This window comes from Curtobacterium sp. NPDC087080, from assembly GCF_044745105.1.
Lineage (GTDB): Bacteria > Actinomycetota > Actinomycetes > Actinomycetales > Microbacteriaceae > Curtobacterium.
Genome location: NZ_JBIUZP010000002.1, coordinates 310,305 through 423,885 on the forward strand (window position 1 = coordinate 310,305; position 113,581 = coordinate 423,885).

General features: G+C 71.8%; 102 protein-coding genes, 2 tRNA genes and 2 pseudogenes (1 of these 106 running past the window's edge). 59 read left to right on the forward strand and 47 right to left on the reverse strand.

From position 1 onward, the window contains the following. Window positions 1-428 (reverse strand): hypothetical protein (locus ACIPEQ_RS05705; protein WP_402714429.1); only part of this gene is annotated, 428 nt, incomplete at its 3' end. Here ACIPEQ_RS05705 and ACIPEQ_RS05710 point away from each other — a divergent pair. The 6 genes from ACIPEQ_RS05710 to ACIPEQ_RS05735 all read left to right on the forward strand — a co-directional run bounded on the left by ACIPEQ_RS05710 (window position 394) and on the right by ACIPEQ_RS05735 (window position 8,045). Next, a complete protein-coding gene (locus ACIPEQ_RS05710; protein WP_402714430.1) occupies window positions 394-1,176 on the forward strand; it encodes a hypothetical protein in 783 nt (260 codons plus the stop codon). The two genes, ACIPEQ_RS05705 and ACIPEQ_RS05710, sit on opposite strands and share 35 nt — an antisense overlap. 157 nt (window positions 1,177-1,333) lie before the next feature. Then, on the forward strand, window positions 1,334-4,495 hold the full coding sequence (locus ACIPEQ_RS05715) for a hypothetical protein (RefSeq protein ID WP_402714431.1): 3,162 nt from the start codon (window positions 1,334-1,336) through the stop codon (window positions 4,493-4,495). A 115-nt stretch (window positions 4,496-4,610) separates the two neighbouring features. Continuing rightward, the gene (locus tag ACIPEQ_RS05720) at window positions 4,611-5,354 is read left to right on the forward strand and encodes a lysophospholipid acyltransferase family protein (protein WP_402714432.1); all 744 of its coding nucleotides are present in this window, start codon (window positions 4,611-4,613) and stop codon (window positions 5,352-5,354) included. Window positions 5,355-5,474: 120 nt separating this feature from the next. After that, a complete protein-coding gene (locus ACIPEQ_RS05725) occupies window positions 5,475-5,903 on the forward strand; it encodes a hypothetical protein (RefSeq protein ID WP_402714433.1) in 429 nt (142 codons plus the stop codon). 496 nt (window positions 5,904-6,399) lie between these two features. Then, complete coding sequence (locus ACIPEQ_RS05730) at window positions 6,400-7,059, forward strand: M23 family metallopeptidase (protein ID WP_402714434.1); 660 nt, start codon at window positions 6,400-6,402, stop codon at window positions 7,057-7,059. 131 nt (window positions 7,060-7,190) lie between these two features. Further along, window positions 7,191-8,045 (forward strand): NAD(P)-dependent oxidoreductase, encoded by an 855-nt coding sequence (locus ACIPEQ_RS05735; protein WP_402714435.1) that lies wholly within the window; start codon window positions 7,191-7,193, stop codon window positions 8,043-8,045. A 38-nt stretch (window positions 8,046-8,083) separates the two neighbouring features. Here ACIPEQ_RS05735 and ACIPEQ_RS05740 read toward each other — a convergent pair whose 3' ends face one another. Then, window positions 8,084-8,308 (reverse strand): hypothetical protein, encoded by a 225-nt coding sequence (locus ACIPEQ_RS05740; protein WP_402714436.1) that lies wholly within the window; start codon window positions 8,306-8,308, stop codon window positions 8,084-8,086. Window positions 8,309-8,317: 9 nt separating this feature from the next. After that, on the reverse strand, window positions 8,318-8,839 hold the full coding sequence (locus ACIPEQ_RS05745; RefSeq protein ID WP_402714437.1) for a MarR family winged helix-turn-helix transcriptional regulator: 522 nt from the start codon (window positions 8,837-8,839) through the stop codon (window positions 8,318-8,320). 146 nt (window positions 8,840-8,985) lie between these two features. Between ACIPEQ_RS05745 and ACIPEQ_RS05750 the strand changes: the two genes are divergently transcribed. Then, window positions 8,986-9,879: an alpha-E domain-containing protein gene (locus ACIPEQ_RS05750; protein WP_402714438.1), complete on the forward strand. Its 894-nt coding sequence runs from the start codon at window positions 8,986-8,988 to the stop codon at window positions 9,877-9,879. A 284-nt stretch (window positions 9,880-10,163) separates the two neighbouring features. Here the strand turns inward: ACIPEQ_RS05750 and ACIPEQ_RS05755 are convergent, their stop codons facing one another. Continuing rightward, entirely contained in the window at window positions 10,164-11,510 is a 1,347-nt protein-coding gene (locus ACIPEQ_RS05755; RefSeq protein WP_402714439.1) for an MFS transporter, read from the reverse strand. Further along, window positions 11,507-11,926, reverse strand: coding sequence for a MarR family winged helix-turn-helix transcriptional regulator (locus ACIPEQ_RS05760; RefSeq protein ID WP_126892420.1), 420 nt, complete (start codon window positions 11,924-11,926; stop codon window positions 11,507-11,509). The genes ACIPEQ_RS05755 and ACIPEQ_RS05760 overlap by 4 nt, the downstream gene beginning before the upstream one ends. A gap of 117 nt (window positions 11,927-12,043) precedes the next feature. Between ACIPEQ_RS05760 and ACIPEQ_RS05765 the strand changes: the two genes are divergently transcribed. Continuing rightward, complete coding sequence (locus tag ACIPEQ_RS05765) at window positions 12,044-12,796, forward strand: SDR family oxidoreductase (protein WP_250368365.1); 753 nt, start codon at window positions 12,044-12,046, stop codon at window positions 12,794-12,796. Between the two features lie 199 nt (window positions 12,797-12,995). Here ACIPEQ_RS05765 and ACIPEQ_RS05770 read toward each other — a convergent pair whose 3' ends face one another. From ACIPEQ_RS05770 to ACIPEQ_RS05780, 3 genes are read right to left on the reverse strand one after another with little or no spacing between them, the layout of a single operon-like run. Then, window positions 12,996-13,937 (reverse strand): acetamidase/formamidase family protein, encoded by a 942-nt coding sequence (locus ACIPEQ_RS05770; RefSeq protein WP_402714440.1) that lies wholly within the window; start codon window positions 13,935-13,937, stop codon window positions 12,996-12,998. A 26-nt stretch (window positions 13,938-13,963) separates the two neighbouring features. Continuing rightward, window positions 13,964-14,233 (reverse strand): hypothetical protein, encoded by a 270-nt coding sequence (locus ACIPEQ_RS05775; RefSeq protein ID WP_402714441.1) that lies wholly within the window; start codon window positions 14,231-14,233, stop codon window positions 13,964-13,966. A 10-nt stretch (window positions 14,234-14,243) separates the two neighbouring features. Then, entirely contained in the window at window positions 14,244-15,380 is a 1,137-nt protein-coding gene (locus ACIPEQ_RS05780) for an anion permease (RefSeq protein WP_402714442.1), read from the reverse strand. A 98-nt stretch (window positions 15,381-15,478) separates the two neighbouring features. On the opposite strand from ACIPEQ_RS05780, the gene ACIPEQ_RS05785 reads away from it, so the two are divergent. The 3 genes from ACIPEQ_RS05785 to ACIPEQ_RS05795 all read left to right on the forward strand — a co-directional run bounded on the left by ACIPEQ_RS05785 (window position 15,479) and on the right by ACIPEQ_RS05795 (window position 17,882). Beyond that, the gene (locus ACIPEQ_RS05785) at window positions 15,479-16,348 is read left to right on the forward strand and encodes an alpha/beta hydrolase (RefSeq protein ID WP_126892425.1); all 870 of its coding nucleotides are present in this window, start codon (window positions 15,479-15,481) and stop codon (window positions 16,346-16,348) included. Window positions 16,349-16,430: 82 nt separating this feature from the next. Then, window positions 16,431-17,480, forward strand: a complete 1,050-nt coding sequence (locus tag ACIPEQ_RS05790) for a biotin/lipoate A/B protein ligase family protein (protein ID WP_402714443.1) — start codon at window positions 16,431-16,433, stop codon at window positions 17,478-17,480. A 72-nt stretch (window positions 17,481-17,552) separates the two neighbouring features. Beyond that, entirely contained in the window at window positions 17,553-17,882 is a 330-nt protein-coding gene (locus ACIPEQ_RS05795; protein WP_126892427.1) for a hypothetical protein, read from the forward strand. 26 nt (window positions 17,883-17,908) lie between these two features. On the opposite strand, the gene ACIPEQ_RS05800 is transcribed toward ACIPEQ_RS05795, so the two are convergent. Further along, the gene (locus ACIPEQ_RS05800; RefSeq protein WP_209679875.1) at window positions 17,909-18,193 is read right to left on the reverse strand and encodes a GNAT family N-acetyltransferase; all 285 of its coding nucleotides are present in this window, start codon (window positions 18,191-18,193) and stop codon (window positions 17,909-17,911) included. A 93-nt stretch (window positions 18,194-18,286) separates the two neighbouring features. On the opposite strand from ACIPEQ_RS05800, the gene ACIPEQ_RS05805 reads away from it, so the two are divergent. Then, on the forward strand, window positions 18,287-19,576 hold the full coding sequence (locus tag ACIPEQ_RS05805) for a hypothetical protein (protein WP_402714444.1): 1,290 nt from the start codon (window positions 18,287-18,289) through the stop codon (window positions 19,574-19,576). Window positions 19,577-19,620: 44 nt separating this feature from the next. Further along, window positions 19,621-20,517 carry a site-specific DNA-methyltransferase gene (locus tag ACIPEQ_RS05810; protein ID WP_250368371.1) on the forward strand — a complete coding sequence of 299 codons (897 nt, stop codon included), beginning with the start codon at window positions 19,621-19,623 and terminating at the stop codon, window positions 20,515-20,517. A 321-nt stretch (window positions 20,518-20,838) separates the two neighbouring features. On the opposite strand, the gene ACIPEQ_RS05815 is transcribed toward ACIPEQ_RS05810, so the two are convergent. Next, window positions 20,839-23,277, reverse strand: coding sequence for an MDR family MFS transporter (locus ACIPEQ_RS05815; RefSeq protein WP_402714445.1), 2,439 nt, complete (start codon window positions 23,275-23,277; stop codon window positions 20,839-20,841). 245 nt (window positions 23,278-23,522) lie between these two features. After that, the gene (pgm, locus tag ACIPEQ_RS05820) at window positions 23,523-25,142 is read right to left on the reverse strand and encodes a phosphoglucomutase (alpha-D-glucose-1,6-bisphosphate-dependent) (RefSeq protein WP_402714446.1); all 1,620 of its coding nucleotides are present in this window, start codon (window positions 25,140-25,142) and stop codon (window positions 23,523-23,525) included. 691 nt (window positions 25,143-25,833) lie between these two features. Between pgm and ACIPEQ_RS05825 the strand changes: the two genes are divergently transcribed. The 4 genes from ACIPEQ_RS05825 (at window position 25,834) to ACIPEQ_RS05840 (ending at window position 27,380) form a co-directional block, all read left to right on the forward strand. Then, a complete protein-coding gene (locus ACIPEQ_RS05825; protein WP_402714447.1) occupies window positions 25,834-26,112 on the forward strand; it encodes a hypothetical protein in 279 nt (92 codons plus the stop codon). Window positions 26,113-26,167: 55 nt separating this feature from the next. Then, a complete protein-coding gene (locus ACIPEQ_RS05830; protein ID WP_126890253.1) occupies window positions 26,168-26,476 on the forward strand; it encodes a contact-dependent growth inhibition system immunity protein in 309 nt (102 codons plus the stop codon). 58 nt (window positions 26,477-26,534) lie between these two features. Next, window positions 26,535-26,867: a contact-dependent growth inhibition system immunity protein gene (locus tag ACIPEQ_RS05835; protein ID WP_126890252.1), complete on the forward strand. Its 333-nt coding sequence runs from the start codon at window positions 26,535-26,537 to the stop codon at window positions 26,865-26,867. A gap of 171 nt (window positions 26,868-27,038) precedes the next feature. Then, window positions 27,039-27,380, forward strand: a complete 342-nt coding sequence (locus ACIPEQ_RS05840; RefSeq protein WP_402714448.1) for a hypothetical protein — start codon at window positions 27,039-27,041, stop codon at window positions 27,378-27,380. 115 nt (window positions 27,381-27,495) lie between these two features. On the opposite strand, the gene ACIPEQ_RS05845 is transcribed toward ACIPEQ_RS05840, so the two are convergent. From ACIPEQ_RS05845 to ACIPEQ_RS05875, 7 genes are all read right to left on the reverse strand, one after another. Next, window positions 27,496-27,777: a hypothetical protein gene (locus ACIPEQ_RS05845; RefSeq protein ID WP_126890250.1), complete on the reverse strand. Its 282-nt coding sequence runs from the start codon at window positions 27,775-27,777 to the stop codon at window positions 27,496-27,498. A 286-nt stretch (window positions 27,778-28,063) separates the two neighbouring features. Further along, window positions 28,064-28,309 (reverse strand): hypothetical protein, encoded by a 246-nt coding sequence (locus tag ACIPEQ_RS05850; RefSeq protein ID WP_402714449.1) that lies wholly within the window; start codon window positions 28,307-28,309, stop codon window positions 28,064-28,066. A gap of 119 nt (window positions 28,310-28,428) precedes the next feature. Continuing rightward, window positions 28,429-29,091, reverse strand: coding sequence for a methyltransferase domain-containing protein (locus ACIPEQ_RS05855; RefSeq protein WP_402714450.1), 663 nt, complete (start codon window positions 29,089-29,091; stop codon window positions 28,429-28,431). Then, window positions 29,088-29,738 (reverse strand): DUF2064 domain-containing protein, encoded by a 651-nt coding sequence (locus tag ACIPEQ_RS05860; protein ID WP_111226650.1) that lies wholly within the window; start codon window positions 29,736-29,738, stop codon window positions 29,088-29,090. Before ACIPEQ_RS05860 ends, ACIPEQ_RS05855 begins: the two co-directional genes overlap by 4 nt. Beyond that, on the reverse strand, window positions 29,735-30,478 hold the full coding sequence (locus ACIPEQ_RS05865) for a glycosyltransferase family 2 protein (RefSeq protein ID WP_402714451.1): 744 nt from the start codon (window positions 30,476-30,478) through the stop codon (window positions 29,735-29,737). Before ACIPEQ_RS05865 ends, ACIPEQ_RS05860 begins: the two co-directional genes overlap by 4 nt. A gap of 384 nt (window positions 30,479-30,862) precedes the next feature. Then, window positions 30,863-31,936, reverse strand: a complete 1,074-nt coding sequence (locus ACIPEQ_RS05870) for an NAD-dependent epimerase/dehydratase family protein (protein WP_402714452.1) — start codon at window positions 31,934-31,936, stop codon at window positions 30,863-30,865. Next, window positions 31,933-32,799, reverse strand: a complete 867-nt coding sequence (locus ACIPEQ_RS05875; protein WP_402714453.1) for an MTAP family purine nucleoside phosphorylase — start codon at window positions 32,797-32,799, stop codon at window positions 31,933-31,935. The genes ACIPEQ_RS05870 and ACIPEQ_RS05875 overlap by 4 nt, the downstream gene beginning before the upstream one ends. A gap of 116 nt (window positions 32,800-32,915) precedes the next feature. Here ACIPEQ_RS05875 and glp point away from each other — a divergent pair, with 116 nt between their 5' ends. The 7 genes and pseudogenes from glp to ACIPEQ_RS05910 all read left to right on the forward strand — a co-directional run bounded on the left by glp (window position 32,916) and on the right by ACIPEQ_RS05910 (window position 38,260). Then, window positions 32,916-34,163, forward strand: coding sequence for a gephyrin-like molybdotransferase Glp (glp, locus tag ACIPEQ_RS05880; protein ID WP_402714454.1), 1,248 nt, complete (start codon window positions 32,916-32,918; stop codon window positions 34,161-34,163). Beyond that, window positions 34,160-34,663, forward strand: coding sequence for a cyclic pyranopterin monophosphate synthase MoaC (gene moaC / locus ACIPEQ_RS05885; RefSeq protein WP_402714455.1), 504 nt, complete (start codon window positions 34,160-34,162; stop codon window positions 34,661-34,663). Before glp ends, moaC begins: the two co-directional genes overlap by 4 nt. Next, window positions 34,660-35,172 carry a molybdopterin-binding protein gene (locus ACIPEQ_RS05890; protein ID WP_209679838.1) on the forward strand — a complete coding sequence of 171 codons (513 nt, stop codon included), beginning with the start codon at window positions 34,660-34,662 and terminating at the stop codon, window positions 35,170-35,172. The genes moaC and ACIPEQ_RS05890 overlap by 4 nt, the downstream gene beginning before the upstream one ends. Next, window positions 35,169-35,642 (forward strand): molybdenum cofactor biosynthesis protein MoaE, encoded by a 474-nt coding sequence (locus ACIPEQ_RS05895; RefSeq protein ID WP_402714456.1) that lies wholly within the window; start codon window positions 35,169-35,171, stop codon window positions 35,640-35,642. Before ACIPEQ_RS05890 ends, ACIPEQ_RS05895 begins: the two co-directional genes overlap by 4 nt. A gap of 174 nt (window positions 35,643-35,816) precedes the next feature. Next, complete coding sequence (locus tag ACIPEQ_RS05900) at window positions 35,817-36,215, forward strand: PLD nuclease N-terminal domain-containing protein (protein ID WP_402714457.1); 399 nt, start codon at window positions 35,817-35,819, stop codon at window positions 36,213-36,215. 197 nt (window positions 36,216-36,412) lie between these two features. Further along, window positions 36,413-36,881, forward strand: a pseudogene (locus ACIPEQ_RS05905) (ATP-binding cassette domain-containing protein); the annotation flags it as partial. 56 nt (window positions 36,882-36,937) lie between these two features. Continuing rightward, window positions 36,938-38,260, forward strand: a complete 1,323-nt coding sequence (locus ACIPEQ_RS05910; protein ID WP_402714807.1) for an ABC-F family ATP-binding cassette domain-containing protein — start codon at window positions 36,938-36,940, stop codon at window positions 38,258-38,260. 26 nt (window positions 38,261-38,286) lie between these two features. Here the strand turns inward: ACIPEQ_RS05910 and ACIPEQ_RS05915 are convergent, their stop codons facing one another. Both ACIPEQ_RS05915 and ACIPEQ_RS05920 read right to left on the reverse strand, forming a co-directional pair. Next, window positions 38,287-38,754, reverse strand: coding sequence for a VOC family protein (locus ACIPEQ_RS05915; protein WP_402714458.1), 468 nt, complete (start codon window positions 38,752-38,754; stop codon window positions 38,287-38,289). A gap of 99 nt (window positions 38,755-38,853) precedes the next feature. Further along, complete coding sequence (locus ACIPEQ_RS05920) at window positions 38,854-39,348, reverse strand: MarR family winged helix-turn-helix transcriptional regulator (protein ID WP_402714459.1); 495 nt, start codon at window positions 39,346-39,348, stop codon at window positions 38,854-38,856. A gap of 94 nt (window positions 39,349-39,442) precedes the next feature. Here ACIPEQ_RS05920 and ACIPEQ_RS05925 point away from each other — a divergent pair. The 4 genes from ACIPEQ_RS05925 to ACIPEQ_RS05940 all read left to right on the forward strand — a co-directional run bounded on the left by ACIPEQ_RS05925 (window position 39,443) and on the right by ACIPEQ_RS05940 (window position 42,192). Further along, window positions 39,443-39,514: transfer RNA gene (locus ACIPEQ_RS05925), tRNA-Gln, on the forward strand. A 41-nt stretch (window positions 39,515-39,555) separates the two neighbouring features. Next, a tRNA-Gln gene (locus ACIPEQ_RS05930) sits at window positions 39,556-39,627 on the forward strand. Between the two features lie 32 nt (window positions 39,628-39,659). Continuing rightward, complete coding sequence (locus tag ACIPEQ_RS05935) at window positions 39,660-41,747, forward strand: hypothetical protein (protein ID WP_402714460.1); 2,088 nt, start codon at window positions 39,660-39,662, stop codon at window positions 41,745-41,747. Window positions 41,748-41,844: 97 nt separating this feature from the next. Further along, window positions 41,845-42,192: a DUF4234 domain-containing protein gene (locus ACIPEQ_RS05940; RefSeq protein ID WP_250368394.1), complete on the forward strand. Its 348-nt coding sequence runs from the start codon at window positions 41,845-41,847 to the stop codon at window positions 42,190-42,192. Between the two features lie 153 nt (window positions 42,193-42,345). Here ACIPEQ_RS05940 and ACIPEQ_RS05945 read toward each other — a convergent pair whose 3' ends face one another. The 3 genes and pseudogenes from ACIPEQ_RS05945 to ACIPEQ_RS05955 form a co-directional block, all read right to left on the reverse strand. Next, window positions 42,346-43,818, reverse strand: coding sequence for a glyceraldehyde-3-phosphate dehydrogenase (locus ACIPEQ_RS05945; RefSeq protein ID WP_402714461.1), 1,473 nt, complete (start codon window positions 43,816-43,818; stop codon window positions 42,346-42,348). After that, window positions 43,818-45,677, reverse strand: a pseudogene (locus ACIPEQ_RS05950) (phosphoenolpyruvate carboxykinase (GTP)). Before ACIPEQ_RS05950 ends, ACIPEQ_RS05945 begins: the two are co-directional and overlap by 1 nt. A 32-nt stretch (window positions 45,678-45,709) precedes the next feature. Then, window positions 45,710-47,122 carry a cation:dicarboxylate symporter family transporter gene (locus ACIPEQ_RS05955; protein WP_402714462.1) on the reverse strand — a complete coding sequence of 471 codons (1,413 nt, stop codon included), beginning with the start codon at window positions 47,120-47,122 and terminating at the stop codon, window positions 45,710-45,712. Window positions 47,123-47,309: 187 nt separating this feature from the next. Here ACIPEQ_RS05955 and ACIPEQ_RS05960 point away from each other — a divergent pair, with 187 nt between their 5' ends. Together ACIPEQ_RS05960 and ACIPEQ_RS05965 are read left to right on the forward strand one after the other, a co-directional pair. Next, window positions 47,310-49,004, forward strand: a complete 1,695-nt coding sequence (locus tag ACIPEQ_RS05960; protein ID WP_402714463.1) for an ATP-binding protein — start codon at window positions 47,310-47,312, stop codon at window positions 49,002-49,004. Continuing rightward, a complete protein-coding gene (locus ACIPEQ_RS05965) occupies window positions 49,001-49,681 on the forward strand; it encodes a response regulator (protein WP_402714464.1) in 681 nt (226 codons plus the stop codon). Before ACIPEQ_RS05960 ends, ACIPEQ_RS05965 begins: the two co-directional genes overlap by 4 nt. Window positions 49,682-49,827: 146 nt before the next feature. On the opposite strand, the gene ACIPEQ_RS05970 is transcribed toward ACIPEQ_RS05965, so the two are convergent. After that, window positions 49,828-50,337 (reverse strand): BLUF domain-containing protein, encoded by a 510-nt coding sequence (locus ACIPEQ_RS05970; RefSeq protein WP_161972558.1) that lies wholly within the window; start codon window positions 50,335-50,337, stop codon window positions 49,828-49,830. A 103-nt stretch (window positions 50,338-50,440) separates the two neighbouring features. Between ACIPEQ_RS05970 and ACIPEQ_RS05975 the strand changes: the two genes are divergently transcribed. The 6 genes from ACIPEQ_RS05975 (at window position 50,441) to ACIPEQ_RS06000 (ending at window position 56,956) form a co-directional block, all read left to right on the forward strand. After that, window positions 50,441-50,743 carry a hypothetical protein gene (locus tag ACIPEQ_RS05975; protein WP_126890227.1) on the forward strand — a complete coding sequence of 101 codons (303 nt, stop codon included), beginning with the start codon at window positions 50,441-50,443 and terminating at the stop codon, window positions 50,741-50,743. Between the two features lie 137 nt (window positions 50,744-50,880). Beyond that, the gene (locus ACIPEQ_RS05980) at window positions 50,881-51,954 is read left to right on the forward strand and encodes a LacI family DNA-binding transcriptional regulator (protein WP_402714465.1); all 1,074 of its coding nucleotides are present in this window, start codon (window positions 50,881-50,883) and stop codon (window positions 51,952-51,954) included. Between the two features lie 89 nt (window positions 51,955-52,043). Continuing rightward, window positions 52,044-53,363: an ABC transporter substrate-binding protein gene (locus tag ACIPEQ_RS05985; RefSeq protein WP_126890225.1), complete on the forward strand. Its 1,320-nt coding sequence runs from the start codon at window positions 52,044-52,046 to the stop codon at window positions 53,361-53,363. A gap of 106 nt (window positions 53,364-53,469) precedes the next feature. Then, window positions 53,470-54,462: a carbohydrate ABC transporter permease gene (locus tag ACIPEQ_RS05990; RefSeq protein ID WP_058748928.1), complete on the forward strand. Its 993-nt coding sequence runs from the start codon at window positions 53,470-53,472 to the stop codon at window positions 54,460-54,462. Next, window positions 54,459-55,403, forward strand: a complete 945-nt coding sequence (locus ACIPEQ_RS05995) for a carbohydrate ABC transporter permease (protein WP_402714466.1) — start codon at window positions 54,459-54,461, stop codon at window positions 55,401-55,403. Before ACIPEQ_RS05990 ends, ACIPEQ_RS05995 begins: the two co-directional genes overlap by 4 nt. Then, a complete protein-coding gene (locus ACIPEQ_RS06000; RefSeq protein WP_402714467.1) occupies window positions 55,400-56,956 on the forward strand; it encodes a GH32 C-terminal domain-containing protein in 1,557 nt (518 codons plus the stop codon). Before ACIPEQ_RS05995 ends, ACIPEQ_RS06000 begins: the two co-directional genes overlap by 4 nt. Before the next feature lie 70 nt (window positions 56,957-57,026). On the opposite strand, the gene ACIPEQ_RS06005 is transcribed toward ACIPEQ_RS06000, so the two are convergent. Continuing rightward, entirely contained in the window at window positions 57,027-57,884 is an 858-nt protein-coding gene (locus ACIPEQ_RS06005; RefSeq protein ID WP_402714468.1) for a formate/nitrite transporter family protein, read from the reverse strand. A 208-nt stretch (window positions 57,885-58,092) separates the two neighbouring features. Between ACIPEQ_RS06005 and ACIPEQ_RS06010 the strand changes: the two genes are divergently transcribed. The 4 genes from ACIPEQ_RS06010 to ACIPEQ_RS06025 all read left to right on the forward strand — a co-directional run bounded on the left by ACIPEQ_RS06010 (window position 58,093) and on the right by ACIPEQ_RS06025 (window position 66,947). Further along, window positions 58,093-63,534 carry a discoidin domain-containing protein gene (locus ACIPEQ_RS06010; RefSeq protein WP_402714469.1) on the forward strand — a complete coding sequence of 1,814 codons (5,442 nt, stop codon included), beginning with the start codon at window positions 58,093-58,095 and terminating at the stop codon, window positions 63,532-63,534. A 34-nt stretch (window positions 63,535-63,568) separates the two neighbouring features. Next, entirely contained in the window at window positions 63,569-64,279 is a 711-nt protein-coding gene (gene mtnN, locus ACIPEQ_RS06015) for a 5'-methylthioadenosine/S-adenosylhomocysteine nucleosidase (RefSeq protein WP_402714470.1), read from the forward strand. A 417-nt stretch (window positions 64,280-64,696) separates the two neighbouring features. After that, window positions 64,697-66,646, forward strand: coding sequence for a potassium transporter Kup (locus ACIPEQ_RS06020; protein ID WP_402714471.1), 1,950 nt, complete (start codon window positions 64,697-64,699; stop codon window positions 66,644-66,646). An 82-nt stretch (window positions 66,647-66,728) separates the two neighbouring features. Then, a complete protein-coding gene (locus ACIPEQ_RS06025; protein WP_126890214.1) occupies window positions 66,729-66,947 on the forward strand; it encodes a hypothetical protein in 219 nt (72 codons plus the stop codon). Between the two features lie 42 nt (window positions 66,948-66,989). Here the strand turns inward: ACIPEQ_RS06025 and ACIPEQ_RS06030 are convergent, their stop codons facing one another. Both ACIPEQ_RS06030 and ACIPEQ_RS06035 read right to left on the reverse strand, forming a co-directional pair. Next, window positions 66,990-67,868 (reverse strand): DUF808 domain-containing protein, encoded by an 879-nt coding sequence (locus tag ACIPEQ_RS06030; protein WP_402714472.1) that lies wholly within the window; start codon window positions 67,866-67,868, stop codon window positions 66,990-66,992. A gap of 48 nt (window positions 67,869-67,916) precedes the next feature. After that, window positions 67,917-68,225, reverse strand: a complete 309-nt coding sequence (locus tag ACIPEQ_RS06035; protein ID WP_402714473.1) for a hypothetical protein — start codon at window positions 68,223-68,225, stop codon at window positions 67,917-67,919. 64 nt (window positions 68,226-68,289) lie between these two features. On the opposite strand from ACIPEQ_RS06035, the gene ACIPEQ_RS06040 reads away from it, so the two are divergent. After that, window positions 68,290-68,574 carry a hypothetical protein gene (locus ACIPEQ_RS06040; RefSeq protein WP_126890210.1) on the forward strand — a complete coding sequence of 95 codons (285 nt, stop codon included), beginning with the start codon at window positions 68,290-68,292 and terminating at the stop codon, window positions 68,572-68,574. Between the two features lie 6 nt (window positions 68,575-68,580). Here the strand turns inward: ACIPEQ_RS06040 and ACIPEQ_RS06045 are convergent, their stop codons facing one another. Beyond that, window positions 68,581-69,003 (reverse strand): VOC family protein, encoded by a 423-nt coding sequence (locus ACIPEQ_RS06045; RefSeq protein WP_402714474.1) that lies wholly within the window; start codon window positions 69,001-69,003, stop codon window positions 68,581-68,583. A gap of 118 nt (window positions 69,004-69,121) precedes the next feature. On the opposite strand from ACIPEQ_RS06045, the gene ACIPEQ_RS06050 reads away from it, so the two are divergent. Continuing rightward, on the forward strand, window positions 69,122-69,727 hold the full coding sequence (locus tag ACIPEQ_RS06050) for a nucleotidyltransferase domain-containing protein (RefSeq protein ID WP_402714475.1): 606 nt from the start codon (window positions 69,122-69,124) through the stop codon (window positions 69,725-69,727). A gap of 239 nt (window positions 69,728-69,966) precedes the next feature. Here ACIPEQ_RS06050 and ACIPEQ_RS06055 read toward each other — a convergent pair whose 3' ends face one another. Further along, window positions 69,967-70,557: a TetR/AcrR family transcriptional regulator gene (locus ACIPEQ_RS06055; RefSeq protein WP_250368414.1), complete on the reverse strand. Its 591-nt coding sequence runs from the start codon at window positions 70,555-70,557 to the stop codon at window positions 69,967-69,969. 119 nt (window positions 70,558-70,676) lie between these two features. Beyond that, window positions 70,677-72,869, reverse strand: a complete 2,193-nt coding sequence (locus tag ACIPEQ_RS06060) for an MDR family MFS transporter (protein ID WP_250368415.1) — start codon at window positions 72,867-72,869, stop codon at window positions 70,677-70,679. A 182-nt stretch (window positions 72,870-73,051) separates the two neighbouring features. Here ACIPEQ_RS06060 and ACIPEQ_RS06065 point away from each other — a divergent pair, with 182 nt between their 5' ends. Then, a complete protein-coding gene (locus ACIPEQ_RS06065) occupies window positions 73,052-74,884 on the forward strand; it encodes a DEAD/DEAH box helicase (protein WP_402714476.1) in 1,833 nt (610 codons plus the stop codon). A 167-nt stretch (window positions 74,885-75,051) separates the two neighbouring features. On the opposite strand, the gene ACIPEQ_RS06070 is transcribed toward ACIPEQ_RS06065, so the two are convergent. After that, a complete protein-coding gene (locus ACIPEQ_RS06070; RefSeq protein ID WP_402714477.1) occupies window positions 75,052-75,981 on the reverse strand; it encodes an NAD-dependent epimerase/dehydratase family protein in 930 nt (309 codons plus the stop codon). Window positions 75,982-76,100: 119 nt separating this feature from the next. Here ACIPEQ_RS06070 and ACIPEQ_RS06075 point away from each other — a divergent pair, with 119 nt between their 5' ends. The 4 genes from ACIPEQ_RS06075 to opgC all read left to right on the forward strand — a co-directional run bounded on the left by ACIPEQ_RS06075 (window position 76,101) and on the right by opgC (window position 82,024). Beyond that, window positions 76,101-76,850 carry a TetR/AcrR family transcriptional regulator gene (locus ACIPEQ_RS06075; RefSeq protein WP_402714478.1) on the forward strand — a complete coding sequence of 250 codons (750 nt, stop codon included), beginning with the start codon at window positions 76,101-76,103 and terminating at the stop codon, window positions 76,848-76,850. 115 nt (window positions 76,851-76,965) lie between these two features. Then, window positions 76,966-78,993 (forward strand): glycosyltransferase, encoded by a 2,028-nt coding sequence (locus ACIPEQ_RS06080; protein ID WP_402714479.1) that lies wholly within the window; start codon window positions 76,966-76,968, stop codon window positions 78,991-78,993. Next, window positions 78,990-79,403 carry an ATP-binding protein gene (locus tag ACIPEQ_RS06085; protein ID WP_402714480.1) on the forward strand — a complete coding sequence of 138 codons (414 nt, stop codon included), beginning with the start codon at window positions 78,990-78,992 and terminating at the stop codon, window positions 79,401-79,403. The genes ACIPEQ_RS06080 and ACIPEQ_RS06085 overlap by 4 nt, the downstream gene beginning before the upstream one ends. After that, window positions 79,391-82,024, forward strand: coding sequence for an OpgC domain-containing protein (gene opgC / locus ACIPEQ_RS06090; protein WP_402714481.1), 2,634 nt, complete (start codon window positions 79,391-79,393; stop codon window positions 82,022-82,024). The genes ACIPEQ_RS06085 and opgC overlap by 13 nt, the downstream gene beginning before the upstream one ends. 191 nt (window positions 82,025-82,215) lie before the next feature. On the opposite strand, the gene ACIPEQ_RS06095 is transcribed toward opgC, so the two are convergent. From ACIPEQ_RS06095 to ACIPEQ_RS06135, 9 genes are all read right to left on the reverse strand, one after another. Continuing rightward, window positions 82,216-84,645, reverse strand: coding sequence for a fibronectin type III domain-containing protein (locus tag ACIPEQ_RS06095; protein ID WP_402714482.1), 2,430 nt, complete (start codon window positions 84,643-84,645; stop codon window positions 82,216-82,218). Window positions 84,646-85,041: 396 nt separating this feature from the next. Then, window positions 85,042-85,920: a hypothetical protein gene (locus ACIPEQ_RS06100; RefSeq protein WP_402714483.1), complete on the reverse strand. Its 879-nt coding sequence runs from the start codon at window positions 85,918-85,920 to the stop codon at window positions 85,042-85,044. Between the two features lie 134 nt (window positions 85,921-86,054). Next, window positions 86,055-86,675, reverse strand: coding sequence for a response regulator (locus ACIPEQ_RS06105; protein ID WP_402714484.1), 621 nt, complete (start codon window positions 86,673-86,675; stop codon window positions 86,055-86,057). Next, the gene (locus ACIPEQ_RS06110; protein ID WP_402714485.1) at window positions 86,672-88,036 is read right to left on the reverse strand and encodes a sensor histidine kinase; all 1,365 of its coding nucleotides are present in this window, start codon (window positions 88,034-88,036) and stop codon (window positions 86,672-86,674) included. The genes ACIPEQ_RS06105 and ACIPEQ_RS06110 overlap by 4 nt, the downstream gene beginning before the upstream one ends. A 260-nt stretch (window positions 88,037-88,296) precedes the next feature. Next, window positions 88,297-89,418: a Gfo/Idh/MocA family protein gene (locus ACIPEQ_RS06115; RefSeq protein WP_402714486.1), complete on the reverse strand. Its 1,122-nt coding sequence runs from the start codon at window positions 89,416-89,418 to the stop codon at window positions 88,297-88,299. After that, window positions 89,415-90,272 (reverse strand): ThuA domain-containing protein, encoded by an 858-nt coding sequence (locus ACIPEQ_RS06120; RefSeq protein WP_402714487.1) that lies wholly within the window; start codon window positions 90,270-90,272, stop codon window positions 89,415-89,417. Before ACIPEQ_RS06120 ends, ACIPEQ_RS06115 begins: the two co-directional genes overlap by 4 nt. A gap of 50 nt (window positions 90,273-90,322) precedes the next feature. Beyond that, the gene (locus ACIPEQ_RS06125; RefSeq protein WP_349873511.1) at window positions 90,323-91,213 is read right to left on the reverse strand and encodes a carbohydrate ABC transporter permease; all 891 of its coding nucleotides are present in this window, start codon (window positions 91,211-91,213) and stop codon (window positions 90,323-90,325) included. Continuing rightward, on the reverse strand, window positions 91,210-92,160 hold the full coding sequence (locus ACIPEQ_RS06130) for a carbohydrate ABC transporter permease (protein ID WP_402714488.1): 951 nt from the start codon (window positions 92,158-92,160) through the stop codon (window positions 91,210-91,212). The genes ACIPEQ_RS06125 and ACIPEQ_RS06130 overlap by 4 nt, the downstream gene beginning before the upstream one ends. Before the next feature lie 57 nt (window positions 92,161-92,217). After that, on the reverse strand, window positions 92,218-93,453 hold the full coding sequence (locus ACIPEQ_RS06135) for an extracellular solute-binding protein (protein ID WP_402714489.1): 1,236 nt from the start codon (window positions 93,451-93,453) through the stop codon (window positions 92,218-92,220). Between the two features lie 248 nt (window positions 93,454-93,701). On the opposite strand from ACIPEQ_RS06135, the gene ACIPEQ_RS06140 reads away from it, so the two are divergent. The 4 genes from ACIPEQ_RS06140 (at window position 93,702) to ACIPEQ_RS06155 (ending at window position 98,153) form a co-directional block, all read left to right on the forward strand. Beyond that, window positions 93,702-94,721 carry a LacI family DNA-binding transcriptional regulator gene (locus tag ACIPEQ_RS06140; protein ID WP_402714490.1) on the forward strand — a complete coding sequence of 340 codons (1,020 nt, stop codon included), beginning with the start codon at window positions 93,702-93,704 and terminating at the stop codon, window positions 94,719-94,721. Window positions 94,722-95,002: 281 nt separating this feature from the next. Next, entirely contained in the window at window positions 95,003-96,322 is a 1,320-nt protein-coding gene (locus ACIPEQ_RS06145; protein WP_402714491.1) for an ABC transporter substrate-binding protein, read from the forward strand. Next, on the forward strand, window positions 96,319-97,305 hold the full coding sequence (locus ACIPEQ_RS06150) for a carbohydrate ABC transporter permease (protein ID WP_402714492.1): 987 nt from the start codon (window positions 96,319-96,321) through the stop codon (window positions 97,303-97,305). The genes ACIPEQ_RS06145 and ACIPEQ_RS06150 overlap by 4 nt, the downstream gene beginning before the upstream one ends. Beyond that, window positions 97,305-98,153: a carbohydrate ABC transporter permease gene (locus tag ACIPEQ_RS06155; RefSeq protein WP_402714493.1), complete on the forward strand. Its 849-nt coding sequence runs from the start codon at window positions 97,305-97,307 to the stop codon at window positions 98,151-98,153. The genes ACIPEQ_RS06150 and ACIPEQ_RS06155 overlap by 1 nt, the downstream gene beginning before the upstream one ends. A 136-nt stretch (window positions 98,154-98,289) precedes the next feature. On the opposite strand, the gene ACIPEQ_RS06160 is transcribed toward ACIPEQ_RS06155, so the two are convergent. Both ACIPEQ_RS06160 and ACIPEQ_RS06165 read right to left on the reverse strand, forming a co-directional pair. Then, a complete protein-coding gene (locus ACIPEQ_RS06160; RefSeq protein WP_153257449.1) occupies window positions 98,290-98,442 on the reverse strand; it encodes a hypothetical protein in 153 nt (50 codons plus the stop codon). A 161-nt stretch (window positions 98,443-98,603) separates the two neighbouring features. Beyond that, on the reverse strand, window positions 98,604-99,050 hold the full coding sequence (locus ACIPEQ_RS06165) for a MarR family winged helix-turn-helix transcriptional regulator (protein ID WP_161972686.1): 447 nt from the start codon (window positions 99,048-99,050) through the stop codon (window positions 98,604-98,606). A gap of 121 nt (window positions 99,051-99,171) precedes the next feature. On the opposite strand from ACIPEQ_RS06165, the gene ACIPEQ_RS06170 reads away from it, so the two are divergent. Then, on the forward strand, window positions 99,172-100,158 hold the full coding sequence (locus tag ACIPEQ_RS06170) for a helix-turn-helix domain-containing protein (RefSeq protein ID WP_402714494.1): 987 nt from the start codon (window positions 99,172-99,174) through the stop codon (window positions 100,156-100,158). A 597-nt stretch (window positions 100,159-100,755) separates the two neighbouring features. On the opposite strand, the gene ACIPEQ_RS06175 is transcribed toward ACIPEQ_RS06170, so the two are convergent. After that, complete coding sequence (locus tag ACIPEQ_RS06175) at window positions 100,756-101,784, reverse strand: LacI family DNA-binding transcriptional regulator (RefSeq protein WP_402714495.1); 1,029 nt, start codon at window positions 101,782-101,784, stop codon at window positions 100,756-100,758. A gap of 158 nt (window positions 101,785-101,942) precedes the next feature. Here ACIPEQ_RS06175 and ACIPEQ_RS06180 point away from each other — a divergent pair, with 158 nt between their 5' ends. The 5 genes from ACIPEQ_RS06180 to ACIPEQ_RS06200 all read left to right on the forward strand — a co-directional run bounded on the left by ACIPEQ_RS06180 (window position 101,943) and on the right by ACIPEQ_RS06200 (window position 109,032). Next, the gene (locus tag ACIPEQ_RS06180) at window positions 101,943-103,241 is read left to right on the forward strand and encodes an ABC transporter substrate-binding protein (RefSeq protein ID WP_402714496.1); all 1,299 of its coding nucleotides are present in this window, start codon (window positions 101,943-101,945) and stop codon (window positions 103,239-103,241) included. 2 nt (window positions 103,242-103,243) lie between these two features. After that, window positions 103,244-104,263: a carbohydrate ABC transporter permease gene (locus tag ACIPEQ_RS06185; RefSeq protein WP_126892593.1), complete on the forward strand. Its 1,020-nt coding sequence runs from the start codon at window positions 103,244-103,246 to the stop codon at window positions 104,261-104,263. Continuing rightward, entirely contained in the window at window positions 104,263-105,156 is an 894-nt protein-coding gene (locus ACIPEQ_RS06190; RefSeq protein ID WP_209679692.1) for a carbohydrate ABC transporter permease, read from the forward strand. The genes ACIPEQ_RS06185 and ACIPEQ_RS06190 overlap by 1 nt, the downstream gene beginning before the upstream one ends. 140 nt (window positions 105,157-105,296) lie before the next feature. After that, complete coding sequence (locus ACIPEQ_RS06195) at window positions 105,297-107,693, forward strand: glycoside hydrolase family 3 N-terminal domain-containing protein (RefSeq protein ID WP_402714808.1); 2,397 nt, start codon at window positions 105,297-105,299, stop codon at window positions 107,691-107,693. A 181-nt stretch (window positions 107,694-107,874) separates the two neighbouring features. Further along, on the forward strand, window positions 107,875-109,032 hold the full coding sequence (locus tag ACIPEQ_RS06200) for a PP2C family protein-serine/threonine phosphatase (protein ID WP_402714497.1): 1,158 nt from the start codon (window positions 107,875-107,877) through the stop codon (window positions 109,030-109,032). A 21-nt stretch (window positions 109,033-109,053) separates the two neighbouring features. Here the strand turns inward: ACIPEQ_RS06200 and katG are convergent, their stop codons facing one another. The 3 genes from katG to ACIPEQ_RS06215 all read right to left on the reverse strand — a co-directional run bounded on the left by katG (window position 109,054) and on the right by ACIPEQ_RS06215 (window position 112,381). Next, on the reverse strand, window positions 109,054-111,459 hold the full coding sequence (gene katG, locus ACIPEQ_RS06205; protein ID WP_402714498.1) for a catalase/peroxidase HPI: 2,406 nt from the start codon (window positions 111,457-111,459) through the stop codon (window positions 109,054-109,056). Continuing rightward, window positions 111,456-112,028, reverse strand: a complete 573-nt coding sequence (locus ACIPEQ_RS06210) for a DUF2231 domain-containing protein (RefSeq protein WP_402714499.1) — start codon at window positions 112,026-112,028, stop codon at window positions 111,456-111,458. The genes katG and ACIPEQ_RS06210 overlap by 4 nt, the downstream gene beginning before the upstream one ends. A 158-nt stretch (window positions 112,029-112,186) precedes the next feature. After that, window positions 112,187-112,381, reverse strand: a complete 195-nt coding sequence (locus ACIPEQ_RS06215) for a hypothetical protein (protein ID WP_402714500.1) — start codon at window positions 112,379-112,381, stop codon at window positions 112,187-112,189. A gap of 138 nt (window positions 112,382-112,519) precedes the next feature. On the opposite strand from ACIPEQ_RS06215, the gene ACIPEQ_RS06220 reads away from it, so the two are divergent. Both ACIPEQ_RS06220 and ACIPEQ_RS06225 read left to right on the forward strand, forming a co-directional pair. Beyond that, window positions 112,520-112,693 carry a hypothetical protein gene (locus tag ACIPEQ_RS06220; RefSeq protein WP_209823113.1) on the forward strand — a complete coding sequence of 58 codons (174 nt, stop codon included), beginning with the start codon at window positions 112,520-112,522 and terminating at the stop codon, window positions 112,691-112,693. A 118-nt stretch (window positions 112,694-112,811) separates the two neighbouring features. Further along, window positions 112,812-113,384, forward strand: coding sequence for a TetR family transcriptional regulator (locus ACIPEQ_RS06225; RefSeq protein ID WP_402714501.1), 573 nt, complete (start codon window positions 112,812-112,814; stop codon window positions 113,382-113,384). On the opposite strand, the gene ACIPEQ_RS06230 is transcribed toward ACIPEQ_RS06225, so the two are convergent. Then, on the reverse strand, window positions 113,342-113,581 hold the 3' portion of the coding sequence (locus tag ACIPEQ_RS06230) for a helix-turn-helix domain-containing protein (RefSeq protein WP_402714502.1). The gene runs 768 nt beyond the window's last position; 240 of the gene's 1,008 nt are visible here — the last part of the coding sequence; its start codon lies beyond the right edge, outside the window — the gene reads right to left on this strand; the stop codon is at window positions 113,342-113,344. The two genes, ACIPEQ_RS06225 and ACIPEQ_RS06230, sit on opposite strands and share 43 nt — an antisense overlap.

The window sequence follows — 113,581 nt, forward strand, 5'->3', positions numbered from 1 at the left end:
GCGTTGTCGGCTGCGAACCAGGCCTCGAACGCGGACAACTCCGATGACACCAACGCGGAAGGGTCCAAGGAAGGCGACGACAACGCCAAGGTCGCCTCGCGATCCGCTGCGATTGCGGACTCGTCGAAGGACACGTCGGCGGATGCGGGTTCGGCGTCGAACGCGAATGTGAATGCTGGTGCGTCGGCGACGGCGACGTTCAAGGCGGATGACAACTCGAACGCGTCGGTGGTTGGTGCTGCGGTTGCGGCGGCGAACCCGGACAACTCGACGAAGCAGTCCGCGCAGGCGAACATCGATGCCACTGCGGTGTCGGAGTCTGCGGGCAACATGGTTGTGGATTCGTCGTCGAACACGTCGGCGGATGCGACGTCGGCGGCGAACGTGGCGGCGTTGTCGGCTGCGAACCAGGCCTCGAACGCGGACAACTCCGATGACACCAACGCGGAAGGGTCCAAGGAAGGCGACGACAACGCCAAGGTCGCCTCGAAGTCCGCAGCTATCACGGACGCAACCGCGGACACCTCCGCGGGCGCAGGCTCGGACTCCAACGACAACGGGTCGAAGGACACCACGGGTACGGACGAGGGGTCGAAGGACACCACGGGTACGGACGAGGGGTCGAAGGACACCACGGGTACGGACGAAGGGTCGAAGGACACCAACCAGAACGCCTCGGCGACCGCTACCGCAACGTACAAGGCTGACGACAAGTCCAACGCCGGGGTCCAGGGTGCTGCCCTCCCGGCTGCGAACGCCGACAAGTCCAGCCAGGGCACCGCAGCGGCGGACATCACCGCCAAGGCGGCGTCCAAGACGGCCGGCAACATGGTGACGACGGCCTCCGCGAACACCTCGCAGAACGCCGAGTCCGACGCGAACGTCGCGGCGCTGGGCGCTGCAGTGGCCGCAGCCAACGCCGACAACTCGAGCGCCACGAACGCGAAGGCGTCCGCGGCGAAGAACGGCAACGCTTCGGCAGCGTCGGCGTCCGCGGCGATCGCGAAGTCGACCTCGGACGCGTCGGGTGACGCGGCGGGCAAGGCCTCCGGCGAGCTCGCCTTCACCGGCTCCGACGTCCTGCCGGTCGTCGCGCCGCTGGCTGCGCTGCTCACCGCGCTGGGCGGTCTCGTCCTCTTCGCGGCGAAGCGTCGCAAGTCGCGCGAGGACGCGTAGTCCCACCACCCGTCACCACACCCGGTGACACCGGGGAGGCGACGGCACCCGCCGTCGCCTCCCCATTCCGCGTACTCCCGGGGCGACGACTCGGGCGTCCGTACCTGCCCACGGCCAGACCGCCGCCCACCCTGGGTGGCCGGAGATCAGGAAGCACATGCACCACACGAACTCCCAGCACGCCCGACGTCGCCGCGTGCTCACCACCACAGCCCTCGGGCTGACGACCATCGTCCTCGGCAGCACCGCCGTGGCGGCAGCGGTCGTCCCGGCTCCCGCTTCGGCATCGACCGTCGCCGAACACGCCGCCAGGACGACTGCTCTGCGCGGCGGCCCGGCGCCGGACCCGCAGGTCCTCTACTCCGAGGGCTTCGAGCACGGGACCACCGACCAGTGGATCGGGCTCGAGGACTACGTCGGCGCCGAGGGGGAGCGGTACACCGCCGACCCGGCATGGCTCGACCACGACCAGTGCAACGGCATCATCCTCGACGGCGAGAGCACGAACCTACCGTCCTCGTGCAAGGCCGCGTCGCTCCGTGCCCTCGCGACAGCGCTCGGCACCGTCGGCGGCAGCGCGGACGCGAAGGCGAACCACGTCGTGAGTGCGTGGACCACCGACAGGGCCGTACCGCAGGGCGCCGTGCAGGCCGAGTCCGTGCAGACGTCGAAGATCAAGGATCCGGGCCGCTTCATCTCGTTCGGCGTGAACGCGGCGGCTGCGGCCTGCACGGACTACGTGCACCCGTTGCTGAACTTCGCCCTCGTCGACGGCACCGTCGAGCGTCCGGTCTCCGATCACGCGATCGACCCGTGCACGGACGCGGCGTCGAAGGACCTCGACACCGACGGCGTCCCGCTCCGCGGCGGCTCGTTCGTCTCGAAGGGCGGCCTGCTCTTCGACGGCGACGAGATCCGTTGGGTGATGCGCAACGAGCAGACCTCGCCGCAGGGCAACGACGGTGCGATCGACCAGGTCACCGTCTACGACGCGACCCCGGAACTCCGGGCCGACCTCGATGGTGACGGCCTCGTCGTCGGTGACACGTCCCGGCTCACGTTCACGGTGGTGAACACGAGCGAGGTCGGCAGCAAGCCGGGTTGGTCGTTCGAGGACCGCCTCCCGGACGCGCTCCGGATCGCGGACCAGCCGAACGCCACGACCACCTGCGCGAACGGTTCCGTCACGGCGACCGCCGGTGACCGTGCCGTGCGGGCCTCCGGGGACCTGCAGCACGAGGAGGCGGCCTGCACCGTGTCGCTCGACGTCACCACCACGACGCCGGGCACGCACAGGCTCGGCGCCGCGTCCGTCACCGCCTCGCGCGGCCTCGAGGACGCGGTCGACACGTCGGTCGCGTTCGCAGCCGAGCGCAACGCCCTCACGGTGACGGAGGAGCCGGTCCTCACCGGCGGCAACGGCGACGCCGTCGCCGACCTCGGCGAGCAGCTCGCCTTCCGCACCACGGTGACCAACGCCGGGAACGTCGCGGTCCACGACCTCGCCGTCACGTCCGGACAGGGCCCGGCCGACTGCGCCACCACGAGCCTCCCGGTCGGCGCCAGCACCACCTGCACCACCGCGGCTCGCGTGATCACCCAGGACGACGTCGATGCCGGCCGCGTCGACGACGCGGTCACCGCGACCGCAGCGTCGCGGCTCGACGCCGCGGTCAGCGGGACCGCGACCGCTTCCGTCACCACCACTCCCGCCGCACCCGCGCTCGGTCTGGAGGCCCGCCCCACCTCGTCCGCGCCCGCCGCGGTCGGTGACGAGGTCGACCTCGAGACCGTGGTCACCAACACCGGCAACGTCACGCTCCGTGACGCTGCGGTCGAGGCCGCCGGCCGCGACCTGCCGGTGGACTGCCCGTCGACCACGCTCGCGCCGGGTGCATCCGTCACCTGCGCCACCCGCAGCGGGTACCGCGTCGAGCAGCGCGACGTCGACAACGGTGGCGTCACGGTGCAGTTCACGTCCTCGGCGCGCACGCCCTCGGGCGACGGGGTGACGGCTTCGGCCAGCACCGAGGTGCGCGTCCAGCAGTCGGCTCCCGCGATCGAGGCAACCGTCTCGGCGTCGCACGACGGCCTCCGGGTGGGAGAGACGATCGCGCTGCGCGGCACCGTCCGGAACGCGGGCAACGTGACGGTGCGCGACCTCGCGTCCACCGTGCCCGGGCGTCCGGAGCTGACGCCGGCCTGTGACGCGACCGAGCTCGCACCGGGCGCCTCGACCGATTGCGTCATCGGCGTGCACGAGCTCACCCAGGCGGACGTCGACGCCGGTCGGGTCGACGTCGCGGTCGTCGTCACGGGTACCGCGCCCGACGACTCCGCCGTCGAGGCCACCGCGACCACCGCCGTCGAGGTCCCCCGGCACCCGGCGCTCGGCGTCACGGCGATCGCGAACCTGGCGGCGTCCGATCACGACGTGCCCGAGGCCGGCGACCGCGTCGAGCGCCGCGCCGTGGTCCGCAACGAGGGCGACACGACGCTGACCTCCGTCACCGCGACCCTCGGTGAGGACCCCGCGACGTGCGAGGCGCCCGACCTCGCACCGGGCGCTGAGACCGCATGCCACGCGGAGGAGACCGTGATCACGCAGCACGACGTCGACGCGGGTGCCCTGAGCGTCCCGGCGACCGCGGGCGCTGCGTCCCCGGACGGCTCCGACGTCCACGCCGCGGACCGGGTGCGGGTCGAGCTCACCGGTCGCGGAGGCCTCGACGTCCAGGGTGAGGTGACGACGAGCGCCGACGGGCCCCTGCGGCCCGGTACCACCGTGGATGCGACGTTCACGGTGCGGAACACCGGCAACCGGACCGTCGACTCGCTCGCCGTCGAGTCGAAGGGACTCACCGGAACCGTCTCGTGCGCGGTCTCGGAGGTCACGCCCGGTCAGGTCACGACCTGCTCGACCACGGCACCGACGGAGGTCAGCGCCGACGATGCTGCCGCGGGGGTGCTCGCCGTGGCCGTGCGCGCGAAGGGCGTCCTGGCCGAGGTGGACGGTGCGGAGAGCGGTGCCACCTCTCGTTCCGGCCTGGTCGTGACGCCCGGCACCGCGCACCAGGGACCGCAGTGGGTGTTCTCGCCGTGGTTCTCGAAGCAGCTCCGGGCCGAGCCGGCGCCGGTTCCCCGTCCGGAGCCGTCGGCGGCACCCGTCGTGCCGGAGCTGGCCTTCACCGGGTCGACCGTCCTCGTCGCGGTCCCGGTCGCGGTGGGCGTCCTCCTCGTCGGAGTCCTGCTGTGGGCGCTCGCTCGCCGTGCCCGTCGTGACGGTGTCGCCGAGGACATCGACCCGCTCGACGACTGATCGACCGTGCCAGCGCGGGGGCTCTGCGGCCCCCGCGCTGCTGCATGCCCGCGGCGGCATGTGCCCGTTCCTCGCCTCACTACAATCGGAGGCTCCCGCCATCGAGGAGGCCCGGGTGTCCGGATCGACGAAGTTCACCACCACGCTCAGTCGCGCGGTGGTGACCCCGCTCGCGCGTCTTCTCTGGCGCCCGCGCATCGTCGGACGGAAGAACGTGCCCAAGCGTGGAGCAGTCATCCTGGCGAGCAACCACCGGTCGTTCATCGACTCCCCGGCCATCACGCTGATGGCACCGCGGAAGGTGTCGTTCCTGGCGAAGCAGGAGTACTTCACCGGGACCGGTCTCCGCGGTGCCGTGTCCCGGGCGTTCTTCGGCGGCATCGGTGCCATCGGGGTCGAACGGGGAGCAGGCGCCGCGGCGCAGCACGCCCTCGACCTGGGGTTGGAACGGCTCGAGGCCGGCGAGGCCTTCGCGATCTACCCCGAGGGGACCCGGTCCCTCGACGGTCGGCTCTACAAGGGGCGCACCGGGGTCGCCTGGTTGGCGCTGACGAGCGGGGCACCGGTCGTGCCGGTCGCACTCACCGGGACCGAGGACGTCCAGCCCGTGGGCTCCCGGGTGCCGAAGCTCGCGCGGGTCACGATCGAGTTCGGCGAACCGATGGACCTGTCGCACTTCGGCGAGGCGTCGTCCGGGAGGGCTCGTCGACACGCGACGGACGCCGTGATGGCGGCGATCCAGGCGCTCAGCGGTCAGGAGCCCGCGAACGCGTACAACAACCCGCCGTCGACGATCGTCGAGCGGGTGAAGCAGGTGCTCCGGCGTGACGACCCGACGAACGCCGTCGAACCGGACTGATCGAGAACGCGCTATTGCACATTTCGCATATCAGTGGTTGAATCGTCTCGTGCCCGAGGCACGAGTCCAGCCGGATCGCCCAGGACGGTCCGAACCACCACTGAACGGAAGGCAAGCAGCATGTCCTCCACGCCCCTCTTCGACTCGATCTCGCGTCAGCCCTCCCGGGCTGTCGCCGCCGCGCAGGGACAGGCCCCGGCCGCAGCGCCCGCTCCCGCGGCAGCCGCGCCGGCACCTGCTCCAGCGGCGTCTGCTCCGGCGGCAGCGGTCTCCGTCACCGCCGCACGCACCCGTGTGATCCCCGCGCCCACCTCGCCGCTGGCGGCTCCGGTCTCTCCGATGCACTCCGCCCTCGTGCCGGCCGCTCTCGTGGCCGCCATCGACGAGATCCCGCATCGGGTCGGTCGGGCGCTCCCGGACGAGGTCGCCGTGACGCCCGACCAGCTCGCCCTGGTCGAGGCGGTGACCGATGCGATCACCCGCGCGGTCGTCGATGCCGTCGTCGGCGAACTCGAGCGCATCACCCGCGACGGCGTGGTCCGAGGCTGAGCCGACGGGCGCTGCCGCCGATGACGGACGACGTCCGAGCGTCCGAGCCCACCCGATCCGAGCCCACCCGATCCGAACCCACTCGACCTCCGACACGATGACGATGACCACGACCGACAGCGCTCACGTTCCGGCGCGAACGGCACCGATCCGCCCCCGCGGAGCGGCCCGTCGAGCAGCGAACGACGCCGTTGCCCGGTCCGTCCGTGTCGGCCACCAGCCCACCGGGGCGGCGGTCCCCCCTCCCGCCGCCCCGGTGTCCACATCGACCAGCGACGACGCGCTGTCGGGCCAGGCCCTGCCGAGTCGTCGTGACCTCCGGGATCGTCGCCGGAAGGCGGTCCGCCCCGGCAGACCGCGCACGCGTGACCTGCGCGTACCTGACCCGCGCCGGCGTGACAGGCACGTTCCCCACCTGCGTCGGACCACCGCTGTCCGCCTGCGTCCCGCCGCGATCCCTGCCGAGCGACGAACGACGTCGGCGCGGCTCCTGCCCGTGACGGCTTCGGCCCTCGCCGCCTGCCTGGTCGTCTCCGTGTCCACCCCGGCCGCCGCACTCGACGACCCCATCGGTCTCGGTCTCGGCTCCGTGCGGACGCTGGCGCCAGCGCACCAGGTCGCACCCGCGCCGGACCAGCACTACCGCGTCGCATCGGGTGTCACCGTCACCGTCACCCGCGACGGCTTCGACGTGCAGTCGGCCCGCGCGGGCAGCGTTCGGCACGACGGAGTCCAGATCACGACCGCCTCCGGCGCGGTCCGTCCCGTCGCAGGGACGATCCCGACCGCCGGAGGCTTCGGCGGACGCCAGGTCGCCGGGTGCGGTGCATGCTCGACGAACCACCACGGCCTCGACTTCGCCGCAGCCGCCGGGACGCCCGTCGTCGCGGTGATGTCCGGACGGGTCGTCTCCGCCGGCCGCCTCGGCGGGTACGGCAACCAGGTACTCCTCGCGCACCCGGACGGGACGCAGACCCGCTACGGGCACCTGTCCCGCATCGACGTCCTGCCCGGACAGACGCTGTCGGCCGGCGAGCAGCTCGGCGCCGTGGGCAGCACCGGCGTCTCCACCGGGCCGCACCTGCACTTCGAGGTCATCATCGGCGGGGCGCCCGTCGATCCAGCACCCTGGCTCGCGGCGCGCGGCCTCCTCTGACCGGTCGCGCGATCGCCCCCGTCCTCAGACCGGGCCGGGCCGGGCCGACACGGTCCGTCGTGATCGCCCAGGCGTAGCGTCGAGCACGACGTCGGCAGGGTGCCGGACGCAGGACGGAGACAGTGGTGCGTGTGACGGTGCTGGGCACGGGGACGATGGGTGCAGGGGTCGCGGGGTCGCTGCTGCGCGAGGGCCACCGGGTGACCGTGTGGAACCGCAGCGCCGACAAGGCGCGCCCGCTCGGTGACGCCGGCGCCACCGTGGCGACGGACGCTGCCGCGGCGGTGGGTGACGCCGAGGTCGTCCTGCTCACGCTCTTCGACACCGACGCGGTCGTCGACGTCCTCGACGCCGCCGCCGGTGACGCTCCCACGGACGCGATCTGGGTGCAGGCCTCGACCATCGGGGTCGCGGGCACCGAGACCGTGGTGCAGTTGGCCGAGAAGTACGGCATCACCCTCGTCGAGGCGATGATGCTCGGCACGAAGGCCCCGGCGGAGCAGGGGAAGCTCACGATGCTCGCCGCCGGGCCGTCCGACGTGCTCGACCACATCGATCCCGTTCTCGACGCCATCGGCGCGAAGACCGTCCGCGCGGGGGAGCGGGTCGGCGACGGCACGGCGCTGAAGCTCGCGGCCAACGCCTGGGTCGCGTCGATCACCGCGGCCACCGGGCAGTCCCTCGCGCTCGCCCGCGCCCTCGGGCTCGACCCGCAGCTGTTCCTCGACGCGATCGACGGCACCGCGAGTGACTCGCCCTACGCGCACACGAAGGGCGCGGCGATGATCGGTGGCGACCTCGCACCGCAGTTCGCCCTCGACGGTCTGCGGAAGGACATCGGCTTGATCGGTGACGCTGCGCGGTCCGGGGGTGTGTCCACGACCCTGCTCGACGCACTCGACCGGGTCTACGCCGATGCGAGCGCAGCCGGCCACGGTGCCGACGACATCGCGGCCGTCGGCACGACCTTCGCCGACGAGCGGTAGCGGACCGGCCGACACGTGGCCGTCCCGGCGGCACGGGGTCAGCCGCGGCGGAACCACCGCAGCACGGCGCCACGGAGCCGCCCGACGGCTTCGTCGTTCATCGTGTTCGCCAGGTCGAAGGCCTCCCGCGCGGGGTCGGCCCCGTTCCGGATGCGCCGCAGTGCAGCGTCGGCCCGGGCGCGCGCGTCGAGCTCCGCGAGCGGCATGTCGTCCTCGGGATCACGCGGAGACACCCGGGCGGGGTCCTGCGGAGCGCTGTCCATGCGACGAGGCTACGCGGGGCGCTCCGTCGCGGTCTCGTCCTCGTCGTGGTCGACGACCCGGGCCATCTCCTCGAGGAACGCGACGACGACCGACATGTCCGTCTGCGGGAGGTGCTCGGCCACCTCGATCGCGCGGGTGTCCAGCTCGTCGATCACCCGCAGCACCTGACGCATCGACCCACCCGACGCGGTCAGGATGACACCGCGTCGGTCGTGGGGGTCCGCGTGACGCTCGACGTGGCCGCTGCGGACGAGTCGGTCGACGAGCGCCGAGGTCGACGCCGGCGTGATCTCGAGACGGTCGGCGAGCTCCTTCGCGTTCACGGAACGTCCTTCGGACTCGGCGTCGAGCAGGATCCGAAGCGCGAGCAGGGCGTTCTCGCCGATGCCCAGTGCCTCGCGCGCACGGCGCTGCGCGGCACTCTCTGCGCTCCGGTACTTGCGGAGCGCGTTCAGCACGTCCACCGCGTCGACCCTGGAACCGGTCCCGTACCAGAAGCCCGTGGTGGTGTTCGTCACCTCGGTCGTCATACGGACAATGCTAGACGCTCTAGTTAGGTTGTCTAGCGAGTGTTGTCCGAGAGCGCGCGCGGTGGATGGCTCGCAACACCGGTGACGCGGCTCCGAAACACTGTCGCAACGCCCGCTCGGTAGCTTCGCCGCATGCAGGAGCCGACGTGCTGAGCCGACTCGCGGGGAGCGTGTTCCACGTCGGGAGCGCGGTCGAACGGGCCGACGTCGTCGCGAGGATGCTCGACGTCTACGTCGTCCGGCCCGATGCGGGCGTGGTCGACGACGAGGACGTGGTCGGCCCCGCACTGCACCGCGTCGTGGGCGCGCGCTCGCCCGGGCGTCAGCGAGACCGGGCGGTCGTCGTCGAGTCGCTCGCGCTCGACCGGCACGAACCCGCATCCGTCGCCCACGCGGTCGGCGTCGCCCGCGACCACGCCCGCCGAGCGCGCGAGGTCGTGTCCACCGAGCTCTGGGACTGCCTCGACGTCACCCGGTCACGCATGCCCCGCAAGGTCGCCGTCGACCGGGCCCACGAGTTCCTCGCCTGGGTGCGGGAACGCAGCGCGCTGGCGGTCGGCGTCGTCGAGGGTGACGTCAGTCGTGACGAGGTGTGGGAGTTCTTCACCCTCGGCAGGTCCCTGCTGCGGTGCGGACTGACCGCCCGGCTCCTCGCCTCCCCGCTCGTGGACACCGGGTCGGCGGCATCGTGGACCACCGCTCTGCGGGCCTGCGGTGCCGGTGAGGCCTTCCGGCGCGGGCGTGACCACCACGGCGTCGCTCCGCGGGAGGCCGCCGGATTCCTGCTCCACGAATCGCACAGTCCGCGGTCGCTCGCGTTCCTCGCGGCACGTGCGGACGACTGCCTGGCCGACGTCGCCCCGGCGTGCGTGGGTGACCAGGTCGCCGCGTTCCGGGTGGCCCGCTCGGCGCTCCGACGGGTGGACGTCGGCGCCCCGGACGGGATCCGCGTCGCCGCCGAGGGGCTCGCCGTCGCCGTGGGTGCGGTCGTCGAGGCGCTCGAGGAGCGGGTCTTCGCGGTCGCGGTCCCCGCGCGCTGACGCGGCGCTCGGCACGTCGGGCAACGGATCCCCCGGAGCGTCGACGCGGCGGATCCGCCGAAGCGACAGTCCTCGCGGAACCGTCGGCGGCGCTCTGTCGCTCTGCCGGGGCCCTCGCGTCGTCGCGACCCGGCCGTGCGTCGGACGGGAGGCGCGTGGCGGGGTGGCACTGAGCCTCCCGTCCGTCGCGTACGGGCGAGTGCTGCGCGGAAGCGACGGTCCGGTGGGAACCGTCCGCGGCGCAGTGTCGCTCTGCGGGACTGGTTGCGATCTGTTGCGACCCGTCAGACCGAGCTGGACCGGTCCGCGACCGCCTCGTCGCGCTCCAGGTCGCGCCGCAGCGCGGCGCGCGACGCCCGCGTGCCGACCACCGGCACCGCGTGCGTGACCGCGAGGTGCAGTCTGGCGTCGGCGTCGTACCGCAGCCGCAGGTGCTCCCAACGGACGAGCCAGACCAGCGCGATCGCGAGGGCGACGAACCCCGACGCGGCACCGACGACGATCGCCCAGCGCGGCCCCCACGCGTCGGCGACGGCGCCGACGATCGGGGCGCCGATCGGTGTGCCGCCCGCGAAGATCGCCATGTAGAGCGCCATCACCCGACCGCGCATCGCGGGCTTCGTCGTGGTCTGCACGAGGGCGTTGGCCGTCGTCATGAAGGTCAGCGACGCCAGGCCCACGAAGACCAGCACGACCGCGAAGGTCCAGTAGGTCGGGGCGAGCGCCGCCGCCGTGCACGCCAGCCCGAAGCCCGCCGAGGCGACGACGAGGGTGCGCATCCGCGGGCGGTCCCGTCGGGCGGAGAGGAGGGCACCCGCGACCGAGCCGATCGCCATGACGGAGTTCAGCAGGCCGAACTCGCCGGCACCCTTGCCGAACTCGACCCGCGCCATCGTGGAGGTGAAGATCGGGAAGTTCACGCCGAACGTCCCCACGACGAAGATCATGCAGAGCACCACGATGATGTCCGGTCGGGTCCGCACGTAGGTGAAGCCGGCGATGATCTGCCCCTTCCCGCGCTTCGGACGCACCCGTTCGGCGAGCTGTGTCGGGTCGACGAAGCGGAGCGCCACGAGGACGGCCAGGAACGAGCCGGCGTTGATGACGAACACCCATCCGGACCCGATCGCGGCGATGAGCACGCCCGCGACCGCCGGGCCGATGAGCCGAGCCGCGTTGAAGGACGCGGAGTTCAGGGCCACGGCGTTCGACACGTGCTCGCCCTGCACGACGTCGGAGACGAAGGCCTGTCGGATCGGGGTGTCGAACGCGGCGACGATGCCGAGTGCCAGGGCGAAGCCGTACAGGGACCACAGGGTCGCCGTGTCGGTGAGGACCATGATCCCCAGCGCGAGTCCGAGCGCACCCATCAACGCCTGCGTCAGCATGAGCATGCGGCGCCGGTCGAAGCGGTCTGCCGCCAGGCCCGTCAGGGGGAGCAGGAGCAGCTGCGGGCCGAACTGCAGCGCCATGGTGATGCCGACCGCGATCGCGTCGTTGTCGGACAGCTTCGTCAGGACGATCCAGTCCTGGGCGGTGCGCTGCATCCAGGTGCCGACGTTGGAGACGAGGGCCCCGGCGAACCAGATGCGGTAGTTGCGGGCGGACAGGGAGCGGAACACGGCGGTCACTGCTGGGCCAGCCTCCTCATGATCTCGGTGGCCTCGGCCAGGGTGCGGCGCTCGGTGGCGGTCAGGGCCGTGAGGCGCGGCGAGAGCCAGTCGTCGCGGCGCCGTCGGGTCTCCTCGACGAAGGTGGAGCCGGCCGGCGTCGCGGCGAGCAGGACCTTGCGGCGGTCGTCGCCGTGGTCGACCTTCGACACGAGGCCCCGGTCGACGAGCACCGCGATCGACTTCGTCATGCTCGGCGGTGTCACACCGTCCTGACGGCTGAGCTCGGCGAGGGTCATGGCGCCCTCGCGGTGCAGTCGTGCGAGGGCCGAGAACTGGCCGTCGGTCATGCTCGCGTCGACCTTCTGTGCGCGGAGCGTCCGCGACAGCCGGGCCACCGCGACGCGGAGGTCGGTGGCGAGGGAGGTGTCAGGCACGACCGTTAGCCTACCTCATTAGTTCAGCGAACGAACTGGACTCGACGAGGTGTACGCTGAGTGCGCAACACGTGTTGCTTTGTGCACATCGACGGAACGTCGAGGAAGAAGGAGAACATGTCCGAGTTCGAGGGCAGGGTCGCCGTCGTCACCGGTGGCGGCAGCGGCATCGGAGCAGCGATCGCGAAGGAGCTCGCCGCCGCGGGAGCACGGGTCGTCGTCACCGACATCAAGGCCGAGGCCGCGCAGCGCGTCGTCGCCGAGATCGAGGGTGCCGGTGGCACGGCGAGCGCGTTCGAGGCCAACTCCGCCGTCGCGGGCGACAACGAGCGGATGGTCCAGCACGCGGTCGACACCTACGGCGCGCTCCACCTCGCCGTGAACAACGCCGGCATCGGCGCCGCTCCGCAGCCGATCGGCGAGTACGACGTCGAGGCGTGGGACCGGGTCCGCGCGGTCGACCTCGACGGCGTCTTCTACGGGCTCCGGTACGAGATCCCCGCGATCCTCGCGGCCGGAGGTGGCGCGATCGTGAACATGGCGTCGGTGCTCGGCTCGGTCGGCATCGCGCAGAACGCCGCGTACGTCGCCTCGAAGCACGCCCTGGTCGGGCTGACCAAGGTCGCCGCGCTGGAGTACACGGCGCAGGGCGTCCGCACGAACGCGGTCGGCCCCGGGTTCATCGACACCCCGCTCGTCCGGTCGTCGCTCTCCGCCGAGGAGCTCGCGGCGCTCGAGGGCGAGCACGCGGCGAAGCGGCTCGGCACCGACGCCGAGGTCGCGGCGCTCGTGCTGTTCCTGCTGAGCGACAAGGCGTCGTTCATCAGCGGCAGCTACCACCTGGTCGACGGCGGGTACTCCGCGCACTGACCGGACGCGGCTTGCCGTTCCGCGCGTGGGAGGACGAACCGCGCATCGGGAGCAGGAACTTCGTGCCTCCGACGCGCGGTTCGGCATCCCAGGTCGGGGGCGATGGGCTCGAAGCGGCGGACGGGAGGCGCGGTGCGGGTGGGCGGATCGGCTCACCCGCACCGCGCCTCCCGTCAGCGCCCGCGCCCGGCGGCGCCCGTCAGCGCGCGGCGGGCGCGAGGACCGCGTCGTGGGGGAGCAGCGCGTGCACGCCCCAGGTGCGGTTCGCGACCTGGGTCACGCGCATGCTCACCGCGACGCTCGCCATCGCCAGCGCCTGCCCGCGGGTGATGCCGTACAGCCCGGCGATCCAGTCGACCATCCGGTCGAGCGCCGTCGACGTCGCCGTGTTGAGGTCTGCGTCGAACCCGAACGTGATGCGGCCAGCGGGGGTGTCGGCGTGGATGCCCGCGACCGGGGCGTCGTCGATCAGGGAGAGGGTCATCGTGGTCGTCATGCCGCACTCGACCGCGGTGCCGGAGACCTCGCCGTCGCCCTGCGCCGCGTGGCCGTCACCGACGGAGACCAGCGCGTCCGGCACGGTGACGGGCAGGTAGAGCGTCGACCCGGCGACCAGCTCACGGCAGTCGATGTTGCCCCCACCGAGCGGCCGCGGCGGGATCGTCGAGTGCTCCCCGGTGGGCTCCGGCGGGAGCCCGACCACCCCGAGGAACGGTGCCGTCCGGACACCGAGCCCGAGCTGGTTGCGGGCCACGCCCCCCTGAGGGTCGACGTCCCAGAGCAGCGGTCCGCGGGACGCCGGGTCCGCGAGTCCGAGCGCCCGGTTGACCGGGGTGTCGACCCCGCCGGACCCGGTGTAGCCCCAGTCGTCCGGCACCAGGTCGTCGAAGTGCACGGCGAGCACCTGGCCCGGTCGTGCGCCGGTCACCGCGATCGGGCCGACCAGGCAGTGCCCGCGGCGCCCGTCGAGGAGCGTCGGTGCGTCGGCCCCGGGGGAGGCCAGCGGCTCGGTGTACCCGGCGGCGCTCAGCGTCCGGACCGTCACGGTGTCGCCGTCCTCGATGCGGAGCACGGGGTCGCGCTCCGCGGTGAGCACGTCGACGGCGGTGTGGAGCGACGGGTCGAGGTGGTGGGAGGTCACCGGTCGATCCTCCCAGCCGCCCCGCCTCAGTGGAACTGGGGGATGGTCAACCAGATCCCGTAGAGCACCGCGGCCGCGCACACCGCGAAGCACACCACGGCGCCGGCGAGGGCGACCGGCGGCGTGTGCCCGGACCGCGGGGTCTCCTCCCGGTACTCGGTGCGCTCGCCGCCGGCGTCGACGGGCTGGCCGGTCCCGAGCAGCCGCAGGCCGAGCGTGTAGACGAGCACGATGCCGACCGCGGCGACGAAACCGACGCCGGCGACGATGCCGATGCTGCTCAGGTCGATGTCCATCCGGGCCTCCTCAGGCCGACACCGGCTCGCCGGCCGGCTGCTCGTCGTTCACGGTGTCCTTCGTGATCGGCTTCCGCCGCGCGAGGAAGAAGAAGCCGAGGCCCCCGCCCAGGGCGAGCACCGCGACGACCACGAGGCCGATCGTGCTCGTCGAGGCGACCAGGGTGGCGAGCGCGCCGACGACCGCGGCCGCGGGCAGCGTGATCACCCACGCGACGACGATCCGACCGACCACGGACCAGTGCACGTCGGCGAGCTTCTTGCCGAGTCCCGACCCGATCACCGACCCGCTGGTCACGTGGGTCGTGGAGAGCGCGAACCCGAGGTGCGAGGACACGAGGATGGTCGCCGCCGAGCTCGTCTCCGCCGCGAAGCCCTGCGGGGACTGCACGTCCGAGATCTTCTTGCCGACGGTGCGCATGATCCGCCAGCCACCCGTCCAGGTGCCGAGGCCGATCGCGAGGCCGCAGGCGAGGACCACCCAGAGCTGCGGTCCCGTCCCGGAGGGCTGGAGGTTCGCAGCGATGAGCGTCAGGGTGATGACGCCCATCGTCTTCTGCGCGTCGTTCGTGCCGTGGGCGAGCGAGACCAGCGACGCCGAGATCGTCTGCCCGTGCCGGAAGCCCGTCGCGGCACCGTGCGTCGTCGCGTTCCGCGTGAGCGTGTAGGCGAGGTAGGTCGCGACGAGCGCGATGACGCCGGCGATCACGGGCGAGAGCAGTGCCGGCAGCACGACCTTCGACACGACCGTGGCCCAGTCGACCGAGTCCAGGCCGGCACCGATGATCGACGCCCCGATGAGTCCGCCGAACAGTGCGTGCGTGGACGACGACGGCAGGCCGAAGTACCAGGTGGCGAGGTTCCACAGCACCGCGCCGACGAGTCCGGCGAAGATCATGGTCGGACTGATCTGGATGCCGTCCTGGCCCTCGCGGACGATGCCCTGCGAGACCGTCTTCGCGACCTCGGTGGACAGGAACGCGCCGACCACGTTGAGGACGGCGGAGATGAGCACGGCGGTCCGGGGCTTCAGGGCTCCGGTGGCGACCGAGGTGGCCATGGCGTTCGCGGTGTCGTGGAAGCCGTTCGTGAAGTCGAACACGAGGGCCACCACGATCACCAGCACGACGGTGACGAGGACGTCCATGGGCGTGACGCTAGGCCTGCTCCGAACCGCCTGCGTGAACGCCGGATGAACACGCCGCGGACCACCTGCACCGCCTGCACGTCTGCGAGGATCGACCCGTGCCGACCTTCTCCGCCGCCCGAGGGGACTCCTCGTTCACCGACGCGCACGGCGTCGAGATCGTCTACTCGACCTGGCGCGCCGGCAGGCCGAAGGGCATCGTGCAGATCGCCCACGGCGTCGGGGAGCACGGGCTCCGGTACGAGCCGCTCGCGCAGGACCTCGTCCGCGCCGGGTACACCGTGCACGCGAACGACCACCGCGGGCACGGCCGGACCGGGCTCGCGCAGTGGCACGGCGACCACGCGCAGCTCGGGCGACTCGGGCCCGGCGGCCTGCGTGCGGCGATCGCGGCCGTCGAGCAGATGAGCGTCGTCGCCCGCGAGCAGGATCCCGGGCTGCCCCTCGTGCTCCTCGGACACTCGTGGGGGTCGCTCATGGCGCAGCGGATCGTGAACACGTCGTCGGAGCGGTACGACGGGGTCGTGCTCTCCGCGACGGCCTACCGGCTGCCCGGCTGGATGAACAGCGGTGACCTGAACGCCCGGCACGCGGGCTCCGGGCCGACGAAGCACGAGTGGATCTCGCGCGACCGGGCGGTCATCGAGGCGATCACGGCCGACCCGCTCGCGGTCGAGGCCGACGTCCTGAAGCTGTTCGGCGTCGCTGACGCGCTCCGGCTGCTCGGGGTGCCGCGTCGGCGCATCCCGCACGACCTGCCGGTGCTGCTGCAGGTCGGGTCCGACGACACCCTCGGCGGTCCCCGCTCGGTGGAGCGGCTCGCCGAGGCGTACCGCCGTCGCGGCCGGCTGTCGGACGTGCAGGTGCACGTCTACGAGGGCGCGCGGCACGAGGTCTACAACGAGACGAACCGCGACGAGGTGGTCGCCGACCTGGTCGCGTGGCTCGACCGGCACGTGGGTCGCTGACGCGACAGGGACCGGACTGGAGGCGCGTGGCGGCGCCGCCTCGCGCCTCCCGTCCGACAGGTGGCGGGCGTAGGCTCGTCCTGTGCACGGTGAGTACAAGGTCCCCGGAGGCAAACTGGTCGTCGTCGACCTCGAGGTCGTCGACGGGAGCATCCAGGAGTTCCGGCTGGCGGGTGACTTCTTCCTCGAGCCGGACGACGCGCTGCCGCTGATCGACCAGGCCGTGGACGGCCTGCCGGCGACCACCGACGCTGCGGGCATCGCTGCAGCGGTCCGCTCGGCACTGCCCGAGGGGGCGGTGCTGCTCGGCTTCACGCCCGAGTCCGTCGGGGTCGCCGTCCGTCGCGCACTCTCGCGGGCGTCGACCTGGCAGGAGTACGACTGGGAGATCGTCCACGAGGGGCCGATCAGCCCGAACGAGCACCTGGCGCTCGACCAGGTCCTGACTGAGGAGGTCGGCGCCGGTCGTCGCGGTCCGACCCTGCGCATCTGGGAGTGGGACCAGCCTGCCGTCGTGATCGGGTCGTTCCAGTCCCTGAAGAACGAGGTCGACCCGGCCGGTGCCGCCAAGTACGGCGTCGAGGTCGTCCGCCGCATCTCCGGCGGCGGCGCGATGTTCATGGACGCCGGTGCGATCATCTCGTACTCGCTGTACGTACCGACCGACCTCGTGCAGGGCATGACGTTCGCCGACTCGTACGCGTACCTGGACGAGTGGGTGATCGAGGCGCTGAAGTCCCTCGGTATCGAGGCCTACTACCAGCCGCTCAACGACATCTCGTCGACGAAGGGCAAGATCGGCGGCGCCGCGCAGAAGCGCCTCGGCACCGGGGCCCTGCTGCACCACGCGACGATGAGCTACGACATGGACGGCCAGAAGATGGTCGAGGTGCTCCGCATCGGGCGCGAGAAGATGAGCGACAAGGGCACCACCTCGGCCGCCAAGCGCGTCGATCCGCTGCGCTCGCAGACCGGTCTCACGCGCGCGGAGATCATCGACCGGCTGATCGGCACGTTCACGAAGCTCTACGGCGCGCGCGAGGGGCACGTGACCGAGGCCGAGCGTGCCCGTGCGTGGGAGCTCGTCGACACGAAGTTCGCGACGCGCGAGTGGCTCGAGCGCGTGCCCTGATGCTCCCTCGGATCGAGAGGATCATCCGCGCGGCGGAGGTCCTGGCCGGTCGACTGACGTAGCGTCGGGACCGTGAACTGGTTGATCCTCCTGGGGGCGGTGGCCGTGGCGGCCGTCGTGATGTGGGTCGCCGATCGCGTGGGGTGGATCGACCTGTCGAACAAGGCCACGCGCAGCGGCGGATCCGGCGGTGTCGGCGCGATGATGGACGAGGTGTTCGCCCCGACCCGTCACGAGACGCAGGCCGAGTACGAGCGGCAGTCGCGCCTCCCGAAGGAGGCCCCGACGCCCGCCGACGACGACCACGACCTGCTCAGCGGGAACGTGCTCATCAAGGTGCCGTCGGTGCGCGGCGAAGGCCGCCACGACGCCCGGCCGGGAACGCTCGACCGGACCTACTGAACGGGCGTGCCCGGACGGCGCCCGCGTCAGCGGGTGGTGAGCTCCTGGTAGTCCGGGTGCCGCTCGATCCAGGCCTTGACGTAGGTGCAGAGCGGGACGACGCGGAGGGATCCCTCGCGGACGTCGTCGAGCGCGTGCTGGACCAGGATCGACGCGTGTCCGCCACCGCGGTGTGCGGGGTCGACCTCGGTGTGGGTGAAGCGGATCTCGTCGCCGTCGACCTCGTACGCCGCGAAGCCGATGACCTCACCGTCCTCGACCAGGGAGTACTGCTGCGCGTCGGTGTCGTTGCGGACCTCGGGTGATGCCATGGCGCCGACGCTACGCCGCAGCCCTGACCGGCGTCCGCGGCCGCCCCGAACGTGGGGGCGTGTGCCGTCACGCCGGACACTACGCTCACTGGCGTGCCCGACGCGACGCCCTCCCTCCGCTTCCGTACTCCGCCGGGATGGCCGACGCCGTCCGCTGCGTGGGTGGACCGGTACGAGGGCGCCGAGCCCGCCGCCGGGTGGACCCCGGCGGACGGGCTCCCGCCGGCGCCCGCGGGGTGGACGTTCTGGGCGCCGACGCGCTCGCTGCACCGCTCCGTGGCCCGTGGCGCGACCGTGGCGCTCGTCGTCGGCGCCGCCGTGACGCTCGCGTCCTTCCTCGTCGTCGGCGTCCTCTGGGCGGTCGACGGACCGGCGGTCCTGGCGCTGGCACCGCTGATCGCCGGTGTCGCCCTCTGGGTGGTCGGTGCCTCCCGGCACGCCGACGGCGTCGTGGCCGAACTCGGTCGGATCCGCGACCGGTCCGCAGCCCGTCGCGCCTCCGGACCGCCCGCAGAGGCGGACGCGGCGGACGCGTGGTCCGTGCCGGCCGCCCGCCCCTTCGTCGAGGGACCGCCCTCGCGGTTCGTGCCCCGGGTCCAGCGTGTCCTGGTGTCCGTCACCGCCGGGGTCGCGGCCGCCGTGCTCGTGGCGGGGACCTCGATGTCGCTCCTGCCCCTCGTCCCCGCCGTGGAGGACGTCGCCGCGGCGGCGTTCGGCTCCGCGGACCCGGAGTTCGGCGGGACCGACGACGCGCAGGTGCCGGAGTGGTCCTCGGACGACGGTCACACGGACGTGACGTGGCTGGCCGGCGACGACGAGTGGGAGGGCACGTGCGACTCCACGCCGGGTGACACGAACTGCGACGCGTACGAGATCGACACCGACGAGAGCTGCACCGCGGTCGTCACGGTCGGGTTCTTCGCGGGCGAGGACGACGAGGAACCGAGCCGGGTCGAGGAGCGCACGGTCGCGCTCACCGCGGACGTGCCGCTCGTCCTGGTCGAGAACTACGACGAAGCGTTCTCCGACGTCGGCGACGTGTCCTGTGTCACCGACGGTGGCGCGGACACCGACCGCGTGTCCGCGACGCAGCAAGCCGAGGACCACCTCGACGCCGACGCGCCGGCCGGGTGTGACGAGGAGGACTGCGTCGCCTTCGCCGTGACGGTACCCGCCGACTGTGCCGCTGCGGCCGTGCAGTTCCGGGTGTCGGCGTCGATCGGGACGGTGGACTCGCCGCACGACCTCGCGGTGGTCACCGCCCTGCGAGCCGGGAAGGCGTCCGACGTGTTCGTCGGCGGCACCGACCGTGCGTCGGACGTCGTCGCGAACGGGGTCACCTGCCGGTCGACGGACGACACCGGGTCGACGCAGGCGTCCTGAGCCCCGCGGTCCGGGCACACCCGGCACCGGGGGAGGATGGTGCGGTGCGCAGCCTCGACGCCCGGAGTCCCGACCTCGTCGTCCTCGGCGACAACCTCGACGTCCTGCCGACCCTGCCCGACGGGGCGTTCACGGTCGTCTACCTCGACCCGCCGTTCAACACCGGCCGGAAGCAGCGGCGCCACGCGGTGACCGCCGAGCGCCGGACCGCCGGTGACGCCGGGACGATCACGGGCTTCCGGGGTCGGACCTACGAACGGATCCGCGGCGACCTGATGCGGTTCGACGACCGGTTCGAGGACTACTGGGCGTTCCTCGAGCCACGGCTGCTCGAGGCGTGGCGACTGCTGACCGAGGACGGCACGCTCTACCTGCACCTCGACTACCGCGAGGCGCACTACGCGAAGGTGCTGCTCGACGCGCTCTTCGGCCGTGACGCGTTCCTCAACGAGATCATCTGGGCGTACGACTTCGGCGCGAAGTCCCGGTCACGGTGGCCCACGAAGCACGACACGATCCTCGTCTACGTGAAGGACCCGGAGCGGTACTGGTTCGACTCCGAGTCGGTCGACCGCGAGCCGTACATGGCGCCGGGGCTCGTCACGCCGGAGAAGCGGGAGCGCGGGAAGCTACCGACCGATGTCTGGTGGCACACGATCGTGTCGCCGACCGGCAGCGAGAAGACCGGTTACCCGACGCAGAAGCCCGAGGGGGTGCTCCGCCGCATGGTGCAGGCGTCGTCGCGCGAGGGGGACTGGGTGCTCGACTTCTTCGCGGGGAGCGGCACCCTCGGTGCGGTCGCGCGCGACCTGGGCCGGCGGTTCGTGCTCGTGGACGACAACCCGGTGGCGGTCGACGTGATGCGGCGGCGGTTGCCGCACGCGGCGGTCGAGTCGGCGGTCGGTTCGGCGGTCGTGTCCCCGGTCGCGCAGGAGGACTGAGCGCCTGCCGCTCGGAGCGGCCGAGATGGAGCGGGGCGGACGCGTTGCGCCCGGAGCTTCGCCGACGGGGACGGCAGCTCCTCCGGTCTCGACGCCAGGGGCGCCGGGATCGCGAACGTCGCGTTCACCTCGTCGGACCTCGGTGGCGGGGACACGATCAGCGCGACCTCGGCGTGTGCGGCCGGTGACTCCGTGGAGCTCCGGGAGCAGGAGCGCGGACAGCGCTGAGCGGCGCCGGGCTCGTCAGGGCCGGGACGACGGAGGCGACATCGTCGATGTCGTACGACGTCGACGATGTCGCCTCACAGCGGCTTCGGTGGACTACTCCGCGGAGTGTCGCCCGTGGTGCGCGGCTGTCGTGTCCGGTTGCGCGGCCCCGTCGGACGCGGCGTGCGCCGGGTGCGTGCGGATGGTCGCGGTCGTCGCTGGAGGCTCGTCCACCGGTGCGGCCGCGGCGTGCGCGCCGTGCGTGGTCGCGTCGGCGAGCGGTGCCCGCGTGCCGTCCTCGGGGTCGTGACCGGCGCGGTCGCGACCGGTGGGGTCGGCCGCACCCGTGGCGGAGGCGTGATGCGTGGCGGGGGAGGTTGAGCCTCCAGGCCGGTCCTGCGGCTGCTGCACCGTGACGTCCGGTGAGGTCGGGACCGCGCGCATCGACCCCGTGTCGGGGGCGACCAGCGAGCCGGTGTTCGCCGCCGCCTGCTGCGCGTCCGCCGCCAGGCGGTCGGAGTCACCCTTCGCCGCGTTCGCCTGCTCCTGCAGCGCCGACACCTTGCGGAGCGGCGGGACCCGGAAGAACCAGGTCAGGACGAACGCGAGCAGGATCACGGCGAGGCCGACGGAGTAGACGACGACGGCCGACCGGCTGAACCCGACCAGGAACGGACGGGTGAGGCGCTGGTCCGCGCCGTTGAGGAACGACGTGTCGCTCGTGGCGGAGCCGGCGGACGAGCTCGCCGCCGTGTTGCCGTTCTTCAGCTGGTCGACCAGCTTCGGCGCGACCTCGTCGACCACGGCCTTCCGCTGGTCGGCGTTGCTGTAGTCGATCTGCAGCGTGCCGTCGACGACCTCGGCGTTCGCCTTCGACGCGGCGGTCTCGAGGGCCTGCTGCTCGGCAGCGGACTTGTTCGCGGCGACCTGCTGGGCGATGACCGAGTCGGCCGACGCGGCGGGGATCGCACCGGCAGCGACCTGCTGCTGCACCTGCGCGGTGACCTGCTGCGTCACGGCCTGGTCGGCGGCCTGCTTCGCGGCGGCGGCGCCCTTGTCGAGCCCCTGCTGCACGTTCTGCTGCACCGGGTCGACGATCTTCGACCAGATCTGGTCCATCACGCCCTTGTTCTCGGACGCGCTCGCCACCGAGGGGGTGAGTGCGGCGGTGAGGGCCGGCTTGAGCGTCGACTCGTTCTGCATCGCGCCGGTGATGTTCGTCGGCATGAGCGTGAACAGGACCGACAGGAGCACCGCGGTGCCCATGGTGCCGCCGATCTGGCGGAAGAACGTCGCCGCACTCGTGGCCACGCCGATGTCCCGCGGCGAGACCGAGTTCTGCGCCGCGAGGGTCAGCGTCTGCATGAGCTGCCCGAGCCCGAGCCCGATGCCGAACATGCCGAGCATGAGGAACCAGAGCGGGCTGTCCGCGGTGAGGAAGGTGAGGAGCGTGAAGCCGATCGCCGTGAACGCGGTGCCCGTGATCGGGAAGGCGCCGTAGCGGCCGGTGCGCGAGATGATCTGGCCGGACGCGATCGAGGAGATCATCAGGCCGAGCACCATCGGCAGCATGGCGAAGCCGGACTCGGTGGGCGTGACGCCCTTCACGATCTGCAGGTAGAGCGGGATGGTCAGCATCGCGCCGAACATGCCGAAGCCGACGAGCACGGACAGGACGGCCGCCATCGAGAAGACCCGCGAGCCGAAGAGCTTGAGCGGCAGGATCGCGTCGTCGCCCATGGAGCGCTCGACGATCACGAAGGCCAGCAGGCCCAGCGCGCCGATCGCGTAGCAGGCGATGGCGCCGGGGGAGTCCCAGCCCCACTCGCGGCCCTGCTCGGCGATGAGGAGCAGCGGCACGAGGGTGACGATGACCAGCGAGGCGCCCCACCAGTCGATGCGGGGCTTGCCGCGGTCGCCGAACTTCGGCAGGTGCAGGAACGTCGTCACCATGATCAGCGCGACGATGCCGACCGGCACGTTCACCAGGAAGACCCAGCGCCACCCGCTGACGAACAGGATCTGGGACGCGCCGGCGAACAGGCCACCGACGAGCGGCCCGATGACCGAGGAGATGCCGAACACGGCCAGGAAGTAGCCCTGGTACTTGGCGCGCTCGCGCGGGGCGAGCATGTCGCCCATGATCGCGAGCGGCAGCGACATCAGACCGCCGGCGCCGAGGCCCTGCAGTGCGCGGAACCCGGCGAGCATGAGCATCGAGGTCGAGAACGACGCGGCGAGCGATCCGAGGATGAAGATGCCGATCGCGGTGAGGAACAGCGGGCGGCGGCCGAAGATGTCGGAGAGCTTGCCGTAGATCGGCGTCGTGATCGTGGACGCGATCAGGTAGGCCGTGGTCACCCAGGCCTGCTGGTCGAGCCCGTGCAGGTCGTCGCCGATGGTGCGGATGGCGGTACCGACGATGGTCTGGTCGAGCGCGCCGAGGAACATGCCGGCCATCAGCCCGTAGATGACGAGCAGGATCTGCCGGTGGTTCATCACCGCGTTCGAGGACGTGGTGGGGGCCGCGGGTGCGGTCGCCGTCTGGGTCATTCGGTCTCCCGTGCGTACTGGTGCTCGCGCGTCGCTCGCACCCGGGCGCGGGGGAGCGTTGTTGCGCGCACTGCAAAAATACAACCAGCGCAAACGGATTGTTCCCATCCGCCTCGTTCCTGTGGACATCGGCAGGGTGCTCGGGGCATGTGCAGGAGTGGCCCTACCCGCGGGACGAGACACTCGTGGAACGACGAGGGCGTCACCGGACGGATCCGGTGACGCCCTCGGTCGGTCGTCGGGGACTACGCGCCGAGGGCGGCGTCCACGATCTCCTTCGCCTCACGCTGCACCTGCTCGAGGTGCTCCTGGCCCACGAAGCTCTCCGCGTAGATCTTGTAGACGTCCTCGGTGCCCGAGGGGCGGGCGGCGAACCAGGCCTTGTCCGTGACGACCTTGACGCCGCCGACGGCCGCGTCGTTGCCCGGGGCCTTCGAGAGCTTCGCCGTGATCGGGTCGCCCGCCAGGGTGTCGGCGGTGATCGCGTCGCCGTCGAGCTTCGACAGGCGGGCCTTCTGCTCCTTGCTCGCCGCGGCGTCGACCCGCTGGTAGACCGGGTCCCCGAAGCGCTCGGTGAGCTCGGTGTACAGCTGCGACGGGGTCTTGCCGGTGACGGCGGTGATCTCCGACGCCAGGAGCGCCAGGATGATGCCGTCCTTGTCGGTCGTCCACGCCGTGCCGTCCTTGCGGAGGAACGAGGCGCCCGCGGACTCCTCGCCACCGAAGGCCACGGAGCCGTCGATCAGGCCCGGCACGAACCACTTGAAGCCGACCGGGACCTCCCACAGCCGGCGTCCGAGCGACTCCGCGACGCGGTCGATGATGCTCGACGACACGAGCGTCTTGCCGATCGCGGCGTCGTCGCGCCAGTCGGGACGGTGCGCGTACAGGTACTCGATCGCGACCGCGAGGTAGTGGTTCGGGTTCATCAGGCCGCCGTCCGGCGTGACGATGCCGTGGCGGTCCGAGTCTGCGTCGTTCCCGGTCAGGACGTCGAATTCGTCCTTGTGGGCGAGCACCGACGCCATCGCGGACGGGCTCGACGGGTCCATGCGGATCTTGCCGTCCCAGTCGAGGGTCATGAACGCCCACGTCGGGTCGACCTCGGGGTTCACGACGGTCAGGTCGAGTCCGTAGTGGTCGCGGATGCGCTCCCAGTACGGCAGCGATGCGCCACCCAGCGGGTCGGCGCCGATCCTGACCCCGGCGCGCTTGATGGCCTCGATGTCGATGATGTGCTCGAGGTCCGAGACGTAGGAGCCGAGGAAGTCGTAGCCCTCGGCAGCGGTCTCGTCCTGGCGGCGGACGTCGGCGTTCCCGTCGGCGATGATCGCGTTCGCGCGGTCGGCGATCCACGACGTGGCGTCGCTGTCGGCCGGGCCGCCGTGCGGGGGGTTGTACTTGAAGCCGCCGTCACGCGGGGGGTTGTGGCTCGGCGTGATGACGATGCCGTCGGCGGTGTCGCCGTGCTCCTCGCGGTTGTACTTGATGATCGCGTGGCTGAGCGCCGGGGTCGGGACGAAGCCGTCCTCGGCGTCGGCGAGCACCCGGATGCCGTTCGCGGCGAGGACCTGCAGTGCGGTCTGCTCGGCGGGGGCGGAGAGCGCGTGGGTGTCGCGGCCGATGAACAGCGGACCCGTCGTGCCCTGCTCGGTGCGGTACTCGACGATCGCCTGCGTGATCGCGGCGATGTGCGTGTCGTTGAACGCGGTGTCGAGCGAGGAGCCGCGGTGGCCGGAGGTGCCGAAGACCACCTTCTGCTCGGGGATCGACACGTCGGGGACACGCTCGTGGTACGCGGCCAGGAGGGCGTCGAGGTCGACGAGGTCGTCTGCGGTCGCGGGGGTGCCGGCGCGGTCGTTCATGGGCCCATCCTGGCATCGCGGGGCTCGGGGTGCTCACGGTCGCGTCGGGATGCGCAATCGTCGCTGCGGGGAGCAGTTGCGGGCATCCGGAGGACATCCGGCATGTCACCGGCCGGCGGTAGGGCCGAGCGCATGGGGGACGTGATCCGCGCGGACGCAGCGCTGCTCGCCGAGGTACAGGCCGGCGACGGCGCGACGCTGCACACGGCGAGCGGTGCGGTCGTGTCCTGGGCGGCGCTGCACGTGTTGGCCGCCCACGAGTTCCGTTGCACGGGATCGCGCGCACTCGGCGGGGTGCAGATCGTCCAGCGCGGTCCCCGGTCCGCCTTCGAGACGCTCAGATGCATGGTGGGTCGTCGGAGGCGATGGACGATCTCCACGTGGTCCGAAACGGTCTGGAGGCGCGCCTCCGGTCCGTCGTGCTCGGTCGCCATCCGCGGTCGGCGCGGTTCTCGACCAGCCGCGGGCGCGTCGACGGCGTCGTCGACTCGGGCATCTCGGGCCGCCGGCCCCACTCGGGGTGTTCTCTGGAGCACGCGCGATGCGCGGTCTGGAATTCCGAGATCCGCGCGCTCCGCGTGGTCATCGTTCGCATGCCAGGCGACTCGACTGGCTTCCGCATCGTCAGTGCCGATCCCGATGGGACGGTGAAGTAGTGGACAGGCAGACTCTGTCTCGCAGCGCTCCGCTGATGGTCAACGTCATCGGAGGCCTCTTCTACCAAGGTTGGTACGAGGACCGTTCGGCGGACGAGACGTTGGAACTCGCCTTCGCATACCGCCCGCTGGCCGAGCGAGAAGCGCTCGTGCACGAGATCGATGGACTCCTTGCGGCTCTTCCGACGACGGAGGATGTCGAAGACTTCTTCCTCTCCTTCAATGTCGACATCGACTTCCGACGCGACTTCGGTGGGGATGTCCGCGCCTGGCTCGAATCTGCCCGCGAAGTCGTGCGGGGGTTCGCCTCCTGAGTCCTGCTCCCACGCTCGATCGAACGCGACTGCAACTACGGCCCAAGGGATCCACATGGAAGCGTCACCCCAGTACCCCGCCTTCGACGCACTCATGGGCGGCGCCTTCAACCAAGACTGGAAAGACGAGTGGTCGTCGGTTGACGAACTGTTGACCGAGGCTCTTGACGAGTTCCCGGCAACTCGACGCGCGCTCCTGACCGAGCTCCTGCAGATCCGGGACAGTTGTTCGGAAGCCGACGTGGTGGGCATGTTGGAATCGATGGGGAGTGGCTTCCGACCGGAGGTGGATGCGCAGGTGAGCGCTCTCGGTTGGGTTGACCGTCTCGTCCGACGCATCAACGCACACGACGCTGATGCATGAAGAGCAGACCCAGCGGCGAGACGCCGAGTTCCCGATGGACCCGGGGCGAGAGGCATGCATGAAGATGGAGAAGTTCGCGGCGAGAGTGCCGTCTTTCGCGGACTTGATGGGCGGGGCGTTCAACCAGGATTGGCGCGATGAGTGGGACTCAGCAGAGGAGATCGTTACATCGGTCCTCGGGGAACGCACCGATCAGCTACGGAGCATGCTGAAGGACCTTCGCCGGATCGACCAGGTCTGTTCGGATGACGACATCGATTTGCTGCTCTTCTCGCTCGGTTCTGGATTCTCGCCCGAGACGGACTGGGGCATGAGCCCGAAAGGTTGGGTGCAGGATTTCGAGGTCCGGCTGGAGCGAGAGCTGGTTGCGCGAGGCGACGCCTCCGACTGAGCGACCTCCGCGACCGACACCGTCGGGCCGACCCCTTGAGGCGATGAAATGGAGCCGCAGGCTCGGGCGTCGCCGATGCGCGATGCATCCGACGTGCGGGTCGAGTTGCAGTCCCTTTCGGACGGGCAGCCCCGTACTCGATCGTCACGACGTACACGCGAGAGGACCTGGATGAACAAGCACGAGTACTACCGGAGCGTCGCGGCGCGCGCTCCCGGCTTCAGATCGCTCTTGGCGGCTGAGTTCAACTACGACTGGGACCTCGACTGGCCGGATGTCGAGTCCGTGCTCGTCAACGACCTCGACGAGGTGTCGCGGGCCGAGAACGTCCAGTACCGCGACGAACTGGACTACCTGCTGCGGGAGTTGCCGACCGACAGCGACGTCGACGGTTTCTTCAGGTTCGTGGGTACGGGTCTCTTGCCGCGGGTCGACCTCGGGCAGTCAGCGCGGTCGTGGATGCTCGAACTCCGTGACCGCACAGCAAGAAACGTCCAGTCGGAAGCGGAGTGATGAGGGAACCTGCGAAGCGCAGCCGCATCGCCGTCGGGGTGCGAGGGGAAGTCGCCGGAGCCGGACCCCGCTGTGGCGAGCATCACGGCGCGGAAGTTCCACGGCTTCGACACCTTCAGAGGGGGAGACCGTTGTCTGATCCCGCGACCGAGATCAGCTGGTCGGGGCGCTCGTGACCGCCGACTCCTGGCAGCGGCTTGCGGCATTGCGGAGGGAACTGTTCGCTCACCTCGACGAGGTTGCTCACGAGGACGCGCCAGCGGTTCCGACGTGCGAGGCGTTCGCGGACGCGCTCGACGACGCGGGGCTCGAGTGGGAGGACCACGATCGACAGGAGGACCCGTGCGGAGATCGGGTCATCCTCCGTCACGTCGACCTCGGCGAAGCGGTCACCCATCGGCTCCTCATGTGGGAGTTCCCGTACAACGACGAGCCGTCGGGATGGCTCTGGGGTCCCGCACCGTCCACCCAGGCTCGGTTCCTGCGCGCACTCGAGTGGGCGCAGCGTCATCCTGACGAGTGGTCGCCGCAGCTCATCCAGTATCCGGTGACGGAGCGAGACGCACGGCGGCCACGACTCGACCGGTGAGCGCAGACCGGTGAGCACAGAGCGAGCGGCCGCCCACACCGGGAACGCGGGGGACGTCTCGGGTGGGCGACCGCTCGCGGTTCGGGGGAGTACGTCAGGCGGTCCGGAACGATCCGGTCGCCGTCCGCAGCGACCCGGTCACGGTGCGCGTCGAGGACATCGCGGTGCCGGGGCGGCGGAACTGGGCGTCCACGAACCGGCCGATCGCACGGCCCGAACCGGTGCCGGTGTAGCTGCCGACCGGGCGCCATGCGGCCTCGACCGCGTAGGCGCCGATCTCGTCACGCTGCTCGAGGCCGGAGACGTACGCGCCGCCGAGGGGGTTCTGTCGGTTCTGCACGGGTGCTCCTCGTCGTCGTGCCGAGGGCCACAGCCGTCAGACCGACGACCAGGGCGCCGTCGGCTGTTGCCCACGACGCTACCTCGTTGTCTTGCATAATGCAAGACAACGAGGTGGGTTCAGGCGACGAGCTCGCAGAACGTCCGTCCGTCGGTCGTCCAGCTCTGCCGAGCGCTGAGGCCCGCGGTGGCCGCGTGCCGGAGCAGCGCGTCGACACCGACCTCGGCCCACGGGAAGCCCTCGCTCCGGTTGCCGTCCACGTCGACCACGTGCGCGGTGAACGCACGGTCGGCCGAGCGATCGGCGTGCGTCTCGACGACCACGCGACCACCGTCGCGGACGATCTCGCCGCAGCGGGCCAGGAGTGCGACCGGGTCGCCACCGATGCCGATGTTGCCGTCGATCACGAGCGCGGTGTCCCAGCGGCCCTCGTCGGGGATGGTGTCGAAGACGGAGCCCTGCACCGCGGTGCCGCCGGAGCGTCGGGCGATCGCGACGGCCTCGGCGGAGACGTCCACACCGAGCGACGGGATGCCCAGCGCCCGGGCGGCGACGAGCATGCGTCCGGGACCGCACCCGATGTCGATCACGGGGCCGTCGGCACCCTCGAGCAGCGAGCGGTCGACTCGGTCGGCGGCGGCGCTCCACCGGCCGACGTCCATCGTGACCTCGACGTCGGGTCGGTCCGGGTCGGTCAGGCGCAGGTGGCCGTCGGTCTGCAGGGCGCGGGCGTACGGCTCGCCGCCGCCGGCGCCGAACGTGACGGTGTCGTGCATCGTCATCGGGCACCTCCGGTCGTCGTGGTCATGGTGGTGTCGCGCTCGGCGGCGAAGGCCGTGGCGAAGCGCGAGGTCGGCGCGAGGGCGGCGACCTGCTCGGCGTCCGCCACGGTGTCGACGTCGAGCAGTGCAGGCAGCGTGCCGACGGACAGGCCCGCGTCGGTCAGGCGTGCGAGCTGCACGGCACCGGTGTCGTCCTGGGACATCGGGACGCCGCGGAGCAGCGCACCGTCGGGCTCGCGGAGGTACAGCGACCAGAAGCCACCGTCGTCCGCGGGGCCGAACCACGCGTCGCGCTCCGGGTCCTCGAAGACCGGCACGAGGTGCTCCGGCGAAGCCTGCGGCGTGTCCATGCCGACGAGCAGCGTCGGACCGGTCATCGCGTCGAACATCGCGCCGAGGCGCTCGTCGAGTCCGCCGCCGACCTGGTGCAGGACCTCGAAGTCGTCGGTGCCCTCGGGCAGGACGACGCCGTCGTAGAGCAGCACGCGACGCGACGCGGGCAGGGCGCGCACCGTCTCGATCGTGTCGGCCAGCGCGGCCGAGGCGACGCGGGCAGCACCCTCCGGGGTCAGGGCCGGCGTCAGCCGGGTCTTGACCTTGCCGGGCAGGCACTCCTTGGCCACGACGACCACCGTGACGTCCGTCATGAGCGTGCTCCTTCCGTGGTGGACCCGGCCACGTCGCGGGCCGGACCGGGCGCGACCACGCGGGGTCGTGCCTCCCGTCCGTACTCGTGCAGCAGACGGGACATGTCGCGGACGGCGTTGACCGTGCCGCGGAGCGTGCCGGTGACCTTGCTGTCACCGACGCGCTGGGCGTAGCCGATGTCGGACTCGTCGACCCGCCAGCCGGCCGCGTGTGCGGCCAGGACCATCTCGAGCGGGTAGCCGCTGCGGCGGTCCTGCAGGTCGAGGGCGACCAGGTCGGCACGGCGCATGACGCGCATCGGGCCGAGGTCGCGGAGGCGGTAGCCGGTGGCGCGACGCATCAGGACGGCGAGCACGCGGTTGGCGAAGCGCGCGTGCGGCGCCCAGGCGCCGCGGGTGGTCGGGACGCGGCGGCCGAGGGCGAGGTCGGTCCGCCCGTCGGCGACCCGTGCGACGAGGTCGGGCAGCTCGCCGGGGTCCATCGAGGCGTCGGCGTCGCAGAAGGCGACGTACTCGGCGGTCGCGGCGGCGACGCCGGCGGCACAGGCCGAGCCGAAGCCCTTGACCGGTTCGGTGACGACGGTCGCGCCGTGGGCGCGGGCGACGTCGGCGGATCCGTCGGTCGAGCCGTTGTCGACGACGATGGCGCGGTACCCCTCGGGCAGGCTGCCGATGACGCGCGGGAGCGCGTCGGCCTCGTCCAGGCACGGCAGGATCACGTCGACGGTCATGTGGTCCATTCGGTGCGGGTCGCTCCCGCGACTGGGCCGATCTCCGGTCGCGCGCGTCGCGTCCTCGTCGGGCTGGTCGCCGGCGGATGGGGTTCGGTCCATGCTCACGACGTAACACGATGACACGCCCCGGGGTACAGGATCCTGTCCCCCGGGGCGTGTCGGACGCGGTGATCGGACGGTCTGGCCCGCGATCGGGGGACGGCCGGGAGGCGCGGCTGCGGCCCCGCGGTCCGTTCGCGCAGGTGGGCAGTGCGGTTCTCCCGCGCGCTCGCCCGTCCTCGCACCGGTCGAGCAGGCGAGTCTCGGCCGGAACGACACGGCTCGCGCCCGGAGGCGCGAGCCGTGTCGCCTGAGACGAGTCTCAGGCGACGTCGTCCGCCGCGCGCTGCGTCAGCGCTGCACGGCCGCGCGGAGCGGGGCGGTCGCGAAGTCGCGCATGCCCCGCTCGAAGTCGACCTTCGCCTGCCAACCGAGCTCCGACCGGATCCGGTCGGACGACGCCGTGACGTGCCGGACGTCGCCCAACCGGTACTCACCGGTCACGACCGGCTGCGGGCCGTCGGGGCCGGCGATGGCCGCGGCCATGTCGCCGATGGTGTGCACGACGCCCGAACCGACGTTGTACGCCCGGAAGGTCTCGGCGGGCAGCTCGGCCGTCGCGGCGATCGAGGCGGCGTTGGCACCGGCGACGTCGTCGACGTGCACGAAGTCGCGACGCTGCCGGCCGTCCTCGAACACGCGCGGTGCCTCGCCACGCGCCAGGGCCGAGCGGAAGAGCGACGCCACGCCGGCGTACGGGGTGTTCGACGGCATGCCCGGGCCGTAGACGTTGTGGTAGCGCAGGGCGATCGCGGTGCCGCCCGTCGCGCGGGCCCACGACGAGGCCAGGTGCTCCTGCGCGACCTTCGTCTGCGCGTACACGTTGCGGGGGTCCAGGGCGGCGGACTCGTCGATCAGCCCGGGCACGAGGGGACGGCCGTCGGGACCGATCGGGTCGAAGCGTCCGGCGTCGAGGTCCTCGCGCCGGCGTGCCGGTGGTCGCATCGGCTCGCCGTCGGCGGTCTCGTACGCGCCCTCGCCGTAGACGACCATCGAGCTCGCGACGACCAGGCGGCCGATGCCGTGCCGGTCCATGCCCGCGAGCACGTGCGCGGTGCCGGCGTCGTTCGACGAGACGTAGTCGGGGGCGTCCTGGAAGTCGACACCGAGGCCGACCTTCGCCGCCTGGTGGCAGACGACGTCGACGCCCTCGAGTGCCGCTTCGAGCGCGGCGCGGTCGCGGACGTCACCGTGCACGAACGACAGGCCCTGCTGCTCGTGGGCACGGACGACCTCGGCGGGGTCGCCGTGCACGTCGTCGCGCAGCGAGTCGAGGATGCGGACCTCGTGGCCCTCGGCGAGGGCGCGGCGGACGATCGCGGAGCCGATGAAGCCCGCGCCGCCGGTGACGAGCAGGCGGCTCATGCGTCCACCGTCTTCCGCAGCACGCTCTCGCTGGCCGTCGCGGGGACCAGCTCGCGCGGGGTGTAGTCGTCGGGCAGCGCGGCGACGACGTCGCCGATGGCGCGGACGATGACCTCGTTCGCGCGGGCCAGGCGCTCCATCACGGCGCCGTGGGTGACGGGGGCCTCGGTGGACCGAGCTGCCTCGTCCTCGGTGGGCGCCAGGCCGGCGTCCGCGTCCGTGACGTACGACAGGTTGACCGTGCCGATGCCGAGCTCGGCCGCGAGCGGCACCTCCGGGGTCATCGTCATGTTGATCGTGTGGCCGCCGGCCTCGCGCATCCAGATCGACTCCGCCCGGGTCGAGAACCGCGGGCCCTGGATGACGACGCACGTGCCCGTGGGCTTGTACGGCACGTCGAGCGCGGCGACGGCGTCGACGGCGGCGCGACGGAGCACCGGGTCGAACGGGTCGGCGAAGGACAGGTGCTGCACCTGGTCCTCGAAGAAGGTGTCCTTCCGGCCCGAGGTGCGGTCGATGAGCTGGTCGGTCACGACGAACGTGCCGGGGGCGTAGTCCGGGTGCAGGCCGCCGACCGCGCTCGACGACACGATCGCCCGGACGCCGAGGGACCGGAGCGCCCAGACGTTCGCGCGGTGGTTGATCAGGTGCGGCGCGACCGAGTGCTCGCGGCCGTGGCGGGTGAGGAACGCGACGCGCTTGCCGGCCATCGTGCCGACCGTGATCGGGCTCGACGTCGGGCCGTAGGGAGTGTCCACGGTGATCTCGTCGGCGGTGCCCTCCTCGAACAGGCGGTAGAGGCCGGAGCCCCCGATCACCCCGATGCGAGCCGTCGTTCCGTCCACAGGTTCGGTCGTGGTCACGTGGTCCTCCACAGGTCCTCCGGATGTCCTCGGCGCGTGGTGCGCCCTGGATACGCTACTGACGCCCCTCCGGCGTCGACCGGGAACGGGGCATCCCACGATGTTCGGAGGCCTGCGTGCGCACGATCGGTCAGCACCGCGACGAGGTCGCCGCGCTCCTCGCACCCGTGCTCGCTCCGCGGGCTCCGGAGGTGCTCACGCTCGACGCCCTGGCGGACGGTGCCGGCGCCGGTCGCGGATACCGGACGCTCGCGCGTGCGGTGACCGCACCCGTCCCGCTGCCCGTGTTCGACAACAGTCAGATGGACGGGTTCGCCGTGCGCTCGACCGAGGCCGGCCAGGTCGTCCGGGTGGTCGACCCGATCCCCGCCGGAGCCGTCCCGGCACCGCTCGCGCCCGGGACCGCAGCGCCCATCATGACCGGGGCGCGGATCCCGGACGGCGCAGACGCCGTCGTGCCGGTCGAGGCGTCACCGCCCGGCGCGTTCCCCGCGGCGCTGGGACTCGACGTGCTCACCGTGCCGGACGGCACGACCGCCGGCACGTTCGTCCGTCGTGTCGGCAGCGACGTCGCCCTCGGCGCCGAGCTCGCGCCGGTCGGAGCCCCGGTGACCCCGGCGCTCCTCGGCGCTCTGGCGTCGGCGGGAGTCGGCGCGGTGTCCGTGCTGCGCCCGGTCCGGGTGCTCGTCGTGTCGACGGGCAGCGAGCTCGCCGACGGCGGCCAACAGGACGACGACGGCTCGGACGCTGCGGGCGCGGTCATCCGGGACGCCAACGGAGTGGCGCTGCGTGCGGCCCTGGCCGAGGTCGGTGCCGTGGTGCGCCGCGTGCAGCTGAGCGATGCGGCCGAGGCGTTCCTGCCGGGGCTCGAGTCGGCCGCCGGCGACTGGGCCGACCTCGTCCTGACCACCGGTGGGATCAGTGCCGGAGCGTACGAGGTCGTGCGCCAGGTCCTCGAGCCGCGCGGCCTCGCCGTCACCCCGGTCGCGATGCAGCCCGGTGGACCCCAGGCCCTCGGACTCGTCGAGCTCGCCGGTCGACGGGTGCCCGTCGTGGCGTTCCCCGGGAACCCCGTGTCCGCCCTCGTGTCCTTCGAGGTGTTCCTGCGCCCGGTGCTGGCGGCGGCCGTCGGCGCTCCGGACCGCCCGACCGCCGAGCTGCCGGCCGCCGAGTCGGCGACCTCGCCCGTCGGCAAGCACCAGGTCCGCCGCGGCCGCGTCGCCGACGGGCGGGTGCACTTCGTGGGCGGGCCGAGCTCGCACCTGCTCGCGCACCTCGCCGCAGCCACCCACCTCGTCCACGTCCCCCTCGGCACCGACTCCGTCGAACCGGGGGACCCGCTGACCGTCTGGAGCCTCCGATGACCGACGACCCCTCGACCGCCGGAGTGCGTGACGCCGAGCTCTCGCACGTCCGCGCCGACGGCACCGCGCACATGGTCGACGTCTCCGACAAGGACGTCACCGCCCGGTCCGCCACGGCCACCGCGACGCTCGTGACCCGCGCCGACGTGGTCGAGCGCATCCTCGACGGGTCGTTGCCCAAGGGCGAGGTGATCGGCACCGCCCGCATCGCGGCGATCATGGCCGTCAAGAAGACCTCGGACCTGGTGCCGCTCTGCCACCCGCTGCCGATCGCCGGCGTCGAGGTCGACATCGTCGGCGACGGCGACCGCGTGCGCATCGAGGTCTCCGTCCGCACCACCTCGCGGACGGGCGTCGAGATGGAGGCCCTGACCGGGGCGAGCGTGGCGGCACTGACCGTGTACGACATGGTGAAGGCCGTCGACCGCACGGCCGTGATCACCGACGTCCGGGTGCTCGAGAAGCACGGCGGGCGTTCGGGGGACTGGAGCAACCGATGACGTCCGAACCCACCAGGGGCCGAGCCGGCGTGGTGGTCGTCTCCACGCAGGCGTCGACCGACCCGACGCTCGACCGCACCGGGCCCGTGATCGCCGCGTGGCTGCGCGAGCGGGGGTTCGCCGTCGCCGAGCCGACGATCGTGCCCGACGGCGGCCCGATCGCCGAAACCGTCTCCGTCGAGCTGCTCGCGGACGCGAAGGTCGTCGTCACCACGGGCGGCACCGGCGTCACGCCGACCGACCGCACCCCCGAGGCCGTCGCTCCGCTGATCGACCTGGAGCTGCCCGGCATCACCGAGGAGATCCGTCGTCGCGGTCTCGCCGGTGCGGGGCCGACCGCGCTGCTGACCCGCGGGGTCGCGGGCATCGCCGGCGGTCGGACGGTCGTCGTGACCCTGCCGGGGTCACGTGGTGGTGTCGCCGACGGCCTCGCGGTGCTGGACGGCGTGCTCGACCACGTGCTCGCCCAGCTGCACGGCGAGGGCCACGCGCCCCGGAGCGCCTCGTGAGCGGCGACCGCGACCCCGACGCCCACGGGACCGGCGATCACGGGACCGACGGGCGGGTCGTCGTCGCCGACGTCGTCGACCGGGTGATCACCGTCGACGAGGTCTCGGCAGCCGTGACCACCGACCGCGACGGCGCCGTCGTCACGTTCGCCGGGGTCGTCCGCGACCACGACGAGGGCAAGGGCGTCACCGCACTCGACTACGAACGGCACCCGAGCGCGGGTGACGTCATCGCCGAGGTCGCCCGCTCGATCGCGGCCGCGCACCCCGAGGTCCGGTTCGCCGTGCTGCACCGCGTCGGCGCGCTGCGCATCGGGGACGTGGCGCTCGCCGCGGCCGTGTCCTCGCCGCACCGGGCCGAGGCCTTCGCCGCCTGCGCCGCGCTGATCGACCTCGTGAAGGAGCGGACGCCGATCTGGAAGCGGCAGGAGTTCACCGACGGCACCGACGAGTGGGTCGCCGCGTTGTGACTCCGTGAGCGTGCTCGTACGCTCCGCCGTGCAAGCGGTCCCGCTGTGAACGGAATGAGATGAACACCGACCGGTGCTCCTGAACGAGCCCGCAGGAGACCGACGCCCGATCGTGACCGCGCCACCCGATCAGGGCATGGTCCGGCGTCCTGGCGATCCATAGACTCCGGATCCATGAGCGTTCTGCTGTACGGCGCGGGGATCGTGCTGCTCGTCTTCGCCCTGATCGACATCATCACCCGGGGCGAGGACCAGGTCCGCGGACTCCCGAAGTTCGCGTGGGTCCTGATCTGCATCTTCGTGCCCGTGGTCGGCAGCATCGTGTGGTTCGCCGTCGGACACGACTGGAGCGCGAACGACCGGAACCACGGCCGCTACATCGAGCCGAACCGCCACGAGGACCGCTACGCCAGCATCGGCCACGCCCGCGCCGCCCACGGGGACAAGCGCGTGAACGGCACCGAGCAGGAGCTCGCCGAGCTCGAACGCGAGATCGAGTACTGGGAGGCGCAGGCGCGACTGCGACGCGCCAAGGAGGCCGCGGGCGAGGGCGAGCAGACCCGGGGGAGCTGAGCCGCGCCTCCAGGCCGCAGCTGCTGCCCCGCCGGCCGTTGCACAACCGGAAGCACGTCGCGCCGTGGAATCTCGTGGCGCGACGTGCCGCACGTTGTGCCGGAGCACCGAACGCCACCGAACCACCGGGGCCACCCCGCCCGCACCCCGCGGCGCCCGCGGCGCCCGCACCCGCCCGGGCCGCCTACCCTTGACGAGTGGCTCATCTCCTCGGCGCCGAGAACCTGCATCTCGAGTTCCCCACCAAGGTCGTCTTCGACAGCGTCACCCTCGGCCTCGACGAGGGTGACCGCATCGGCGTCGTCGGCCGCAACGGCGACGGCAAGTCGACCCTGCTCGCCCTGCTCGCGCAGCGCCTCGAGCCGGACGCCGGGCGGGTCACCCACCGACGCGGCCTGACCGTCGGGTACCTCGACCAGCGTGACGTCCTGCCCGCGGGTTCGACCGTCGGCAGCATCGTCGTCGGCGAGCTCGCTGAGCACGAGTGGGCCGGCGACCCGAAGATCCGCGACATCATCGGCGGGCTCGTGTCGGACATCCCGTGGGACGCCACGGTCGACGACCTCTCCGGCGGTCAGCGACGGCGCATCGCACTCGCGAAGCTGCTCGTCGGCGACTGGGACGTCCTGTTCCTCGACGAGCCGACCAACCACCTCGACGTCGAGGGCATCCAGTGGCTCGCCGACCACATCAATCGCCGCTGGTCGTCGAACCAGGGCGGCATGGTCGTCGTGACGCACGACCGGTGGTTCCTCGACGCCGTGTCGACCGCCACGTGGGAGGTCCACGACGGTGTCGTCGACCCCTTCGAGGGCGGCTACGCGGCGTACATCCTGCAGCGCGTCGAGCGTGACCGGCAGGCGGCCGCGAGCGAGCAGCGCCGCCAGAACCTGGCCCGCAAGGAGCTCGCCTGGCTCCGCCGTGGTGCCCCCGCGCGCACGAGCAAGCCGAAGTTCCGCATCGACGCGGCGAACGCCCTGATCGACGACGTGCCGCCGATCCGCGACACTGTCGCCCTGTCGCAGATGGCGACCGCCCGGCTCGGCAAGGACGTCGTCGACCTGCTCGACGTGGGTGTCTCGTTCGGCGACGACGTGATCCTGCGCGACGTCGAGTGGCGCATCGCACCGGGGGAGCGGACCGGCATCCTCGGGCCGAACGGTGCCGGCAAGTCGACCCTCCTCAACCTGGTGTCCGGCAAGCTGCAGCCCAGCGAGGGCCGCGTGAAGACCGGCAAGACGGTGCAGGTCGCGGTGCTCGACCAGCAGCTCGCCGACCTGCAGCAGTTCGCCGACGACCGCGTCCGCGAGGTCGTCGCCCGCAAGAAGACGAGCTACGTCGCCGACGGCAAGGAGATGACGCCCTCGCAGCTGCTCGAACGGCTCGGCTTCACCTCGGAGCAGCTCTCGACGCCGGTCAAGGACCTGTCCGGTGGGCAGAAGCGCCGGCTGCAGCTCATGCTGATCCTGCTCGACGAGCCCAACGTGCTGATCCTCGACGAGCCGACGAACGACCTCGACACCGACATGCTCGCCGCGATGGAGGACCTGCTCGACACCTGGCCGGGCACCCTGCTCGTCGTCTCCCACGACCGGTACCTGCTCGAGCGCGTCACCGACCAGCAGTACGCGGTCCTCGGTGGGCACCTGCGGCACCTGCCCGGCGGCGTCGACGAGTACATGCGACTGCGGGCGTCCGGGTCCGTCCCGCAGACGGCGGCTGCAGCTGCCGCCGCCTCGGCCGGGAGGCCCGACACGGCTCCGGCAGGCGGCTCCGGTGGCACTGCGGTCGGGTCCAGCGCCCCTGCCGCACCCGGTCTGTCGGGTGCGGACCGTCGCGCCGCCGAGAAGGAGATGTCGGCCCTCGACCGGAAGATCGCGAAGGCAGGGCAGGACCGGCAGGAGCTGCTCGACGCGTTCGCCGCGCACGACCAGTCGGACTACGCGGGGCTCGGGGCGCTGCAGACGAAGCTCGGGGCGCTCGACGCCGAGGTCGAGCAGCTCGAGGAGCGCTGGCTCGAAGTGGCGGAGACGCTCGGGGTGTAGCCGGCGGCCCGCGGGTCCGGTACCCGCTACTCGACCGACTCCGGGGCGACGGTGTCCTGGTCGGGGTGCGCTTCCGCCGGGTCACCGCCACCGGGGTTCGCCACGACCTCCCAGAGGTGGCCGTCCGGGTCCTGGAAGAATCCGGACCACATGCCCCACGGCCGTGTGTACGGCGCCGCGAGCATCGTCGCTCCGGCCGCTGCGGCACGGTCGAGGAACGCCTGCGCTGCCTCCCGTGACGGCTCGAAGTGCCCGATGGTCGTGCTCGGCGCGTCGGCGAGTGCGACACCGGAGTCCTTCCGCATGTCTTCGCGCCCGTACACGCTGACGATCAGGCCGTCGTCGAGCGTGAACATCGCGGTGGTGCCGCCGGCCTCGGTCTCGCTCGACGGGTACTCGGTACCGATGACGCCGCTGCCGTCGCTGCCGAGGAGCGCGCGGTAGAACGAAGCCGAGCGTCCGACGTCGGCCACGGCGAGGGTGATGGCGTGCATGCCCGGCAGGCTACGCCGCGGTCGACCCGGTCGAACGCGTGGACCCGGTCGACCCGGTCGAACGTGTGGACCTGGTAAACCCGGTCCGTCGCTCGGTCGTCAGTCGCCGAGCCCGAGGATGAGCCGCCGGAGCAGCCCGGACAGCTGCCCCTGCTCGTCGTCGGACAACTCGGACAGGATCGCCCGTTCGGCCACCAGCAGGTCCGCGATCGCGGCGTCCACGGCCGCGCGGCCGCTCGCCGTGAGGGACACGAGGATGCCCCGGCCGTCGCGCGGGTCGGTGCGTCGGCTGACGAGCCCCCGTGCTGCGAGGCGGTCGACCCGGTTCGTCATCGTGCCGCTCGACACCAGGGTCTGCTGCAGCAGCGACTTCGGGCTGAGCTCGTACGGTTCGCCAGCCCGCCGCAGCGCCGACAGCACGTCGAACTCCCACGGCTCGACGTCGCTCGCGTCGAACGCGGCCCGTCGCGCACGGTCGAGGTGCCGGGCGAGCCGGTCGACCCGGGACAGGACCTCGAGCGGTCCGAAGTCCAGGTCGGCCCGCTCCCGACCCCACGCCGCGACGATCCGGTCGACCTCGTCCTGCTGCGGCATCCCTCCATCTTGGCCGAAGCCGTCGCGCGCGGCCAGCGTCCGGGCCGTGGGAGGATGGACGGGCACCGGACGGGCTCCACCCCGTCCGGTGCGTTCCGCCTTGGTGTAACGGCAGCACGACGGCCTTTGGTGCCGTTAGGTCCGGGTTCGAATCCTGGAGGCGGAGCGCGCGACGGCACGGACGCGCTCTGGCACGATGAACCCCATCGGCGTGTAGCTCAGCAGCAGAGCACCGGACTCTGGATCCGGAGGGCGCAGGGGCAGCACCTGCCACGTCGGCTGACAGCACCACCACGAGGGGGACCATCGTCATGTCCGCACCGGCCTACCTGCGGGGTCAGCTGAGTCGAGCCCTCGACGCGCACCGCGACCGTCGGACGGCGAAGATCCTCGAGGCCATCACCGGCATCGAGGCCGGCCGCATCACCGTCGGCATCCCGGTCCCGACGAAGGGGATGCCGGCGTGGGTGACCCCGGAGATCATCCGCGGCGGGTTCGCAACGGGTCACGCCGCCGCGTCCGGCCCGCTCACCGACAGTGAGCAGGCGCTCGCCGCGGAGCACGGCATCCCCGCCACCCGCGCCGCGTTGTTCCAGTGGGCGCTCACCGACACCGGTCTCAACTGGTTGGCCACCCTCCTCGACCAGCAGCGCTACGAGGTCCGTCTCCCAGAGCAGGCGGCGCTGCTCACCGTCGTGCACCTGCTCCGCACCGGCCACCCCGCCGAAGCGGCTGCTGTGCTCGACAGCATCCGCCGGTACGCCGACCAGCTGCAGTTCCTCCCGACCCCGTTGCGCGCACCCGTACCCGACGGCGTGCACATCGCGACCATCGGCGACGCCGTCACCGCGCTCGAGCAGAAGAAGCCGCACCGACAGGTCGAAGCGCAACGCGTGACGAACGCCATCTGGAACCCGTTCACCGACGAGCTCGTCGGTCTCTGGTGGAGCACCCGCGACGGGGGCGGCACCGTCGGCCGGGCCTTCCCCGACGGGTGGGAGTCGCGGGCGCAGGACCTCCTCGACGTCCACGAGGCCCTCAGCGAGGAGCACGACCTCCCGGCGCGGCACCGGAAGCCCGGGTCCACCGTGCAGATCCTCCTCACCGCGACCCGCGCCGTGCTCGCCGGCGACCGGACGCAGGTCCAGCGGGCTCGGACGGTCGTCGCCGACGTCGTCGCGAAGCGAGGCGCTCCCGGATCGGAGACGCTGCGGACACTGCGGCGCGCTCAGCAGGAGGACGCCGCGAAGCCGTCCCACGCAGTCCTCGCGAAGGGCACCGCCGACGCCCTCCGCCCACACACGGGCGTGCTCACCGCCACACCGCTCGACCTCGTCGTCGGCACGCCCGGCGAGCACCTGCCGTTCGTGCGTCGGACCGTCGACCGGGCACGTCACGCGCCCGTCGGGCAGCTCATCCACGTCGGCATCATCAGGTCCGCCGAAGGCCTCGCCGAGGTCGCACCGCAACTCGCCGGCCCCGCCATCGCCGCCCGGTACACCGACCCGGCCGCCGGCCAGCTCGCCGCCGCGACCTTCACCGCGTTCCAGAACCGGCGGACCGTGCTGCTGCTGGACCTCCGCAAGCAGGTCCAGGTGACCGCGCTGCCCTGGTACCAGGCGCTCGCCGAGACGTCCGAGACGACGGGGTCCGATGGGGTCGGCCTCCTCCGGCAGGCGAACACGCTCAGCAAGCACGCCGTCGAGTCGTTCCCCGGGACCGTCCTCCCGAACGCGTTCCTCCGCGTCCTCGCGGAACTGTACCGGCAGGCGGACCTCGCCCTGCCCGTCACGTACGAGCTCGCGGCGGACATCTTCACGGGACGCTTCTCGAGGACGTTCGTCGACGCAGGACGCATCGCCCACGACCTCGTCGCCGACGGCCGCTCCGACCTCTACGCGCGGTACTACGGCCTCGGGGTGCACGCTCCCGCCACGGAGAAGGCCTTCGCAGCGGAGGCACGTCGTCGAGCCGGCGTCACGACGGACCGCAGGTGGGGATCCACCGCCGTCGCCGGCAGCATCATCGAGCAGGCACAGATCCTCACCACCCACAACCTCGCCCTCATCGTCCACGCCGGAGCCACCATCGACTGGGAGGCAGCCGCCTTCGCCGCGTTCGTCCGCACCGTGCAACCGGAGCTGTACGCCGCGCAGCAGGAGCGCGGCCTCCGCCAGCGGAAGAAGGCGGCCTACGCGTGGCGGCAGGTCGTCTTCGCCCTGACGATGGCCGGCGAGGACGCGACCGACCGGTTCCTCGAACGAGCCCGGAGGGCCGCGACCGGCCACCGTGCCCGCGGCCGGTCACTGGCGCTCCTCACCGACCTCGACCGAGCACGCCACGGTCAGACCGTCGAGGAGCCGTTCACCGGCTGGGTCGTCCGCGACGGCGACCGGTAGCCGACGCCGCGAGCCGCTCGAGCCACGTGGTGTCGGTGCAGCGGACCCCGGAACGGGGGAGCAGCGGTGGCGGCGAGGGGCCGTTAGCGTCGCCAACATGACAATCTCTTCGGTGATGAAGCCGCGCTCTGCAGCTGCCGTCTTCTTCCTCCCGATCATCACGTTCGGCATCTACTCGATCGTCTGGTGCGCGAAGACCCGCGGCGAGGTGAACGCGGCCGGTGCGCATGCGATCACGACGTGGTGGATCCTCTGCCCCTTCGGCGTGTTCTGGTACTACTGGTCGCTCGCGAAGGGCATCTCCCACGTCAGCCGGCTCGGGACGGGCGGGAACTACGCGCTCCTCCTCCTGCTCGGCAACCTCGGTGCCGCCATCGTGCAGGCCCGCGTCAACGCGACCTCGCGGGTCGCGACCGCCTCCGTGCCCGCCGCTGCAGTCGCCTGACGCACACGACGGAAGCACCCGACGGACGGGAGGCGCGGTGGCGGCTGACACCGCGCCTCCCGTACGCCCCACGGTCTCGTCCAGTGCACTGATCGCGCAGTCGGTTTCAGGTCGCGGTGGGGCGTGGCACGGTGGCCGCCGCGCCGCCGGTGGTCACCGGCCCTGTCCCGCTCCGGCCATCTCCTGCAGGACCCGGTGCACCTGGCGGCTGTAGCCGGACTCGTTGTCGTACCAGACGTACAGCACCACGTGCTCGGACCCGTCCGCGATGGTCGCGAGCCCGTCCACGATGCCCGCCCGCCGGCTGCCGAGCAGGTCCGTCGAGACGATCTCGGGCGACTCGACGTAGTCGATCTGCCGACGGAGCGGCGACGTGAGCGAGGCCTCCCGGAGCACCCCGTTCAGCTCGTCGCGACCGACGGGTCGACCGAGCGTCAGGTGCAGGACCGCGAGCGAGACGTTCGGCGTCGGGACGCGGACGGCGTTCCCGGTGAGCCGGCCCCGGAGTTCGGGCAGGGCCTTCTCGGCGGCCTTCGCAGCACCGGTCGCGGTGATCACCATGTTCAGGCCCGCCGCACGGCCGCGCCGGTCGGCGGGGTGGTAGTTGTCGACCAGGTTCTGGTCGTTCGTGGCGGAGTGCACCGTCTCGACGTGTCCGTGCACGATGCCGTACGCGTCGGACACGACCTTGAGCACGGGGACGATCGCGTTGGTGGTGCACGACGCCGCGCTCACGACCGGGTCGTCGCCGATCGTGTCGTGGTTGATGCCGTGCACGACGTTGGGGACGTCGCCCCCGCCCGGTGCGGTGAGCAGGACGCGTGCGGCACCCGGTGCCCGCAGGTGCTGCTCGAGCCCCTCGGCGTCGCGCCAGCGGCCGGTGGTGTCGACGACGATCGCGTCCTCGATGCCGTGCGCGCGGTAGTCGACGGCGTCCGGGGAGTCGGCCGAGACGAACTGCACGAGGGTGCCGTTCGCGGTGATCGTGTCCCGCTCGGTGTCGACGGTGACGGTGCCGGCGAAGGGACCGTGGATCGAGTCCCGCCGGAGCAGGCTCGCGCGCTTGACCAGGTCGTCGGCACCGCGACGTCGGACGACGACGGCGCGCAGCACGAGTGGGGCGTGCTCCCCGGCGCGTTCGAGCAGGATCCGGGCGAGCATCCGCCCGATGCGACCGAAGCCGTACAGGACGACGTCGCGTGGGGCGTCGCGGGCCGAGCTGTCCGCCGTGCCGCGCCGCAGGAAGAACTCGTCGGCGAGGAACTCGCGCAGGGTGCTGCCCAGCCGGTCGCGTCGGTGTCGGGACGCGAGGTCGCCGAGGTCGACGGACACCGACGACAGCGCCATCGTCTCGAGTTCGGTCAGGATCGCCAGGCTCGTCGCGACCGGCAGCTCGGTCTCGTCGACGCGACGGCTCGACCGGTGGGCCTTGACGATCGCGATCGGGGACTGCCCCACGAGGGGTCGGCCGTGGACCGACGGCACGACGTCGTCCCGGCGGTACAGGCGACCGATGAGCGGCACCATCGCTTCGGCAGCGGCGAGCTTCTCGTCCCACTCGTGCTGCAACCGGGCACGCTCGGCGGCGGTGGACACCGCGGCTTCGGCCGGAGCGGCGGCCGCCATCAGGCGACCTGCCGGACGGGGACGGCGGCGTGCAGGGCGGCGCGGCGTTCGTCGAGGATCGTCGTGAACACCGGGGGCGTGCGGTCCGCGAACCCGGCGAGGAACTCCTCGGTCAGGTCGCACTCCTCGAGCCACGGCTCCGGGTCGACGGCGAAGAGTGCGTCGAGCTGCGCCTCGGACAGGTCCAGGTCGCGCACGTCCAGGTCGTCCAGGTCGGGGAGCAGGCCGACCGGGCTCTCGACCGCCGGCACGCTGCCCTCGACCCGGCGCGCGATCCACTCGAGCACGCGGGCGTTCTCGCGGAAGCCCGGCCACAGGAAGCCGCCGTCCGCGTCCCTGCGGAACCAGTTCACCTGGAACACCGCCGGAGCGCCGGCGCCCAGCTGTCCGCCCAGGGTCAACCAGTGCGACCAGTGGTCGGCCATGTCGTAGCCGCAGAACGGCAGCATCGCGAAGGGGTCGCGGCGGAGCTCGCCGACGGTGCCCTCGGCCGCGGCGGTCCGCTCGGACGACACGGTGGCGCCCATGAACACGCCCTCGGCCCAGGTCGGTGCCTGTGCCACGAGCGGCACGTTCGTCGAGCGGCGGCCACCGAACACGACGGCGTCGACCGGGACGCTGTGCTCCCACCCGTCGGCGAGCGTCGGGACACGGTCGAGCGAGACGGTGAAGCGGGCGTTCGGGTGCGCTGCTGGCGTCGGGCTGTCGGGCGTCCAGTCGGCGCCGGTCCAGTCGACAAGGTGTGCGGGCGGTCCGGGGGTGAGCCCCTCCCACCAGACGTCGCCGTCGTCGGTCAGCGCGACGTTCGTGAAGATCGTGTCCGCGGCGATCGTCGCGACCGCGACGGGGTTCGTGTCGGGGCCGGTGCCGGGTGCGACGCCGAACAGCCCCGCCTCGGGGTTGATCGCGTGCAGCCGTCCGTCGGCACCCGGACGGAGCCAGGCGATGTCGTCGCCGATGGTCTCGACGGACCACCCGGGCAGGGCCGGCTGCAGCATCGCGAGGTTGGTCTTGCCGCAGGCGGACGGGAACGCGGCGGCGACGTGGAAGGCCCGACCCTCGGGTGAGGTGAGCCGGACGAGCAGCATGTGCTCGGCGAGCCACCCCTCGTCGCGACCCATGACCGAGGCGATCCGGAGCGCGAAGCACTTCTTCGCGAGCAGGGCGTTGCCGCCGTACCCGGAGCCGTACGACCAGACCTCGCGGGTCTCCGGGAACTGCACGATGTACTTCGTGTCGTTGCAGGGCCAGGCGACGTCCGGCTCCGGGACGCCCCGGTCGCCCCGGAGCGGGTGCCCGACGCTGTGCACCGTCGCGACCCACGGCACGCCGGTGTCGATCGCGCGGAGCACCTCGGGGCCCAGTCGCGTCGTCATGCCCATGCTGAGGACGACGTACGCCGAGTCGGTGACCTCGACGCCGAGCTGCGAGATCGGGCCGCCCACCGGTCCCATCGAGAACGGCACGACGTACATGGTGCGGCCGCGCATGCTCCCCGCGAAGCGCTCGTCGAGCTCGGCGCGCATCGCGGTCGGTTCCCGCCAGTGGTTCGTCGGGCCGGCGTCCTCGGGCGTGCGGGAGCAGGTGAAGGTGCGGCCCTCGACCCGGGCGACGTCGTCGGGTGCCGATCGGGCGAGGTAGCTGTTCGGCCGGAGCTCCGGGTCGAGGGCGATCAGCTTGCCCTCGTCGACGAGCTGCTGGGTCAGGCGGGCGGTCTCGTCGGCCGACCCGTCGCACTAGACGACCGCGTCGGGGCAGGTGAGGGACGCGATCCGGGCGACCCACGCCTCCAGGGCGACACGGGGTGAGCCGGGGACGGTGTGCGGGGCGGGACGCGTGTGGTTGGGGTTGGTGATCATCGTCGATCTCCTCGTGGAAGGGGGAGGGGGGGCTACCGGCGGCCGGTGGTCGAGCGCTCCGGCTCGACGATGGTGCGGACGGCCTCGGTGGAGATCCGCTCGGGCTGCTGGGCCGCGGGACCGCCGTGGTCGTCGGCGGGCATCGTCCGCTCGTCGAACGGCGCCGCACCGGACAGCACCCGCTCGACCTGCTGCTTGTCGATCTGCTTCGTCCAGGTCCCCACCAGCACGGTGGCGACCGCGTTGCCGGTGAAGTTCGTCAGGGCGCGGGCCTCGGACATGAACCGGTCGATGCCGACGATCAGCCCGACGCCGTTCACGAGGTCCGGGCGGTGCGCCTGCAGACCGCCGGCCAGGGTGGCGAGTCCGGCACCGGTGACCCCGGCGGCGCCCTTCGAGGCGATGATCATGAAGACCAGGAGCGAGATCTGCTCGGGGATGTTCAGCGGCGTGCCGAGGGCGTTCGCGATGAAGAGCGAGGACATCGTCAGGTAGATCGCGGTGCCGTCGAGGTTGAACGAGTAGCCGGTCGGCACCGTGACGCCGACGACGGGCTTCGAGACGCCGAGGTGCTCCATCTTCGCGATGAGGCGCGGCAGACTGACCTCGCTGGAGGACGTCGACACGATGAGCAGGTACTCGCGGCCGAGGTACTTCATGAGCCGGAAGATGTTGACGCCGGTCACGATGCGGAGCAGCAGACCGAGGACACCGACGACGAACACGATGCAGGTGATGTAGAACGCGACCATGAGCGTCCCGAGGGCGACGAGCGCCGCGACGCCGGTGGCACCGACGACCGCGGCGATGGCACCGAACGCGCCGATCGGGGCGGCCCACATGACCATCGCGAGGATGCGGAACACCAGGGCCTGCAGGTGCCGGATGCCGGTGAGGATCGGCGCGCCCTTCTCGCCCATCGCCTGCAGCGCGAAGCCGACGAGCAGCGCGACGAACAGGGTCTGCAGGATGCTGCCGCTGGTCAGGGACGACACGAGCGTCGCGGGGATGATCCCGAGCAGGAACCCGGACGTCGACGACGCATTCTCCTCGGTGCCGGCCGGCAGTTCGTACGTGGCCTTCGACATGTCGAGGTGGTCGCCCGGGTGGATGAGGTTGCCGACCACGAGACCGATCGCCAGGGCGAACGTGGACATCGCGATGAAGTAGCCGAGCGCCAGGCCGCCGACCTTGCCGACCGTCGCCGCCTTCGCGATGGAGCCGACACCGAGCACGATCGTGCAGAAGATGACCGGCGCGATCATCATCTTGATCAGCGCGATGAAGCCGTCGCCGACGGGCTTGAGCCCGACCGCGAAGTCGGGGGCCGTCAGGCCGACCACGATGCCGGCGAGCACGGCCACGATGACCGCGATGTAGAGCCAGTGCGAGCGATCCAGACCGCGACGCCGGGGGCGGGCGGTGGTCGAGTGCGTCGATGCCATGAGACTTCCTTGTCGTCAGGACCGGGGCGGCGTCGCTCCGGTCGGCTCGTCCTCGGGGGAACGCACACACCCTCGCGCGCACCGGCCCACCGGATCGACTTGTGTTCACAACGTTCACGGCGGGCTGCGCGGACGGGCACTCGTGCGCGAGGATGGTCGTCCCGCAACGGAGCGAGGAGGCAGCCCAGTGGTACCCCGTCGGTGGAGCATCGCCGCGCGACTCTTCGCGCTCCAGCTGCTGTTCGTCGTCGTCGGGGTCGCCGTCGGCGGCGCCTGGAGCTGGGCCTCGGCGCGCGGTGACCTCGAGGCGGACGCGGCGGAGAAGTCCACCGCGGTCGCGGTGTCCATCGCCCGCAACCCGTTCGTGCTCGAGCAGGTCGACACCGCCGACCCGTCCCGGCGGCTCGAGCCGTATGCCCTCGACCTGATGCGGCGCACCCACACGGACTTCATCACGATCATGGCGCCGGACCGCACCCGGTGGACCCACCCCGACCGGTCGGAGATCGGCAAGCCGTTCCGCGGCACGGTCCAGCCCGCGCTCGACGGACGGACCTTCACCGAGACGTTCGCGGGGACGCTCGGTCCCTCGGTGCGGGCCGTCACGCCCATCACCGACGCCGACGGGCGTGTGGTCGGACTCGTCGCCGCGGGGGTCACCGTGGCGAACATCTCGACCGCCCTCGTGCCCCGGCTCACCTCGGTCGTCCTGCTCGCGCTGGCCGTCGTCGCGGTGGCCGCGCTCTTCTCGTGGCTGCTGAGCCGCTACCTCGGCAGGGTCACCGCCGGGCGGGGGCCGGAGGAGCTCGCTCGCGTCTTCGCGTCCTACGAGGGCGTGCTCCACTCGGTGCACGAGGGACTCGTGGTGGTGGACCGGTCCGGCGCGGTGGTGCTCCACAACGACCGCGCCGCGGAGCTGCTGCACCTGCCCGCGCCGGGGGAGCGCCAGGAGTCGATCCCGCTCGCCGCGCTCGACGTGCCCGACGAGTTGCGCACCCTGCTCGCGTCAGGCGACCGGGCCGTGGACGAGACGTACGCGACGCGTGACCGGGTGCTCGTGGTGAACCAGGAGATGGCGTTCCCGCGCGGGTCGACCCGGCCGCTCGGCACCGTCGCGACGATCCGTGACCAGACCGACCTGCTGCACCTGTCCGGCGAACTCGCCGCCACCAGGACCCTCACCGACGCACTGCGGTCGCAGACGCACGAGTTCGCCAACCGGCTGCACGCGGTGGTCGCCCTGATGGAGCTCGGCCGGGTCGACGAGGCGATCCGGTTCGCATCCGACGAGATCGAACGGCACGGCGAGGTCGAGCGGCGCGGCGAGGCCGAGCGGCACAGCGAGGTCGAGCGGCACGGCGAGGTCGAGCGGCTCGGAGCGGTCGCGAGCCACGGCGATCCTGCTCGGACCGCGCCCGAGGTGCTCGACGCCCTCCTCGCCGCCAAGCGGGCACAGGCCGGCGAGCGCGGTGTCGACCTCGTCGCCGACACGAGCGGCCTGCTCGACCCCGTCCCGGCGGCCCCCGGCGACGTCATCACGGTGCTCGGCAACCTCGTGGACAACGCCGTCGACGCGGTCGCCGGCCGCCGGCCCGGAGCAGACCGGGGCCGTGTCGAGGTCACCGTCTCCGGGGTTGCAGGACCCGGGGTCGACGGTCACGTCCGGCTCGTCGTCCGCGACGACGGACCCGGCATCGCCGACGTCGACGCCGTGTACGAGCGCGGGTGGTCGACGAAGCAGGCGGGTCCGGAGGGACGGGGCATCGGCCTCGACCTCGTCCGCTCGACCCTCACCCGCATCGGCGGGGCCGTCGACGTCACGACCGGGCCGGACGGCAGCACGTTCACGGTCGACCTCGCCGCCGGGCGCGTGCCCTCGTGACCGCGCCGATCCGGGTCCTCGTCGTCGAGGACGAGCCCCTGACCGCCGAGGCGCACGCCGCCTACGTCGCCCGGCTCGACGGCTTCGCGGTGGTCGGCACCGTCGGGACCGGCCGGGAGATGCTCGCCGCGGTCGCCGCGGAGCGCCCGGACCTCGTGCTGCTCGACCTCAACCTGCCGGACGCCCACGGCCTGCAGCTGGTCCGCGCCCTGCGCGGTGCCGGGTCCGCCGTCGACGTCATCGCCGTCACCGCCGCGCACGACGTCCGTGCGGTGCGGAACGCGATCGCCCTCGGGGTCGTGCAGTACCTGGTCAAGCCGTTCAGCTTCCGGTCGTTCGCCGACCGGATGACGTCGTACCGCGAGTTCCGGCGCGGGTTCGAGGACCGTCGCGCGCTCACGCAGGCCGACATCGACCAGCGGCTCGGGACCCTGCGCCCGGCGGCACCGGTCGACCACGAGAAGGGCATCGCGCCCGAGACGCTCGGGGTGGTCCGCAACGCACTGCTCGAGCGGCCGGACGGCGGGTCGGCCTCGGAGGTCGCCGAGACGACCGGGCTGTCGCGCGTGACCGCCCGTCGGTACCTCGAGCACCTGGCCGCCGCCGGGCAGGTCGGCAAGGACGTCCGCCACCGCGGGCAGGGCCGGCCGGAGTACGAGTACCGCTGGTTGCGCTGAGCGCTCTGCCGCGGACGTCCGCCGCGGCCGACGGGAGGCACGTGCGGGTCGCCGGGGCACGCTGCGGACCGGCGTGGTGCCGGACGGGAGGCGCGGTGCGGGCCGGCACCGTGCCTCCCGTCCGGACCGGGTCGCTCAGGACCGCGTCAGCGCGCGCGTGCCGTGCCGGCGTCAGGACCGCCGTCGGTGCGGTCCTGCCGGAACCACTGCAGGAGCTCCCGCACCGCGGCCAGGTCCGGCGCCCCGCCGTGGTCGTCCGGCAGGAAGTCGAGGTCGTCGAAGGTGGTGCGGTGACCGGGTACCGCAGCGCGCTGCAGCGTGGCCTCGGCCGCGTACCCCATCGACCAGTCGGGGAACTGGCGGGACCGTACCTGCTCCTCGAGCAGCACGGTGACCTGGTCGTGACGCGGGTCCTCGGCGATGTACGCCATCTTCTCGCGGACCGCGGTGGCGGGACCCTCGAGCAGCTGCAGGAACCGGTGGTCACGGAACAGCAGCAGGCCGGTCACCCCGACGCTCGCGTTCGCGCTGCGGGCATGGGTCAGCAGGTCGTCGAGGTCGTCGAGTCCGAAGCCGACGACGGCGCGGCTGGCGTAGACGAGGGACAGCAGGGTGCCGTCCGCCGGGGTCTGCGTCGGTTCCGATGATGGCTGCACCGGTCCACTCAACCCGGGCGAGCCGGGAGCCCACCCGGCGACCGGGCAGCGACGTCCCCCGGTTCCCTGGGACCGGCGCCGCGTCGCTCTCTACGGTGGACGGATGCGAGACGAGCTCGACGCCGCCCTGCGCGCGCACCACACGGCCACGCTGCCCGACGGCGTCGACCGTGCGAGCGTCTGCGACCCGGACCTGCCGACCGCGGAGATCGTCGGGTGGGCGACCCTGGTCGTCGCCGGGGTGCCGCTCTCCCCGGCGGAGCAGGGCCGCATCGCGTCGGCCGCGGCCGACGCGTTCGCCCTCATCGCCCTGCTGCCGGTCGAGTCGCGACCGTACTTCGCCCGCCTCGGTCTGATCGCGACCCTGGCGTCGGCGCTCGCCGTCGGCGCGCCCGCTCCGCGGTAGTTCCTCGCCGCGCCCGCTCCGCGGTAGTCCTCCACGGCGCCCGCGTCCGCCGAGTGCGTGACTAGGCTCAGCACGTGCGGTCCTCGGGTGGTTCCCGCCAGGGGCCGTCGAGCCGGACGGCAGAGGCAGGAGACCACGTGGCGCGATCGACGAGCATCCGCGACGTGGCGGCCGAGGCCGGGGTGTCGATCACGACGGTCTCGCACGCCCTGAGCGGCAAGGGCACCGTGAGTGCCCGGACACGCCTGCGGGTCGAGGAGGCGGTGGAACGCCTCGGGTACGCCCCGAACCCGATCGCGCGCGCCATGCGGACCGACCGACGAGCCGTGCTGGGCTTCGTGTCCGAGGAGATCGCGTCGACCCCCTACGCGGGGAAGATCATCGTCGGGGCGCAGGCCGAGGCCGCCGCACACGACCACGTCCTGATGATCGTCGACATCGCGGCCGGGGAGTTCGACGACCCACGCATCGACGCCCTCATCCAGCGCCAGGTCGACGCGGTGGTGTTCGCGTCGGCGTCGAACCGGGTCATCCGGTTGCCCAGGTCGCTCGACCCGGCGCGGACGGTGCTGCTCGACGCCTTCGATCCGGCGGCCCCGGTGCCGTCCGTGGTGCCCGACGAGCAGGACATCGCCGTGACGGCGGTCCGTGCCCTGCTCGAGGCCGGCCACCGGCGCATCGCGCACCTGACGGTCGAGGGTGCCGGTCCCGCCGTGACGGGCCGGGTCGAGGGGTACGAGCGGACCCTGGTCCAGGCCGGCCGTACTCCCGTGGTGGTGCGTGCGGCCGGCGAGGTCGCGGACGCTGCGGCCGGGCACCGGGCGGCGACGGAACTGTTCGGGCCCGCACCGTCGCAGGCGGCCGACGAGCACGCCGGTGAGCGCCCGACCGCGGTCTTCGCCTTCAACGACCAGATGGCGATGGGCGTGTACCAGGTCGCGGAGGAGCGCGGCATGCGGATCGGACGTGACCTGTCCGTCGTCGGCATCGACGACCTGCAGATCGTCGCGGCAGCCCTGCGACCGGGCCTGACCACCGTGGCGCTCCCGCACGAGCAGATGGGGCGCGCCGCCGTCCGCCGCGCGCTCGAGCAGACGGGCGCGCTGACCGCGCCACAGGCGCCGCAGACGCCGCGTGCCGGGGTCGAGCGACTCCGCGGCGAGCTGGTCGTCCGGGGCTCGATCGGACCGGTAACCGTTACTCGTTCGTGACCTTCGCCCGTGGCGAGCGGTTGCGCCCTGTGTGATGCTCGTCCTCGACACAAAACGATTTGGGTTTGTGCGAGTGAAAGGTCGAAGTAATGAGGCTTCGTAAGGGCATCGCCGTCGCCGCCGCGCTCGCGGTCGGGACCGGCTTGACGCTGACCGGCTGCAGCGCCGGCGGATCCGGGTCGTCGGACGGCACGGTCACGATCTCCGGTGGGTTCACCGGTGCACAGGCCACGGCGTTCCAGAAGGACCTGGACACGTGGGCCAAGAGCCAGGGCATCACGGTCAAGTACTCGGGCAGTGACAGCTTCCAGACGTCGATCGTCACGCAGGTGAAGGGCGGCCAGGCCCCCGACGTCGCGATCTTCCCCCAGCCGGGCGTGCTCAAGTCGCTCATCAGCCAGGGCATCCAGCCGCTCGACGACCTCGTGGACGTGAAGAGCGTCACCGCGGACGAGGCGAACGGTCTCGCCGACATCGCGAAGGTCAACGGCAAGACGTACGGCCTGCCCTACAACATCAACGTGAAGTCGCTCGTCTGGTACGACCCGGCGGCCTTCGCGGCGAAGGGCTACGAGGTCCCGAAGACGGACGCCGAGCTCACCGCGCTGCAGGACAAGATCATCCAGGACGGCTCCGGCTACCCGTGGTGCGTCGGCATCGCGTCGCAGGGCTCGAACGGCTGGCCGATGACGGACTGGCTCGAGGAGTACGTGCTCCGCTACGGCGGCCTCGACAAGTACGACGACTGGATCACCCACAAGGTGAAGTTCGACTCGCCGCTGGTCAAGCAGGCCGCCGGCAAGGTCGAGTCGATGATCTTCGCCGACGGCGCGGTCAACGGCGGCGGCAAGGCCATGGCGTCCACCGACTTCGGCGCGGCGGGCAACAACCTGTTCGTCGACGGCGGCAAGCCGGCCGGCCAGTGCTACATGATGCGCCAGGGCACGTTCATCACCGGCAACTTCCCGTCCGCGATCCAGGAGCAGATCGCGAAGGGCGACACGACGAACGTGAACGCCTTCCCGCTCCCGACCCCCGAGGGTGCCGCGACGTCGGGCACGCTCGGCGGTGGTGACCTGGTCGCCGCCTTCAAGAAGGACGACAACACCAAGAAGGTCGTCGACTACCTGGTCGGCAAGGAGTTCGGCACGAACGGCTACGCCAAGAACTGGTCGGCCGCGCTCTCGCCGCACAACGACTTCCCGGCGTCGGAGTACACCAGCCCGTTCCAGAAGGTCGCGCAGCAGGCCGTGAAGGACTCCAAGGTCTTCGGCTTCGACGCCTCCGACCAGATGCCGGGCGCCGTCGGTGCCGGTACCGAGTGGACGAACCTGACGGCGTGGACCGCGGGTCAGCAATCGCTCGACGAGACGCTCAAGGCGATCGACGCCTCCTGGCCGTCGCAGTAACACCCTCCACCTCCAGCCGTGGCGGTGTCCGACCGGGCACCGCCACGGCCCTCGGCGCCTGCACGCCGCAACAGCACACCCCGACAACGAAGTGAGGTGACCCCTCGTGCAGCAAGTCCTCAGCGTCCTCGTCTCCGTCATCGGCGGACTGGCCGTCTCGTTCCTGATCTACCTCGGGCTCAACTTCCTGGTCTCGAAGACGCACGGCAAGTGGCACGGTCGCCTCCTGCCCTACGTCTTCATCGGCCCGGTCCTGCTCCTCCTGCTCGTCTTCCTGGTCGTCCCGACGGTGCAGACCGTCATCCAGAGCCTGCAGAAGACCGACCAGTACGGTCTGACGTCCTTCGGCGGGCTCGACAACTACGTGTCGCTCTTCTCGACGCCGTCGTTCCTGTCGACCCTGCTCAACAACCTGCTCTGGATCATCGTCGTCCCGGCCGTCGTGGTCGTGATCGGCCTGCTCGTGGCGACCCTGGCGGACCGCCTCGGCCCGAAGCGCGAGAAGACCTTCAAGTCCCTGATCTTCCTGCCGATGTCGGTGAGCTTCATCGCCGCCGCGTCGATGTGGTCGTTCGTCTACGCGTACAACGCTCCGGGACAGCCGCAGGTCGGCCTGCTCAACGGCATCTGGACCGCGATCACGCACCAGAACCCGATCCCGTGGCTGCAGAACGACTTCCTGCGCATGAACAGCTTCCTGCTCATGGCGGTCGTGATCTGGCTCAACGCCGGCTACGCGATGGTCCTGCTCTCCGCGGCGATCAAGGCCGTGCCCGAGGAGACGATCGAGGCGGCGCGCATCGACGGCGCCAGCGAACGGCAGGCGTTCTTCCGGGTGATCGCACCCCAGATCCGCACGACGATCATCGCCGTCGGCATCACCGTGCTCATCACGGTGATGAAGATCTTCGACATCGTCTTCGCGATGACCAACGGGCAGTTCGACACGAACGTGCTCGGCGTCGAGTTCTACTCGCAGTTCTTCGCGTTCAACAACCCCGGGAAGGCGTCCGCCGTGGTCGTCATCCTCATCCTCGCCGTGGTGCCGGTCATCGTGTACCAGGTGCGGACCTACCGTGAACAGGAGGCCCTCCGATGACCGAGATCGTCCCGGTGGCCGGTGCCCCGAAGGTCGTCGCGACGAAGCGCGAACGCGTCACGAAGACCAGCGCCGAGCAGCGTCCCCGCGTCCTGCTCAGCATCGTGATGGGCGTCATCGCCGTGCTGTGGATGGTGCCCGCGATCGGCCTGCTCGTCACGAGCTTCCGCACCACGACCGCCGCGCAGAGCACCGGCTGGTGGACCGTCTTCGGGAACCTGTTCGGCACCGAGTGGACCCTCGACAACTACTCGAACGCCCTGACCGGGGCGACGTCCGGCACCGGGCAGAGCCTCGCCGCCGAGTTCCTGAACAGCGTCGCGGTCGCGGTCCCGGCGACGATCCTGCCGCTCATGATCTCCGCGTTCGCGGCCTACGCGTTCACGTTCCTGCAGTTCCGGTTCAAGGAGTTCTACTTCGCGGTCATCGTCGGCCTGCTCGTGGTGCCGGTGCAGATCTCGCTGATCCCGGTCCTGCAGCTGTACAAGACGATCACCGAGGCGACCGGGCTGCAGATCACCGGGACCTTTCCTGCGGCCTGGATCGTGCACTCGGCCTTCGCGCTGCCGCTGTGCATCTACATCCTGCGGAACTACATGTCGACGCTGCCGGTCGCACTGATCGAGGCCGCGCGCGTCGACGGCGCATCGCACTTCCAGATCTTCTGGCGGCTCGCGGTCCCGATGTCCGTGCCGGCGCTGGCGTCGTTCGCGATCTTCCAGTTCCTGTGGGTGTGGAACGACTACCTCGTCGCGTACATCTTCATCGGCAACACCAACCCGGTGCTGCAGCAGGGCCTGCTCGGCCTGCTCGGCCAGTACGGGTCCGGCTGGAACCTGGTCGCCGCCGGGTCGTTCATCGTGCTGATCGTGCCCCTCGTGGTGTTCCTGTCGCTCCAGCGCTTCTTCGTCCGCGGCCTGACCGCCGGGTCCGTCAAGTGAGCACGGTGACGGAGACCGCGCACACGGAGTCGGCAGCGGACGGTGCCACGATCCGCCGCCCCAGGGTGCACTTCACCCCCGCGCGGAACTGGATGAACGACCCGAACGGCCTGGTCCGCCACGACGGGCGCTGGCACCTCTACTTCCAGCACAACCCGAACGGCATCGACCACGGCACGGTCGGCTGGGGCCACGCGTCGAGCGCGGACCTGCTGACCTGGACCGAGCACGAGGTGGCGCTCGAGGCCGACGAGGACGGCCAGGTCTTCTCCGGCTCGGTGGTCTTCGACGCCGAGAACACGAGCGGACTGGGGACTGCCGAGCAGCCGCCCCTCGTCGCGATCTGGACGCAGGCGGCCGAGACCGAGCAGTCGCAGGCACTCGCGTCCAGCACGGACGGCGGGTACCGGTGGCGGAAGCACCCGGGCAACCCGGTGCTGCGTCGCGGGTCCGCCGACTTCCGCGACCCGAAGGTGTTCCGGTACGAGGGCGCGGACGGTCCCTGCTGGATCATGGTCGCCGTCGAGGCGCAGGACCGCCAGGTACTCGTGCACCGTTCGACCGACCTGCTCTCGTGGACGCTCGTGTCGACCTACGGCCCCGCCGGCCCGGTCGGCGGCGTGTGGGAGTGCCCGGACCTGTTCCCGCTGACCGTCGACGGCGACCCCGACCGTGTGGTCTGGGTGCTGCTGATCAGCCTCAACCCCGGCGGGGTGGCCGGCGGGTCCGGCACCCACGTCGTGCTCGGGCAGTTCGACGGCGAACGGTTCGTCCCCGACGAGCCGCTCCCCGCCGAGACCCGGCTGCCGGACGGGTCGTGGCGCGAGCAGTCGACCGAGGAGCTCTCGACGTACCGCTGGCTCGACCACGGCCCCGACGCGTACGCCGGCGTCACCTTCTCGGGCACCGAGGGCCAGGACCGGACCCTCGTCGCCTGGATGGGCAACTGGGACTACGCGAAGGACCTGCCGACCCGGCCGTGGCGCGGCGCGATGACCGCCGCCCGGGTCCTCGGCCTGACCGAGCGGGACGGACGCCTCGAGCTGGTGCGGCGCATCGTCGGACCGGCCGGCGATGCGGAGACGGTGCTCCGGCAGGAGGACGACCCGGCCAGCGTCCACGAGCTGCCCGGCCTGGTCCGCGTCGAGGTCGCGATCGCGCTGCGTACGGGCGACGGCGTCGTGCGCCTGGACGTCGACGACGCCGACGGTCGCCGGCGGCTCGGGCTCCGCTACGACCCCGCCGACGCCTCGCTCCGGCTCGACCGTCCCACCGCGCCCGGGCTGCCGGCGGCGTTCGAGCGGCACGTCGCGGCCACGGTCCGACCCGAGGGTGACCGCGTCGCGCTCACCCTCTGGTTCGACGAGTCGTCGGTCGAGGTCTCGTCCGGCGGTGGGACCGGTTCGATGACGGCGCTGCTCGCCGGCTCGGCGACCGACGGTCGCCGTCGCCTGCTGGTGGACCCGGGCCCGCACGCGGTCGCGGTCACGGCATCGGTCCCGGGCGCCGACGCGACGCCGGTGGACCCGTCGACCGTGCCGCCGGTCGACTGACGCGACCCGTCGACGGACGGGAGGCCCGTGGCGACGCAGCCACGGGCCTCCCGTCCGTCGTCCGCCCCGGTCAGTGCGCGGTGTCCCGCTCCTGCTCGCCCGTCCCGCGGTCCGGTGCGTCCGGCGCCTCGCGCCGCCGACCGCGCAGCAGGTCCGCCGACCGGATGATGCGCAGCGACGTCACGAGCACGACCCCGCCGAGCACGTTGAACAGGAGCACGTAGCCGAACCAGGCGGCCCACTGCCCGTAGGTGATGGACGCACCGGCCTGGATCGCCCCGAAGACCAGGAGCGAGTCCAGGATCGAGTGGAAGAGCTGCAACCCGGCGAGCAGGAAGCCGCCGGCGACCGCCGCGACCAGCTTCGCCGGGTCCGAGTCGGTGCCCTGCTGCATCCGCGTGACGAGGGTGATGGTGCTCCCGCCGAGCACCGCGAGCACGGCGGTCTGCAGTCCGAAGGGTGCGTCGACGTAGTGGCGGGCGGACTCCTCGAGCACCGTGTGCCACTGCGGGAACGCCTGCACGACGAGCCACATCACGACCCAGCCCCCGGCGAGGTTGCTGACGAGCGTGCCGAGCCAGAGCCGGACGAGCTGCGACACGGTGCCCTCGCGGGCCACGAGCGCCACGATCGGCATGAGGAAGTTCTCGGTGAAGAGCTCGCTGTGCGCGAGGTACAGCGCGACGAGGCCGATGCTGAAGGCGAGCCCCGCGAGCAGGTGGCTGTCGGTCTCGTGCAGCACGGCGAGGTAGCCCATCACGCCCAGCCCGATCTCCAGGCCGCCGGCGAACCCGGTCGCGAGCACCACCCGCAGGGTCCGCTGCAGGCGCTCGGCACCCTCGTCGACCACCGCGTCGAAGGACTCCTCGATCTCGTCCTCGACGGGGGCGTCGCTGTCGCCGACCTCGCGGCGTCGTTCGTCGGTCACCGGTCCGACCGTAGCCCCGGGCGCGCTGTGAGCCGGGGCGACGGTGCGCGTCCGGGCTCGGCCGACGCGCACCGCCGGACGTGCCGGTGCCGGAGTGCGGTACGGATCCTCACTTCTCCTGACGTCGGGTGCGGCGCTGCCGACAGGGGTCCCTGCGACCCGACGCACGCTCCGCCGCCGAACCTCCGCTCCCGGAAGGGGACCCTCCGTGCACCTGGTCCGCACCGTCGTCGTCACGCTCCTGCTCGGCGCCTTGACCCTGTCCCCACTGGCCGCCGCGGACCTCGCGTCCGCGAGCACCCTCCCGACGGACCTCCCGGACCGGTCCGCAGGCACCGGGTCCGCCGACCCGGCACACCCGCCGGTCGACCGGGCAGCCGCACCCGCTCCCGGTGCTGCCGGCCCGCAGGTCGACGGCGTGCGTGTCGGGGACGGCTCGTACGCGCCGACACCGCCGGCGGAGATCGCGTCCATCGCCGACGTGCGGAAGACCGTCGACCAGCACCTGTACGTCGACCCGTCCCAGGCCGGGAAGCCGGTCCCCACGAACCAGTGGTGGACCGACCTGCTCGTCAGCCGGTGGTCCGGCGACCTCTGGGCGTACCCCTTCGTGTCGTCGAACAGTGCACAGGGGACGAAGCTCACCCTCCCGACGTCCTGGAACGCCGACGGCACCGCGATGCGGCTCGACGCCCCCGTCACCGTCGGCGGCACGGTCGAGCCGACGCCGGACGCGTCGGACCGGGTGCTCGCCGACTTCGAGGACGGCGTGCCCGACGGGTGGACCACGACCGGGGGGGCCTTCGGCGGGACCGCTTCCGGCACGGCGTCGGGGCAGAGCGCCGTGTCCGGTTGGCTCGGTCACGGGTTCGTCGACTCGTTCACCGATCGCGACGGCGACGGTGCGACCGGCACGCTCACCTCACCGGGGTTCACCGTCGACCGGTCGACGCTCGCCTTCCTCGTCGGCGGGGGCCGGCACCCCGGTGCCGAGGCCGTGCAGCTGCTCGTCGACGGCGAGGTCGTCGAGGAGGCCACCGGCGCGGACAGCGAGGAGCTGCGGTGGGCGTCGTGGGACGTCAGCGCGTACCGCGGGCAGACGGCACAGGTCCGGGTCGTCGACTCGCTCCGGGCCGGGTGGGCGCACGTCCTGGTCGACCAGGTCCTGCTCACCGACGCCCCGGACGGCATCGCGCAGCGGTTCGACACGGCGTTCTCGGCCGATCGGGCCGACGCCCTGCGCTGGGGCGACTGGAACGTCAGCTGGCGGATGCCGCAGGCCGGACCGGGCGGTCAGTACATGGACGTGACGAGCGTGCAGGGGTCGCCGTACGAGTGGTTCGAGTTCCACGGCATGACCCCGCGCATCACACTGCAGGACGGGGCCGCGCTCACCGACGCCGACGGCCGCGCACTGACCGGGACCATCACGGCCGACCGCTTCGAGATCCGGCAGGACGGACACGTGTTCGGGGTGCACGCACCGACCGGCACCACCTTCACCCGCACGGGCAACGTGCTCGAGGCATCCGCGGGCACGCCCTTCCTCGTGCTCAGCGCGGTGCCCGAGCAGGGGCTGACGCTCGACGACCTGCACCGCACGGCCTTCGCCGTACCGCGTGACACCCGGATGGACTACTCGTACGACCCTGCAGCGGGAGCGGTCGAGCAGCGGTGGTCGCTGCAGACCGACGTGCTGCAGGGCACCGACCACGACACCGTCCAGGGCTGGTTGCAGCACCAGTACGCCGAGGCCGAGCACGACCTCCACTTCACCGGCGCCACCTACGCCACCCCGCGCGGCACGATGCGGACGACCGTCGGGCACGACGGCTGGACGCTGCGGTACGCCTTCAGCGGCCTGACCCCGATCGGTGCCGAGCCGACGAGCACGGGCGACGACCCGTACCGCGAGGACGTCATGCGGCAGTACCTGTCGGACTACGCCGAGAAGACGACCTACGGCGGCGACACCTACTGGGGTGGCAAGGACCTGCAGCAGCTCGGCGCGTACATGAGCGTCGCGGACCAGCTCGGCGACACCGAGGACGCCGCCCGGATGCGGAGCACCCTCGAAGGCGCGCTCACGGACTGGTACACGTACAGCGAGGGCGAGCGGGAGCACTTCTTCGCGATGTACCCGACGTGGAAGGCCCTGATCGGCTTCGGCGACTCGTACGGGTCCGCGCAGTTCAACGACAACCACTTCCACTACGGCTACTTCACGCTCGCGACGGCGCTGCTCGGGCGGGCCGATCCCGAGTGGGCACAGCGGTACGGCGAGATGGCGACCCTCGTCGCGAAGCAGTACGCCAACTGGGACCGCGACGACGAGCGCTTCCCGCACTTCCGCACCTTCGGCGTATGGACCGGCCACTCGAACGCCGGCGGCGTGTCCTCCCCCGGCGGCAACAACCAGGAGTCGTCGTCCGAGGCGATCCAGTCCGAGGCCGGGCTGTTCCTGCTCGGCACGGTGCTGGGGGACCGGGACATGCAGGCGGCGGGTGCGGTGCAGTACGTCACCGAGCGCGCTGCCGTCCGCGACTACTACCAGAACGCGCACGGCAACCCGGCGTCGGCCGTGTACGACGGCGACGGCGCGTTCCCCGAGGCGTACGACGCGGCGCAGGCGGGGATCCTGTTCGACTCCGGGCAGGCCGAGGCCACGTACTTCTCGGGGGACCCCGCCTGGATCTACGGGATCCAGTGGATGCCGACCGCCCCGTGGTTCACGTACTTCGGGTGGGACCCGGACTTCTCGAAGGCGATCATGCGGCAGATGATGGCCGCCCGGGGCGAGGTCGTCGGGCAGGACGGCGTGGTGAACGGCAACGCCGGGCACGTGCAGATGCTCACCAAGAAGTGGTGGGGCGTCGGCACCTACGGAGACGTCGCGATCACGCGGGACCGGTCGGCGGCGATCGGTGAACTGCAGGACGCCGTCCGCGCCGTGGAGCGGAACCACCCTGGCTACGTGACGGCGAAGACCGCGACGAACCCCCTGTACGACCGGTCGACGGACACGCTGTACGTCTCGGTCGACGACGACGGCTCCGTCGTGTTCCCGTCCCGGTGGTGGACACCCGAGACCCTGCCGGCGGCGCTCGTGCCCGCGGAGATCGACGGCCCGACGGCGGACCGACAGCCGGGGGACTGGCCGGAGCCGTCGCCGCTGCTCCCGTTCCTCGTCACCGACTACCGAGCGGACGCCGACACGATCGACCGGCTGTACGGCGTCGACCTCACCGACCACCACCCCGGTGCCGACACGGCCCGCGCGGCCGCGGTCTTCAGCGAGATGGGCGACGCGCTCGGCAACGTGGTCCTCGGGTTCCTCGCCCAGTACGACCCGGACACGTACGCCGACGTGCACGCCGCGCTCTGGGCCGACCACGACCCGGCCGTCACCGGTCGGTCGATGGCCGGGATGGTCTACCACCAGGCGATGTCGAACCGCACCGTCGGGCACGAGGTCACCGACCGTCACACGTCGAGCCCGCTGAGCCAGGTGTTCCGCGCTGCCGACGGCACGTACTCCTACGTGATCGACAACATCGACGACGTCCAGCACACCTACGACGTCTTCGAGGGTCAGCGGGTCATCGGGCAGATCGCGGTGCCCGCCCGGACGCAGGTCACGTCGCACCTCGACGCCCGGCTGGCGACGATCGTCGTCGGGACCGAGGGCGACCCGCGGACGCTCGCACCGGGGAGCACGACGGCGTTCACCGTGACCGGCTTCGACCAGTACGGCGCGACGATGCCGCTCGACGACGTCCGGTGGTCGACCAGCGCGGGGACGATCGACCAGGACGGCACCCTGCACGCCGGCGCCGCGGCGGACGCGGTGTCCGTCACCGCGACCGTCGGCGCGGTCTCCGACTCGTACGACCTCCGCGTCGCGCCGGCGCCGGTGCTCACGGGCATCACGGTGACGCCCGGAACGGCCCGTGCCGTGGTCGGGGAGCCGGTGACGTTCTCCGCCGAGGGGCACGACCAGTACGGCGACCCGGCTCCGCTGCCCGCCGACGTCGCCTGGAGCACCACCGCCCCCGGTACGGTCACCGGCGACGGGGCCCTCACCACCACGGCCCCCGGCGCGGGCTACGTCGTGGCGACGGTCGGCGGCGTCGAGGCCGGCGGCGTCGAGGGCAGCGCCGTCGTCTCGTCGATCGCGTCGGTGCCGGTCGTCGACGTGACCTCCGCCGTGGCGAGCTCGACCGACGGGGGCAACACCGCGGCGAAGGCGGTCGACGGGGACCCCGCCACCCGATGGGAGAGCGCGCACGGCGTCGACACGGTGGACCTGACGCTCGACCTCGGGGCCGTGCGGGACGTCGAGGACCTCCGGGTCACGTGGGAGAACGCCGCGGCGGCACGGTACGTCGTGCAGGTGTCCGACACGGACGGCGGCCCCTGGCGGGACGTCCGCACCGTGTCGAACGCGGACGCGTCGGTCGACACCGTGCCGGTCGGCGCGACCGCCCGCTTCGTCCGGCTGCACATGACCGACCGCCTCACCCAGTACGGCTACTCGGTGTGGGACGTGCAGGTGACCGGGACGCCGGCCGCCGCCGACGTGGTCGTCCGCGACCTGCTGGTCGCTCCGCGCAGCGCCACGGTGCTGCCCGGCTCCTCCGTCCGGCTCGCCGCGTACGGGTTCGACGCCGACGGCCACGGCGGCCTGCTGACCGGTGACGCCCAACCCGTCTGGACCGCGGACGGGGGCGCGACGGTGAGCGCCTCGGGCACGGCGACCCTGCCGGACCGCGGCGGTGCCACCGCGACGGTCCGCGCGGTCCGTGGTGCGGCGACCGGGCAGGCCGTCCTCACGACCCTCGACCAGGGCGAGTCGCCCGCGGTCTCCCGCGACGTCGCCGTCGGCAAGCGGGTCACGACCTCGTCCGACGAGCGCGGGGACCTGTCGGGCGACGCAGCCGTGGACGACGACGACACGACCAGGTGGTCCAGCGCCGCCCACGACGGCGAGTGGCTGGCGGTCGACCTGGGGTCGGTGCTGCCGCTCGACCGCGTCGAGGTCCTCTGGGAGGCGGCTGCAGCGGCGTCGGACCACGTCGAGGTCCGCGACCGGGCGTCCGACCCGTGGCGCACGGTCTCGACGACGACCGACGGCAGGGGCGGGACCGAGACGCACGCACTCGACGGCGTCCGCGCCCGGTTCGTGCGCCTGGTCGCCGACACACGCACGACGCGGTACGGCGTCTCGGTCTGGTCGTTCCGGGTGTTCTCGACCGAGGGCTCGCCGACGCCGGACCTCGCTCGGCGTGCCGCGGTGTCGTCGTCCGGCGACGAGTCGGCCGGGACCCCGGCACGCCACGCGGTGGACGGCGACCCGGGCACGCGGTGGGCGAGCGAGCACCGGGACGACGCCCGCCTCGACGTCGACCTCGGCGCGCGGCACGAGGTGCACGAGGCGACGATCCGGTGGGAGGACGCGTACGGCCGCGCCTACCGCATCGAGGGACGGGACGGGACGACGGGTGCGTGGACGACCATCGCCACCGTCACCGACGGCGACGGCGGCACCGACCGGGTCCCGCTGTCCGGTACGTGGCGGCAGGTCCGGTTGCAGGGTGTCGACCGGGCGACGCCGTACGGGTACTCGGTGTACGGGTTCGAGGTCCGGTGACGGCACGACGCCCCCGCCGTGCGAGGATCGATCGGTGCACTCCCGAGCAACGCCCGTCGCCGTCGTCATCGCCGCGATGACCGAGGAACTCTCCGCCGTCGCCACCCTGCTGGGCGGCGTCGTCATCGACGACGGACCGGTGGGTGGACACGACGAGCACCACCTGCTCGACGTCGACGGTGCGGTGGTCGCCCTCCGGCGCAGCGGCATCGGCTTCACGAACGCGACGGCCGCCACGGCGCACTGCTACCACGACTTCGGCGCCGTCCCGGTGCTGAGCGTCGGGACCGCCGGCGGGCTCATGCGCGGCATCGAGATCGGCGACGTCGTCGTCGGCGAGCACTACGTGAACATCAACGCGGACGCGACGGCGTTCGGCTACGCGCTCGGGCAGGTCCCGGGGATGCCGCCGCAGTACGCGCCCGATCCGCACATGCTCGCCCGGGCCGCCGCCGCGCGGACGCCGTACCGCATCCGGTCCGCCACGATCGGGTCGAGTGAGGTCTTCGTGACCGAGGGACGCGCCCGCGCCCTGCGCGAGGTCTTCCCCGCGGTCGCGGCCGTGGACATGGAGTCCGCCGCGATCGCCCAGTTCGCCCACGTGCACGACATGCCGTTCCTGTCGATCCGGGGGATCAGCGACCTCTGCGCCCCCGACGGGGACGAGTTCCGCGAGCACCTGGACGACGCGTCGGCGCGCGCAGCGCGCGTGGCGCACGACGTGCTGCTCGACCTGGCGGCCTGAGACCGCACCCCGGTACCCACCGACGGACGGGAGGCGCGTCACCCGTCGGTCCCGCGCCTCCCGTCCGTCAGCCGCTCGCGGCGGCAGGTCGGTGACCGCTCAGCGGCGTCGTCGGCTGGCCAGCAGGCCACCGAAGACGAGCACCACCGCGATCACGAAGACGATCAGCTGGGCCGGCTCGAACCCGTCGAGGTCCATGGTGCACTCCTTCCGCGCGCGGGACGTCCGCGCTCGCGTCGCCCCGAACGGTAGGACGCGGTTCCTGTACGCGTCGAGGGGCCGGGGTACGAGTCCTGCACGACAGCCGGTCTCCGCACACTCGAGCACGGATGGGTGTCCGCCGAGAACACCGGGGCGCGAGCGGTGCAAGGATGATCCGCGGCCGTCGCCCGGACGACCCCGACGGAAGTGACGAGCGTGACCGACACCCGCTCCCCGGCGCCGACGAGCGACACCGTCGACGACCCCTCGCACGGCCCCGCGAAGGGCGTCGCCGCCCTCGCCCTGGCCGCGCTCGGCGTCGTCTTCGGCGACATCGGCACCAGCCCGCTGTACGCCCTCCGGACGGTGTTCACCATCGACGGCGGCATCGTCAAGGCGAACCAGGAGGACGTCTACGGCGTCATCTCGATCATGTTCTGGAGCGTCACGATCGTCGTGTCGATCAAGTACGTGCTCGTGCTCATGCGCGCCGACAACGACGGCGAGGGCGGCGTGATGGCGCTCGCCGCACTGGCCCGGCGCCTGTACGCGAAGCGTCGTGGGGGAGCGACGGTCTTCCTGGTCATCGGCATCATCGGCGTCTCGCTGTTCTACGGCGACTCGGTCATCACACCGGCCGTCTCCGTCCTCTCCGCGGTCGAGGGCCTGTCGACCGCGGCGCCGTCGCTCGAGCACCTCATCGTGCCGATCGCGGCCGTCATCCTGGTGCTGCTGTTCCTGGTCCAACGGTTCGGTACCGGCAAGGTCGGCAACCTGTTCGGACCGGTGATGCTGCTCTGGTTCGTCGTCATCGCCGTCGCCGGGGTGCCGCACATCGTCGCGCACCCCGGTGTCCTGCAGGGCCTGTCGCCGACGTGGGCGATCACCTTCCTCGTCGCCCACCCGTACATCACCTTCGTGGCGATGGGCGCCGTCGTCCTCGTCATCACCGGAGCCGAGGCGCTCTACGCGGACATGGGCCACTTCGGCCGTCCGCCGATCCTGCGCGCCTGGTTCTTCGTGGTGTTCCCGGCGCTCGTGCTGAACTACCTGGGCCAGGCGTCGCTCGTGCTCGAGGACCCCTCGGCGGCGAAGGACCCGTTCTTCCTGCTCTTCCCGGACGCGCTCCAGATCCCGGTCGTCGTGCTCGCGACGATGGCGACGGTGATCGCGAGCCAGGCGGTCATCTCCGGTGCCTTCTCGCTCACGCGCCAGGCGATCCAGCTCGGGCTGCTGCCGCCGCTCACGATCCGGCAGACCTCGCGTGAAGAGGGCGGCCAGATCTACCTGCCGGCCGTCAACCTGCTGCTCTTCATCGGCGTGCTCGCGATCATGCTCGCCTTCCGGTCGTCGGCCAGCCTGGCGACCGCCTACGGGGTGTCCGTGACCGGCGCGCTGGTCGTGGACACGCTGCTGCTGCTCCTGGTCGTCAAGCCACTCTGGCACTGGGCGACGTGGAAGCTCGTGCTGGCTGCCGTCGTCTTCGGTGGACTCGAGCTGACCTTCCTGGCCGGCAACCTGTCGAAGATCGTGCACGGCGGCTGGGTCCCGCTGCTCATCGCCCTCGCGGTGATCACGCTGATGACGACCTGGCGTCGCGGACGGCAGCTCGTGCAGGAGGAACGCAAGGAACGCGAGGGGTCGCTCGCCGACTTCATCGAGCGCATCAACACGAAGCACATCCCGCGGGTCGAGGGGGTCGCGATCTTCCCCCACCCGAACAAGGAGACGACCCCGCTTGCACTCCGCGCGAACGTCGAGCACAACCACGTGGTGCACCGGACCGTGCTCATCGTCTCGGTGCTCACGGCGAACGTGCCGCACGTGCCGCACGCGAAGGCGTTCTTCCGCGACGACCTCGGCTACGAGGACGACGGCATCGACCACATCACGGTGAAGTTCGGGTTCTCCGACGACCAGGACCTGCCGCGGGCCCTGCACGCAGCCTGCCTGGCCGAGGTGCTCGACATCGACCCGGACGAGATCGTGAAGGCGTCGTACTTCATCTCGCGCGGTGCGCTCCGGCCGCAGCCGGGCAACCGTGGCATGGCGCGCTGGCGCAAGAAGCTCTTCGTCGGCCTGGCCCACAACGCCGCCGATCCTGCGGCACGGTTCGGCCTGCCGGCACAGCGCACGGTGACGATGGGCAGCGACGTCGAGCTCTGAGGACCGTCCAGGCGGACGGCGTAGCGTCCGACGGGTCGTTCCGCCACCCGGGCTCCTGCGGCACCGAACGGAAGCCGCACCCATGGCACACCGGAACGACCTCACCTGGCAGCAGGACGGCGACGACTCCTGGTCGGCCTGGGCCGACGGCCGCCCGGTCGCGCGGATCACCCACGGCCGACAGTACGAGCTCGTCTCGCAGGACGGCACGGTCCGCGGCTCCCACAGTGCGCTCGGCAGCGCGCAGGCGCAGCTCGAGGCCTGGCACCAGTGGGCGACCGCCACGGACGACGAGGACTGAGACCGCCGCCGTCCCGACGACGCCCGCGGGCGGACCCGGCGGTCAGTGCGAGCGACCGCGCAGCCGGCCGATGCCGAGCACGACGCCGACGACGACCATGCCGAGCACGAGCCCGAACACGGCCGACACGGCGGTGTCGACGATCCACGTGACGACCGGACCGGTCGCCTCGACCGCGTGCTCGACCGCGTGCAGCAGCTCGTACGGTCCGGTCCAGAACGTCTCCGCCAGGTTCGCGATCACCAGGTGCCCACCGACCCAGAGCATCGCGACCGTCCCCACGATGCTGATGACGCGGAACACCGTCGGCATCGCGCGCACGATCCGCGCCCCCGCACGGCGGGTGCGCCGCGAGTCGTTCTTCATCATCTGCAACCCGATGTCGTCGACCTTCACCAGGAGTGCGACGGCGCCGTAGACCAGGGTCGTCATCCCGAGCCCGATCAACGCGAGGGCGCCGACCTTCGGCCAGAAGGCGAGCCCGGTGTCGAGGCTCGACAGCGCGATGAGCATGATCTCGGTGCTCAGGATGAGGTCGGTGCGGACCGCGCCGAAGACGAGCTTGGGCTCCGTGGTTGGCTGTGCGTCACCGGCGGTCTCGTGGTGCACGCCGAACCACTCGGTCACCTTCTCGGCGCCCTCGAAGCACAGGTACGTGCCGCCGATGACGAGCAGCCACGGCAGCACCCACGGGGCGAACGCCGACAGCAGCAGCGCGAGCGGGATGATGATGACGAACTTGTTGAACAGGCTGCCGAGCGCGATGCGGCCGACGACCGGGAGCTCTCGGGCCGGTTGCAGTCCCTGCACGTACTGCGGTGTGACCGCGGCGTCGTCGATCACGACCCCGGCGGTCTTCGCGCTGGCCTTGAGGGCCGCGGAGAGGATGTCGTCCACCACGGCGAGCAACCCGACTGACATGTCGCTCACCCTACTGGAGCGGTCCCCGGCGCCCGGCCGCCTCCCTGCTCAGTCCGCGGAGCGTCGGGCCGTCAGCCTGCCGGCGCCCACCGGCAACGCCCCGCTGCGGTAGGCGAAGCCGTCGGCGTCGCCGACCGTGCTGCTGGCCATGCCGAAGCGCCACAGGCGGTTGAAGCAGGAGACCCCGATCGTGGTGGAGCCGTCCTCGGCCACCGCCCACGTGCCCGTGCCCCACTGGGCGGGGTGACCGATGCCGTCGATCGTCACCGTCGGCCGGGCACCCCAGGTCAGCCGGGGACGCCCGAGGTCGAGGGTGATCCGGCGCTTCGTCGTGCCGGACGGCAGCGGGGAGTCCATGCGGTCAGGGTACGGCGTGCCGGACCCTGAGTGCGCCCTGGTGCTGGTCCGTAGGATCCGCTGCATGGCTGACTTCACCGCTGCACAGGCCGCCGTCGTCCGGATCGAACGCGCGGAGGAGGGCCGTTGGGACCTGACCGTGATCAGCGACTCCGGGGTCCGGATGGGCCACGGCGTGTACCTCTTCGACGCAGCGTCCGACGATGCCGAGGACGAGCAGGCCGCAGCGCTCGACTTCGTGCGGGGCTACGGGTTCCGCTTCGAGTCCGACGCCGTCGTCGCCGACGGGCCGGACGCGTTCTGGGCGCCGCTGCTCCCGCTCGGGTCCGACCAGCACGCGGAGGGCTGACCCGGCTCAGTCCGTGGTGTCGAGGGCGGCGCCTTCGAAGCCGATCAGCCACGTGACGCCGAAGGTGTCACGCACCGTGCCGTCCCAGTCACCCCACGGCCGTTCCTGCAGGTCGTCGACGACCGTACCGTCCGTCGCCAGGTCGGTGAACCACCGGCGGAGGACGCCGGGGTCGGCGGTCCCGAGCAGTGCGAGCAGCAGGCCGGAGGCCGCGAAGGGGGCGTCGTCCCGACCGGCGTCGGCGGCGAAGAGCCGGACGGAGCCGACGAGTTCGCCGTGCGCCACGGCCTGCGGTGGCCCGTCGTCGCGTCCGGCGTCCTGGTACGAGGTGGTCCGGACCTCACCGCCGAAGACCTGCTGCCAGCGGGCGAGCGCGGTGCGGGCGGTGCCGGGGAGGAAGAGGTACGGGGTCGGTGCGGTGCCGTCCATGAGCCGACGCTACCGCCGGAGCGTCCGGCTGGCGAGGGGGCGTTAGGGAGCCTGGATCGCTCGAGCAGTGCACTGGTAGTATTTCACCGCAAACGGTAGTTTTCTACCTGGCGGATCGATGCAGCTGCAGGAGACGATGCGAACGGTCACGCCGACCGTGGACGGCGATCTCCTGTCGGCCGTCGTCCGCGCTGGTCGACCCGTCACCCTGCGGGAGATCGTCGACGCGATCGGTGGTCGCTCCTACGCGGGTGTCCGGAACGCCGCGGATCGTCTGGTCGAGCAGGGGGTGCTGCTCGGGGGCCGTGTGGGTCGGACCAAGACGTTCGTGCTCGACAATGACCACCTCGCGGCAGACGCGATCGTGGCCCTGGCCCGTCAACGCGAGGAGTTGCTGCGGCGGTTGCGGGACGGCTGTGCCGAGATCCCGCTGCGGTTCGCTGCGCTCTTCGGTTCGGGCGCCCGCGGCGACATGCGCTCGGACAGCGACCTGGACCTCTGCTTCATCGTGGTCGACGATCGTCGCGAAGCGGCCGAACCGCTCGTCCACGACCTGTGCGATCGGGTGCGGCGCTGGACGGGGAACGCGACCCATGCCGTGCTGTTCGACGAAGGAGACCTCGACCCGCAGGACGAGCTGTTGGCGTCGGTGGCGGCGGAGGGCGTTGTCATCGCAGGTGATGGTCGATGGCTGGCCAGGAGCCTCCGTACCCTGGCTGGATGACTCCGCGCACGGGCACCACCGCCGTCGGGGACGATGCCTTCCGGCGTGGTCGCCTGCGGAAGGCATCGCGCGACATCTCGAGGTGCTGCTCGCGGTCAAGAACAAGGCCGAGTACAACGCGCGCTCGGTGAGCGACACCGACGTCGCTCGTGCTCATGCCGCCGCTGCCGCGCTCGAGGCGTTCGCGAGGTCGGTCTGAGCCAGGGCCCGCGCTGAGCAGGCGGGCCGGTCGACCTCGGTCAGCCCGCGGCGATCGCGCCCATCTCGGCGACGACGGTCCGGAGCTTCGCCGCGAGTTCGTCGCTGTCCCCGACGGTGTCACGGTGCGCAACCTCGGACAGGGCCGACAGCACGAGTCCGACGGCGGTGCGGGCGGTCTGCTCGTCGGTGCGCGACGAGACCGTGGCCAGGAGTGACTGCCGCGACTCGGCCATCCACTGCATCACCATCGGGGCCATCTCCGGCCGGAGCACCAGGAGCTCCTTCATCCGGCGGCGGTCCTGGGAGAGCGGGACGGTCGCAGCGATCAGGACGCAGAGGTCGTCCACGAGCCGGCCGTCCGCCTCGGCGAACCGCGTCGCCGCCCACTCCGGCACCTCGACGGTGTCGAGGCCGAGAGCGGCGTGCGCCTTCGACGTGAAGTAGTTGAAGAACGTCCGCGGGGAGACGTCGGCGTCGCTGCAGATCTGCTCGACGGTGACGCCGTCGAGACCGTGCTCGGACACGAGCGTCAGGGCGGCGTCGTGGAGCGCCTGCCGGGTCTGCTGCTTCTTCCGCTCGCGCAACGTGCACGGCGCGGTGGTCGGCTCCGGTGCTGCTGTGGTGCTCACGTGCACTCCTGTGGTGCTGGGCGGCCACCGTGTCCAGCGGTGGCCCGGGTCGTGTGTGCCGGTCGTGCCCGGCACGGGGAGGCCGCCCGCGCCCCGGCTGGGGTGCGGGCGGCCGAGGGTCACCGGCGCTGGGTCGGCGTGGAGCCGGTCATCGGTCCGGTGAACGATCCGGCCTCGGCTGCTGCGAGCCCGGCGCGGGCCTCGAGCTCGGCCTCGGGGGATGCCTCGTCGGACGACGACCCGTTGGCGGCGTCGTGCTGCTCCTGCAGGGCCGAGCGCTGGCGCAGCGGCGGCACCCGGAAGAACCAGGTGAGCACGAAGGCGAGCAGGATCACGCCGAGTCCGACCCAGTAGATCGTGACGGACGAGGCGTTGAAGCCCGCCATGAACGGCCGCGTGAGGCGGCTGTCGGCGCCGGTGAGGAACGAGGTGTCGTTCGTGCTGGTCGCCGCGGAGTCCGAGCTGGCGCCGTCGTCGATCTTCTTCGCGAGGGCCGGCGTGAGCTCGTCCACCCAGTACGACCGCTGCGAGGCGTTCGACCAGTCGACCGACACGGTGCCGTCCTGCACGCTGGCGTGGGCCTGGTCGGCGACGGCCTCGAGGGCTGCGGACTCGGCTGCCGGGGTGGCCGCCGCGACCTGCTGGTCGATGACGCCCTGCGCCGCGGCTGCGGGCACGGCGCCGGCTGCGACCCGCTGCTGCACGGCCGCGGTGACCTGCTGCGTGACGGCCTGGTCGGCCGCCTGCTTCGCCTGGGTCGACGCGTCGTCGAGCTGCGACTGCACGGTCTGCTGGAGCGGGGTGGTGATCGGGGCCCAGATCTTCTCGATCGCGCCCTGGTTCGCCGGCTTGCCGGCGACGGACGGGTCGAGTGCCGCGGACAGCGCCGGCTTCAGGTCGGCCTGGTTCGCGGTCGCCGTCAGGATGTTGTTCGGCATCACCGAGAACAGGATCGACAGGAGGACGGCGGTGCCGAGCGTGCCGCCGATCTGGCGGAAGAACGTGGCCGACGAGGTGGCGACGCCCATGTCCCGGGCCTCGACCGAGCCCTGGGACGCCAGGGTCAGCGACTGCATGACCGAACCGAGCCCGAGCCCGATGAGGAACATGCCGATCATGAGGAACCAGAGCGGCTTGTCGATCGTCATGAAGGTCAGGACGACGTAGCCGGCCGACACCAGGAAGGTGCCGATGACCGGGAAGATCCGGTAGCGGCCGACGCGGGCGACGATCTGACCGGAGGTGATCGAGGCGATCATCAGCCCACCGACGAGCGGCAGCGTGGCGAAGCCGGACTCGGTCGGGGTCAGGCCGACGACGATCTGCAGGTAGAGCGGGATGGTCAGCATGGCGCCGAACATCGCGAAGCCGACCAGGAAGCCGATGACGGTCGCCATCGAGAACGTGCCCGAGCGGAAGAGCTTGAGCGGGATGATCGCCGCGTCGCCCATCTTCGACTCGACGAGCAGCAGCGCGACGAGCCCGAGGGCACCGATCACGTAGCTGGCGATCGCCGCGGGGGAGCCCCAGCCCCAGGTGCGGCCCTGCTCGGCGACGAGCAGCAGCGGGACGAGCGTGACGATGACCGCCGTGGCGCCCCACCAGTCGACCTTCGGCTTGTCGCCCGTGCCGTGCACCTTCGGCAGGTGCAGGAAGACGATCACCATGATCAGGGCGGCGACGCCGATCGGGACGTTGATGAGGAGCACCCAGCGCCACCCGGTGATCCAGAGGATCTCCGAGGAACCCGCGAGCAGACCACCGATGAGCGGACCGATGACGGACGAGATGCCGAACACGGCGAGGAAGTAGCCCTGGTACTTGGCGCGCTCGCGCGGCGCGAGGATGTCGCCCATGATCGCGAGCGGGAGCGACATGAGCGCGCCCGCACCGATGCCCTGCACGGCGCGGAAGGCCGCGAGCATGAGCATCGAGGTGGACATCGAGGACAGCACGGCGCCGAGGATGAACACGACGATGCCGAAGATGTAGAGCGGCCGGCGTCCGAAGATGTCGGAGAGCTTGCCGTAGATCGGCGTCGCGATCGTCGACGTGATCAGGTAGGCCGTGGTCACCCACGCCTGCTGGTCGAGCCCGTGCAGGTCGTCGCCGATGGTGCGGATCGCCGTGCCGAACACCGTCTGGCCGAGGGACGACAGGAACATGCCCGCCATCAGGCCGTAGATCACGAGGAGGATCTGGCGGTGCGTCATGAGCGGCTGCTGGCCGGGTGCGCCGGACACTCCGGGTGCCGCGTCGGGCCCGGCGCCGTGGCGGCCGGGCTGCACCGAGACGGGTGCGGTGGCGGTCATCGAACTCCTTTTTCGTACTGTGTAACTTTGCAGACCGCGCAACGATACATCCGATGGTTCCGCATTGCAACTAAATGTGGACGGACGGGAGGGGCATGGCGGGCCCGCCACGGGCCTCCCGTCCGTCCACAGCGCACCTTGCGGCGTCAGCGGACGTCCGCCGTCCGAGGTACCGTTTCCCCATGAGCACGGACACCGACACCGCCACCGAGACCACCGACGAGGGGCCCGTGGTGACCTTCGCCGACCTCGGCCTGAGCGACGCGGTGCTCAAGGCCGTCAAGGACATCGGCTACGAGACCCCCTCCGCCATCCAGGAGGCGACCATCCCGACGCTGCTCGAGGGGCGCGACGTCGTCGGCCTCGCGCAGACCGGTACCGGCAAGACCGCGGCGTTCGCGCTGCCGATCCTGTCCCGCATGGAGTCCGGCAGCAAGGTGCCCCAGGCCCTCGTGCTGTCGCCGACCCGTGAGCTCGCGCTGCAGGTGTGCGAGGCGTTCGAGCAGTTCGCGTCGCACATGAAGCACGTGCACGTCCTGCCCGTCTACGGCGGCCAGGCGTACGGCGTGCAGCTGTCGGCACTGCGCCGTGGAGTGGACGTCGTCGTCGGTACGCCCGGCCGCATCATGGACCACATCGCGAAGGGCACGCTCGACCTGTCCGCGCTGAAGTACCTCGTGCTCGACGAGGCCGACGAGATGCTCAAGATGGGCTTCGCCGAGGACGTCGAGACGATCCTGGCCGAGACGCCGGACGACAAGCAGGTCGCACTGTTCTCGGCGACGATGCCCGCGCAGATCCGCCGCATCTCGCAGCAGTACCTGACCGACCCGTCCGAGATCACGGTCAAGACCAAGACGAAGACCGCCGCGAACATCACGCAGCGCTACCTCATGGTGTCGTACCCCCAGAAGGTCGACGCGCTCACCCGCATCCTCGAGGTCGAGGACTTCGAGGGCATGATCATCTTCGTCCGCACGAAGAGCGAGACCGAGACCCTGGCCGAGAAGCTCCGCGCCCGCGGGTACGCCGCAGCCGCCATCAGCGGTGACGTCGCCCAGGCGCAGCGCGAGCGCACGGTCAACCAGCTGAAGTCCGGCAAGCTCGACATCCTCGTCGCCACCGACGTCGCCGCCCGTGGTCTCGACGTCGACCGCATCACCCACGTCGTGAACTTCGACATCCCCGTCGACATCGAGTCCTACGTCCACCGCATCGGCCGCACCGGTCGCGCGGGCCGCAAGGGTGACTCGATCAGCTTCGTCACCCCGCGCGAGCGTCGTCTGCTCTCGGCCATCGAGCGCCACACGAAGCAGCCGCTCACGCAGATGCAGCTGCCCACGGTCGACGACGTCAACGAGACGCGCCTGAGCCGGTTCGACGACGCGATCACGGCGGCGCTCGAGCAGCAGGACCGCATCGAGAAGTTCCGCGACGTCATCGCGCACTACGTCCGCAACCACGACGTCCCGGCAGAGGACGTCTCGGCCGCGCTCGCGGTCGTGGCGCAGGGTGACTCACCGCTGCTGCTCGACCCGGCCGACGACCAGCTCCGCAACCAGGTCGACCGCGACGGCCGTCGTGGTGAGCGCCGTGACCGGGACGACGACCGCGGCGGCCGTGAGGACCGCGGGCCGCGCCGGTCGCAGCCGATGACCGCCTACCGCATCGAGGTCGGGCGTCGCCACCGGGTCGAGCCGCGCCAGATCGTCGGCGCGCTCGCGAACGAGGGTGGCCTGCGCCGCGACGACTTCGGCGCGATCCAGATCCGGCCGGACTTCTCGATCGTCGAGCTGCCCGAGAGCATGGACCCCGGTGTGCTCGACCGCCTGTCGGACACCCGGATCAGCGGGAAGCTCATCGAGATCAAGCCGGACCGCCGCGGTGGTGCCCGTCGGGACGACCGCGGTCCGCGCGGGCCCCGCCGCGACGACGACCGTCCGCGCCGGGACGACCGCCGCGACGACCGTCCGCGCTACGACGACGACCGTCCGGCACGCAAGCCGCGCCACTGACGGCAGCCAGCACCGGCGTCAGCCAGCGCCGGCGTCAGCGAGTGCTGGTGTCAGCCAGCGCTGATGTCAGCGAGCGCTGACGTCGGGGCGGGCCTGGCCAGGTGACCGGCCACGGGTCGGGCGTGCGCCGTCCCCGTGGGGTGGGTCGCGCCTCCAGGCCGGTCCGTTCAGGCGGTCAGCCCGTCCACCGTGCGGCGGCAGACCTCGTCCCACGGCGTCGGACCGAAGCCGAAGTGCGCTCGCGTCGCCGTGTCGTCGACGACGTAGGGCGCCGACCACTGGTACCCGAGCTGCGCGACCTCCCGCATGAACGGGACCACCGCGCCGATGCCGCGGACCAGACCGATCGGCAGCGACCGGACGCGGACGGCAGGGCGGCCGGCCGTCCGGAGCATCTCGGTGAGGACCTGTTCCTGGGTCCGCGGTGCGTTGGTCGGGACGATCCAGGTCCGGCCGTGTGACCGCTCGTCGTCCACGGCGGCGACGAGGAGTCGCGCGACGTCGCCGACGTCGGTGTACGAGTGCGGCTGGTCGGACCGGCCGATCACGGTGACGGGCTTCCCGCGCAGCGCGGCCGGGAGCACGCGGGTGACGTGCCCGTTGGCCCCGGTGCCCGGGCCGACGTAGTCCGAGCCGCGGACCTCGACCGTGCGGATGCGTCCGGCCTCGTGCGCAGCCAGGGCGTCCGCCCACATCCGCGCGCGCAGGACGCCCTTGTGGTCGGTCGCGGCATCGGGCAGGTCGGCGTGCATCGGGCCGTCGACCGGGCCGTACGGGTACAGGTTGCCGGTGATCGCGTACACGGCGCCGGTCCGCTCGGCGGTGGTGAGGAGCGAGGACGCCAGCGGCGGCCACACGCGCTCCCACTGGGTGTAGTCGCCCGGGTTGGCGCAGTTGACCAGCGCTGCCGCGCCGTCGGTGACGGCTGTCAGCGCGTCCGGGTCGGCGGCGTCGAGCCCGACGTGCCGGACGCCGGGCAGTCCGGTGTCGCGTCCGGAGCGGGTGACGACGACGACCTCGTCGCCGCGCTCGGACAGCAGGGCTGCGGTGTGACGACCGACGGGGCCGGCACCGACGACGACGTGGTGACCTGACATGGTTCCTCCTGGATTCGGGAGAGCACTGCTCTCGGGAGTCATCATGCAGCGGCTCGGGCCGGATTGCAAGAGCAGCGCTCTCGTTTGTGTGCGGTGCTCTCCCGTGGCACGCTGGGGGGATGGTGGAGAAGGCGAGGACGGCCCGGTCCCTGGCGCGGGAGACCGTGCACGCGAGCATCCTGGCGGCCGCGCGCGCCCGCCTGACCGAGGAGGGGCCGGCGCAGTTGAGCCTGCGCGCCGTCGCGCGCGACGTCGGCCTGGTGTCCTCCGCCGTCTACCGGTACTTCCCGAGCCGTGACGACCTGCTCACCGCGCTGCTGGTGCTCGACTACGACGAGCTCGGTGCCGCGGTCGAAGCGGCGGAGGCGCCCGTCGACCGCGCCGACCACGTCGGCCGGTGGGTCGCCGCGTGCCGCGCCGTCCGACGGTGGGCGATCGGGCACCCCGGCGACTTCGCGCTCCTGTACGGCTCGCCGGTGCCCGGGTACGTCGCGCCCCAGGACACGGTGGAGCCCGCCTCGCGGACGACCCACGTGCTCGTCCGCGTGGTCACCGACGCATGGGCGGACGTCGCCGGGTCGGAGCTGCCGCCGGACTGGACGCTCGGTGCCGGTCCCTCGATCGGCTCACGACCCGGGGCACCCGGTGCCGTCGCCGACGCGGTCGCCTACACACGGGCGCGCGGCTTCCACGACGACCCGTCGGCCGAGGTCGTCCTGCGGACCCTGATGGCCTGGACGACCGTGTTCGGCGTCCTGTCGTTCGAGCTCTTCGGGCACGCGGTCGGTTCCGTGACCGACCCGGCGGCCTACTTCGACGAGGTGATCGTCCGCCTGGCGCACGACCTGGGGCTCGCCGAGTCCCGTTGAGGCGATCTCACCACCCGAACGGGGCGGCGGGCTGACAGGCGTGCCCTGCCTGCGGTAGACAAGGCGGTACGGCGCACTCACCCAGCGTCGGCCGGCTGCAGCAGGAAGGACGCCGATGACCGCGCTCGACGTCAGCCGTCAGGACCGTCGCCGACTCACCACCGGCACTCCGACCAGGCGGCTCGTGACCGTGCGCACCGTCGCGCTGCTCGCATCGATCGCCGGCGTGAACTACATCGTCTGGCGGTGGGCAGCGTCGGTGAACTGGCACTCGTGGTGGATCGCGGTGCCGCTGATCCTCGCCGAGACCTACAGCGTGATCGACTCGCTGCTGTTCGCCTTCGGGGCGTGGCGGCTCCGCGAGCGCGGGGAGCCGCCGACGAAGCCCGCCGGTGACGTCACCGTCGACGTCTTCATCACGACGTACAACGAACCGGTCGACCTGGTGGTCCGCACCGCCCGCGCGGCGAAGGCGATCACGCACCCGCACCAGACGTGGATCCTCGACGACGGGAACCGTCCGGAGATGCGCGCCGCCGCCGAGTCGCTCGGCATCGGCGTCATCACCCGCGGCGCGGACTGGGTCGACCGTCCGCGCCACGCCAAGGCCGGCAACCTCAACAACGCGCTGCTCGCCACCCAGGGCGAGTTCCTGCTCATCCTCGACGCCGACCAGGTGCCCGAACCGTCGATCCTCGACCGGACCCTCGGCTACTTCAAGGACGAGCGGATGGCGCTCGTGCAGACGCCGCAGTGGTTCGAGAACGTGCCGGAGGCCGACCTGCTCGGGAGCCAGGCCCCGCTGTTCTACGGACCGATCCAGCAGTCGAAGGACGGTTGGAACGCCGCGTTCTTCTGCGGCTCGAACGCGATCCTGCGGCGTGAGGCGCTCATGCAGCTCGGCGTGACCCGCTACGTACGCGAGGTCGAGGAGTCCGTCGAGCGCACCATCAAGACGTCGCGCAAGCTGCTCGCGCGGGCACGCGAGACGGAGACCGACCCGCGGGTCCTCGACGCGCTCGACGGCGCGGAGCAGGTCGTCGACCGGGCCCGCGAGCAGATCGACCGGGGCGAGCCGCTCGGTGACGTCACCTACGACTTCCAGCGCGGCATCGACGCGATCGCGTACCGGTTCGCCGCCGCCGACCTCGAGTCGGTGCGCCGCGACCTGCAGGAGCTCGCGGCGATGTCGACCGAGGCGGACACCTTCGCGGGGCTCGACGACGCGGCCCTCGACGTGCTCGGCCGTCGTGACGCCTCGCCCGTCGCCGCCATCGAGTCGATCGCGGTGCTCGCCCGCGCACTCGACGTGAACCGGGACGACGAGGCCCAGCCGATCATGCCGCTGGCCACGATCTCCGTGACCGAGGACATGGCGACCGCGATGCGCCTGCACGGCCTCGGCTGGAAGTCCGCCTACCACGACGAGATCCTGGCGAAGGGGCTCGCGCCGGAGGACCTGCCGACCATGCTCGTGCAGCGGCTCCGCTGGGCGCAGGGCACCATGCAGGTGTTCTTCCGCGAGAACCCCCTCGTGCAGAAGGGCCTGTCGTGGGGGCAGCGCCTCATGTACTTCTCCACGATGTGGAGCTACCTGTCGGGCTTCGCGGCGGTCGTGTACATCGCGGCCCCGGTGCTCTGCCTGTCGTTCGGCGTCGTGCCCGTGCAGGCCTACAGCGTCGACTTCTTCGTGCGGCTCATCCCGTTCCTCGTGCTGAACCAGCTGCTGTTCTGGGTGGTGGCCGCCGGGAGACCCACGTGGCGCGGGCAGCAGTACTCGCTCGCGCTGTTCCCCGTCTGGATCGAGTCGGTGACGAGCGCGTTCGAGAACGTGTTCCGCGGCAAGCCGCTGGGCTTCCGCGTGACGCCGAAGGTCAAGGACGAGTCGGACCAGCGACCGCGGTGGGACCTCGTGAAGCCCCAGCTGTACGCGATGGGTGCGCTCGTCGCCGCCCTCGTGATGATCGCGATCCGGTACGCCACCGGCCAGGCGGACGGCATCGCGCCGCTCGTCAACACCGCGTGGGTGGTCTTCGACCTGTTCATCTTCAGCATCGTCGTCCGCGCTGTGCTCTACCGCGGACCGGACGCCGGGACGCCGCAGTCCGAACACGTGTCCTCGACGGCAGGAGGCCCCCTGTGACCGACCACCAGTTGACCTTCGACGTCCCGGCCGTCGCCGAGTCGCTCGACGTCGTGCAGGACCGCTTCGGTGCCTGGTGGGACGCGCTGGGGATCGACGACGCCCGCCTCCGCTTCTCGCTCGAGACCGCCCTGGCCGAGATCGCCGCGAACATCGTCGAGCACACCCGTCGCACCGACGTCGAAACCGGCCGCGGGTACACGGTGGAGCTCTCCGCCACGGACGCCGAGCTCGTCGCGGTGCTCACCGACAACGGGCGTCCCGCGGACGTCGACCTGTCCGCCGTGACCATGGCCGACCCCGACGAGGAGAGCGGTCGAGGCCTGGCCCTCGCGCTCGCCGCCCTCGACCGCCTCGAGCACGAGCACACCGGCGGCCGCAACATCTGGACGCTGGCGTGCAACCGGTGAGGGGCGCCCTGGCGAAGGCCGTCGCGTTCCTCGTCGTCGTGGGGATGCTGCTGCTCGGCGGAGCGCTCCCCGCGTCGGCGGCGTCGGCGGCGACGTCGACCGGCTCGGCCACGTCGTCACCTGACCCGACGGCGTCACCTGACCCGACGTCCTCACCGGCGCCCACGTCCCCGGCGACCGCACCCGGTACGGCGACCAGCGCCTCCCGGACGGGTGCCGGCCTGCTGCCGGCCGACGGCCTGGCCTGGTACGGACCCGACCTCGACTGGGGGCCGGACGCCCCGGACGGCTACGCCGGACGGCTCGGTGCCGACCCGTCGATGTACGGCGTCGAGCTCGACTACCCCTTCGACCGTCCGGCCCGCGAACAGTACGACCGCGCGATCCGCGCCGCCGCCGCACGGGGTGCCGTGCTGGTCGTGACGCTCACCCCGACGCAGCCGCTCGGGTCCCTGAGCCGTGACGACGCGCGCGCCGCGAACCGTCTGTTCGAGGAGGCGCACGCCCAGTACGACACCCAGGTGCTCGTCCGGTTCGCACCGCAGATGAACGGAACGTGGGTCCGCTGGGGGCAGCAGCCGACTGCCTACGTCAGCGCCTTCCGCGCCTTCGCCGGAGTCGTGCACCGTGGCGACTCCGATGCAGCGATGGTGTGGTCGCCGTCGTACGGCGCCGGCTACCCCTTCGGGGAGTCCGCGGGACGACTCGAGGACCTCTCCGCCGTCGACGTCGCCAAGGCCGACACGAACGGCGACGGGCGACTCGACGCAGCAGACGACCCGTACGGGCCGTACTGGCCCGGCGCGTCGAGCGTCGACTGGGTCGGCCTGTCGATGTTCTTCTTCGGCAAGGGGAAGTCGACCGAGGCCGCCGGCCGCGACGTCCCGCTGACGACGAACGAGGCTCCGAGCGCCGGTGAGGTCGAGGCGCGCTTCGACGAGACCTGGGGCTACCAGGAGCGGCAGTCCGAGGGCACGTTCACCGAGCGGTTCGCCCAGGGCGAGGACCGCCCGATGCTGCTCGACACCGGCGCGCTGTACGACCACTCGCTCGACGGCGACAGCCAACTCGAGGTCAAGCGCTCCTGGTGGCGGCAGGTGTTCGCCGCCGTGCAGGACCGACCCGAGGTACGCGGCGTCACCTTCCTCGAGACGAACCGTCGTGAACCCGAGGCCGACAACCGCGTCGCCGACTGGCGCAACACCGCCGTCCCGGGCATCGCCGGGTCGTTCCGCGCCGACCTGCAGGCGACGGACCGCTTCGAGGGTGGTCCGGTCACTGACCGGGTCACCCCGCAGGACGGCGCTGCAGCGATCAGCCAGCAGTACGAGACCGGCGGCGACCAGATGGCGTGGATCGTCTGGTGCGCCTTCGGTCTCGCGGCGGCCTTCCTGCTGAGCGGGCTCGTCGGACGGCTGCTGCCGAGCTGGCGGTACCCCGACGACGGCAAGCCCGGCCGCGACCTGCGCCTCGACCTGTTCCGCGGGTTCATCATCCTGGCGGTGGTGATCACGCACATCGAGATCGGCGGGCCCTACTCGTACATCACGCTGCACGCCACGGGTGCCATCACCGGCGCCGAGATGTTCGTGTTCCTGTCCGGCATGGTGCTCGGCATGACCTACCCGTTCGCGATCAAGAAGTTCGGCGAGTGGGTCGCGGCCGTGGGGGCGTGGAAGCGGGCGCGGAAACAGTACCTCGTCACCCTGGCGGTGATCCTGGTGGTCTTCGCGCTGAGCTTCGTGCCGTTCCTGAACACGGACGCGATCACGACCTTCACCGACCGGGGGACCGGCACCGGGGGCGTCGGCGCCGAGGGCCGCGTCTACGACCTGTACCCGAACGCGATGCAGCTGCTGTCCTACCCGCCGCCGTGGTACGCGATCCGGCAGTTCCTGCTGCTCGAGATGGGGCCGTGGCCGTTCAACATCATGGGCCTCTTCGTGGTGCTCAGCCTGTTCATCCCGCTGTGCATGTGGGTGATCAAGCGGGGCTTCTGGTGGGCGCTGCTCGTGGTGAGCTGGGGTCTGTACGTGCTCCAGGCCCTGGTACCCGAGCTCCGGCCGCTGAACTCGCAGTTCGAGTCGGTGTTCCCGTTGCTCACCTGGCAGGTCGTGTTCACCCACGGGCTCGTGCTCGGCTACTACCGCCGGCAGGTCATCGGCGCGCTCACCGGTCGGCTCGGCAAGGTGCTGATCGGCATCGGCGTCACCGGGTACGCGCTGTTCCTGGTCTACGTCTGGGCGGGGGACCACTTCGGGTTCACCCCGACGCCCTTCCCGGCGTCGATGTACGACGACCTGTACAACACGGCCTACCAGCGGGTCGACCTGCAGTGGGGGCGTCTGGTGGACATCGCGTTCTTCGCGATCGTGTCCTACGCGATCCTCACCGTGTTCTGGAAGCCGATCAACGCCGTCATCGGGTGGCTGTGGATCCCCATCGGCCAGGCCAGCCTGTACGTGTTCGTCTGGCAGGTCTTCTTCGCGCTGGCCATCGCCTCGATCCCGGGCGTGAACTGGTTCAACGGCTGGATCGGCTTCGCTGCCCACACGGCCCTGATCCTGCTCGTCTGGTACATGATCCGGAAGCGGTTCATGTTCTCGGTCATCCCGCGCTGATCCGCGCTGACCCGCGCGGTGCTCCGCTGCAGCGGGCCCCGAGTCTCGTCCTCACCGACGGTTCTCGCGGTCGGCGGCGCGAGGACCGTCGCTGAGCCCGGGTCTCGTGGCGGTCCGCGCACGCGGGACGGGGACGGACGGGAGGCGCGGTGCGGGTCGGACCCGCACCGCGCCTCCCGTCCGGTGCTGCGTCAGGCGCGACGGCGGCGAGCCAGGGCGATCCCCAGTCCGGCTGCCAACGCCAGGGCGCTGCCCGCCGCGAGCGGCAGGACGTCGGCACCGGTGAAGGCGAGCGCCCCCGATGGCTCGCCGGCGGCGGGAGCCCCCGGCGCCGGGTCGACGACGAAGGCGAACGTGCCCCACGTGGCGACCGTGCCGTCGGCGCGCTGGCCGACGAGGGTGTGCTCACCCGCCGCGAGGTCGACCGGCAGCTGCAGGGTCAGCACCCCGTCGTCGTCGGTCGGGTCGTCGCCGAGGTACTCGGCGTCGGAGTGTACGAACCAGTCGAGCGGAGCGCCGGCGAGCTCGCGGGGGACGGTGACGGTGACGGTGCCCGCCTCCTCGTCGACGGCGTCCACCCGGAGCGTGTGGGTCGCTTCGGTGAGCGTCGCGAGGTCCGCGGCGACGGGGGCCTCGTCGGACGGCGTGCTGGGGTCGGTCGGCTCGGTGCCGGGGTCCGTCGGGTCGGTGCCGGGGTCGGTCGGGTCCGTCGGGTCGGTGCCCGGGTCGGTCGGCTCGGTCGGCTTCTGCAGCGTGACCCGGTCGACCACGGTCATGTCCACCGACCGGTAGGTCGTCATCGCGATGGCGTCGCCCGAGACCTCGACGTTCGTGAAGTTCGGCGTGTACTCCTGGTTCTGCACGGCGGCGAAGTCGAACGGCCCGGGCGTGATGTCGTAGTACTTGCTGCCCGACGACGAGTTCGCCGTCACGTAGAGCACCTCGTCGCCCGTGGGCGTGACCGTCTCCGTGGGGGCGCCGGTACCGACCGGGGTCGTACCGCTCATCAGGTAGCTGCGGACGTACACGTGGTCGTGTCCCATGAGCACCAGGTCCACGTCGAGCGCGCTGAGCGCCGGCGGCAGGTCGGCACGGCGGGTGATGATGTCCGAGTCGTCCGCGTGCGACGCCGTGCTGTACACCGAGTGGTGGAAGGTGACGACCTTCCAGCGGGCCTCGTCACCGTGCTCCGCGAGCACCTTCCGTGCGAACTCGGCGTGTCCGGCGTCGTCCATGTCGTTCGAGTTGAACGAGATGTAGAGCGTGTCCCCGTACGTGAACCAGTAGTCGCCGCCCGCGCGACCGGCATCGGGCTTGCCGTGCTCGGTGGAGACGTTCGGCAGGTTGAAGTGCTGCTCGTACGCCAGGCTCGCCACGTCGTGGTTGCCGATGTTCGTCACGAGCGGGATGCGGCCGAGCTGGTCCGGCGAGAGGAAGCCCTCGTACTGCGCCTCGTTCGAGGCCGTGTTGACCTGGTCGCCGGCGGAGAACACCATCTCGGAGTCCGGGAAGGCACGCTCGGCCACGTTCATCGTGTCGACCCAGCCCGCCGTGTCCGACGTCGCGTCGCCGGAGGCGCCGATCTGCGCGTCGCCGATGAAGACGAACGAGTAGTCGCCGTCCCCGTCACCCGTGCGGAAGGTGGTGACCGGGCTCCAGCCGTCGGTGTCGCTCCCGACCCGGTAGGCGTACTCGCTCGAGGGCGCGAGATCCGCGAGCGTCGCGTGGTGGTACTGCTGCCCGTCGGTGGCGGTGCCGGAGGTGCTGGCGACCTCGGTGGCGCCGGTCGCCGGGAAGGCACCGTCGACGAGGCGGGACGCCGGGACGACCTGCGCGCCCTCGGCAGCGGCGGAGTCGGAGTACCAGGCGAGGTTCCGCGACGAGGCGTCGGCGCCGATCGTCATCACCACGTCGGAGATCGTCGCGGGCTGCGCGGCGTCCACGGGGGTCAGTGACGGCATCTCGAAGTAGACGTCGGAGCTGTTCGAGCGTCCCTGGTACAGCGCGACCGCGATGTCGTTCTCGCCCTCGTGGAGCAGCGATGCGTCGACGGAGAACGTGCTCGTGTCCGGGTCGGCGCCGTTGTCGCCCGCGTACTGCACGTTCTGCGTGACGCCGCCGTCCTCGAAGCCGGCGACCTTCGTGCCGTTCACGTACACGACGAGTGCGTCGTCGTACACGACCTCGGCGGTGAGGGACTTCCACGCTGCCAGGTCGGTCGCGTCGGCCTCGAACGAGGAGCGGAAGAAGTAGGTCGGGACGTCCTTGCCGTCCGCCAGGTACTGCTCGAGGAGGGTGTCGACGGTGTGCCCGCCGCCCATGCCCGTCGCCGCGCCGTTCTTCGCGCCGAACGAGCCCGTGCCGGTCTTCCAGTCGCCCGCGGGTAGGGCGCCCGTCGTCCAGGCGGTGCGGTCGGGCTGGCCGGCGGCGGGGTCGGACCCGTCCTCCAGGTACTGCCACTCGGTGGTCGAGGTGACGAGCGGTGCCTCCTCGGCCGAGGCGGCGGGGACGGAGCCGATCATCGTCGTGGCGGCGATCGCGGCGAGGGCCGCGGTGGCGGCTCCGACCGTGCGTGCGGTGCGTGCGGTGCGGCGCGGTCGTGCGGGGTGCTGCGGGGTCATGGTGTCCTTGTCGTCGTGACCCCCTCGTGGGGGCCTGGGACATCCGACCCTGCTGAGTTGTCCCACAGGTTTCCGGCGGTCGTACGGACGTGGAACTGTCAGGACGCACAGCTGCGGTGGCCCGACGCGCCCGTTCCTTCCCATCGCGCGTGGAGTGGGAAGCGGAACCGCGCGTACCTGGTCAGAAGGAACGACCTGGTACGCGCGATTCCGCCTGGTACGCGCGATTCCGCCCGGTACGCGCGATTCGGCCTGCCAGGGCCGGCGCGACCAGCTGACGGACGGGAGGCGCGGTGCCAGCTGGCACCGTCCTCCCTCGCGGGCTCGGTCGGCGCGCCCCGCGCAACGCTTCGCGTTGCCGCTGAGCGGGGCGCGCCCGTCCGTCGCCTGGTCGCGTCAGCGCGACGTGGTGCCCAGCGGCTGCGGGTCCACCGGGTCCGGCGGCACGGGCAGCGACCCACGGACCTGGTTCTGCGCCTGGCAGTCGCTCGTGCAGTTCGTCGCGCCCTGCGAGAGCTCGACCGCGTCCTCGCCGAGCACGCCGCCCATGCGGCCGCCGGGCTGCACGGTCCACGTCGTCGTCGTGGCCGTCTGCGAGGTCTTCGTCGCGACCTGCGGGCTGTCCTTGCCGAGCAGCATCTGGTGCGCGTCGCTGCCACCGGCCACCGCCGCGACCCCGTCGCCGAAGTTGATCTTGCCGGTGTACGGGTTCGTGAAGTAGAACAGGCCGGCACCGAGCGTGTGCGTGAACGTCACCGGCTGGGCGAACTCGGTCTCCATCTGGAAGATGCCGCCCTGGGCGCCGTCCTTCGCCTGGATCTTGAACTTGCCGGCACCGGTGCCGAAGATCGCGACGAGCGTGTCGTCGCGGACCTCGAGCGAGGACAGCTTCGTGCCGGACAGCTGCGCGGCGGTGAGCGATGGGACCTTCGACGCGAAGACCACGGTCGGCTTCGTCACCATCCGCTGCGTGTCCGGGGCTCCCGTCAGCGTGTAGTCGTAGACGCCCAGGTCGGCCACGCGGATGTCGAAGCCGTTGTGCTTGCCGCGGACCGCGATGGTGCCGGTGACGGCGACGTCCTTGAGCTTGAAGTCCTTGCCGACGGCGGGGTTCGTCGTGGTGCCGTTCACCGTGACGGCGTAGTCGCCTCCGGTCGACGTCTTGCCGGACGCGGTCGCGGGGGAGACCCCGGCGAGGGCCGCTGCGGCGACGGCGCCGAGCGCGATCACGGCGGCGAGGCCGGTGGTGCGGCGTCGCGTGCGCTGGGTGGTCATGGGTGCCTCCTGGGCTGGTCCGACGCGCCTGCGGTGGTCGCGTCCCTCGGGACGATCGTCGCCGTGACGCGGTGGTCGCACCATCGGACCTTGGTACTAGTACCCGGACCGCCCGCACGTGGAGGGCCGGGTCGTCACCAGCCGTGGTCGCGGGCCCAGAGCGCCGCACTCGTCCGGTCGGCGACGCCGATGCGGCGGAAGAGCGAACCGACGTGCACCTTCACGGTCCGCTCGGCGATCCCGAGTTCGGTCGCGATCTGCCGGTTCGACAGCCCGCGTGCGATCCGGACGAGCACGTCCCGCTCGCGCGGCGGCAGGTCCGGGCCGCGGTCGCGTGCCGGGACCGGAGCGTCGGGCAGCAGGGCACGGGCGACGCGGGGGTCGACGGGCGCCTCGTCGCGCGCCGTCGAGCGGACCGCGGCGACCACCTGTTCGGGCGTGGCGTCCTTGAGCAGGTAGCCGGTCGCCCCGGCGGTCAGGGCAGCGCGGACGCGGTCGTCGTCGGAGAACGTGGTGAGGACGAGCACCCGGACGGCCGGCAGCGTGGTGCGGATCGTCCGCGTCGCCTCGACCCCGCCGGCACCGGGCATCGAGAGGTCCATCACGACGACGTCCGGGTGCAGGGCGCCGGCACGCTCCACGGCTTCCTCGCCCGTGCCCGCCTCGCCGACCACATCGCAGTCGGTCGTCGTCGCGAGCACGGCGCGGAGCCCCTGCCGGACCAGGGCGTGGTCGTCGACGAGCAGCACCCTCACCGCAGTGACTCCGTCCGCGCGGGCAGCGTCAGCTCCCAGGTGGTCCCTGCGCCCGGGGCGGTCCGGAGCAGCAGCGCGCCGCCGGTGTCCTCGGCGACCTCGCGCAGGAGCGTCGTACCGAGGTGCCCCGTCGGCGCCGGACGGTCGAGGAGCGCCGGGTCGAACCCCACCCCGTCGTCGGCCACGCGCACCAGCAGGTCCCCTCGGTCGGCGCGCACGACCACGCTGATCCGGGATGCCCGAGCGTGCTTCGCGGCGTTCCACACGGCCTCACGCACGAAGCGCACGACCGCGGTCCGGGCGGCCGCCGACGCGTCGAGCGGCTCGGCGACGTCGACGTCGGTGACCACCCCGGCTGCTCGCGCCCGAGCACACGCGTCGTCGAGCGCCGCGCCGAGGCCGTCGCGCCCGGGATCGGCCGGCCGGATGGTCGTCATCGAGGTCCGGAGCGCGGACACCGCCTGCCGGAGCATCTCGGCGGCCGCCCGCGTCTCGGGCACCGCACCGAGCGACAGCGCCAGTCCGGCGACGTCCTGCACCGGCCCGTCGTGCAGTTCGCCCGCGAGGCGACGTCGCTCGTCGGCCTCGGCGTCGAGCGCGCGCCCGAGCAGCCGCTCACGGAGGCGCTGGCCCGCGCGGATCCGCAGGAGCAGCCAGAGCAGGAGCGGGACGAGCAGCAGGAGGACGACCCCGACCGTGCCGAACGCCAGTGCGGCGAACGCGGTCCGCAGGTCGGCGGCGCGGGCGAGGACCTGGTCGTAGGGGCGGTACGCCTCGAACAGCAACGCCTCACCGGACGGCGTGTGCACCGCCTGGTACGCCTCGAGCAGCGGTCCGTGTCCGCGTTCGTAGCGGTTCTCGGGCTCGTCCAGGTCGGACACCTCGGCGTCGGAGCGGTCGGTCCGGAGTGCCTCGAGGTCCTCGTCGGACAGCGGGAAGCGCTCGCCCACCAGTCGGGGCTCGTCCGACCACAGCACGGTGCCGTCCGCGCCCCAGAGCTTCAGGCGCACCGTCGAACCGGCGCGCGACTCGCCGGCCAGTGCGTCGTCGAGTCGGGCGCGTGCGACGGCACGGGCACCCGGGTCGCGGCCGACGACGTCGTCGACGAGGGCGGGTTCCACCACGACGCGGGCGAGCGCTGCCGTGTCGGCGGTGGCGTCGCGGACGGCGAAGGACTCGGCGACGCGTTGCGCGACGAGGGTGCCGGCGGTGGCGACGACCGCACCGCCGAGCAGCGCGGCGACGACGACCCCGACGAGGACCCGTCGCCAGGGGGTCCGTGCGGCACGACGACGGGGATCGGCGGCGACGAGCACGACCGGGGTCGGCTGCCCGCTGGTCGACGCCCGTTGTCCACGCACGGAGCAACCGTAACCGGCCTGAGCTGTGCTCGGGTCCCGGTCGCGGCTGCTGGACGAGCGGGCCGTGTGTCGCGTGCTCGTTCCTTCCCATCTCACGTGGAGTGGGAAGCGGAAGCGCGCGTACCTGGTCGGAACGAACGACCTGGTACGCGCGGATCCGCCTGGTACGCGCGGATCCGCCGGGCGGGGCGGGGCGACCCGGGACGGACGGGAGGCGCGGTGCCAGCTGGCACCGCGCCTCCCGTCCGTCCGTGGGTGCGTCAGCCGGCCGGCGTCCGGTCGGGCGCGGAGGCGAGCGCCTGCCGCACCGAGCCCCACGCGGCGAGCCGCTCGCGGACGGCGTCGTCCCGCTCGACCTCGAGCGCCGTCGCGTGGGCCTGCTCGAGCACGTCGTCGACCACGACGCGCTGTCCCGAGCGGGCCGAGGCGATCGCCGCGTCGACCATGACCAGGCTCATCACGTTGCCGTGGACCTCGCCGTCGGGGGTGGTCCCGGTCCGGACGGCCCGGACGAACGACGCGAGCGCCCCGGCGATCTCCGTGCCGACCCCGGGCGCACCTGCCGGGGTGCCGGGTGCGTCGTCGATCACGCTCGACGGGTCGTGGTCGCCGTCCCACGCGGCGGAGCCCGACGCGCCGGACGCGTGCCAGTCGCCGTTCCACGAGGTCTCGTCGCCGGGCGCGCACCACGAGCCGTCGTAGACGTAGCGGACGTCGTCCTCGAAGGCGAAGACCGCGGCGGCGTTCGCGTCCCCCCGGTACCAGGACCACGACGGGTTCCACGACTCGCAGTACACCGACACGGGTTCGCGTTCGAGCACGTACCGGGCGGAGTCGAACGCGTGGATCGCCATGTCGAGGAGCAGCACGTCGTCCATCTCCTCGCGGAAGCCGCCGAAGTGCGGGGCCTTCGCGAAGCGGGTGCCCAGGCTGCCGACACCGCCGAGCGCGCGGACGTGCTGCCGGAAGGCGACGAGCTGGTCGTTGTAGCGGCGCGACTGGGACACCATGAAGAGCTGTCCGGTCGCCTCGGCGGCGGCTGCGAGGGAGAGCGCCTCGGCGACGGTCTGCGCCGCGGGCTTCTCGCCGAGCACGGGGAGGCCGGCGTGCAGGGCGTCCATCGTCACCGGGTGGTGGGCGACGGGCACCGTGATGTCGAGGACGGCCTCGGCACCGGTCTCCGCCAGGAGTGCGGGCAGGTCGCGCCCGACCGGGATCGTCGGGGAGCCGGCGAGTTCGGCCCCGGCCCGCGCGGCGTCGAGGTCGAGGTCGACGACGCCGACGAGCTCGACGTCCGGGTCGGCGGCGACGGTGCCGAGCCAGGCGCGGCCCATCCCGCCGGCGCCGACCTGCACGACCCGTAGCGGGGCGTGCTCGGTCATGCGCGGGCCTCGGCGGACGCTGCGGGCTCGGCGGCTGCGGGCTCGGCGGCCGCGGGCTCGGTGGGTGCGGTGCCCTCGTCCTCGGGGGCGTCGTCGAACGGGCCGCGGTAGTGCTGGCCCTCGAAGTACTCGCCGAGGTCGTAGCGGCGCAGCGTCGGGAGCTCCCGCTCGCGGTCCGGTCGGGCCCACTCGGCCCCGTTGGCGACGACGCGTCGGACGTCCGGGTGGTGGTACACGGGGAAGTCCTGGTCGCCGGGGGAGAAGTAGAAGATCTTCCCGAGGCCGCGACGGTAGGTCATGCCGCTCCGGAAGACCTCGCCGCCGGTGAACCCGGAGATGAAGACGAGCTCGTCGGGCGTGGGCACGTCGAAGTACTCGCCGTACATCTCCTGCTCGGGGATGACGATCGGGTTCGGGACGCCCCGCGTGATCGGGTGCTGCGGGTTGACGGTCCAGACGAGTTCCTGGTCGTGCTCGCTCCGCCAGCGCAGGGTGCACGTGGTGCCCATGAGCTTGCCGAAGATCTTCGACCAGTGGCCGGAGTGCAGGACGACCAGGCCCATGCCGGACAGGACGTGCTTGTGGACGCGGTCGACCACGGCGTCGTCGACGTCGGCGTGGGCGGCGTGCCCCCACCAGGTCAGGACGTCGGTCTCGGCGAGCACTGCCTCGGACAGTCCGTGCTCGGGCTCCTGCATGGTCGCGGTCCGGACGACGGCGTCGGGCAGGTTCTCGCGGATGCCGTCGGCGATGGCGCCGTGCATGCCGTCGGGGTAGCGCTCGGCGACGTGCTGCTCGACCTGCTCGTGGACGTTCTCGCCCCAGACGGTGATGCGCAGCGGGGTGGTGGTCATGGTGTGGGCCTTCCTGGAGGAGTGGCGGGGTGCACCGGCGGGGGCGGTCGTCACTTGACCGCGCCGCCGAGTGCACCGGCGGAGATGTAGCGCTGGGCGACGATGAGGAGCACGGCCGCCGGCAGTGACGCGAGGACCGACGTCGCCATGACGGGCCCCCAGTCGGTGACGTTCGAGCCGATGTAGTTGTAGATGCCGAGCGTGATCGGGCGGACCGCGTCGGTCGAGGTGAGGGTGAGGGCGATGAGGAAGTCGCCCCAGGCACCGAGGAAGGTGAACAGTGCCGCGGTGACGATGGCGTTGCGGCTGATCGGCAGGACGATCGACACGAAGGCCCGCAGGTCGTTCGCGCCGTCGACCAGCGCGGCCTCGACGAGGCTCGGCGGGATCGACTCCATGAACGCCCGCATGAGCAGGATCGCGAACGGCACCTGCACGGCGCTGTCGGCCAGGATCAGCCCGACGTAGCTGTTCAGGAGCCCGACGTTGTTGAACAGCGTGTAGAGCGCGTTGGCGATGACGATGCCGGGGATCATCTGCGTGATGAGCAGCACGAGCAGGAACACCTTCGTGCCGCGCATCCGGAACCGGGCGAGGCCGTACGCCGCCGGGGTCGCGATCGCCAGCGTCAGCACGACGGTGCCGAGGCCGATGATCATGCTCGACACGAAGTTCTGCCCCTGCTGGGCGAACGCGGCCCGGTACCCGGCGAACGTCGGGTTCCACGGGAACCAGGTGGCGGTGGCGGCACCCGAGGTGGCCTGCAGGCTGGTGTTCACCATCCAGTAGACGGGGAAGATCATGATCGCGAGGAACACGATCCCGAGGATGGTGAAGGGCAGCCCCTTCGCGGTGCGGCGTGGTCGGGGCGCTCGCGCGCTCCGCTTCGTCGTGATCGCGCGTGTGACGGTGACGGTCTGGTTCGCGAGTCCGACGCTCATTCGTCGACCGCCTTCCGTGAGATCGCGATGTAGACCATCGCGAAGACGAACGAGACGACGATGAGCACGTTGCTCACCGCGGCTCCGATGCCGAACTGGAAGTTGATGAACGACTGGTGGTAGGCGTTCGTGGCGAGGGTCTGCGTCGAGTTCGCGGGACCGCCGCCGGTCAGGCCGAGGATGATGTCGACGACCTTCAGCGTGTAGACGACCCCGAGCACGATCACCACGCTCACGACGCTCCGGATGCTCGGCCAGGTGATGTACCAGAACGCCTTGAACCCGGTGGCACCGTCGAGGGCGCCCGCTTCGTAGAGCTCCGGCGGGACGGACTGCAGCCCGCTGTACAGGATCGTCGTGTTGAAGGGGATGCCGAGCCAGACGTTCACGCCGATCACGGCGATGAGGGCCAGGCTCGGGCTGACGAGCCACGGCACCGGGCCGATGCCGACGACGCCGAGCAGCTGGTTCAGTGCACCGCTGTCCTGGTCGAGCAGCCACTTCCACACCGCGCTCGACGCGATGAGGGGCAGCAGCCACGGCAGGAGCAGCAGGCCGCGCAGGAAGCCCGACAGCGGGAAGTGCCGCCGGAAGAACAGCGCGAGGCCGAGGCCGAGGACGAACTGCAGGACGATCGAGCCCGCGGTGAACAGGGCGGTGTTGACGACGCTGGTCGTGAAGACGCTGCTCGAGAAGACCGCGACGTAGTTGCCGAGGCCGACCCAGGGGGCCTCGCCGGTGAAGAAGGTCTTCGTCGTGTAGTCCTGGAACGACATCACGACGTTCTTGACCACGGGGTAGCCGAAGAACAGGGCGACGAACACCGCGGCCGGCACGACGAAGAGCCAGCGGGTGATGGTCGAACGGAGGCGCGCGCGGCGCTGTCCGGGGCGGGCGGGGGCCGCGGGCGTCGTCGCCCGGGGCCGGATCTGCGTGGAGGCGCTCATGTCAGGTCCTTCCGTCAGGGGCGGGGAGCCGGTCTCGCGACCGGCTCCCCGGCTCCGCTACTGGTTCTGCGACTGCGCCTGCTCGAGCGCCTGCTCGGGGTCGGCCTTGCCGGTCAGCGCGAGCTGGACGGCGGTGTAGATCTTCGTGGCGGCCTTGGGCCAGTCCGGTCCGAGCTCGCCGGTGCGCGCGCGGGCGGTCTGCACGGTGGTGACGAACGAGGCCACGTCGGCGTGGTCCTCGGCCCACTTCTTGCCGACCTCGATGTTGGTGGGCACGTTCCCGCTGACCCCGGCCAGGACGGCCTGCATCTTGTCGCTGTTCAGGCACCCGACGAACTTGCCGGCGAGCTGCATGGTGTCCTTGTTCCCGGTCTGCGGGACGGTGAAGGCCTCGCCGCCGAGCGGGGCGACGGTCTCGGACCCGGTGCGCGTCGGGATCGGGACGCTGTCGAACTCCAGGTCCTTCGCCTTCTTGAGTGCGGGCAGCTGCCACGGACCGTTGATCATCATCGCGGCCTTGCCGGCGATGAACTGGTTGTTGACGTCGGCCTGTGCCCAGTTGATCGAGCTCTTCGACATCGAGCCGTCGTCCTGCAGGTCCTGCACGAGCTGCAGCGCCTGCGCGGCCTCGGGCGTCGCGATGTTCTTCTCGTCACCGCCGTTCGACCAGAAGAACGGCAGGAACTGCCAGGTGCCCTCGTAGGTGTTGATGTTGCTCATCGCGAAGCCGTACGTCGACCCGTTCGTGAGCTTCTTCGCCGCTTCCTTCAGCTCGTCCCACGTCTTGGGCGGCTGGACGCCGGCGTCGGCGAGCAGCTTCTTGTTGTAGTACAGCGCGATGGAGTTCGTGTTCGGCTGCAGACCGTAGAGCTTGCCCTCGAAGGTGTTCGCGCCCTTCACGCCGGGGACGTCGTCGTCCGCGTCGAGACCGTAGTCGGCGAGGTCGGAGAGCGCTCCGGACGAGGCGATCTGCTGGACGTCGGGGTTGTCGAGCATGAGCACGTCGGGCAGGGTGCGCGACGACGCCTGCTGCAGGACCTTCGAGATGAGACCGGCTCCGGCGACGTGGTTGATCTTCACCTCGACGCCGACGTCCTTCGCGCACTGCTGGTACACGGGGTCGTAGTTCGCGTCGTAGTAGTCCTCGATCGTGAGGGTCTTCCCGCCGCCGGACGACGACGCGTTGCCGGCGCCGGAGCACCCGGTCAGGACGAGGGGGACCGTCGCGACGATCGCGGCGGCGCCGACGAGGGCGCGGCCCCGGCGGGACGTGGAGCGGAAACCAGGCTTCATTGCACTGCTCTTCTCTTCGCGGATGCGGGGAAGGACACGGTGCGTCGACTCCACTGACGTCGTCGTCGCGGTGGTCCTGGGGCGAGAAGCTAACAGAAAAGCGCTTCACCTGTAAAGCGCTTTTCTGGTTCCGTCACGGGACTATGCTCAGGACCACCGCAGCGCACGCGGGGCAGGCCGGCACCGTCGCCGTCCTGCTCCTGGACGTGCCCCGATGCCGGGCGGTACCGATCGATCAGGAGGGTCCGATGGCCACGATGCAGCAGGTCGCCGACCGTGCCGGCGTCTCCATCGCGACGGTGTCGTTCGTGGTGAACGGCACGAAGTACGTCACGCCGGCCACCACGGCGAAGGTCACCGCGGCGATGCGCGAGCTGAAGTTCCGCGGCAACGTCGTGGCGCGCGCCCTCGCGAGCCGACGGACCCGGATCATCGCCCTGCTGTTCCCGACCACGGGCAACCGCTTCAGTCCGACCACGTCCGAGTTCTTCATGAACGCCGCCGAGCGGGCCTCCGAACGGGGCTACCACCTGGTGCTGTGGCCGGTCGACCCGGCGGGCGACGACCTCGACGACCTGGTCTCCGGCGGTCTCGTCGACGGCGTCGTGCTCATGGAGGTGCGGATGGACGACCCGCGCGTCGTCAAGCTGTCGGAGCTCGGCGTCCCGTTCACCCTGATCGGCCGGACGCGTGACGCGGACGAGCTGCCGTACGTGGACATCGACTTCGAGACCACCATCGAGGACGGCCTCGACCACCTGCAGGACCTGGGCCACCGGCGCTTCGGGCTCGTGCTCGAGAACCTCGAGGGCACGCCCATGGCCGGGTACGCGCCGCACCTGCGCGTCGAGGACACCTTCCGCCGCTCGGTCGCGGAGCGCGGCGGTGCGGGAACGATCGTGTACGCCGGCCCCGGGAGCGAGGGCGGCCGCGACGCTGCACGGCGCCTGCTCGAGGCCGACCCCGACGTCACCGCGGTGCTCGTGATGAAGGACGACTCGTCCGCCGGGCTGCTCGTCGGCCTGTACGCCGCGGGCCGACGGGTGCCGGACGACGTCTCGGTCCTGAGCATCGCGTCCTCCGCGGCAGCGGGGGACCAGCACCACCCGCGCCTCTCCACGATGATCGCGCCCGGTCGCGAGCTCGGCGTCCGCGCGGCGGACGCGCTGATCGACCGCCTCGACGGTACATCGGTCGAGCTGCCGCACTTCCTGCTGCCCTGCGTGCTCCGGCCCGCCGAGTCGACGGCCGCCGCCCCCACGCGCTGACCCGAGGCAGGCCGCCGGCCGCCGGCGAGTCTCGCCCCCAGCGACGTTCCTCGGGACGCGGGCCACGAGGACGGTCGGGCAGCGCGAGTCTCGACCGCCGACCGCCGACCGCCGCCCGCCGACCGCCCTGCCCGCAGCCGGACGGGAGGCACGTGGCGGGCCCGCACCGTGCCTCCCGTCCGTCTCCTACTCACGTTCCCTGTGCGACCGCTCAGGAGCGCTTGGTTCTGTTGGGCAACGAGATCGCCGGGTGCTCGCGCACCCTTCGTCGAGGAGGACGGATGGCAATCGACCGCAGGCTCTTCCTGCTCGGGGGCACGGGGGTGCTGCTGCTCGCCGGGTGCTCCACCCGGCCGGAGCGCACCACCGTCGAGGAGTGGCCCACCGACCCGCCCGAGGGAGACGTCACGATCAGCTGGTGGGCGGGGCAGGTCGCCTCGAAGGACGGCGGCGACCTCCGCCGTCGGCTCATCGCGGAGTTCCAGAAGGAGCACCCGAACATCCGCGTGCGGATCGTCAGTGCCCCGAGCGACACCGACACGAACCGCACCAGCCTGACGACGCAGATCGCCGCGGGCAGTCCGACGCCCGACGTGTACCTGGGCGACGTCGCGTGGCCCGGGCAGTTCGCGAAGAACAAGCTCGCGACCCCGGTGGACCAGCTCGTCGGCGAGGACTTCTTCGAGCAGTTCCCGGAGGGGCTCCGCCTGGCGGCGAGCGTCGACGGGACCTACTACATGTTCCCGCTCTACATCGACGAGTCGTTCTTCCTGTACCGGCAGGACCTCCTCGACAAGCACGGGCTCCAGGTCCCGCGCTCGTGGGAGGAGGTCAAGGACACCGCGAAGAAGCTCGTGGACACCGGCGACGTCGACTACGGGCTGGCGTTCCAGGGCGACGTGTACGAGGGCCTCACCTGCAACGTGACCGAGTTCGTCGCGGACGCCGGCGGGTCGCTGCTCAACGACGACCTCACGAAGCCCGCGACGACGAGCTCGGAGACCAAGCGTGCGTTCGAGTTCATGCGCTCGCTCATCACCGACGGCGCCGCTCCCCGTGCGACCCTGACGTACCAGGAGCAGGACACGAACGACGCCTTCGCGGGCGGCCGCGCCGCGTTCCTGCGCAACTGGTCGTACGCCTGGGGCATCGCGAACGGTCCGGACTCGGCGGTCGCCGGCAAGGTCGGCCTCGCGCCCCGCCCGACGTTCGACGGCATGGACGAGCACCACTCGACGATCGGCGGGTGGGGGAACTACATCAACCCGCACACCCAGCAGCCCGCGGCGGCGCTGACCTTCGCGGCGTGGATGTCGAGCGAGACGGCGCAGCAGTTCCTCACCCGCGAGGGCGGCGTCCTGCCGGCCCGCAGCGCGAGCCTGGTCAGCGACGACGCGAAGCGGCAGGACCGCCCGACGTACGACACCGCGGCGGGCATCACCCTCGTGCCCCGCCCGACCTCGACGGCGTACTACCCGAAGGTCTCGCAGGGCGTCTACCAGAACGGCAACAGCATCCTCGGCGGCCAGGCATCGGTCGACGGCGGCACCCGTTCGATGGCCTCGGCCATCTCGCTCGCCCTGACCGGGGACGCGCTGTGAGCGCCGGCACCGCGACGCGGACCTCGGCCGGCGAGACCGGCGGACGGACGCCGGGCACCGGGAAGCCCGGCCGGTACCGCCCGACGACCGCACGGTCGCGGATGGAGCGCGTCCGTGCCCGTGGCGCGTGGGGCTTCGCGGCCCCGGCGCTCCTGGTCGTCGCCGCGGTGACGATCTTCCCGGTGGTGTACTCGATCGTCCTGAGCTTCGCGGACGTCGAGATCGGCTACGACGGCTTCACGATCCAGGGCTTCGGCCTCGGCAACTACGCGGCCCTGCTGCAGAGCGCCGACTGGTACCGGGCACTCGGCTTCACGGTGCTCTACACCGTCGTCACGGTGTCCGTGGAGCTCGTGCTCGGCATGCTCGTCGCCCTGGTGCTCGAGCGGCTCGGGGTCACCCGCGGGTGGATGCTCGCGCTGCTCCTCGTGCCGTGGTCGCTCGTGACGATCGTCAACGCGCAGCTCTGGAAGTACATCTACGACTCGACGTACGGCGTCGCGACGTGGTTCTTCGGCCTGTTCGGCGACGCCCCGGTGATCCTCGGCGAACCGGTCCCCGCGATCACCGGCCTGATGGTGGCGGACATCTGGAAGACGACACCGTTCGTCGCGATCATCCTGCTCGCGGGCCTCGTCCAGATCTCGGAGGACCTGTACGAGGCCGCCGAGCTCGACGGGGCGAACGGGTGGCAGACGTTCTGGCGGGTCGTCGTCCCGCAGCTGGCCCCGACCCTGACGATCGCGGTCCTGTTCCGCGTGCTGCAGGCGTTCGGCGTCTTCGACCTGCCGTTCGTGCTGACGAACGGCGGACCGGGCACCACCACCCAGTCGCTCGCGATCATGGGCTACAAGGTGCTCTTCCAGGACATCAACATCGGACCGGGCGCCGCGATCGCGACCAGCACCGCGGTCATCGTGGTCGTCGGGTGCCTGCTCTTCCTGCGGGCGTTCCGGAACCAGGCGAAGGGAGGGGATGCCTGATGCCCCGTCAACGTGTCCGCAAGGGCTGGCGGAAGTGGGTCAACACCGTCAACGTCAGCGGTGTCGTGATCGCCGTGCTCACCGCGCTGCCGCTCTACTGGCTCGTCTCCACGTCGCTCAAGCCGTCGTCGGAGATCGCGCAGTCGCCGCCGACCGTCGTGCCGCGGTCGCTCACGTTCGACAACTTCGTCGTGGCCTTCCGCGACAACGCCCTCGGGCAGTACATGGTCAACAGCATCGTGGTGTCGGTGGCCACCACCGTGGTCGTGCTGGCACTGTCGTTCCTCGCCGGCTACGCCCTCGCCGGGCGGTGGATCAAGGGCCGGACGGCGATCATGACCTCGCTGCTCATGCTGTCGGTCTTCCCGGCGATCGCGGTCCTGACGCCGCTGTACCTGCTCGAGCGGAACCTCGGGCTGCTCGACTCGTACCCGGGCCTGATCGTGCCGTACGTCGCGTTCAACCTGCCGTTCGCCATCTGGATCATGCGCAACTACCTGCAGGGGATCCCCTCCACCATCGAGGAGGCCTCCGAGATCGACGGCGCCGGCGCCTGGCGCACCGTGCTGTCGGTGATCCTGCCGATGGCGAAGCCCGGACTGTTCACCGTCGGCGTCTTCACGTTCACGGCGTCGTGGAGCGAGTTCCTCATGGCGCTGACGTTCAACAGCGAGAACTCGTTCCGCACCATCCCGGTCGGCATCGCCCTGTTCGGTACGCAGTTCACGGTGCCGTTCGCGCAGATCTTCGCGGCGAGCGTCGCGGCGACGATCCCGATCGTCATCCTCGTGCTGGTGTTCCGCCGATCGATCGTCTCCGGGCTCACCAGCGGTGCGGTGAAGGGGTGACGTCCGCGGGGTCGGTGACCACGGACCGGTCACCGACCCCGCGACGGACGGGAGGCCCGTGGCGATCCCGCCACGGGCCTCCCGTCCGTCACCGGTGCGGTGCGCGCTCGTCGCGAGCCGGGCCGGTCACGTGCCGTCAGCGACGTCCGTCGCGTGCGGTGTCGGTGAAGAAGTCGGCGTACAGGCCGTTGACGTCCTGCAGCTCGCCGTACTTCCAACGCTTGCGCATCCGACGGAACGTCTCGATGCGCACCGGGTCGATGCCCGGCTCGGACTGGTACGAACCCATGGTTCCTCCCCGTTTCCCTGATCCACCCCCGTGTGGGGGTACCCGAGGGCGACGGTACGTGCAACGGCGTCCCGCGTCCGCCGATGTAGGTCGGGAACTGACCTAACTGCGCTTGTTGGACAAATGTTCGAGCAGGGTCCCCAGCCGCCCGTAGCCTGCCGTCAAGGGGTCGGAGCGCCGTACTCGAGCGCCTCGATCACTCGATCGATCACGCGGACGTACCGCGTGGTCTCGCGCTCGGAGAAGGAGGACAGGAGCTCGTGCAGGTGCTCGTTCGTGCTGTCCATCGCGGCCGCGTAGGCGCGTTGCGTCTCCGGGGTCAGTTCGATGTACCGGCTGCGGCCGTCCTCCGGGTTCGGCACGCGGCACAGGTGTCCGGCGCGCTCGAGCCGGTCGACCGTTCCGGTGACCGCTGGGCTCGAGAGCCCGAGGTGCGAGACGAGGTCCTTCACCCGCACCGTGCGTCCGGCGGCCGCGGCCCGCGCGACGAACTGCAGGACCGTCAGGTCGGAACCGGACACCGAGAGCCGTTCGCGCAGTCGACCCCGGAGCGCGCCCATCGCGGCCTCCAGCCGGGTGATCGCGGCGGTCAGGTCGATCTCACTCACGTGGTCGCCCCCTCCGAGTGCGTCGGTCCTGCGCGACACTACGCCGCACCCACCCTGGAACCGTATCCGTATAACGAGGAAGCATGCGTCATGTGGACAGACGATCGTGGACAGGATCGTCGTGGCTGATCCCTTGATCGAGGCGTTCGGCGCCGAGGGGACGATCGCGCCGGTGCGCTTCGAGGTCGCCGGGACGCGCCCGGACACCGCCGTCCGCGACCTGGGCGGCATCTACGCGGGGGAGCGGTGGAGCGCCGTCCCGTCGCACGGGCGGTTCGACTACCGGTACACGGCGATCGGTGACAGCGAGGTCACCATCCGCCGGTCGCAGATGCACGGCGAGATCCGCGGGTGGATGCCCTCGGGATCGGTCGACTACGTGGTGACCTGGATCAGCACGGGGACGGGGGAACTCGAGGTGCGCGGGGAGCGCTGGCCGATGCTCCTGGACGTGCCGGTGATGTTCCCCGCCGACGAGGAGTTCGGCTTCGTCACCGCGGACTACGACCAGCGTCTGGTGCACTTCGACCGCGAGTTCGTCCGGCGGGTCGCCGCGACACGGACGGACGTCGCGGACCGACCGCTGCGCTTCGACGCGCGACGCGGCGCCGACGAGTCGATCGGGCACCGGTGGCAGGGGGCGCTGACGGCGCTCTCGCGGGCGCTCCGCGTGGGCGGGCCGGACTCGGACGTCTGGCAGGACGCCAAGGTCGCCGCCGCCGAGGTCTTCCTCGACATGTTCCCGCCGCAGAGCGGCAGCCTGCCCGACGTGCTCGAGCAGCCGCGGAACGCCCGGCTCCGGGCCGCCGTCGAGTACATCCACGCGCACGCCGCCGAGCCCGTGTCGATCGTCGACCTGTCCGAGGCCGCCGGGCTCAGCGTCCGGTCCGTGCAGGAGTCGTTCCGCCGGGTGTTCGACGTCTCCCCGCTGACCTACCTGCGCCAGGTGCGGCTCGACCGCGTGCACGAGGAGCTGCTCGAGGCAGGGCCGCAGGCCGGCGCCGTGGGGGACATCGCGCGCCGCTGGGGCTTCGCGCACCTCGGGCGGTTCTCGGCGTCCTACGCCGAGCGGTTCGGCGAGTACCCGAAGCAGACCCTGCGGCGCTGAGGGCGGCGCGGCTCGGCGGTCGCGGCCGCGGCCGCGGTCGCGACTGCGACCGCGGCCGCGGGCGCGACGTGCTCGCGCACAACCAGGAGCACGTCGCCCCACGGAAAGCCGTGGCGCGACGTGCCTTCGGTTGTGCCGCGGGCGGCGCGGCCGCCGCGCCGCAGGCGGTGCGGCCGCCGCGCCGCAGTCTGCGGCGCGACGTGCTCGCGCACAACCAGGAGCACGTCGCGCCACGGAAAGCCGTGGTGCGACGTGCCTTCGGTTGTGCCGCGGGCGGCGCGGCCGCTGCGGCGCCCGCGCCGCTCCGTGCCGCGGAAGCGACACGCTCCCGCCTCCCGACGGCGGCGCACTGTCGCTTCCGCGGACGACTCGCGCCACCGCGCAGCAGGCGAGGGCCGCCGGACGGGAGGCGCGGTGCCAGGTGACCGCGCGCCTCCCGTCCGCGGACCTGCCGCGACGGCCGAGCGGGCACGACATGCCGCGGCCCTGCGCCGAGCGGGTGCGATCGGCTGCCAGCGGCGCCGAGCGTGACAGATGCGGCCCGCTCGTCGTGCAGACGGGAGGCGCGGTGTCGGCCGCGCGCCACGCGCCCGCGCGTCAGCCGCGCGCCGGCGCCGTGCTGCTGCGGACGCGCAGCGTCGAGCGCAGCCGTACGTGGTCGCTCGTCGGCTCGCCCCGGAGCATCGCGAGGAGCATCGTGACCGCGCTCGCGCCGAGTTCGGCGAGCGGCTGGGCCACGGTGGTGAGCGGCGGGGTGGTCGTCGACGCCTGCGGGACGTCGTCGAAGCCGACCACCGATAGGTCCTCTGGCACGCGCAGCCCCAGCGACGCCGCGGCGTGCAGCACGCCGATGGCCGACGAGTCGTTCGCCGCGAACACCGCCGTCGGGCGGTCCGGCAGCGTCAGGAGGTCGTGCGCCACGGCGGCGGAGCGCTCCTCTTGATAGTCGCCGGCCCGCACGAGCCGCTCGTCGACCGTGATGCCCGCGGCGGCGAGGGCGTCCCGGTACCCGGTCTCGCGGAGCTGCGACGACGCCAGGTCGCCGCGGCCCTGCACGTGGGCGATGCGGGTGTGCCCGAGGCCGAGCAGGTGCTCCACGGCGTCCCGGGCCCCGGCGGCGTTGTCGGTGTCGACGGTGGCGTGGCCCTCCGGGCCGGTGTGCGGGTCGATCGCCACGACGGGGATCGACGCTCCCGACAGGGCGGCGGACGGGGTGACGACGATCGCGCCGTCGATCAGCGTGCCGGACAGGCGTGAGAGCGATCGTCGTTCCCAGCCGGGCTGCCCGGTGCCGGCCTCGAGCCCGGCGTAGGCGAGCAGCTCGTAGCCGGTGCCCGTGGTCGCCGCCGAGACACCGCGCAGGAGCTCGGTCGAGAACGGCTCGAACTCGGGCACGAGGATGCCGATCACGTTCGTGCGCGAGCTCCGCAGGCTCCGTGCGACCAGGGACGTCTCGTAGCCCAGGCGCTCGACGACCTCCTGCACGCGGAGCATCGTCGCGGGTGCGACGCCGTCACGGTTGTTGACCACCTTCGACACGGTCGGGATCGAGACGCCTGCGGCGCGCGCGACGTCCGCGATCGTGACCCGCCCCGGTCCGGGCGTGGAGTCGACGGCGGTCTGCATGTGCTCACCGTACCGCCGGAGCCGCATTCCGCCAGTCCGCGCATCACGGTTAGAAAACGTTATCGATAACGATTGACAACGCTGCGGAGCACCTGGCACGCTCTCCGCAGCGGCATCGACTGCCGCGAACGTCAACGACGACACCGAGGAGTTCCACGATGACGAGGAAGATCCGTGCCGCGGCAGCCATCGCGCTGGTCGGGGCCACCGCGCTCACGATGGCGGGCTGTTCCGCCGGCGGCAGCGACCCGTCCCAGGACGGCGGCAAGGTCACGATGACCTTCTGGCACAACTCGACCACCGGTCCGGGCAAGGCCTACTGGGACGACACCGTCAAGGCCTTCGAGCAGAAGTACCCGAACGTCACGATCAAGGTCCAGGCGATCCAGAACGAGGATCTCGACGGCAAGCTCCAGACCGCGCTGAACTCCGGCGACGGTCCGGACGTCTTCCTGCAGCGCGGCGGCGGCAAGATGGACGCGATGATCGCAGCCGGTCAGCTGATGGACATCTCCGACTCGATCAGCGCCGACGCGAAGCAGTCGATCAGCAAGGGCACCTTCGCCGGGTACGAGAAGGACGGCAAGACCTACGCGATGCCGGGCGCCGTTCTCCCCGAGGGCATCTGGTACTCGAAGGACCTGTTCGCCGAGGCCGGCATCGAGGGCACCCCGACCACGATGGACCAGCTGAACGAGGACGTCGCCAAGCTCAAGGCGAAGGACATCGACCCGGTCGCCGTCGGCGCGAAGGACGCCTGGCCCGCCGCGCACTGGTACTACAACTTCGCGCTCCGCGAGTGCAGCGAGAAGACGCTGAACGACGCCGCGAAGACGCTGAAGTTCGACGACGCCTGCTGGACCAAGGCCGGTCAGCAGCTCGAGGACTTCAACAAGACGGAGCCGTTCAACCAGGGCTTCCTGACCACCGCCGCCCAGCAGGGTGCCGGCAGCTCGGCCGGACTCCTGGCGAACCACAAGGCCGCGATGGAGCTGATGGGGGCCTGGGACCCGGGCGTGATCGCCTCGCTCACCCCGGACTCCAAGCCGCTGCAGGACCTCGGCTGGTTCCCGTTCCCGGCGGTCGACGGCGGGAAGGGTGACCCGAAGTCGATGATGGGTGGTGTCGACGGCAACTCCTGCTCGGCACAGGCCCCGAAGAAGGCCTGCACCGACTTCCTCAACTTCATCGTGCAGAAGGACAACCAGGAGGCCTACTACAAGGCCTTCAACGCGATCCCCGTCAACAAGGACGCCCAGTCGGTCGTCTCCGAGCCCTACCTGAAGACGGCCCTCGCGGCCTACCAGGAGGCACCGTTCGTCTCGCAGTACCTCGACACCCTGTACGGCCAGAACGTCGGCAACGCGCTGAACACCAGCGTCGTCGACCTGCTCGCCGGCAAGGGCAACGCGAAGGACATCGTCGAGACCACCAACCAGGCTGCGGCCAAGGGCTGATCATGGCGCTCGACACCTCCCTCGGCACGAACCCGGCGAAGGCGTCGGGCACAGCTCCCGGGACGTCCCCGGCGGGGAGCGGTTCGCCGCTCCCCGCCCGGCGGACCGCCAAGCGCGTCGCCGACTGGCGCAAGCGCGTCGAGATCGCGGTCCTCGCCGGACCCGCGGTCATCGTCTTCGTGACCTTCGTCATCCTGCCGGTGGCGCTGGCCGCGTACTACGGCTTCTACAAGTGGCAGGGCTACGGCCCACCGACGAACTTCGTCGGGCTGCAGAACTACCTGATCATCTTCCAGGACAAGGCGTTCCAGTCCGTCCTGCTGCACAACGGCTTCATCGTCGTGATGTCGCTCGTGCTGCAGGGCCCGATCGCGATCGTCCTCGCGCTCCTGCTCAACCAGAAGATGCGCGGTCGCGGACTCGTCCGCGTGCTCGTCTTCGTGCCGTACGTGATCTCCGAGGTCATCGTCGGCACCGGTTGGAGCCTCATGCTCCAGTCGAACGGTGCCGTGAACGACCTGATGCAGGGCATCGGGCTCGGCGGCCTCCGTCAGGACTGGCTCTCGAACCCGGACATCGCGATCTGGAGCCTCCTCGCGATCATCTCGTGGAAGTACATCGGCTTCGCGGTGATCCTGTTCCTCGCCGGCCTGCAGAGCATCCCCGAGGAGCTCTTCGAGGCGGCGGCGATCGACGGCGCGAGCTACTGGCAGATCCAGCGCCGGATCACCCTGCCGCTGCTCGGCCCGACCATCCGCATCTGGGCGTTCCTGTCGATCATCGGCTCCCTCCAGCTGTTCGACCTCGTCTACATCATCTGGGGCCAGTACATCTCCTCGACCGCGGGCACCTCGACCATGGCGACGTACATGGTCGCGAACGGCCGGACCTCGGGCAACTACGGGTTCGGCAGCGCCGTCGCCGTGGTCATGTTCCTGATCTCGCTCGCGGTCGCCCTGGTCTACCAGCACTTCGTGCTCCGTCGGGACACCGCGGGCGCCATCACCGAGAGGAAGCACTGATGGCCATCACCAGCGCCACCACCAACCTCGTCGCCCCCGGTCGCCGTGGTGCCCGGGCGCGGAAGTCCGGGGCCGCACTCGGTCAGGCGAGCCCGCTGACCTACGTCGTCGCGATCCTGTTCGTCGCCGCGAACCTCGCCCCGGTGCTCTACATCGTGCTGGGCGGGTTCCGGACGAACTCGCAGATCACGACGAGCCCGGCCGGCCTGCCCGCGCCGTTCCAGTTCGGCAACTACGGCTCGGTGCTGTCGAGCGGCATCTTCTGGCAGCAGCTCGGGAACTCGACGATCAGTGCCCTGAGCACCACGCTCGGCGTCGTCGTGCTCGGCCTGATGGTCAGCTTCGTGCTCGCCCGCTACTCCTTCCGGGGCCGCGGGGCGGTCTACGCGCTGTTCGCCGCGGGCCTGATGTTCCCGATCACGGTCGCCATCACGCCGCTCTACCTGCTCGTCAAGGACCTCGGTCTCACGAACAGCCTGGCCGGTGTGATCCTGCCGCAGATCGCGTTCGCCCTGCCGACGACCGTCATCATCCTGGTGCCGTTCCTGCGGGCGATCCCCGACGAGCTCGAGGAGGCCGCCTCGATCGACGGCGCCAGCCGCCTCGGCTTCTTCTTCCGCATGATCGTCCCGCTGTCGCTGCCCGGCGTGGTGACGGTCGGGATCCTCGCCTTCATCGGCAGCTGGAACAGCTACATCCTGCCGCTGTTCATCCTCAACAACGAGGCCGCGTACACGCTGCCGCTCGGTGTCCAGGCGTTCTCGTCGCAGTACTCCGTCGACACGGCCAAGGTCCTCGCGTTCACGTCGATGTCGATGATCCCCGCGCTGGTGTTCTTCACGATCTTCCAGAAGCGCATCGTCGGCGGCCTGACCGGGGCGGTGAAGGGGTGACCACGCTCGACCACACGGTCACCACCGACGGCCAGGAGGCGCGTGGCACGTCCGCACCGCCGCTCACCGACGCCACCCGCGACGGACGGGAGGCGCGTGGCGGCGCCGCCACGGGCCTCCCGTCCGACCGCGTCACCGCGCTGCTCGCCGCGATGACGCTCGAGGAGAAGACGGCGCAGCTGGTCGGCTACTGGCTCGACCAGAACGGCGTCGTCGCCCCGATGCAGGGAGAGATGGCCGCAGCGCAGCAGGGGACGGCGCTCGCCGACGTCACCCGGCACGGACTCGGGCAGTACACCCGCGTGTACGGCACCCGACCCGTCGAACCCGACGAGCGCGCCGCCTGGCTGTGGGCGGAGCAGCGGCGGCTGAAGCGCGAGACGCGCCTCGGCATCCCGGCGCTCGTCCACGAGGAGTGCCTGACCGGACTCGCGGCGTGGAAGGCGGCGACCTTCCCGACGCCGCTGGCGTGGGGAGCGTCGTTCGACCCGGAGCTCGTCGAGCAGGTCGGCGCCGTGATCGGCCGCTCGATGCGTGAGCTCGGCGTCCACCAGGGCCTCGCGCCCGTGCTCGACGTCGTGCGGGACCCCCGCTGGGGACGCGTCGACGAGTGCATCGGCGAGGACCCCTACCTGGTCGGCACGGTCGGCACCGCGTACGTGCGGGGCGTGCAGAGCGCCGGTGTCGACGCGACGCTCAAGCACTTCCTCGGGTACTCGGCCTCACGAGCCGGTCGCAACCACGCGCCGGTGCACGCCGGTCCGCGCGAGGTCGCCGACGTCTTCCTGCCGCCGTTCGAGATGGCGCTCGTCGACGGGGGTGCCCGGAGCGTCATGAACTCGTACGCGGAGATCGACGGCGTGCCCGTCGCCGCCGACCCCGCGCTGCTCACCGACCTGCTGCGCGACCGGCTCGGGTTCGACGGGACGGTCGTGGCGGACTACTTCTCCGTCGCGTTCCTCGAGGTGATGCACGGTGTCGCCCGTGACCGCGGCGAGGCGGCCGCGACGGCGCTCACGGCCGGCATCGACGTCGAGCTGCCGACGGGTGACGCGTACCTCGCGCCGCTCGTCGAGCGGGTCCGCAGCGGACTCGTCGACGAGGCCCTCGTGGACCGTGCCGTGCTGCGCGTGCTCCGGCAGAAGGAGCGGCTCGGTCTGCTCGAACCGGACGCCTTCGAGGACGAGCCGCCGACGGCCGTCGACCTCGACTCGCCCGAGCACAGGGCGCTGGCGCGGCGACTGGCGGCCGAGTCGCTGGTGCTGCTGTCGAACGACGGCGTGCTGCCGCTCGGCAGCGGCGCCGCCGCCCCCGTCGGTGGCGGCGCTGCCGCCCCCGTCTCCCAGACCCCGGGCGCCGTCCTGCAGGGCCCGGTCGCGGTGATCGGCCCGAACGCCCACCGCGCCGAGGCCCTGCAGGGCTGCTACTCGTTCGCGAACCACGTGCTGGCCACCCACCCGGGGCTGGACCTCGGCTTCGCGATCCCGACCGTGCTCGAGGCGCTGCAGGACTCGCTCGGACCCGACGCCGTCCGGTACGCCCGCGGCACCGAGGTCGAGGGCGACGACCGCTCCGGCATCGCCGAGGCCGTCGCGGTCGCGCAGGAGTCCGCCGTCGCGGTCGTGGTGGTCGGCGACCAGGCCGGCCTGTTCGGTCGCGGCACGGTCGGCGAGGGCAACGACTCCGAGTCGCTCGACCTGCCCGGCGTGCAGCGCGAGCTCGTCGAGGCAGTCGTGGGCACCGGCACCCCGACCGTCGTCGTGCTGCTCACCGGTCGCCCGTACGCGATCGGCTGGGCGCTCGACGGCGACCAGCAGAAGCCCGCTGCGGTCGTGCAGGCGTTCTTCCCCGGCGAAGAGGGCGGCACCGCGATCGCCGACCTGCTCACCGGTGCCGCCGCACCCTCGGGTCGCCTGCCGGTCTCGCTGCCGCGGTCGGCCGGGGCCCAGCCGTACTCGTACCTGCACCCGCGCCTCGGCGGTCCGTCCGACGTCACGGCGACGGACTCCACCCCGGTCCGACCGTTCGGCTTCGGCCTGACGTGGACGTCCTTCGCGTACGAGGACCTGACCGTGGACGGGACCGCGACCACGGACGGGTCCTTCACGGCGTCGGTCACCGTGCGGAACACCGGCCACCGGGACGGCGTCGAGGTCGTCCAGCTCTACGGGCACGACCCGCACGCGTCGATCACGCGTCCGGTCGCGCACCTGCTCGGCTACGCGCGGGTCGCCGTGGCGGCGGGGGAGTCCGTCACAATGGAGTTCGACGTGCCCGTCGCGCGGTTCGCCTTCACCGACCGTGCGATGCGGAAGGTGGTCGAGCCGGGCGACGTCGAGGTGTGGGTCGCGTCCGACGCGTCGGCGTCGCGGCCGGGAGGCCCGCTGGAGACGGGCGGGATCGTCGCGTCCGGCGACGGGCCGATCCGGCACGAGTTCCCCCGGTCCGCGACGGAGCGTGCGGTCGTTCGCCTGACCGGCGCCGTGCACGGGGTCACGCTGGCCGACCGGCGCACCGTCACCTGGACGACCGTCTGACCGGGCAGCACTGACGGTCGGTCGGCGCCGCCGCGGAGTGTCCGGATCAGGGACCCCGCGGCGGCGTCCGCGTGCGTCCCGACGTCGGGCCGGTACGGTGGAACGAGTCTTCCACGGGGACCGCGACACGGTGTGCCACCACGCACCGCGGCCCCGGTGGACCAGGAGGAGGACGACAGCCGTGAGCACCGACGACCAGGCACGCGTGCGCAGTGCGCTCGTCGCGGCGCTCGACGTCGTCGACGCGGCACCGTCGGAGCGCTTCGAGCGCATCGTCCGGGTCGCGCGCGAGGTCTTCGACGTGCCGCTGTCCTACGTCAACGTGCTCGACGACGACCTGCTGCACACCCTCACGCCGAACATCCCCGACGAGATCGCCTCCGGGCCGGTCGGGTGGTCGTTCTGCCAGCTGACGGTGCAGCAGACGGAGCCGACCGTGGTGCCGGACACCACGGTCGATCCCCGCACCGCCGACCTGCCGGGTGTCACGCGGCGCGGCATCCGGTTCTACGCGGGCGTCCCGCTGACCATCGCCGGCGGGGAGCCCGTCGGGACGCTCTGCCTCATGGACACCCGACCGCGCGCGTTCTCCCCGCAGGACATCGCCGCGCTCATCGACCTCGGGCACTGGGCCGAACGAGCCCTCGGGCAGGGGTTGCACCACGACCGCCTGCTCGAGGTCGCCACCGCCCTCGCGCCGAGCGCCGTCGCACCCGCCGGGTACCGGATCGACGGGATCACCGTGCCCTACGGGGACCTCAGCGGCGACCTGCACGACTGGTCCGTGGTCGACGGTGACCTCGTCCTGACCCTCGCCGACGTCATGGGGAAGGAACAGCCGGCCGCACTGCTCGCGGCGGGCATCCGCGCTGCCCTCCGGCAGCACCGGACCGTCCCGCCCGTGGCCGCGGTGACCGCCGTCGAGCCCGCCCTCGCCGAGGACCTCGGCCGCGCGAGCGCCTTCGCCACCCTGTTCCACGCCCGGCTCGATCCTGCCAGCGGGGTCGTCGACATCGTGGACGCGGGCCACGGGCTGGCGGTGCACGTCCCGGCGGACGGCACGCCGAGGGTGCTCCGGTCGCACGGGCTGCCGCTCGGACTGCACCCGGAGGGCACCCTGCGCCGGGCGTCGACCACGACCCTGGAGCCCGGCGACGCCCTCGTCGTGGTGAGCGACGGCGCGCTCGACCTGGGCGACGGCACGATCGACACGCTCCTCGACCTCGCCCGCACGCTGCGCACCGCGTCCGGCGTCGTCGCCTTCCTCGAGACGGTGCGGCTGCGCGCGGCCGAGCGGGCCGAGGACGACGTGACGGTCGTCGTCCTCGGCCGGGCCTGACGGGCGCGGAGCCGACCCGGGTCAGGCGGCCATCGGGCCGTACCGGCGGTGCCCCTTGACGTCGTAGCGGTCGAGCATCATGACCTTGTCCCACGCGGCGACGAAGTCGCGCACGAAGCGCTCCTGCCCGTCGCTCCCGGCGTAGACGTCGACGATCGAGCGGAGCTGCGCGTTCGAGCCGAACACCAGGTCGTTCCGGGAGGCCGTCCAACGCTCCTCGCCGGTGGCCTGCACGGTCCCGGTGAAGGTCGTCTCGGTGTCGTCGGTCTTCTTCCACACCAGGTCGGTGTCCGTCAGGTTGACGAAGAAGTCCGTCGTCAGCGCGCCGACGCGGTCGGTCAGGACACCCGTCGACGAGCCGTCCCAGTTCGCGCCGAGCACCCGCAGCCCGCCGGTGAGCACCGTCCACTCCGGTGCCGTGAGCGTCATGAGGTTCGCGCGGTCCAGGAACACGGCCTCCGGAGCGACGCCGGGGGCGAAGTCCGCGAAGCGCTCGGAGACGTGGTTCCGGAACCCGTCGGCGACCGGCCGCAGCCACTCGAACATCTCGACGTCGGTCTGCTCCTGGGAGGCGTCGACGCGGCCGGGCGTGAACGGCACCGTGACCTCGACACCCGCGGCGCGCGCGGCGTCCTCGACCCCGACGCAGCCGGCGAGCACGACCAGGTCGGCGAGCGAGACGTGCCTCCCGTCCTGTTCGAAGGTCGCCTTGACCCCGCGGAGGGTCTCGACGACGGGGACCGTTCGGCGGTTGACCGGCCAGTCCTTCTGCGGTGCCAGCGCGATGCGTCCGCCGTTCGCGCCGCCGCGCTTGTCGCTGTCGCGGTAGGTCGAGGCGGCGGAGTACGCGGTGACGACCAGGTCGGACACCGGGGTGCCGGTCGCGCGGATCGCGGTTCGGAGGGCGTCGACGTCCGCGTCGGTCAGGGGGTCGCCGTCCGCGTCGGGCAGCGGGTCCTGCCACAGCAGGTCGTCCGAGATGGTCGTCTCCGGGCCGAGGTAGCGGTGCTTCGGACCCATGTCGCGGTGCGTCAGCTTGTACCAGGCCTTCGAGAACGCCGTGGTGAACAGGTCGAAGTCGGCGAGGAAGCGCTCGCACACCTCGCGGTAGGCCGGGTCGACCTTCAGCGCGATGTCCGAGGTCATCATCATGAGCGCGTGCGTCTCGCCGGGCACGTGGGCGTCCGGGGTGCGCGGAGCGTCGGGGTCCTTCGGTGTCCACTGCAGCGCGCCCGCGGGGCTCTTCGTCTGCTCCCACTCGTGGCCGAACAGGTTCTCGAGGTAGCTGTTGTCCCAGCGGGTCGGGTCCTGGGTCCAGCTGCCCTCGATGCCGTTCGTCATCGTGTCCTTGCCGTTGCCGGCACCCTGCGGGTTGTGCCAGCCGAGCCCCATCGCCTCGATCGGCGCGATCTCCGGCGGCGGGCCGATCTGGGCCGCGGGCACCTGGCCGTGGCTCTTGCCGAACGCGTGGCCACCGGCGATCAGGGCGACGGTCTCCTCGTCGTTCATCGCCATCCGGCTGAAGGTGATGCGGATGTCGCGCGCCGAGCCCATCGGGTCGCCGTTCGCGTACGGGCCCTCGGGGTTGACGTAGATGAGCGCCTGGTGCGAGGCGGCGAGGGGGCTCTGCAGGTCGTAGTCCGCGTCGCCGTTCTCGCCGTGCCACCGCTCGTCGCGCTGCACCATGTCGTCGTAGCTCTCGACGTGGTGCGGGTCCCAGACCTCCGGGCCCCACCAGGTGCCCTCGTCCGGCTCCCACGCGTCGAGCCGACCGCCGCCGAACCCGTACGTCGGCAGGCCCATGAGCTCGAGGGAGCAGTTGCCCGTGAGCACCATCAGGTCGGCCCACGAGAGCGCGTTGCCGTACTTGCGCTTGATCGGCTGGAGCAGTCGTCGCGACTTGTCGGTGTTGCCGTTGTCCCACCAGCTGCTGATCGGGGCGAAGCGCTGCATCGCGGTGCCCGCACCACCGCGGCCGTCCGCGATGCGGTAGGTACCGGCGGCGTGCCACGCCATGCGGATCATCTGCGGGCCGTAGTTGCCGTAGTCGGCGGGCCACCAGTCGACCGAGGTCGTGAGCAGCTGCATGATGTCGCGCTTGAGCTCCTCGAGGTCGATCGTGGCGAAGGCCGCCGCGTAGTCGAAGTCCGCGCCGAGCGGGTCGGCGTCGACCCCGTTGCGGTGGAGCAGCTCGACGCGGAGCCGCTGCGGGTACCACCCTTCGAGCGAGGACGGCGCCTGGCCGAACGTGCCGCCCAGGTGGTCGCCACCGGCGGGCAGGGACCCGGCCATGTGGAAGCTGCAGGTGTCCGTGCCGTCGGCGTCCCGGGCGTGGGTGCCGTGGAAGGAGGCTCCCTGCGGGGTGGCCGTGTCGTGCGGCTCGGTGCCGTCGGTGCCGTGCGTGCCGGTCGTGCTGTCGTCGCTCAACGCTGCTCCTCTTCGGTGACTGTCCGCAGGACGCGGGTCCTGCCCGTCACGCTCCGCCCCTGGGCTGGGAGGACGGCGGGAGCGGTGCGCAACCCGGCGGCGGTTCCTGTCAGCCCTTCCAGACCGACACGGCGCCGGCGTGACCGATCACGACGACCTCCACGAGCGAGCCGATCCCGGCGGTGACGAGCAGCACGGGGCCGACGATGCCCACCGCCCGTGCCAGCCCGGCGTTCGTCACGCGCGGCGAAGCGGTGCCAGCCCCACCACGCCGTCAGCAGCACGAACGCCGCGATCGACCACGGCAGCAGACCGTCCGCGAGTTCGGTGTGCCGCTCGAGCAGGGCGGTCTCCCGCTCACGGTGCTCGAGCCACTCGCCGGACGAGGTCGCGAGCGGCACCGAGACCAGCGCCACCAGGGCGATGACCGGTGCGCCGACCGCGAGCCACCGTCGGGCCGCCGGCCAGGCCGCGGTCACGATCGCGACGAGGGCCGCGACCGGGACGGAGACCGTCGTCAGGTGCACGAGGAGCGGGTGCAGGGGGATGCCGTCGGACTGCCAGTCCATCGATGGCCTCTCGGGTCGCGCGTCGGTGGTTCCGACGACCTGCGATCAGCCAATCGGCCCGGCCCGCGCCGCGCTCGTCCGGCAGGCCGCTCGGCGCACTCCGCGATCACTCGAACCCGCACACGGAAGGTCCGCAGTACCGCTCCGGCGCGACGCCGTCAGGGGCGGTGGTCGTACCGACCAGGGGGCGGGTCGAGCGGGAGCTGCCGTGGCGACTGCGCGCCGTTCCTCGCGGCGCCGACGGCGGTCACGGACCGCGCGACGATGCGCACCGCGGTCGCGAACCAACCGCGCTTCCGCGGGTGCTCGAACGCGTCGTCGCCCCACGGTCGATCGTCGTCGGTGTCCCCCATGACGCCCCTCCTGGTCGCTGTGCCCGCGAGGCTACACGGCCGTGGACCGCACCGCGAGGTCCGGGACCCGTGCACGCTCCGGGAACCCCGGGGGAGCGTGGGTACCGTGGCCCTCCTCACACCGTGAAGGAGCACGCCATGACCGACGCCGACGACCCGCGCGACACCGTCAACGACCCCGAGGGCACCGAGAAGCCCGACGGCCTCGGCGAGGACGGCACGATCCCCGCGCACCCCGAGGGGGTGGCCGCCGGCTTCGCCGGCGACGACTCGCACTTCAACCCCGAAGAGGACGACGAGTCGGCGGAGTAGCCGACCCGACCACGAGACGGGACGGGAGGCCCGTGGCGACGCCGCCACGGGCCTCCCGTGTGTCCCCGGTCGCCGCGTCGCCACCGGGACCGGTCCGCGGATCGGTACCGTGTCGGACATGGCCCGCTTCACGCCCCCCGCTGCCGACGCGATGCGCGCGACCCTGCTCGCCGCCGCCCGCGACGAGTTCGCCGCCCACGGGCTGGCCGGGGCGCGCGTCGAGCGCCTCGCCGCCGAGGCCGGCAGCAACAAGGCGCAGGTCTTCCACTACTTCGGGGGCAAGGACGGGCTGTTCGACGCGCTGCTGACGAGCGAGCTGACGGCCGTGCACGACGCCGCGCCGCTCGACACCGCCGACCTGGCCGCGTGGGCCGGTCGTCTGCACGACGTCCTGGTCGAGCGCCCGTGGGTGCAGCGGCTCGCGACCTGGCACCGGCTCGAGCGGCCGGACACGCCGGTCGAGGCGCTCGCCGCGCAGTACGCCGACGCCGTCGCCGAGGTCGAGCGGGCCCAGCGCGCCGGGGTGCTCCCGCGACGCTTCCGCCCCGCGGTGCTCTACGCGCTCGTCGTCCAGCTCGCCGAGGTCTGGTCGACCCTCCCGCCCGAGGCGTCCGCTCCGGTCGCCTCGGTCGTGCCGATGCGCCGCCGTCAGGTCGTCGTGGACGCCGTCGGAGCACTGCTCGGGGACTGACCGGTCTCCCGCCGGACCCTCCGGTGCAGCGTGTCCGAGGGGCGCTCGCCGAAGGCGCCGGCGTAGGTGCCCGCGAACCGACCGAGGTGCGCGAAGCCCCACGCCCTGGCGACCTCGGCGACCGTGGTGGTCGACGGGTCCCCGGCTTCGAGCGCCGCGTGCACGCGGTGCAGTCGCACGTCGCGCAGGAACTGCAT

Coding starts and splice junctions, on each gene's coding strand:
- ACIPEQ_RS05915 (WP_402714458.1), bottom strand. CDS start 38,754: ATGCACGCCATCACCCTCGCCGTGGCCGACGTCGGACGCTCGGCTTCG.
- pgm (WP_402714446.1), bottom strand. CDS start 25,142: ATGAACGACCGCGCCGGCACCCCCGCGACCGCAGACGACCTCGTCGAC.
- ACIPEQ_RS06075 (WP_402714478.1), top strand. CDS start 76,101: ATGGTGGAGAAGGCGAGGACGGCCCGGTCCCTGGCGCGGGAGACCGTG.
- ACIPEQ_RS05860 (WP_111226650.1), bottom strand. CDS start 29,738: ATGACGGACGTCACGGTGGTCGTCGTGGCCAAGGAGTGCCTGCCCGGC.
- ACIPEQ_RS05780 (WP_402714442.1), bottom strand. CDS start 15,380: ATGGACGTCCTCGTCACCGTCGTGCTGGTGATCGTGGTGGCCCTCGTG.
- ACIPEQ_RS06080 (WP_402714479.1), top strand. CDS start 76,966: ATGACCGCGCTCGACGTCAGCCGTCAGGACCGTCGCCGACTCACCACC.
- ACIPEQ_RS06135 (WP_402714489.1), bottom strand. CDS start 93,453: ATGAAGCCTGGTTTCCGCTCCACGTCCCGCCGGGGCCGCGCCCTCGTC.
- ACIPEQ_RS05800 (WP_209679875.1), bottom strand. CDS start 18,193: ATGGCATCACCCGAGGTCCGCAACGACACCGACGCGCAGCAGTACTCC.
- ACIPEQ_RS06030 (WP_402714472.1), bottom strand. CDS start 67,868: ATGTCAGTCGGGTTGCTCGCCGTGGTGGACGACATCCTCTCCGCGGCC.
- ACIPEQ_RS05890 (WP_209679838.1), top strand. CDS start 34,660: ATGACGTCCGAACCCACCAGGGGCCGAGCCGGCGTGGTGGTCGTCTCC.
- ACIPEQ_RS05910 (WP_402714807.1), top strand. CDS start 36,938: ATGGTCGTCGTGACGCACGACCGGTGGTTCCTCGACGCCGTGTCGACC.
- ACIPEQ_RS06045 (WP_402714474.1), bottom strand. CDS start 69,003: ATGGACGGCACCGCACCGACCCCGTACCTCTTCCTCCCCGGCACCGCC.
- ACIPEQ_RS05745 (WP_402714437.1), bottom strand. CDS start 8,839: ATGACGACCGAGGTGACGAACACCACCACGGGCTTCTGGTACGGGACC.
- ACIPEQ_RS05870 (WP_402714452.1), bottom strand. CDS start 31,936: ATGAGCCGCCTGCTCGTCACCGGCGGCGCGGGCTTCATCGGCTCCGCG.
- ACIPEQ_RS05825 (WP_402714447.1), top strand. CDS start 25,834: ATGGTCAACGTCATCGGAGGCCTCTTCTACCAAGGTTGGTACGAGGAC.
- ACIPEQ_RS06115 (WP_402714486.1), bottom strand. CDS start 89,418: ATGACCGAGCACGCCCCGCTACGGGTCGTGCAGGTCGGCGCCGGCGGG.
- ACIPEQ_RS05845 (WP_126890250.1), bottom strand. CDS start 27,777: ATGGGTGACCGCTTCGCCGAGGTCGACGTGACGGAGGATGACCCGATC.
- ACIPEQ_RS06160 (WP_153257449.1), bottom strand. CDS start 98,442: ATGGGTTCGTACCAGTCCGAGCCGGGCATCGACCCGGTGCGCATCGAG.
- ACIPEQ_RS06125 (WP_349873511.1), bottom strand. CDS start 91,213: ATGAGCGTCGGACTCGCGAACCAGACCGTCACCGTCACACGCGCGATC.
- ACIPEQ_RS06070 (WP_402714477.1), bottom strand. CDS start 75,981: ATGTCAGGTCACCACGTCGTCGTCGGTGCCGGCCCCGTCGGTCGTCAC.
- ACIPEQ_RS05830 (WP_126890253.1), top strand. CDS start 26,168: ATGGAAGCGTCACCCCAGTACCCCGCCTTCGACGCACTCATGGGCGGC.
- ACIPEQ_RS05765 (WP_250368365.1), top strand. CDS start 12,044: ATGTCCGAGTTCGAGGGCAGGGTCGCCGTCGTCACCGGTGGCGGCAGC.
- ACIPEQ_RS06215 (WP_402714500.1), bottom strand. CDS start 112,381: ATGGGGGACACCGACGACGATCGACCGTGGGGCGACGACGCGTTCGAG.
- ACIPEQ_RS06225 (WP_402714501.1), top strand. CDS start 112,812: ATGGCCCGCTTCACGCCCCCCGCTGCCGACGCGATGCGCGCGACCCTG.
- ACIPEQ_RS06180 (WP_402714496.1), top strand. CDS start 101,943: ATGACGAGGAAGATCCGTGCCGCGGCAGCCATCGCGCTGGTCGGGGCC.
- ACIPEQ_RS06185 (WP_126892593.1), top strand. CDS start 103,244: ATGGCGCTCGACACCTCCCTCGGCACGAACCCGGCGAAGGCGTCGGGC.
- ACIPEQ_RS06100 (WP_402714483.1), bottom strand. CDS start 85,920: ATGACCACCCAGCGCACGCGACGCCGCACCACCGGCCTCGCCGCCGTG.
- ACIPEQ_RS06035 (WP_402714473.1), bottom strand. CDS start 68,225: ATGGACTCCCCGCTGCCGTCCGGCACGACGAAGCGCCGGATCACCCTC.
- ACIPEQ_RS06175 (WP_402714495.1), bottom strand. CDS start 101,784: ATGCAGACCGCCGTCGACTCCACGCCCGGACCGGGGCGGGTCACGATC.
- ACIPEQ_RS06220 (WP_209823113.1), top strand. CDS start 112,520: ATGACCGACGCCGACGACCCGCGCGACACCGTCAACGACCCCGAGGGC.
- ACIPEQ_RS06040 (WP_126890210.1), top strand. CDS start 68,290: ATGGCTGACTTCACCGCTGCACAGGCCGCCGTCGTCCGGATCGAACGC.
- ACIPEQ_RS05945 (WP_402714461.1), bottom strand. CDS start 43,818: ATGGCGGCCGCCGCTCCGGCCGAAGCCGCGGTGTCCACCGCCGCCGAG.
- ACIPEQ_RS05975 (WP_126890227.1), top strand. CDS start 50,441: ATGCGAGACGAGCTCGACGCCGCCCTGCGCGCGCACCACACGGCCACG.
- ACIPEQ_RS06120 (WP_402714487.1), bottom strand. CDS start 90,272: ATGACCACCACCCCGCTGCGCATCACCGTCTGGGGCGAGAACGTCCAC.
- ACIPEQ_RS06065 (WP_402714476.1), top strand. CDS start 73,052: ATGAGCACGGACACCGACACCGCCACCGAGACCACCGACGAGGGGCCC.
- ACIPEQ_RS05955 (WP_402714462.1), bottom strand. CDS start 47,122: ATGGCATCGACGCACTCGACCACCGCCCGCCCCCGGCGTCGCGGTCTG.
- ACIPEQ_RS06060 (WP_250368415.1), bottom strand. CDS start 72,869: ATGACCGCCACCGCACCCGTCTCGGTGCAGCCCGGCCGCCACGGCGCC.
- ACIPEQ_RS05935 (WP_402714460.1), top strand. CDS start 39,660: ATGTCCGCACCGGCCTACCTGCGGGGTCAGCTGAGTCGAGCCCTCGAC.
- ACIPEQ_RS06130 (WP_402714488.1), bottom strand. CDS start 92,160: ATGAGCGCCTCCACGCAGATCCGGCCCCGGGCGACGACGCCCGCGGCC.
- ACIPEQ_RS05740 (WP_402714436.1), bottom strand. CDS start 8,308: ATGGACAGCGCTCCGCAGGACCCCGCCCGGGTGTCTCCGCGTGATCCC.
- ACIPEQ_RS05920 (WP_402714459.1), bottom strand. CDS start 39,348: ATGCCGCAGCAGGACGAGGTCGACCGGATCGTCGCGGCGTGGGGTCGG.
- ACIPEQ_RS06050 (WP_402714475.1), top strand. CDS start 69,122: ATGCAGCTGCAGGAGACGATGCGAACGGTCACGCCGACCGTGGACGGC.
- ACIPEQ_RS05725 (WP_402714433.1), top strand. CDS start 5,475: ATGTCCTCCACGCCCCTCTTCGACTCGATCTCGCGTCAGCCCTCCCGG.
- ACIPEQ_RS05855 (WP_402714450.1), bottom strand. CDS start 29,091: ATGACGATGCACGACACCGTCACGTTCGGCGCCGGCGGCGGCGAGCCG.
- ACIPEQ_RS05865 (WP_402714451.1), bottom strand. CDS start 30,478: ATGGACCACATGACCGTCGACGTGATCCTGCCGTGCCTGGACGAGGCC.
- ACIPEQ_RS06095 (WP_402714482.1), bottom strand. CDS start 84,645: ATGACCCCGCAGCACCCCGCACGACCGCGCCGCACCGCACGCACCGCA.
- ACIPEQ_RS05840 (WP_402714448.1), top strand. CDS start 27,039: ATGAACAAGCACGAGTACTACCGGAGCGTCGCGGCGCGCGCTCCCGGC.
- ACIPEQ_RS05775 (WP_402714441.1), bottom strand. CDS start 14,233: ATGGACATCGACCTGAGCAGCATCGGCATCGTCGCCGGCGTCGGTTTC.
- moaC (WP_402714455.1), top strand. CDS start 34,160: ATGACCGACGACCCCTCGACCGCCGGAGTGCGTGACGCCGAGCTCTCG.
- ACIPEQ_RS06145 (WP_402714491.1), top strand. CDS start 95,003: ATGGCAATCGACCGCAGGCTCTTCCTGCTCGGGGGCACGGGGGTGCTG.
- ACIPEQ_RS05815 (WP_402714445.1), bottom strand. CDS start 23,277: ATGACCCAGACGGCGACCGCACCCGCGGCCCCCACCACGTCCTCGAAC.
- ACIPEQ_RS05940 (WP_250368394.1), top strand. CDS start 41,845: ATGACAATCTCTTCGGTGATGAAGCCGCGCTCTGCAGCTGCCGTCTTC.
- ACIPEQ_RS05995 (WP_402714466.1), top strand. CDS start 54,459: ATGACCGAGATCGTCCCGGTGGCCGGTGCCCCGAAGGTCGTCGCGACG.
- ACIPEQ_RS05715 (WP_402714431.1), top strand. CDS start 1,334: ATGCACCACACGAACTCCCAGCACGCCCGACGTCGCCGCGTGCTCACC.
- ACIPEQ_RS06140 (WP_402714490.1), top strand. CDS start 93,702: ATGGCCACGATGCAGCAGGTCGCCGACCGTGCCGGCGTCTCCATCGCG.
- ACIPEQ_RS06210 (WP_402714499.1), bottom strand. CDS start 112,028: ATGGACTGGCAGTCCGACGGCATCCCCCTGCACCCGCTCCTCGTGCAC.
- ACIPEQ_RS05835 (WP_126890252.1), top strand. CDS start 26,535: ATGAAGATGGAGAAGTTCGCGGCGAGAGTGCCGTCTTTCGCGGACTTG.
- ACIPEQ_RS05900 (WP_402714457.1), top strand. CDS start 35,817: ATGAGCGTTCTGCTGTACGGCGCGGGGATCGTGCTGCTCGTCTTCGCC.
- ACIPEQ_RS06190 (WP_209679692.1), top strand. CDS start 104,263: ATGGCCATCACCAGCGCCACCACCAACCTCGTCGCCCCCGGTCGCCGT.
- ACIPEQ_RS06155 (WP_402714493.1), top strand. CDS start 97,305: ATGCCCCGTCAACGTGTCCGCAAGGGCTGGCGGAAGTGGGTCAACACC.
- ACIPEQ_RS05985 (WP_126890225.1), top strand. CDS start 52,044: ATGAGGCTTCGTAAGGGCATCGCCGTCGCCGCCGCGCTCGCGGTCGGG.
- ACIPEQ_RS06025 (WP_126890214.1), top strand. CDS start 66,729: ATGGCACACCGGAACGACCTCACCTGGCAGCAGGACGGCGACGACTCC.